108 protein-coding genes (2 of these 108 only partly in view) are annotated in these 114,250 nt (G+C 68.1%); 55 read left to right on the forward strand and 53 right to left on the reverse strand.

The annotated features are described in order from the left end of the window. From G3I17_RS11160 to G3I17_RS11170, 3 genes are all read left to right on the forward strand, one after another. Positions 1–404 carry the 3' end of a transcriptional regulator gene (locus G3I17_RS11160; protein ID WP_164595891.1) on the forward strand. 670 nt of this gene lie to the left of the window's left edge, so 404 of the gene's 1,074 nt are visible here — the last part of the coding sequence; its start codon lies off the left edge, out of view; it ends in the stop codon at positions 402–404. A gap of 388 nt (positions 405–792) precedes the next feature. Beyond that, entirely contained in the window at positions 793–2,133 is a 1,341-nt protein-coding gene (locus G3I17_RS11165) for a trypsin-like peptidase domain-containing protein (protein ID WP_203590008.1), read from the forward strand. A gap of 72 nt (positions 2,134–2,205) precedes the next feature. Next, on the forward strand, positions 2,206–2,547 hold the full coding sequence (locus G3I17_RS11170) for a sec-independent translocase (RefSeq protein ID WP_164595892.1): 342 nt from the start codon (positions 2,206–2,208) through the stop codon (positions 2,545–2,547). 127 nt (positions 2,548–2,674) lie between these two features. On the opposite strand, the gene G3I17_RS11175 is transcribed toward G3I17_RS11170, so the two are convergent. From G3I17_RS11175 to G3I17_RS11210, 8 genes are all read right to left on the reverse strand, one after another. Then, complete coding sequence (locus G3I17_RS11175; RefSeq protein ID WP_164595893.1) at positions 2,675–3,820, reverse strand: P-loop NTPase; 1,146 nt, start codon at positions 3,818–3,820, stop codon at positions 2,675–2,677. A gap of 136 nt (positions 3,821–3,956) precedes the next feature. Next, positions 3,957–4,520, reverse strand: coding sequence for a hypothetical protein (locus tag G3I17_RS11180; RefSeq protein ID WP_164595894.1), 564 nt, complete (start codon positions 4,518–4,520; stop codon positions 3,957–3,959). A 4-nt stretch (positions 4,521–4,524) separates the two neighbouring features. Next, the gene (gene htpX, locus G3I17_RS11185; protein WP_164595895.1) at positions 4,525–5,424 is read right to left on the reverse strand and encodes a zinc metalloprotease HtpX; all 900 of its coding nucleotides are present in this window, start codon (positions 5,422–5,424) and stop codon (positions 4,525–4,527) included. 50 nt (positions 5,425–5,474) lie between these two features. Next, the gene (locus G3I17_RS11190) at positions 5,475–6,011 is read right to left on the reverse strand and encodes a DUF1003 domain-containing protein (RefSeq protein ID WP_164595896.1); all 537 of its coding nucleotides are present in this window, start codon (positions 6,009–6,011) and stop codon (positions 5,475–5,477) included. After that, positions 6,001–7,266: a CBS domain-containing protein gene (locus tag G3I17_RS11195; protein ID WP_164595897.1), complete on the reverse strand. Its 1,266-nt coding sequence runs from the start codon at positions 7,264–7,266 to the stop codon at positions 6,001–6,003. Before G3I17_RS11195 ends, G3I17_RS11190 begins: the two co-directional genes overlap by 11 nt. Before the next feature lie 49 nt (positions 7,267–7,315). After that, a complete protein-coding gene (locus G3I17_RS11200; protein WP_164595898.1) occupies positions 7,316–7,843 on the reverse strand; it encodes a hypothetical protein in 528 nt (175 codons plus the stop codon). Between the two features lie 37 nt (positions 7,844–7,880). Then, positions 7,881–8,690, reverse strand: a complete 810-nt coding sequence (locus G3I17_RS11205; protein ID WP_164595899.1) for a hypothetical protein — start codon at positions 8,688–8,690, stop codon at positions 7,881–7,883. Beyond that, positions 8,680–9,636 carry a LuxR family transcriptional regulator gene (locus tag G3I17_RS11210; RefSeq protein ID WP_164595900.1) on the reverse strand — a complete coding sequence of 319 codons (957 nt, stop codon included), beginning with the start codon at positions 9,634–9,636 and terminating at the stop codon, positions 8,680–8,682. Before G3I17_RS11210 ends, G3I17_RS11205 begins: the two co-directional genes overlap by 11 nt. A 151-nt stretch (positions 9,637–9,787) precedes the next feature. Between G3I17_RS11210 and G3I17_RS11215 the strand changes: the two genes are divergently transcribed. After that, on the forward strand, positions 9,788–10,762 hold the full coding sequence (locus G3I17_RS11215) for a CoA ester lyase (RefSeq protein ID WP_164595901.1): 975 nt from the start codon (positions 9,788–9,790) through the stop codon (positions 10,760–10,762). 62 nt (positions 10,763–10,824) lie between these two features. Here the strand turns inward: G3I17_RS11215 and G3I17_RS11220 are convergent, their stop codons facing one another. Continuing rightward, positions 10,825–11,493, reverse strand: a complete 669-nt coding sequence (locus G3I17_RS11220; RefSeq protein ID WP_164595902.1) for a peptidylprolyl isomerase — start codon at positions 11,491–11,493, stop codon at positions 10,825–10,827. Positions 11,494–11,663: 170 nt separating this feature from the next. Between G3I17_RS11220 and G3I17_RS11225 the strand changes: the two genes are divergently transcribed. After that, entirely contained in the window at positions 11,664–13,229 is a 1,566-nt protein-coding gene (locus G3I17_RS11225) for a serine/threonine-protein kinase (protein ID WP_164595903.1), read from the forward strand. A 188-nt stretch (positions 13,230–13,417) separates the two neighbouring features. Continuing rightward, on the forward strand, positions 13,418–14,608 hold the full coding sequence (locus tag G3I17_RS11230) for an acyl-CoA dehydrogenase family protein (RefSeq protein WP_164595904.1): 1,191 nt from the start codon (positions 13,418–13,420) through the stop codon (positions 14,606–14,608). 1 nt (position 14,609) lies between these two features. On the opposite strand, the gene G3I17_RS42065 is transcribed toward G3I17_RS11230, so the two are convergent. Both G3I17_RS42065 and G3I17_RS11240 read right to left on the reverse strand, forming a co-directional pair. Beyond that, on the reverse strand, positions 14,610–15,638 hold the full coding sequence (locus G3I17_RS42065; RefSeq protein ID WP_164595905.1) for a helix-turn-helix domain-containing protein: 1,029 nt from the start codon (positions 15,636–15,638) through the stop codon (positions 14,610–14,612). 241 nt (positions 15,639–15,879) lie between these two features. Continuing rightward, positions 15,880–16,986 (reverse strand): magnesium and cobalt transport protein CorA, encoded by a 1,107-nt coding sequence (locus G3I17_RS11240; RefSeq protein ID WP_164595906.1) that lies wholly within the window; start codon positions 16,984–16,986, stop codon positions 15,880–15,882. 75 nt (positions 16,987–17,061) lie between these two features. Between G3I17_RS11240 and G3I17_RS11245 the strand changes: the two genes are divergently transcribed. Then, positions 17,062–17,580, forward strand: coding sequence for a general stress protein (locus tag G3I17_RS11245; RefSeq protein WP_164595907.1), 519 nt, complete (start codon positions 17,062–17,064; stop codon positions 17,578–17,580). On the opposite strand, the gene G3I17_RS11250 is transcribed toward G3I17_RS11245, so the two are convergent. Together G3I17_RS11250 and G3I17_RS11255 are read right to left on the reverse strand one after the other, a co-directional pair. After that, the gene (locus G3I17_RS11250) at positions 17,537–20,548 is read right to left on the reverse strand and encodes a BTAD domain-containing putative transcriptional regulator (protein WP_164595908.1); all 3,012 of its coding nucleotides are present in this window, start codon (positions 20,546–20,548) and stop codon (positions 17,537–17,539) included. The two genes, G3I17_RS11245 and G3I17_RS11250, sit on opposite strands and share 44 nt — an antisense overlap. After that, positions 20,505–21,548: a helix-turn-helix domain-containing protein gene (locus tag G3I17_RS11255; RefSeq protein ID WP_164595909.1), complete on the reverse strand. Its 1,044-nt coding sequence runs from the start codon at positions 21,546–21,548 to the stop codon at positions 20,505–20,507. The genes G3I17_RS11250 and G3I17_RS11255 overlap by 44 nt, the downstream gene beginning before the upstream one ends. Before the next feature lie 196 nt (positions 21,549–21,744). Between G3I17_RS11255 and G3I17_RS11260 the strand changes: the two genes are divergently transcribed. Next, complete coding sequence (locus G3I17_RS11260; protein ID WP_164595910.1) at positions 21,745–22,251, forward strand: MaoC family dehydratase; 507 nt, start codon at positions 21,745–21,747, stop codon at positions 22,249–22,251. Here the strand turns inward: G3I17_RS11260 and G3I17_RS11265 are convergent. The 4 genes from G3I17_RS11265 to G3I17_RS11280 are packed head-to-tail and all read right to left on the reverse strand — an operon-like array spanning position 22,163 to position 26,610. After that, positions 22,163–23,533: an alpha-L-fucosidase gene (locus G3I17_RS11265; protein WP_203590009.1), complete on the reverse strand. Its 1,371-nt coding sequence runs from the start codon at positions 23,531–23,533 to the stop codon at positions 22,163–22,165. The two genes, G3I17_RS11260 and G3I17_RS11265, sit on opposite strands and share 89 nt — an antisense overlap. Positions 23,534–23,565: 32 nt before the next feature. Beyond that, on the reverse strand, positions 23,566–24,414 hold the full coding sequence (locus G3I17_RS11270; protein ID WP_164595911.1) for a carbohydrate ABC transporter permease: 849 nt from the start codon (positions 24,412–24,414) through the stop codon (positions 23,566–23,568). Then, positions 24,404–25,339 (reverse strand): sugar ABC transporter permease, encoded by a 936-nt coding sequence (locus G3I17_RS11275; RefSeq protein WP_164595912.1) that lies wholly within the window; start codon positions 25,337–25,339, stop codon positions 24,404–24,406. The genes G3I17_RS11270 and G3I17_RS11275 overlap by 11 nt, the downstream gene beginning before the upstream one ends. Continuing rightward, the gene (locus tag G3I17_RS11280) at positions 25,339–26,610 is read right to left on the reverse strand and encodes a sugar ABC transporter substrate-binding protein (protein ID WP_164595913.1); all 1,272 of its coding nucleotides are present in this window, start codon (positions 26,608–26,610) and stop codon (positions 25,339–25,341) included. Before G3I17_RS11280 ends, G3I17_RS11275 begins: the two co-directional genes overlap by 1 nt. A gap of 231 nt (positions 26,611–26,841) precedes the next feature. Here G3I17_RS11280 and G3I17_RS11285 point away from each other — a divergent pair, with 231 nt between their 5' ends. Further along, the gene (locus G3I17_RS11285) at positions 26,842–27,570 is read left to right on the forward strand and encodes a FadR/GntR family transcriptional regulator (RefSeq protein WP_164595914.1); all 729 of its coding nucleotides are present in this window, start codon (positions 26,842–26,844) and stop codon (positions 27,568–27,570) included. Here G3I17_RS11285 and G3I17_RS11290 read toward each other — a convergent pair. From G3I17_RS11290 to G3I17_RS11315, 6 genes are all read right to left on the reverse strand, one after another. Further along, a complete protein-coding gene (locus tag G3I17_RS11290; RefSeq protein WP_164595915.1) occupies positions 27,509–29,365 on the reverse strand; it encodes a xylan 1,4-beta-xylosidase in 1,857 nt (618 codons plus the stop codon). The two genes, G3I17_RS11285 and G3I17_RS11290, sit on opposite strands and share 62 nt — an antisense overlap. 78 nt (positions 29,366–29,443) lie before the next feature. After that, entirely contained in the window at positions 29,444–31,027 is a 1,584-nt protein-coding gene (locus tag G3I17_RS11295; RefSeq protein ID WP_164595916.1) for a glucoamylase family protein, read from the reverse strand. A 15-nt stretch (positions 31,028–31,042) separates the two neighbouring features. After that, positions 31,043–31,855 (reverse strand): carbohydrate ABC transporter permease, encoded by an 813-nt coding sequence (locus G3I17_RS11300; protein WP_164595917.1) that lies wholly within the window; start codon positions 31,853–31,855, stop codon positions 31,043–31,045. Continuing rightward, on the reverse strand, positions 31,855–32,628 hold the full coding sequence (locus G3I17_RS11305) for a sugar ABC transporter permease (protein ID WP_239062396.1): 774 nt from the start codon (positions 32,626–32,628) through the stop codon (positions 31,855–31,857). Before G3I17_RS11305 ends, G3I17_RS11300 begins: the two co-directional genes overlap by 1 nt. 236 nt (positions 32,629–32,864) lie before the next feature. Next, the gene (locus tag G3I17_RS11310; RefSeq protein ID WP_164595918.1) at positions 32,865–34,157 is read right to left on the reverse strand and encodes a sugar ABC transporter substrate-binding protein; all 1,293 of its coding nucleotides are present in this window, start codon (positions 34,155–34,157) and stop codon (positions 32,865–32,867) included. 13 nt (positions 34,158–34,170) lie between these two features. Beyond that, positions 34,171–35,211 (reverse strand): LacI family DNA-binding transcriptional regulator, encoded by a 1,041-nt coding sequence (locus G3I17_RS11315; protein WP_164595919.1) that lies wholly within the window; start codon positions 35,209–35,211, stop codon positions 34,171–34,173. Between the two features lie 128 nt (positions 35,212–35,339). Here G3I17_RS11315 and G3I17_RS11320 point away from each other — a divergent pair, with 128 nt between their 5' ends. Continuing rightward, positions 35,340–35,927 (forward strand): histidine phosphatase family protein, encoded by a 588-nt coding sequence (locus tag G3I17_RS11320; RefSeq protein ID WP_164595920.1) that lies wholly within the window; start codon positions 35,340–35,342, stop codon positions 35,925–35,927. 7 nt (positions 35,928–35,934) lie between these two features. Here the strand turns inward: G3I17_RS11320 and G3I17_RS11325 are convergent, their stop codons facing one another. After that, entirely contained in the window at positions 35,935–36,741 is an 807-nt protein-coding gene (locus tag G3I17_RS11325; protein WP_164595921.1) for a GNAT family N-acetyltransferase, read from the reverse strand. 58 nt (positions 36,742–36,799) lie between these two features. After that, on the reverse strand, positions 36,800–37,204 hold the full coding sequence (locus G3I17_RS11330) for an NUDIX domain-containing protein (protein WP_164595922.1): 405 nt from the start codon (positions 37,202–37,204) through the stop codon (positions 36,800–36,802). 80 nt (positions 37,205–37,284) lie between these two features. Here G3I17_RS11330 and G3I17_RS11335 point away from each other — a divergent pair, with 80 nt between their 5' ends. The 8 genes from G3I17_RS11335 to G3I17_RS11370 all read left to right on the forward strand — a co-directional run bounded on the left by G3I17_RS11335 (position 37,285) and on the right by G3I17_RS11370 (position 44,674). Next, positions 37,285–38,169, forward strand: coding sequence for a PHP domain-containing protein (locus G3I17_RS11335; RefSeq protein ID WP_164595923.1), 885 nt, complete (start codon positions 37,285–37,287; stop codon positions 38,167–38,169). Further along, positions 38,166–38,783, forward strand: coding sequence for a MarC family protein (locus tag G3I17_RS11340; protein WP_164595924.1), 618 nt, complete (start codon positions 38,166–38,168; stop codon positions 38,781–38,783). Before G3I17_RS11335 ends, G3I17_RS11340 begins: the two co-directional genes overlap by 4 nt. Position 38,784: 1 nt before the next feature. Then, positions 38,785–39,711: a PD-(D/E)XK nuclease family protein gene (locus tag G3I17_RS11345; RefSeq protein ID WP_203590010.1), complete on the forward strand. Its 927-nt coding sequence runs from the start codon at positions 38,785–38,787 to the stop codon at positions 39,709–39,711. Between the two features lie 99 nt (positions 39,712–39,810). After that, positions 39,811–40,653, forward strand: coding sequence for an alpha/beta hydrolase (locus G3I17_RS11350; protein WP_164595925.1), 843 nt, complete (start codon positions 39,811–39,813; stop codon positions 40,651–40,653). After that, positions 40,650–41,489, forward strand: coding sequence for an alpha/beta hydrolase (locus G3I17_RS11355; RefSeq protein ID WP_164595926.1), 840 nt, complete (start codon positions 40,650–40,652; stop codon positions 41,487–41,489). The genes G3I17_RS11350 and G3I17_RS11355 overlap by 4 nt, the downstream gene beginning before the upstream one ends. A 136-nt stretch (positions 41,490–41,625) precedes the next feature. After that, positions 41,626–43,230: an HNH endonuclease signature motif containing protein gene (locus tag G3I17_RS11360; RefSeq protein WP_164595927.1), complete on the forward strand. Its 1,605-nt coding sequence runs from the start codon at positions 41,626–41,628 to the stop codon at positions 43,228–43,230. 179 nt (positions 43,231–43,409) lie between these two features. Further along, positions 43,410–44,366 carry a hypothetical protein gene (locus G3I17_RS11365; RefSeq protein WP_164595928.1) on the forward strand — a complete coding sequence of 319 codons (957 nt, stop codon included), beginning with the start codon at positions 43,410–43,412 and terminating at the stop codon, positions 44,364–44,366. Continuing rightward, positions 44,363–44,674 (forward strand): hypothetical protein, encoded by a 312-nt coding sequence (locus G3I17_RS11370; RefSeq protein WP_164595929.1) that lies wholly within the window; start codon positions 44,363–44,365, stop codon positions 44,672–44,674. Before G3I17_RS11365 ends, G3I17_RS11370 begins: the two co-directional genes overlap by 4 nt. Here the strand turns inward: G3I17_RS11370 and G3I17_RS11375 are convergent. From G3I17_RS11375 to G3I17_RS11385, 3 genes are read right to left on the reverse strand one after another with little or no spacing between them, the layout of a single operon-like run. Then, on the reverse strand, positions 44,664–45,626 hold the full coding sequence (locus tag G3I17_RS11375) for an ATP-binding cassette domain-containing protein (protein ID WP_164595930.1): 963 nt from the start codon (positions 45,624–45,626) through the stop codon (positions 44,664–44,666). The genes G3I17_RS11370 and G3I17_RS11375 overlap by 11 nt on opposite strands. 2 nt (positions 45,627–45,628) lie before the next feature. Next, positions 45,629–46,459, reverse strand: a complete 831-nt coding sequence (locus G3I17_RS11380) for an ABC transporter permease (RefSeq protein WP_343238265.1) — start codon at positions 46,457–46,459, stop codon at positions 45,629–45,631. Continuing rightward, complete coding sequence (locus G3I17_RS11385; protein ID WP_164595931.1) at positions 46,452–47,249, reverse strand: ABC-2 family transporter protein; 798 nt, start codon at positions 47,247–47,249, stop codon at positions 46,452–46,454. The genes G3I17_RS11380 and G3I17_RS11385 overlap by 8 nt, the downstream gene beginning before the upstream one ends. A gap of 279 nt (positions 47,250–47,528) precedes the next feature. Between G3I17_RS11385 and G3I17_RS11390 the strand changes: the two genes are divergently transcribed. Both G3I17_RS11390 and G3I17_RS11395 read left to right on the forward strand, forming a co-directional pair. Further along, the gene (locus G3I17_RS11390; protein ID WP_203590011.1) at positions 47,529–48,047 is read left to right on the forward strand and encodes an RNA polymerase sigma factor; all 519 of its coding nucleotides are present in this window, start codon (positions 47,529–47,531) and stop codon (positions 48,045–48,047) included. Then, positions 48,044–49,144, forward strand: coding sequence for a hypothetical protein (locus G3I17_RS11395; protein ID WP_164595933.1), 1,101 nt, complete (start codon positions 48,044–48,046; stop codon positions 49,142–49,144). The genes G3I17_RS11390 and G3I17_RS11395 overlap by 4 nt, the downstream gene beginning before the upstream one ends. 223 nt (positions 49,145–49,367) lie before the next feature. On the opposite strand, the gene G3I17_RS41605 is transcribed toward G3I17_RS11395, so the two are convergent. Both G3I17_RS41605 and G3I17_RS11405 read right to left on the reverse strand, forming a co-directional pair. Further along, complete coding sequence (locus tag G3I17_RS41605) at positions 49,368–50,387, reverse strand: winged helix-turn-helix domain-containing protein (protein ID WP_164595934.1); 1,020 nt, start codon at positions 50,385–50,387, stop codon at positions 49,368–49,370. A 176-nt stretch (positions 50,388–50,563) separates the two neighbouring features. Next, positions 50,564–51,421, reverse strand: a complete 858-nt coding sequence (locus G3I17_RS11405) for an alpha/beta hydrolase (protein ID WP_164595935.1) — start codon at positions 51,419–51,421, stop codon at positions 50,564–50,566. 54 nt (positions 51,422–51,475) lie between these two features. On the opposite strand from G3I17_RS11405, the gene G3I17_RS11410 reads away from it, so the two are divergent. Next, positions 51,476–52,225, forward strand: a complete 750-nt coding sequence (locus G3I17_RS11410; RefSeq protein WP_164595936.1) for a ParA family protein — start codon at positions 51,476–51,478, stop codon at positions 52,223–52,225. Between the two features lie 185 nt (positions 52,226–52,410). On the opposite strand, the gene G3I17_RS11415 is transcribed toward G3I17_RS11410, so the two are convergent. Both G3I17_RS11415 and G3I17_RS11420 read right to left on the reverse strand, forming a co-directional pair. Continuing rightward, the gene (locus tag G3I17_RS11415) at positions 52,411–53,373 is read right to left on the reverse strand and encodes a DUF4349 domain-containing protein (protein WP_203590013.1); all 963 of its coding nucleotides are present in this window, start codon (positions 53,371–53,373) and stop codon (positions 52,411–52,413) included. Positions 53,374–53,521: 148 nt separating this feature from the next. Next, the gene (locus G3I17_RS11420) at positions 53,522–55,858 is read right to left on the reverse strand and encodes a DEAD/DEAH box helicase (RefSeq protein WP_164595937.1); all 2,337 of its coding nucleotides are present in this window, start codon (positions 55,856–55,858) and stop codon (positions 53,522–53,524) included. A 326-nt stretch (positions 55,859–56,184) separates the two neighbouring features. On the opposite strand from G3I17_RS11420, the gene G3I17_RS11425 reads away from it, so the two are divergent. Beyond that, the gene (locus G3I17_RS11425) at positions 56,185–56,868 is read left to right on the forward strand and encodes a ferritin-like fold-containing protein (protein ID WP_203590014.1); all 684 of its coding nucleotides are present in this window, start codon (positions 56,185–56,187) and stop codon (positions 56,866–56,868) included. Between the two features lie 126 nt (positions 56,869–56,994). Here G3I17_RS11425 and G3I17_RS11430 read toward each other — a convergent pair whose 3' ends face one another. The 4 genes from G3I17_RS11430 to ligD all read right to left on the reverse strand — a co-directional run bounded on the left by G3I17_RS11430 (position 56,995) and on the right by ligD (position 59,607). Next, positions 56,995–57,270, reverse strand: a complete 276-nt coding sequence (locus G3I17_RS11430) for a GlsB/YeaQ/YmgE family stress response membrane protein (protein WP_343238266.1) — start codon at positions 57,268–57,270, stop codon at positions 56,995–56,997. A 167-nt stretch (positions 57,271–57,437) separates the two neighbouring features. Next, positions 57,438–57,665 (reverse strand): DUF3107 domain-containing protein, encoded by a 228-nt coding sequence (locus G3I17_RS11435; RefSeq protein ID WP_164595938.1) that lies wholly within the window; start codon positions 57,663–57,665, stop codon positions 57,438–57,440. Between the two features lie 235 nt (positions 57,666–57,900). Then, positions 57,901–58,530 (reverse strand): TetR/AcrR family transcriptional regulator, encoded by a 630-nt coding sequence (locus G3I17_RS11440; RefSeq protein WP_164595939.1) that lies wholly within the window; start codon positions 58,528–58,530, stop codon positions 57,901–57,903. Positions 58,531–58,680: 150 nt separating this feature from the next. After that, the gene (gene ligD / locus G3I17_RS11445; protein ID WP_164595940.1) at positions 58,681–59,607 is read right to left on the reverse strand and encodes a non-homologous end-joining DNA ligase; all 927 of its coding nucleotides are present in this window, start codon (positions 59,605–59,607) and stop codon (positions 58,681–58,683) included. A 19-nt stretch (positions 59,608–59,626) separates the two neighbouring features. Here ligD and G3I17_RS11450 point away from each other — a divergent pair, with 19 nt between their 5' ends. The 8 genes from G3I17_RS11450 to G3I17_RS11485 all read left to right on the forward strand — a co-directional run bounded on the left by G3I17_RS11450 (position 59,627) and on the right by G3I17_RS11485 (position 69,362). Then, positions 59,627–60,544: an alpha/beta hydrolase gene (locus G3I17_RS11450; protein ID WP_164595941.1), complete on the forward strand. Its 918-nt coding sequence runs from the start codon at positions 59,627–59,629 to the stop codon at positions 60,542–60,544. Positions 60,545–60,855: 311 nt separating this feature from the next. Further along, positions 60,856–63,495: a Calx-beta domain-containing protein gene (locus G3I17_RS42070; protein WP_203590016.1), complete on the forward strand. Its 2,640-nt coding sequence runs from the start codon at positions 60,856–60,858 to the stop codon at positions 63,493–63,495. 191 nt (positions 63,496–63,686) lie between these two features. Further along, positions 63,687–64,871, forward strand: a complete 1,185-nt coding sequence (moeZ, locus tag G3I17_RS11460; RefSeq protein WP_203590079.1) for an adenylyltransferase/sulfurtransferase MoeZ — start codon at positions 63,687–63,689, stop codon at positions 64,869–64,871. A 116-nt stretch (positions 64,872–64,987) separates the two neighbouring features. Beyond that, entirely contained in the window at positions 64,988–65,254 is a 267-nt protein-coding gene (locus tag G3I17_RS11465) for a DUF2277 domain-containing protein (RefSeq protein ID WP_164595944.1), read from the forward strand. 7 nt (positions 65,255–65,261) lie between these two features. Next, positions 65,262–65,615, forward strand: a complete 354-nt coding sequence (locus tag G3I17_RS11470) for a hypothetical protein (protein ID WP_164595945.1) — start codon at positions 65,262–65,264, stop codon at positions 65,613–65,615. Between the two features lie 86 nt (positions 65,616–65,701). Then, on the forward strand, positions 65,702–66,544 hold the full coding sequence (locus G3I17_RS11475) for a TIGR03560 family F420-dependent LLM class oxidoreductase (protein ID WP_164595946.1): 843 nt from the start codon (positions 65,702–65,704) through the stop codon (positions 66,542–66,544). Positions 66,545–66,700: 156 nt separating this feature from the next. Then, positions 66,701–68,995, forward strand: coding sequence for a discoidin domain-containing protein (locus G3I17_RS11480; RefSeq protein ID WP_164595947.1), 2,295 nt, complete (start codon positions 66,701–66,703; stop codon positions 68,993–68,995). Positions 68,996–69,059: 64 nt separating this feature from the next. Beyond that, positions 69,060–69,362 (forward strand): MGMT family protein, encoded by a 303-nt coding sequence (locus G3I17_RS11485; protein WP_164595948.1) that lies wholly within the window; start codon positions 69,060–69,062, stop codon positions 69,360–69,362. Between the two features lie 42 nt (positions 69,363–69,404). Here G3I17_RS11485 and G3I17_RS11490 read toward each other — a convergent pair whose 3' ends face one another. The 3 genes from G3I17_RS11490 to G3I17_RS11500 all read right to left on the reverse strand — a co-directional run bounded on the left by G3I17_RS11490 (position 69,405) and on the right by G3I17_RS11500 (position 71,433). Beyond that, positions 69,405–69,881, reverse strand: coding sequence for a hypothetical protein (locus G3I17_RS11490; RefSeq protein ID WP_164595949.1), 477 nt, complete (start codon positions 69,879–69,881; stop codon positions 69,405–69,407). 3 nt (positions 69,882–69,884) lie between these two features. Continuing rightward, a complete protein-coding gene (locus G3I17_RS11495; protein ID WP_203590017.1) occupies positions 69,885–70,292 on the reverse strand; it encodes a helix-turn-helix domain-containing protein in 408 nt (135 codons plus the stop codon). 229 nt (positions 70,293–70,521) lie between these two features. Beyond that, positions 70,522–71,433 (reverse strand): hypothetical protein, encoded by a 912-nt coding sequence (locus tag G3I17_RS11500; protein WP_164595951.1) that lies wholly within the window; start codon positions 71,431–71,433, stop codon positions 70,522–70,524. 120 nt (positions 71,434–71,553) lie between these two features. Here G3I17_RS11500 and G3I17_RS11505 point away from each other — a divergent pair, with 120 nt between their 5' ends. After that, a complete protein-coding gene (locus G3I17_RS11505; protein ID WP_164595952.1) occupies positions 71,554–74,778 on the forward strand; it encodes an ATP-dependent DNA helicase in 3,225 nt (1,074 codons plus the stop codon). Next, complete coding sequence (locus tag G3I17_RS11510; RefSeq protein ID WP_164595953.1) at positions 74,778–77,999, forward strand: ATP-dependent DNA helicase; 3,222 nt, start codon at positions 74,778–74,780, stop codon at positions 77,997–77,999. The genes G3I17_RS11505 and G3I17_RS11510 overlap by 1 nt, the downstream gene beginning before the upstream one ends. A 90-nt stretch (positions 78,000–78,089) precedes the next feature. On the opposite strand, the gene G3I17_RS11515 is transcribed toward G3I17_RS11510, so the two are convergent. The 4 genes from G3I17_RS11515 to G3I17_RS11530 form a co-directional block, all read right to left on the reverse strand. Next, positions 78,090–78,584 carry a YbhB/YbcL family Raf kinase inhibitor-like protein gene (locus tag G3I17_RS11515; protein ID WP_343238267.1) on the reverse strand — a complete coding sequence of 165 codons (495 nt, stop codon included), beginning with the start codon at positions 78,582–78,584 and terminating at the stop codon, positions 78,090–78,092. A 35-nt stretch (positions 78,585–78,619) separates the two neighbouring features. After that, entirely contained in the window at positions 78,620–79,165 is a 546-nt protein-coding gene (locus G3I17_RS42075) for a Uma2 family endonuclease (RefSeq protein WP_203590018.1), read from the reverse strand. 85 nt (positions 79,166–79,250) lie between these two features. Further along, positions 79,251–79,601: a Uma2 family endonuclease gene (locus G3I17_RS11525; RefSeq protein ID WP_343238274.1), complete on the reverse strand. Its 351-nt coding sequence runs from the start codon at positions 79,599–79,601 to the stop codon at positions 79,251–79,253. Between the two features lie 110 nt (positions 79,602–79,711). Then, on the reverse strand, positions 79,712–80,278 hold the full coding sequence (locus G3I17_RS11530; RefSeq protein ID WP_203590019.1) for a Uma2 family endonuclease: 567 nt from the start codon (positions 80,276–80,278) through the stop codon (positions 79,712–79,714). Between the two features lie 136 nt (positions 80,279–80,414). Here G3I17_RS11530 and G3I17_RS11535 point away from each other — a divergent pair, with 136 nt between their 5' ends. The 3 genes from G3I17_RS11535 to G3I17_RS11545 all read left to right on the forward strand — a co-directional run bounded on the left by G3I17_RS11535 (position 80,415) and on the right by G3I17_RS11545 (position 81,716). After that, positions 80,415–80,999: a DUF2975 domain-containing protein gene (locus G3I17_RS11535; protein WP_164595955.1), complete on the forward strand. Its 585-nt coding sequence runs from the start codon at positions 80,415–80,417 to the stop codon at positions 80,997–80,999. Beyond that, positions 80,999–81,277, forward strand: coding sequence for a helix-turn-helix transcriptional regulator (locus tag G3I17_RS11540; protein ID WP_164595956.1), 279 nt, complete (start codon positions 80,999–81,001; stop codon positions 81,275–81,277). The genes G3I17_RS11535 and G3I17_RS11540 overlap by 1 nt, the downstream gene beginning before the upstream one ends. A gap of 268 nt (positions 81,278–81,545) precedes the next feature. After that, entirely contained in the window at positions 81,546–81,716 is a 171-nt protein-coding gene (locus G3I17_RS11545; protein WP_164595957.1) for a hypothetical protein, read from the forward strand. On the opposite strand, the gene G3I17_RS11550 is transcribed toward G3I17_RS11545, so the two are convergent. Beyond that, positions 81,713–83,569 carry an IucA/IucC family siderophore biosynthesis protein gene (locus tag G3I17_RS11550; protein ID WP_239062398.1) on the reverse strand — a complete coding sequence of 619 codons (1,857 nt, stop codon included), beginning with the start codon at positions 83,567–83,569 and terminating at the stop codon, positions 81,713–81,715. The two genes, G3I17_RS11545 and G3I17_RS11550, sit on opposite strands and share 4 nt — an antisense overlap. 3 nt (positions 83,570–83,572) lie before the next feature. Then, positions 83,573–84,160, reverse strand: a complete 588-nt coding sequence (locus G3I17_RS11560; protein ID WP_164595958.1) for a GNAT family N-acetyltransferase — start codon at positions 84,158–84,160, stop codon at positions 83,573–83,575. A gap of 228 nt (positions 84,161–84,388) precedes the next feature. Between G3I17_RS11560 and G3I17_RS11565 the strand changes: the two genes are divergently transcribed. After that, on the forward strand, positions 84,389–85,069 hold the full coding sequence (locus tag G3I17_RS11565; RefSeq protein WP_164595959.1) for a GPP34 family phosphoprotein: 681 nt from the start codon (positions 84,389–84,391) through the stop codon (positions 85,067–85,069). A gap of 71 nt (positions 85,070–85,140) precedes the next feature. Here G3I17_RS11565 and G3I17_RS11570 read toward each other — a convergent pair whose 3' ends face one another. Beyond that, on the reverse strand, positions 85,141–85,698 hold the full coding sequence (locus G3I17_RS11570; protein ID WP_164595960.1) for a hypothetical protein: 558 nt from the start codon (positions 85,696–85,698) through the stop codon (positions 85,141–85,143). Between the two features lie 20 nt (positions 85,699–85,718). Beyond that, entirely contained in the window at positions 85,719–86,432 is a 714-nt protein-coding gene (gene deoD, locus G3I17_RS11575; protein WP_164595961.1) for a purine-nucleoside phosphorylase, read from the reverse strand. 43 nt (positions 86,433–86,475) lie between these two features. Here deoD and nudC point away from each other — a divergent pair, with 43 nt between their 5' ends. After that, a complete protein-coding gene (nudC, locus tag G3I17_RS11580; RefSeq protein ID WP_164595962.1) occupies positions 86,476–87,399 on the forward strand; it encodes an NAD(+) diphosphatase in 924 nt (307 codons plus the stop codon). Positions 87,400–87,443: 44 nt separating this feature from the next. Here the strand turns inward: nudC and G3I17_RS11585 are convergent, their stop codons facing one another. After that, entirely contained in the window at positions 87,444–87,683 is a 240-nt protein-coding gene (locus G3I17_RS11585) for a mycoredoxin (RefSeq protein ID WP_164595963.1), read from the reverse strand. A 112-nt stretch (positions 87,684–87,795) separates the two neighbouring features. On the opposite strand from G3I17_RS11585, the gene G3I17_RS11590 reads away from it, so the two are divergent. The 4 genes from G3I17_RS11590 to G3I17_RS11605 all read left to right on the forward strand — a co-directional run bounded on the left by G3I17_RS11590 (position 87,796) and on the right by G3I17_RS11605 (position 91,285). Beyond that, a complete protein-coding gene (locus G3I17_RS11590; protein WP_239062399.1) occupies positions 87,796–89,916 on the forward strand; it encodes an ATP-dependent DNA helicase UvrD2 in 2,121 nt (706 codons plus the stop codon). Between the two features lie 456 nt (positions 89,917–90,372). After that, positions 90,373–90,570 (forward strand): hypothetical protein, encoded by a 198-nt coding sequence (locus G3I17_RS11595; RefSeq protein ID WP_164595964.1) that lies wholly within the window; start codon positions 90,373–90,375, stop codon positions 90,568–90,570. Positions 90,571–90,740: 170 nt separating this feature from the next. After that, on the forward strand, positions 90,741–91,028 hold the full coding sequence (locus tag G3I17_RS11600) for a WhiB family transcriptional regulator (protein ID WP_164595965.1): 288 nt from the start codon (positions 90,741–90,743) through the stop codon (positions 91,026–91,028). 71 nt (positions 91,029–91,099) lie between these two features. After that, positions 91,100–91,285, forward strand: coding sequence for a hypothetical protein (locus G3I17_RS11605; RefSeq protein ID WP_164595966.1), 186 nt, complete (start codon positions 91,100–91,102; stop codon positions 91,283–91,285). 217 nt (positions 91,286–91,502) lie between these two features. On the opposite strand, the gene G3I17_RS11610 is transcribed toward G3I17_RS11605, so the two are convergent. After that, positions 91,503–93,860, reverse strand: coding sequence for a hypothetical protein (locus G3I17_RS11610; RefSeq protein ID WP_164595967.1), 2,358 nt, complete (start codon positions 93,858–93,860; stop codon positions 91,503–91,505). A gap of 24 nt (positions 93,861–93,884) precedes the next feature. Here G3I17_RS11610 and G3I17_RS11615 point away from each other — a divergent pair, with 24 nt between their 5' ends. Further along, complete coding sequence (locus G3I17_RS11615; protein ID WP_164595968.1) at positions 93,885–94,400, forward strand: hypothetical protein; 516 nt, start codon at positions 93,885–93,887, stop codon at positions 94,398–94,400. Here G3I17_RS11615 and G3I17_RS11620 read toward each other — a convergent pair. Next, positions 94,354–94,926, reverse strand: a complete 573-nt coding sequence (locus G3I17_RS11620; protein WP_164595969.1) for an NUDIX hydrolase — start codon at positions 94,924–94,926, stop codon at positions 94,354–94,356. The two genes, G3I17_RS11615 and G3I17_RS11620, sit on opposite strands and share 47 nt — an antisense overlap. 49 nt (positions 94,927–94,975) lie before the next feature. On the opposite strand from G3I17_RS11620, the gene G3I17_RS39775 reads away from it, so the two are divergent. Continuing rightward, the gene (locus tag G3I17_RS39775; protein ID WP_203590021.1) at positions 94,976–95,143 is read left to right on the forward strand and encodes a hypothetical protein; all 168 of its coding nucleotides are present in this window, start codon (positions 94,976–94,978) and stop codon (positions 95,141–95,143) included. A gap of 10 nt (positions 95,144–95,153) precedes the next feature. Here the strand turns inward: G3I17_RS39775 and G3I17_RS11625 are convergent, their stop codons facing one another. Both G3I17_RS11625 and G3I17_RS39780 read right to left on the reverse strand, forming a co-directional pair. Further along, positions 95,154–96,470: an AarF/ABC1/UbiB kinase family protein gene (locus tag G3I17_RS11625; RefSeq protein ID WP_164595970.1), complete on the reverse strand. Its 1,317-nt coding sequence runs from the start codon at positions 96,468–96,470 to the stop codon at positions 95,154–95,156. Between the two features lie 176 nt (positions 96,471–96,646). Continuing rightward, the gene (locus tag G3I17_RS39780) at positions 96,647–96,805 is read right to left on the reverse strand and encodes a DUF5679 domain-containing protein (RefSeq protein ID WP_012922897.1); all 159 of its coding nucleotides are present in this window, start codon (positions 96,803–96,805) and stop codon (positions 96,647–96,649) included. A gap of 508 nt (positions 96,806–97,313) precedes the next feature. Here G3I17_RS39780 and G3I17_RS11630 point away from each other — a divergent pair. Continuing rightward, positions 97,314–97,850 carry a M48 family metallopeptidase gene (locus G3I17_RS11630; protein WP_164595971.1) on the forward strand — a complete coding sequence of 179 codons (537 nt, stop codon included), beginning with the start codon at positions 97,314–97,316 and terminating at the stop codon, positions 97,848–97,850. A 373-nt stretch (positions 97,851–98,223) separates the two neighbouring features. Beyond that, positions 98,224–100,419 carry an MMPL family transporter gene (locus tag G3I17_RS11635; protein WP_203590023.1) on the forward strand — a complete coding sequence of 732 codons (2,196 nt, stop codon included), beginning with the start codon at positions 98,224–98,226 and terminating at the stop codon, positions 100,417–100,419. Between the two features lie 169 nt (positions 100,420–100,588). On the opposite strand, the gene G3I17_RS11640 is transcribed toward G3I17_RS11635, so the two are convergent. Further along, positions 100,589–102,844: an FdhF/YdeP family oxidoreductase gene (locus G3I17_RS11640; protein ID WP_164595972.1), complete on the reverse strand. Its 2,256-nt coding sequence runs from the start codon at positions 102,842–102,844 to the stop codon at positions 100,589–100,591. A 146-nt stretch (positions 102,845–102,990) separates the two neighbouring features. On the opposite strand from G3I17_RS11640, the gene G3I17_RS11645 reads away from it, so the two are divergent. The 10 genes from G3I17_RS11645 to G3I17_RS11690 all read left to right on the forward strand — a co-directional run. Then, positions 102,991–103,725: an SDR family NAD(P)-dependent oxidoreductase gene (locus tag G3I17_RS11645; RefSeq protein WP_164595973.1), complete on the forward strand. Its 735-nt coding sequence runs from the start codon at positions 102,991–102,993 to the stop codon at positions 103,723–103,725. Positions 103,726–103,739: 14 nt separating this feature from the next. Continuing rightward, a complete protein-coding gene (locus G3I17_RS11650; protein ID WP_164595974.1) occupies positions 103,740–105,044 on the forward strand; it encodes an MFS transporter in 1,305 nt (434 codons plus the stop codon). 91 nt (positions 105,045–105,135) lie between these two features. Beyond that, positions 105,136–106,941: a GAF domain-containing protein gene (locus G3I17_RS11655; protein WP_164595975.1), complete on the forward strand. Its 1,806-nt coding sequence runs from the start codon at positions 105,136–105,138 to the stop codon at positions 106,939–106,941. Between the two features lie 189 nt (positions 106,942–107,130). Beyond that, a complete protein-coding gene (locus tag G3I17_RS11660; RefSeq protein ID WP_164595976.1) occupies positions 107,131–107,895 on the forward strand; it encodes a P-loop NTPase in 765 nt (254 codons plus the stop codon). A 151-nt stretch (positions 107,896–108,046) separates the two neighbouring features. Further along, a complete protein-coding gene (locus tag G3I17_RS11665; protein ID WP_164595977.1) occupies positions 108,047–108,715 on the forward strand; it encodes a response regulator transcription factor in 669 nt (222 codons plus the stop codon). A gap of 454 nt (positions 108,716–109,169) precedes the next feature. After that, positions 109,170–109,826: a response regulator transcription factor gene (locus tag G3I17_RS11670; RefSeq protein ID WP_164595978.1), complete on the forward strand. Its 657-nt coding sequence runs from the start codon at positions 109,170–109,172 to the stop codon at positions 109,824–109,826. Positions 109,827–110,133: 307 nt separating this feature from the next. After that, positions 110,134–110,568, forward strand: coding sequence for a prepilin-type N-terminal cleavage/methylation domain-containing protein (locus G3I17_RS11675; protein WP_164595979.1), 435 nt, complete (start codon positions 110,134–110,136; stop codon positions 110,566–110,568). Between the two features lie 239 nt (positions 110,569–110,807). Then, positions 110,808–111,902 (forward strand): PilT/PilU family type 4a pilus ATPase, encoded by a 1,095-nt coding sequence (locus G3I17_RS11680; RefSeq protein ID WP_164595980.1) that lies wholly within the window; start codon positions 110,808–110,810, stop codon positions 111,900–111,902. Next, positions 111,899–113,224 (forward strand): GspE/PulE family protein, encoded by a 1,326-nt coding sequence (locus tag G3I17_RS11685; protein ID WP_164595981.1) that lies wholly within the window; start codon positions 111,899–111,901, stop codon positions 113,222–113,224. Before G3I17_RS11680 ends, G3I17_RS11685 begins: the two co-directional genes overlap by 4 nt. Continuing rightward, on the forward strand, positions 113,221–114,250 hold the 5' portion of the coding sequence (locus G3I17_RS11690) for a type II secretion system F family protein (protein ID WP_164595982.1). It continues 176 nt past the right edge of the window; the window shows 1,030 of its 1,206 coding nt (coding positions 1–1,030); it begins with the start codon at positions 113,221–113,223; the stop codon falls past the right edge of the window. Before G3I17_RS11685 ends, G3I17_RS11690 begins: the two co-directional genes overlap by 4 nt.

Raw genomic sequence — 114,250 nt, forward strand, 5'->3', positions numbered from 1 at the left:
CGCCGTCGCTGCCGGCCTCGCTGCAGCTGTACGACGTCCACCAGGACCAGGCGACCAAGTCCCTGCAGTTCTCGTACTCCGACGGGCTGTTCAACGTCTCACTCTTCGAGCAGCGCGGTGAGCTCGACCCGGCGGCGGTGGCGGGCTACACGGCCATCACCACGCCCGAAGGCGCCCGGGTCTACCAGCGGTACGGGATGCCGTCGTACGTCGTCTGGTCGTCCAACGGGATCGTCTACACGCTGGTCGGGGACCTGCCGTTCGAGACGCTCGGGAAGGTGGTGGCGGCCTTCCCGCACCTGCCGCCACCGAAGGTGACAGCGGTCCAGCGGATGGGCACCGGACTGGCCAAAATCGCCTCTTGGCTCACACCGATGGGTGCGCTTTCCCACAAGCTGGGATAATCAACTGTGGGAGTACTTCCAGGCACCCCGGTGCAGGCACCTCCCGACCCCAAGATGACGACGACGTGAGGCGGGCACCGTGAGCTGGGATGACGCCGAACCGACAGCCGGGACCCCGGCGGCTACGGACAACACCCAAGAGATCCCGAGCGTCGGCGGCGGTACTACGCCCGCCGGGACGGGTAACCCTCCGGCCGCGGCTGGCAGCGCGCCTGGTGGCTCGGGCGGGTCTGGGGCGCCACTGGCCGACCCCACATTGGCCGATGCGGCAGCGGGGCTGACGGCTCACCCGCCTGTGGCTGCTTGGTCTGCGGGGCCGCCGGTACCGGCGTCTGGGCCTGCGCCAGCGCCTGGCCCGTTTGGGACGGCTCCGGCGGGTGGTGGGTTTGTGACGGGTCCTGCGGTCTCTGGACTGACTCCGCCGAGCTATGGGGCTGGGTCGACGCCTCTGCCGGCTCCGGGCAGCAGCAGTTCGGCGTACCTGCAGAACGGGCGGTCTACGACTCAGCGGAGCTTCGGGAAGCCTGAGCCGCAGGACAACGGGTTCCGGCCCGGCTACTCCGGTCCCGGCCAGTCCTGGCCGGCGCAGCAGGGGACGTACGTACCTCCGCCGCCGCTTGACTGGCACCAGCAGCAGGCGCGTGCCTACACCCCGACTGCGCCGCAGAAGAACAAGACGCTCGGCCTGGCGGCTGTGGTCGCCCTGGTCATCGGTTTGATCGCGGGCGGAGGCGCGGCCGCGGCAGTCGTCGCTCTGGACAACAACGGCATCGACGACGACTCCGGCCCGCCGATCGGTCAGGGCGTCGACCCGAAGATCAAGACCGGCTCCGTCTCCGCCGTCGCCCAGGCGCTGCTGCCGAGCGTCGTACAGCTGAAGGTCGAGGGCGCCGACGACTCCAACGCGACCGGCTCCGGCTTCGTCATCGACGACTCCGGCCACATCCTGACCAACAACCATGTCGTCTCGGCCGCCGCGACCGGCGGTTCGATCCAGGTGGTGACGCAGACGGGCAAGATCTCCACCGCACGCCTGGTCGGCCGCTCACCGGCGTACGACCTGGCCGTGGTCCAGGTGCTCGGGCTGGACGCGCCGTCGGTGAAGTTCGGTGAGTCCGAGAAGGCGATCGTCGGGCAGGACGTGGTGGCGATCGGTTCGCCGCTCGGCCTGGCCGGCACGGTCACCTCCGGCATCGTCTCGGCCAAGAACCGCCCGGTCACCGCCGGCGGCGAGGGCGAGATCTCCTACATCAACGCGTTGCAGACCGACGCGGCGATCAACCCCGGCAACTCCGGCGGCCCGCTGGTCGACATGGAAGCGCACGTGATCGGCGTCAACTCCGCGATCGCGACCGTACGCGGCGCCGAGCCCGGGGCCAGCGGCAACATCGGGCTCGGATTCGCGATCCCGATCGACCAGGCCCGGCGTACTGCGCAGCAACTGATCGCCTCCGGCCAGGCGTCGTACCCGGTGATCGGCGCGAACGTGGACATGCAGTTCGAAGGCGGTGCGCGGGTCAGCGAGGTGCAGCCGAAGAGCGCGGCCGTGCGCGCCGGGCTGCGGACCGGTGACGTGATCACCAAGATCAACAACCAGCCGGTGGACACCGCCGAGGCGCTGATCGTGGCGATCCGGACGCACCGGCCGGGGGAGAACGTCCGGCTCGTGTTCGAGCGCGGCGGCAAACCGCGCGAGGTCACCCTCAAGCTCGACCAGCAGACCGGCTGACCCGGGCGGGCGCTCGACCAGCCGCGGGCTACGCTGTCCGCGGCGCAACGGAACCTCGGAAAAGGTGGGGGCATGTTCAACATCGGTCCGCTCGAGATAGCGGTGATCGCCATCGTCGCGATCCTCGTCTTCGGCCCCGACCGGCTTCCGGAGTTCGCCCGTACCGCCGCGAAGCTGCTGGGCCAGGTCCGGCAGATGGTGACCAAGGCCCAGAGCGACCTGCGCGAGGAGCTCGGCCCGGAGTTCGCCGACCTCGACGTCCGCGACCTCAACCCGCGCAGCTTCGTCCGCAAACACCTCCTCGACGGCGTCGACGACGACTTCGACGAGAAGCCCGTCTCGGACTCCTACATGAGCACCCCCCAACGCCTCCCCGCCGGCGCCCGAGCCCCCTTCGACCCCGAAGCCACCTGACCCGAGCCACCGGGCCGGGAGTCAAACCGGCCGAACGCCCGTTCGTTAGGCAGCTGGCGCTTTACAGGTCGCCAGCCGCCGAAGAACCCGTCAGCCGGGGCCGGAACCGATTGGAAAGTGTCAGTTGTCAGCGGCCGGCTGGGGAGAGGCCGAGTTGGCGGCCGAGGAGGCCTCGGGGTTTGCCTCCGAGGAGTTCGGCGATGCCGCTCAGTACCTGGGCTGCCGGGGTTTCCGGGTCCGCCAGCACGAGGGGCTGGCCGACGTCGCCGCCGCTGCGCAGGCGCTCGTCCAGCGGGATCTCGCCTAGCAGCGGGATCTCGTAGCCGAGGCGTTGCGACAAGGTGGCTGCGACGCGGGTGCCGCCGCCGGAGCCGAAGATCTCGATCCGGTGCTCGGGGCCGCAGTGCGGGCAGGGCAGGAAGGACATGTTCTCGATCACGCCGGCCACCCGCTGGTGGACCATCTGCGCCATCACGCCGGCCCGCTCGGCCACCTCGGCGGCGGCCTCCTGCGGCGTCGTCACGACGATGACCTCGGCGCTGGTCAGCCGCTGGCCGACCGAGATCGCGATGTCGCCGGTGCCCGGCGGCAGGTCGAGCAGCAGGACGTCGAGGTCGCCCCAGTAGACGTCGGCCAGCATCTGCACCAGCGCGCGGTCCAGGATCGGTCCGCGCCAGGCGACCACCTGGTCGCGCTTGGGCTTCAGCATGCCGATCGAGATCACCTTCACGCCGTGCGCGGGCACCGGCATGATCATGTCGTCCACCGCGGTCGGCCGCTCGTCGGCGACGCCGAACATGGCGGGGATCGAGTGGCCGTAGATGTCGGCGTCCAGGACGCCGACCGACAACCCCTTGGCCGCCATCGCGACGGCCAGGTTCACCGTCACCGACGACTTGCCGACGCCGCCCTTGCCGGAGGCGATCGCGAACACCTTGGTCAGCGAGTCGGCCCGCGCGAACGGAATCTCCTTCTCGGCCACGCCACCACGCAACTGGGTCTGCAGAGCGGCCCGCTGCTCGGTCGACATCACGCCCAGCTCGACCTCCACCCCGGTCACGCCGTCGAGCGCGCTGACGGCGGCCTTGGTGTCGCGGCGCAGCGTGTCCTTCATCGGGCAGCCCGAGACGGTCAGCAGGATCGTCACCACGACCACGCCGTCGGTTTTCACCACGACGGATTCGACCATGCCGAGTTCAGTGATCGGCTTCTTGATCTCCGGGTCGATGACGCCACCGAGTGCGGCGGTCACTTGGTCAGCAGTTGGGGCCATGTCCACAAGGCTACGTGCTGCACAACCTCCGCCTAACCCCCGTCCACTGTGATCTGGGCCCAGCAAGGCAAGCCTAACCAACAACCGGTACTCCGTACGAGCCGGCGCACCCGTAGTACGAACGAGCTGGCGGGACTTAAAGGCCGGGGGCTCCGTAGACGGGGAACCAGCGGGCGAGGTCTGGTTCGAAGTTGAGATCGGCGCCGATAGTCGACTTGATCTGGAGTTCGGTGGCGTTGTCGCGTCGGTCGGCGCCGACGGGAACGAACGGATACCAGGCGCCGCGTTTGTACAGGTACACGAGGCCCAGCGACTGGCCGCCATTGGTGAAGGAGACCAGCGTGCACAGGAGGGCGGCGCCGAAGCCGGCGTCGACGAGGGACGTGTTCACCCCGTGCAGGTCGGTCACGAGGCCTTCGAGGTCGTCCGGGGTGGTCTCGCGGACCAGCCAGGTGAAGCCATAGGAGTCCGTCGTACTGGTGAACTTGCCGTTGTCGAGCGCCAGCAGCTTGTCGACCTCGTCGCGCAGCGTCGAGAAGCCGCCACCTTCGGCCGCCTTGAAACAGACCGAACCGCTGCCGGTCGGACGGTAGCCGGCCGCGGTCTCCAGGGTGATCGCGGCCGACGGAAGCGAGAACAGCTGATCGAGGTTCGGGGGAACGGCTTTGCTCCTGCCGAGCAGGATGTCGAGGAGGCCCATAGAGCTAAGCTTGCTCGCCCAGCTCGCGGGTCAGCACACCGAGCCGGTCGAGTCGCGTCTCCAGGGACGGGTGGGTCGCGAACAGCGACGACAGGCTGACGCCCTTGCCCGAGATGGCAGGAGCGAAGAAGAACGCGTTGAACGCCTCCGCCTGGCGCAGGTCGCGCGACGGTATTCGGGCGATCTCCCCACTGATCTTGGTGAGCGCCGAAGCCAGCGCCGACGGACGACCGGTCAGCATCGCGCCGGCCCGGTCCGCGGCCAGCTCCCGATACCGAGACAGCGCCCGCGTCAGCAGGAACGAGATCGCGTACACGGCGGCCGATACCGCCACGATGGTAAGCACGATCACGGCTGTGTTCTGATCCCGCTGGCGGCCCATGCCGCTGTACAGGCCGAAGCGGGTGATCAGTCCAGCCAGTACGCCGAGGAACGACGCGATCGTCATCACGGCCACGTCGCGATGGGCCACGTGGGACAGCTCATGGGCGAGCACGCCTTCGAGCTCATCGGCGTCCAGGCGCCGGATGACCCCGGTCGTCACACAGACAACGGCCTTGTTGGGATTGCGCCCGGTGGCGAACGCATTCGGCAGGTCGACGTCCGCGATGGCGACCCTCGGCTTCGGCATGTCGGCCAGCGCGCACAATCGGTCGATCGCGCCATGGAGTTGCGGCGCTTCCTCGGGAGTGACGATCCGCCCGTGCATCGCGTACAGCGCGATCCGGTCGGAGAACCAGTACTGCGCGAACAGCATCCCGCCCGCGATCACGATGGCGATCACGGCGCTCTTGGTCAACGCGATCAGCACCGCGACAAAACCGACATACAGCAGGCCCAGCAGGAAGCTGGTCACCGCCATCCGGCTGGTCAGCCCACGATCGGGCTTGAAACGAGTCTTCATCCGACGTCCTTCCGCACCTGAAAGCGAGCCTAGCTCGGCGGCAAAGGCCTTCAGACGCGGTCGTCCTCGCGATCTTTGAGCTCCAGCTCGGCCAGCAGGGAGCGCAGTTCCGAGCGGAGGAAGTCGCGGGTGGCGACCTCGCCGACCGACATCCGCAGGGAGGCCATCTCGCGGGCCAGGAACTCCATGTCGGCCCGGGTCCGCGCGTCCACGTCGCGGTCGCGTTCGTACTGGACCCGGTCGCGCGCCTCCTGCCGGTTCTGCGCGAGCAGGATCAGCGGCGCGGCGTACGACGCCTGCAGACTCAGCGCCAGCGTCAGGAAGATGAACGGGTACTGGTCCCAGCGCAGGGCTTCCGGCGCGAAGATGTTCCAGGCGACCCAGAACAGGATCGTGACCGTCATGTAGACCAGGAACTGCCCGGTGCCGAGGAAGCGCGCGATCCGCTCGGACAGCCGGCCGAACGCGTCCGCGTCGTACGCGCGCCGCCGCACGATCGTCCGGCGCAGCTCGCGCGGGATGTCCAGCCGGTCGGCGGCCGGCCGGGTCATCCGGCGCTCGTCGCTACTGCGGTCGTCACGGGGCATGGCCGTCCACCTCCTGCTGATCGGGTTCGCGCCAGTCGCGGGGGAGTAGATGGTCCAGTACGTCGTCGACGGTGACCGCGCCGAGCAGCCGGCCCTCGTCGTCGAGCACGGGCGCCGCCACCAGGTTGTAGGTGGCGAGATACTTGCTCACGGCATGCAAACTGTCATCCGGCCGGAGCCCGTCGAGATCGGTGTCCAGCACCCCGGAGACGAGCGCGGACGGCGGTTCCCGGAGCAGTCGCTGGATGTGCCCGATGCCGATGAACCGCCCGGTCGGCGTCTCCAGCGGCGGGCGGCAGACGTAGATCATCGCGGCCAGCGCCGGGCTCAGCTCGGCGTTGCGGACGTGCGCTAGCGCATCGGCCACAGTGGCATCGGCGGGCAGGATCACCGGCTCCGACGTCATCAGTCCGCCCGCGGTCCGCTCCTCGTACGTCAGCAGCCGGCGGACGTCCTCAGCCTCGTCCGGCTCCATCAACGTCAGTAGCGCCTCGGCCGTCTCGGTCGGCAGCTCGGCGATCAGGTCGGCCGCGTCGTCGGGTGACATCTCCTCGAGCACGTCCGCGGCCCGCTCGGTGTCCAGACCGGCCAGGATCTCCACCTGGACGTCTTCGGGCAGCTCCTCCAGTACGTCGGCCAGCCGCTCGTCGTCCAGCGCGGCAGCGATCTCCTTGCGCCGTTTGGGCGACAGCTCATGCAGTACTCCGGCCAGGTCGGCCGCCTTCATCGAGTCGAATGCGGCCAGGATGTGCGTCGCGCCCTGGCCCTCTTCCACCTGCGCGAACCCGCTCACCTCGGCCCAGTCGAGCACGTGCGACTGCCCGCGGCGGCGCCGGAACCGCTTCCCGCCCTCGGTGACGGCCACCTTCGACAGCACCCAGTCGCGGGTCCGCCACTGCTCCATCGCCAGGTCGAACACCGTCGCCTGGGTCCCGGTCTCGTTGATCGTCACGGTCCGGTCCAGCAGCTCACCGAGCACCAGTACTTCGGTGCTGCGCTGCTCGAAGCGACGCATGTTGACCAGCCCGGTGGTGATCACGTGGCCGGCGTCGACCGAGGTCACCCGGGTCATCGGCAGGAAGATCCGCCGCCGGGTGAACACCTCGACCACCAGCCCGAGTACGCGCGGCGGCTGCGTCCCCTGCCGGAGCATGACGATGACGTCGCGCACCTTGCCGACCTGGTCCCCGTTCGGGTCGTACACGGGAAGACCAGCCAGCCGAGCCACGTAGACGCGCGAAGGAGGGCCGCTCATAACTCGAAGGCTAATGCCCCGACCGGGCTCACCCGCCCTAGGACATGAATCAGGTCAGCTTCGGCCTGCGCTTGGAACGCCGGTGGAGAGTGATCGGCCGCTTGCCTCTGGTGGTCGCAGGGCTCCCCGCGGGCGTCTCCAGCCGGGACGAGCCGTCGAAGCGACCGACGGCCTCGGTGATCTCGCCCGTGGGCTCCAGGACGAGCAGGTCGGCTTCAGTCCGCCAGCGGTCGAACTGGGTGTCCAGCCCCTCCGCATTGAGCCGCTCAGTACGTAGTACGAGGGCTGCTGCGGTCCACTCCTCACTAGCGGGCTCCAGGCGCCGTACTGCGGCCTTCCACCCGGCTAGGCGGTTGGTAGCAGGCTTGGCCGGTACTACGACGTCCGCCGTCCCTGCCTCAGCCAGCCCGGGCAGCGGCTGCTCGGCACTACCAGCCCTGTCAGCCAGTACTACGTACGCACCGTCGACTGTGGCGAACCAGGCCGGTGCGGGCCGCCCGCCGTTCCAGGACAACCAGACGAGCCCGGCCTTCTTCATCACCCCGGCGATCTCGGCCACAGCCTCGTCAGTCGTCACCCGCCTAGGTTGTCACAAGGGGATCGACAAGTCGCCGTTACAGGTCGCGGAGTGCAGCCTGTGCTCCGGCCTGGAACCGGGTCTGCGCGCCCAGGTCGTGCATCAGCGCGGCGATCTTGCGCTGAGCCGTCCGCGGGCTGACCCCGAGCTCCCGGGCGATCGCCTGGTCCGAGAGCCCCGACAGCAGCAGCGCGGTCAGCAGCCGACTCTCCGCCTCCTCATCGGCCGCAGCGGGCAGTGCCCGCTCCCACAGCCTCTCGAAGAGTTCCATGTAGGCGTCGAGCAACCCGCACGGCTGCAGGAGGGCCGCACGCCCGTCCTCAAGCAGAATCAATGCCAGCCGACTGTCGAGGAGATAGAGCTCCACCGGTAGCACCGGCGTCACTCTGGCCTCTCCCCGTACGTCTGCAGGCACCGCCGCCGGCTCATAGATCGTGCGGCAAGGAGCGGTCGTCTCAACCAGCGGCTGAGGCGACCGGATCAACCTGCGCACCTCGATACGAGCCGCCTGCTGGACCTGGACGATCCGCTGCCGCACAGCCTCGGCGTCGCCCACGTACTCGAGCAGTGTCGGCCTCGGCATCGTCACATGCTTGCGGTAGGCAACCTTGAGAGCAGAGATGTGCTCCCGCGCCTCCCGCAGCTCCCGCTCGCGGTTGAGCAGCAGCACCTCCAGCGCGAGGTCCGGAGCCACGGCGACATAGCCACCGTCCGCCGGCGTCGCCAGCCCCTTGTCCACCAGCGCAGTCAGCGCATCGCCGGCAGGTACAGGCCGGTGCGCGATCAAGGCTCGGTACGCCGCTTGCTCGGCCGGCGTCAGGCCGAGCACGGAGAGGTCATCCGTCATGGGTGTCCAGCCATCCGCGGAGTACGGCCTGGTATCCGGCCTGGAACCTGGTGTCGGCCCCCAGCCGCTGGCGCATTCGCTCGATCCGTGAGCGCACATTGCGCTCGGTCCAGCCCAGCTGGACGGCGGTCTCGCTGTCGGTGAGGCCGGACATCAGCAGGGCGAGCAGTTCGCGCTCCTGCTCGGTGGGCCGGTCCGCACTGCCCGACTGCCCGGCGTAGGTGGCCAGTGGGACCGCCCGGCTCCAGAGCAGCTCGAACAGAGCCTGCAGCGTGGCCACCAGGACCGGGTCGTGGATGAGCAGACCCGCCGAGTACTTGGTCGCGTTGACGTCGATCGGCACGAAGGCCATCGGCCCGTCGGTCAGCAGCAGCTTGAGCGGTACCTCGCCCACCCGGGCCCGCTCGCCGTCGTTGAGGCCGCTGACGCGCGACGCGAGCCGCCCCGGCCGGTCCACGGACCCCTTCCGGTCGTAGAGGATCCGGAAGCTGACACCTTTCCTGAGCTGCTCCAGCTCGTGCTGGTGCACCTGGGTCGGGTCGTCCATGAACGGTGGCGCGTCCGAGCCGCACAGCTCGTTCTTGGCGCTCCGGACCAGCCGCTCGATCCCGGCGGCGATCTCGGGTTCACCACGCAGTACTTCGATCAGCTCGGACGGCTCGCTGCGCGCAGTACTGGTGTGGAAGCTGGTGGCGAGCAGCACCGTCTCCTGCCGGGCCTTGGCCAGGTCCAGCTCGCGGTCGCGGACCAGGAGCTCCAGGGCGATGTCCGGCGGGAGTACTAGGTAGCGGGGCGGGTCCGACGGCATCAGTGAGATCAGGCCGAGCTCGACCAGGCGCTTCGCGGCGGCCGGGTCGCTGACCTCTGCCTCTGTCACCGGCAGCCGGGACACCAGGTCTTCGTAGAGGTCCTGCTCAGCGCGAGTCAGTCCGAGAGGCTCCAACACCCCACGATCATCACTCACGCTCAGGGTCGTCCGGGAGCCGGTGACTCCGGACACATCCCGTTCGGGCGTGAGGGATGTCACCGGAGTGCACCGGCCGGTTTCGCCGTACGCTGCGAGTGACCGACGGGTAACCGGACTGAAGGATGCTGCGATGGCTGACGAGACGACCACCGGCAAGGCGCTCCGGAGCAGGCGTTCCTGCCTGGCGACACCGGGCTCCAACCCGCGCTTCCTGGAGAAGGCCAAGGGCCTGGACGCCGACCAGGTGTTCCTCGACCTGGAGGACTCGGTCGCGCCGATCGCCAAGGTCGACGCGCGCAAGAACGTCGTCGCCGCGCTGAACGAGGGCGGCTGGGGACGCAAGATCAAGGTGGTCCGGGTGAACGACTGGACCACCGAGTGGACCTACGGCGACGTGATCGAGGTGGTCGCCGGGGCCGGTGCGAACCTGGACTGCATCATGCTGCCGAAGGTGCAGACCGCCGAGCAGGTGGTCGCGCTCGACCTGCTGCTGACCCAGCTGGAGAAGGTGCACGGGCTGGAGCGGGGCCGGATCGGGATCGAGGCGCAGATCGAGAACGCGCTCGGCCTGACCAACGTGAACGCGATCGCCGCCGCCTCGCCGCGGGTCGAGACGATCATCTTCGGGCCGGCCGACTTCATGGCCTCGATCAACATGAAGTCGCTGGTGGTCGGTGAGCAGCCGCCCGGATACGACGTCGGTGACGCCTACCACTACATCCTGATGCAGATCCTGATGGCGGCCCGCGCCTACGACAAGCTCGCGATCGACGGCCCGTACCTGCAGATCAAGGACCTCGACGGCTTCAGCCGGGTGGCGGGCCGCTCGGCCGCGCTCGGTTTCGACGGTAAGTGGGTCCTTCACCCGGACCAGATCGCCGCCGCCAACGAGGTCTACTCGCCGCGGCAGGACGACTACGACCACGCCGAGAACATCCTCGACGCCTACGACCACTTCACCTCGGCCGCCGGCGGCGCCCGCGGCGCGGTGATGCTCGGCGACGAGATGATCGACGAGGCCTCCCGCAAAATGGCCTTCGTCATCTCCGCCAAGGGCCGCGCCGCCGCGATGACCCGCACCAACATCTGGAAACCAGAAGACTGAAACCTTACGTCCGAAGAACTGGAGTGCACGTCCCTCCGCTTCTTCGGACGTAAGGGTTTTGGTCAGCCGAGTGTCAGGACCTTGAGGATGCGGATCGGGCGGGTCGGCGGGCCGTCCTGGTCGGGGTCGGCGATGCCGGCCTTGACCATCCGGTCGAAGGTGGACATGCCGTGGATGACGTGGCCGAGCACGGTGTAGTTCGGCGGGATGTTGGCGAACGAGTGGACGACGAAGAACTCGCTGCCGTTCGTCCCCGGACCTTGGTTGCCCATGGCAACGGTACCGCGCGGATAGGTCTCCTTGCCGGTCACCTCGTCGGGGAACTTGTACCCCGGTCCGCCCTCCTCCTGCCGGTAGATGTCACCGCACTGGAGGACGCCGAGCCGGGCCGAGTTGGTCAGCCGGAAGCACTGGGTCCAGTCGTAGAACCGGCTCTTCGTCAGGTGCACGAAGCTGGCCACCCCGCAGGGCGCGTTGGCGCGGTCCATCCGGACGACGAACGGCCCGTAGTTGGTCACGAAGTACACGTCGACGGTGCCCTTCGCGAGCGCCTTCGCCGACGGCACGGTGACCGGCCTGGCGGCCGGGTTCTCCGGCGTCGGGGTGAACTCGCACCGCACGGTCGGCGGCTTGTGCCCGGCCGGTACGGCGGGCGCGGCTCCCGCGGTGGTCGAGGTCAGGGTCGCCGCGGCAAGGCCGGCGACGACCAGCAAACTCAGTCTGCGCAACATGAACAGCAACTTAGACCTGACATGACAGCGCTGTCACGGGAAACCGGTGGGACGTCGGTCGTACGCCTGGGAAGCTCAAAGGTTTGCTGAAGGAATCTGTTCCGGACTCGCTCAGGTCGAGGCAGACGCCTAAGGTGGGCCGCGATCCGGCTGACAGTGAGGTGTTGGGTGTGAACGGCGAGGTACTCGCGGGGCGCTATCGGTTGCTGACCCCGCTGGGGCACGGCGGCGCAGGCGAGGTGTGGCGAGGCGAGGACTCGGTCCTGGCCCGGCCGGTGGCGGTGAAACTGCTGCGCCGGCTCGAAGGCGACCAGATGGACGCTGTCGCGCGGTTCCGCACCGAGGCCCAGGCTGCGGCCCGGCTGACCCATCCCAACGTGGTCGCGACGTACGACGTCGGTACCACTGCGACCGGCCAGGTGTTCCTGGTGATGGAGCTCGTCGACGGACCCGACCTGGCTCAGCTGCTGCGGTCCAAGGGGCTGCCGTCGGAGCGCTTCATCGCCGACATCGCGCTCCAGTGCGCCCAAGCACTGGATGCTGCCCACGCGGCGGGGATCGTGCACCGCGACGTGAAGCCGGGCAACCTGCTGCTGGCGCCGGACGGCACGCTCAAGATCACCGACTTCGGTATCGCCCAGGCATCCGGCGTCGACGGCGCGACCGGGCCGGTACTGCTCGGCACTGCGGGCTACGTCTCGCCCGAGCAGGTCAGAGGCGAGCGCGCGACCCCCGCAAGCGACTGGTACGCCCTCGGCTGCGTCCTCTACGAACTACTCGAAGGCACCACCCCCTTCGTCGGCACAGACGTCATGGACGTCATGCACCAGCACCTGGACGCCGTACCAGCCCCTGTACGCCGTACCGAGGTAGTACCCGGCCTAGCCGCCCTGGTCATGGACCTGCTCTCCAAGGACCCCGCAGCCCGGCCCGCCTCAGCCACCGCCGTCAACAGCTACCTGAAGCTGCCCGCAACCCCGCAGCCGGTGGTGGACAACAGCACCCGCATCCTGCCCCTCCCGCCGGGTGGACTGGCAGGTGCGGCCGCCGCTGCTGCTGCAGGCGCGGGCGTTGGGGCGGCCTCCGCCGTCGGGCCGGGTGAGACCTCGGCGGCGGCGAGCATTCTGCCGGCCAGGGCGTTTGACGAGTCGGAGCATGTTGCGGGGCCCAAGCGGCGGTTGCCGTTTGCCAAGACGATTGTTGCTGTCGCGGTGGTACTGGCCGGAGTGGTGATCGCGACGCTGCTGCGGGAGGGGGTTTCCTCCGAGCCGCCGGCTCAGGCGGGTGGGCTTCCGTCGGCCACGCCATCGGTGAAGCCGGTGGCGAAGCCAAAGCCGACCCCTACTCCGAGCAAGACGCCCAGCAAGAAGCCGACGCCGACGAAGACCCCCACCAAGAAGCCCGAGAACACGCAGATCGGCGGGCCGGCGTCGCTGCGGCTGCTGGCGCAGATGCTCCGCGACCACCAGCAGGAGCGCGGCATGCGGACGGCGCGGGAGGCGGCCAAGGATCTCGACCAGGCGGCCAAGGCACTGGAACAGGACGACGCCGAAGAGGCGTCGCAGCAGTTCCAGCAGGCCCGGCAGCGGCTGGTCCAGGCCCAGCGCGAGGGCCGCTGGCAGTCCACTCCACAGATCTCCGCGATGTTCGCCGCCATCGGCGCCGCACTCCCCGCGGACAACGGTGATGGCGACGGCGACGAGGGGGACCCAGGCGACGGCTGGAACCGCAACTAACGAACCGCGGCATTCCGGCGTACCGGCAGCCCGCTGGACCGGCGTACCGGAACCCCGTTGTGCCGGCGTGAGGCAGGCGACTGTTCTCGCGTGGTGGGAGTCACAGCGGGTGTCGAACCGTACCGCGATGCTGAAGGCCCGTGATACTGCCGAGTAAGTAGCGCGGGCCGACGGAAGGAGCGCCGCTGATGAGCAGGTTGCAGCAGACCGAGGGACTCACCGACATCCAGGAGGAGATCCTGAAGACGGTGCGGGCTTTCGTCGAGGCCGAGATCCTGCCGGTCGCGACCGAACTGGAGCACAAGGACGAGTACCCGACGCAGATCGTCGAGGGACTCAAGGAGCTCGGCCTGTTCGGGCTGATGATCCCCGAGGAGTACGGCGGTCTGGGCGAGTCGCTGCTCACCTACGCGCTCTGCGTCGAGGAGATCGCCCGCGGCTGGATGAGCGTCTCCGGCATCATCAACACGCACTTCATCGTCGCCTACATGCTGCTCCAGCACGGCACTGACGAGCAGAAGCAGAAGTACCTGCCGCGGATGGCGACCGGCGAGGTCCGCGGCGCGTTCTCGATGTCCGAGCCCGGCTGTGGCTCCGATGTCGCGGCGATCAAGACCAAGGCCGTCAAAGATGGTGACACTTACACGATCAACGGCCAGAAGATGTGGCTGACCAACGGCGGTACGTCGAACCTCGTCGCCGTGCTCACCAAGACCGACGAGGGCAGCGACTCGGTCTACAAGAACATGACCACCTTCCTGGTCGAGAAGGAGCCGGGCTTCGGCGAGGTCGACCAGGGCCTGACCGTGCCGGGCAAGATCGAGAAGATGGGCTACAAGGGCGTCGACACGACCGAGCTGATCTTCGACGGCTACCGGATCGCGGCCGATCAGATCCTCGGCGGCGTGCCGGGCAAGGGTTTCTACCAGATGATGGACGGCGTCGAGGTCGGCCGCGTCAACGTCGCGGCGCGCGGTTGCGGCGTCGCCCGGCGCGCGTTCGAGCTCGGTATCTCCTATGCCCAGCAGCGCGAGACGTTCGGCAAGAAGATCGCCGAGCACCAGGCCGTGCTGTTCCGGCTGGCCGATATGGCGGTCAAGGTCGAGGCCGCGCACGAGCTGATGGTGAAGGCGGCCCGGAAGAAGGACTCCGGCTCGCGGAACGACTTCGAGGCCGGCGTCGCGAAGTACCTGGCCAGCGAGTACTGCTCGCAAGTGGTCGAGGCCTCGTTCCGGATCCACGGCGGCTACGGGTTCTCGAAGGAGTACGAGATCGAGCGGCTCTACCGGGAGGCGCCGATGCTGCTGATCGGCGAGGGGACGGCCGACATCCAGCGGATGATCATCGGCCGTCGCCTGCTCGAGGACTACAAGCTCTAGCTCAGGACACGAGCGGTACTGCGGTACGGACGGCTGGGCGAAGGCTGCCCGAGCCGTGGCCGGACAGTAGCCAGATCCCCAGCTGGGTGACCTCGTGCCGCACCGATGCGCCCACCCGCCGGGTGGTGATCAGCCCTGCCTCGCGCAGCACGGTCGCCTGGTGGCTGGCCGCCGCCGGGGAGATCTTGCAGCGCCGGGCGAGCTCGGTCGTCGTACAGCCGCTCACTGTGGCTTCCAAGGCGGCTGCGCGGGTGGCGCCGAGCAGTGAGCCGAGGACGTCCGTCGAGGCGCTGTCGTCGAGGTGCGCCTGGCGCAGGATGCCCGGCGCGTGCTGGATCGGGTAGACCAGGATCGGCTTCAGCTCCGGGTCTGCCAGCTTGGTCGGCACCTGCCAGCAGAACGCGGACGGCTGCAGCTCGATGCCACGCCCGTCCAGGTAGAGGTCTCGGTCGTGCATGTCCAGCACCTGCAGCACCGGCGCCACCCAGCGGACCCGCGGGTGCAGCGTCGAGAGCAGCCGGTCGACGCCGTGCCGGGCGAGAGCCTCACCGCGGTGCGCGTGGTCGGCGGAGACGTGGGTGCCGATCGACTTCCAGTACGGCGCGATCGCGGCGTCGTGGTACGACCGGATGGCCCGGCCGAGCTTGTGCAGCGAGCTGCTGTCGCCCTGGGCGAGCTCGCGGGTCCACGGCGAGGCCGGCCGGTACTTGCTCAGCAACTCGAGCTCGCTGCGCAACTGCTTACGTGGCGTCGACAGCATCAGCTCCAGCCCGGTCTCGAAGTCCGGGGCGGACTCGGCCGGGGTGAGGAAGTCGGGGGAGTAGCCCTTGGGCGGGGTCAGCTCGAGCAGCAGCCGCATCTGGTCCGGCGACACCTTGGTCCGGATCGAGCGGCGCCAGTCCTCGAAGATCAGCCGGCCCTCGGAGTGCTGGAGCATGTGCAGACTGAGCAGGATCTCCCACGACGGTGCCGGCTTGGTCGAGACCGTCGTCCGTGCGAGGTCGCGAGGCGTGAAATGAATGCGGAGCACGAAGCCCTCCCTGATCCTGGGTGTCACGACATCCCCGATGCCGTCGGTCGCAGGCTGTGGCGGATCGCTGACCGAACGCGATGAGACGATTGAATCAGGCGGCTGGTGGCACACACAACCGTATGAGTCACACTCCGGCGGGGCAGTGGCGGCCATGGCAAGAGGTTGCCAACTGACTGCGAAAGCGGTAGGGGCGGTCAGAAGATGACGGCGAGCTGTGACCGGGGCGGACGCGTTGAGGTCAGAGCCACCGGTTCCGCTTGAACAGCAGGTAGAGCACCGTGCAGGCGGTCAGCATGAGCGCCAGCACCCCGTAGTACCCGTACTTCCAGGTGAGCTCGGGCATGTTGTCGAAGTTCATCCCGTAGACGCCGGCGATCATCGTCGGCACCGCGAGGATCGCGACCCAGGCCGAGATCCGGCGCATGTCGTCGTTCTCCGACACCTGCACCTGGGCCAGCCCGGCCTGCAGGATCGAGCTGAGCAGCTCGTCGAACGAGACCACCTGCTCCTTCACCCGCAACAGGTGGTCGTCGACGTCGCGGAAGTAGTTCCGGGTCTCGTCGCCGATCAGCGGGTGCCGCTGGGTCGAGAGCGAGCGCATCGGGCCGGTCAGCGGCGCCACCGCGCGCTTCAGCTCCAGTACCTCGCGCTTGAGCTGGTAGACCCGGTCGATGTTGCGCCAGCCGCGCGGGCTGAACATCTCGACCTCGATCAGGTCGATATCGGCCTGGACCGCGTCCGCGACGGCCAGATAGCTGTCCACGACGTGGTCGGCGATGGCGTGCAGGACGGCCCCCGGCCCGGCCGCGAGCCGCTCGGGCTCCTTCTCCAGCTCCTGCCGCAGCCCGGTCAGCTCGCCATGGTCCCCGTGCCGCACGGTGATCACGAAGCCGGGACCGCAGAACACCATCACCTCACCGGACTCCACCACCTCGCTGGTGGCGGTCAGATCGCCGTGCGGGACGTACCGGACGGTCTTCAGTACTGCGAACAGGGTCTCGCCGTACCGCTCCAGCTTGGGCCGCTGATGCGCTTCGGTGGCGTCCTCGAGGGCGAGCTTGTGCAGCCCGAACTCGGTACCGATCACCGCCAGCTGCTGCTCGTTGGGCTCGAACAGGCCGATCCAGACGAAGCCGTCGCCGCGTCTGGCCCGGGTGAGCGCCTCGACGTACGATCCGATCCTCTTGTCGCGGCGGCCGTCGCGGTAGTAGGCCCAGTCGACCAGAGCGCCGTCCAGCTTGCCGCTGCCGACCAGATCCAGGGGTGCGTCGGCACCCGGGGAACGCCTCGCGAAGACGCGTCCTACCCGGCGTGTCGCGCCCATGTCCCACTTCCGCCCGGTCATCGAGGCGAGGCTATCAATGTGCCGTCACCAGTCGTCGGCAATGATGGAGTTGGAAGCAAGCGGAGAGGAACGACGATGACCACGCAGGGCATGGGTTCGATAGACCCCCGGCCGACCGGCCTGACGATCGGGACCTACGACACCTACCGGGAGGCGCAGCGAGCGGTCGACTACCTTTCGGACGAGAAGTTCCCGGTCGAGCACACCACCATCGTCGGCAACAACCTTCGGCAGGTGGAGAAGATCACCGGCCGGCTGAGCTGGGGCCGGGCGATCACCGCCGGCCTGGCCAGCGGCGCCTGGTTCGGGCTGTTCGTCGGTGTCCTGCTCGGGTTGTTCACCAACGGCAACGGCGGCTGGCTGGCCGCGCTGATCACCGGCGTGGTGCTCGGTGCGATCTTCGGGATGGCGTTCGGCGCGATCGGCTACGGCCAGCTCGGCGGCCGGCGCGACTTCACCTCGCGCACCGCGGTGGTGGCGACGACGTACGACGTGCTGTGCGACTCCAAGTACGCCGAGGAGGCCCGCAACCACCTGGCCAAGCTGGCCCTCAAGGGCGAGGTGGCACCGCGCCTGCCGGAGCAGTCGAGCTAGGCAAGTAGCCAGTCGCCTCCTGGATCGCCATCGCTTCGGCAGCGTGGCCGGCGGTGGGTTCCAAGGCGGCCAGGAGGAGCAGCGCGCGGCAGACGAGGATGCGATGGCCGAGCAGGCGGGCGGATGACAACGCCTGCTTGGCCAGCTCCGCGGCTCGCTCCGGTTGCCCTCTGCCCTTGTCGGCCTCGGCCAGTCCGAGGATCGACTCGGCGACCGTCGCCGGGTGCTCGTTGCTCCGGGCGATGCCACCGGCGGCCTGGTGGTAGCGAGCGGCGTCGTTCCAGTGGCCCCGGCGGCTGCAGATCGTTCCCAGCGCGTTCAGGGCGGCCGCCTCATGCCACGGCTGTCCGTTCCCGTGGCTGCGCGTCAGTGCTCGTCTGGCCCAGCTCTCGGCTTCCTCCAGGTAGCCCAGATCCGCGTAGAGCAAGGCCGCCTCGTACTGCAGGGGCAGTGACTCGTCCTCGGAGTGCACGGCCTCGCTGAGGTCCGCCTCTGCTCGCTCCAGGTTCCCCAGCAGCCGGTAGGCGACGCCGCGGTTGAACAGGGCCAAGGTCCTGGTGCGGTTGTCGGGTGCGATCTCGGTCGCCTCGCCCGCAGCGGCCAGAGCAGCGTCCAGGTCGCCCAGATTGCATTGCGCATTGCTGAGGCTGTTCAGTGCGTTGACCAAAGCTCCAGGGCGGTCGAACTGCCGCAACCCGGTGACCCCACGGCTCAACAGCTCTGCGGCTTTCAGGGACTCGCCCAGGTCGTCATAGGACATCCCCAGGTTGCACAGCAGCGCCGAGTAGCCGAGGCCGAACCCTGCCCGCGCATAGAGCTCGGCAGCCTGGTTCGCCAGCTGGATGGCCGCAGTGTTGTCGCCACTGACGAACTGCAGTGCTCCAAGGCTGTGCAGCATCGCCCCTTGCCCACCCAGATCGTTGGTCGACCTGGCGGCGGCCATCCCGGCCAGTACGGTCGCCCGCCAGGCATCGACCCGATGGTTGAGCGTCAGGTACTGGCGGAGGATGTCGGCCAGTTGCCAGGCGACCGGCGCAGGCCCGCGCTCGGCAGCACGCTTGATCATCGCGACCAGGCCGTGCTCCTCCTGCTCGAGCCAGGTCTGCGCCTCGTCTGCGCTCGCGAACACCTGATGACCGAGCTGGGGAGTCAGCCGAACAGCCGGGAGATAGTCGAAGCGAGTGGCGGCATCCGTGGTCGACAGGTACCACTCACACAGCCGGAGCCAGGCCGACTCCGCTTGAGGCTCCACCTCGGCACGCTGCTCGGAGTACAGGCGGATGAGGTCGTGCATGCAGTACCGGTCGGCTTGGCGGACCAGCAGGTTTGCACTGACCAGGCTGTCCAGTAGTGCAATCGCCTGCTGTGGACCTGTGCCGAGTAGTGCGGCAACGGTCGGGGCAGTCACGTCCGGGCCGGGCACTAGCCCCAGCAGGGCGAACAGTCGTCGCGAGTCGGGCAGCAGTCCCTCGTACGAGCGGGCGAAGGCTCCCTCGACGGCTGTGTCAGGCTCCCCGGCTACTGCGAGTGCTACCAACCTGTTGCTGCCCCGAAGCTCTTCGGCGTACGCAGCGATCGAGTCATTCGAGCGCAGAGCCAGGTGGCCGGCAGCGATCCGCAATGCGAGCGGCAGACAGCCACACAACCTGGCCAGCTCTTCTGCTGCCGGCAGCTCTCGATCGACTCTCGCCGAGCCGACCACAGCTCGCAGTAGCTCTACGGCCTCAGCCAACTCCAGTACTGCGACCGCGGTCCCCAATGCGCTGTCGAGAACACTCAACCCAGCAAGCTCGTTCCGGCTCGTCACCAGTACTGCGCTGTTGCGCGACCCCGGCAATAGCGGCCGGACCTGCTGCGAATCCTTGGCGTCATCCAGCAGGATCAGCACCTGCTTGTCAGCGAGCAATGAGCGCAACCGCGCCGAGAGAGTGTCGGCATCACCCGTCAGCACCTCAGCGCCGGCCAACTCGAGCAGGGTGCGCAGTACCTCCAGCGGATCCCGCTCGGAGTCGCCGGCGCCATCCAGCCGCACGTACCACTGACCGTCGGGGTACCGGCTCTGCAACCGATACGCCACTCGCACAGCCAGAGCGGTCTTGCCGGCGCCCGGCGGCCCACTGATGGTGGCCACCGGTACTGCGGCCGGGCTGGTCAACCGGGCCACGATCGCATCGACCTCGTCCTGCCGCCCGACGAAGTCGCCGAGGTCGAGAGGCAGCTGCCGATGTACCCGCCACTCGGGCGGCGCCGCAGGAGCCGCATCCTGCTGCCCGGACAGTACGGTGAGGTGGACGCGGCGGATCTCCTCACCGGGGTCGACGCCGAGCTGTTCCCGCAGTAGTTCGGCCACCTCGTGGTACGCCGCCAACGCGTCGCCCTGCCGAGCCGAGTTGTGCAAGGCAAGCATCAGCTGGGCCCAGAACCGTTCCCAGAGCGGGTACTGCTTCGTCAGCGCAGTCAGTTCCGGTACCAGCTCGGCATGCTCGCGCAGCGCGAGCCGTGCGTCGATCAGCTGCTCGGTGACGCGGAGCCACTCCTCTTGCAGCACGGATCGCTCGTCGCGGACCACTGGGTAGTCGAGCGCTCCGGTCAGCGGCTCACCTCGCCAGAGCCGCAGTGCTGCGGTCAGGTCGTCGGTTGCCTCCGATGCGGCCAGCCGGCGGAACTGTCGGAGGTCCAACTGGTTGTCCTCGACGTCGAGGCGGTAGCCGCCGATGACAGTCTGCAGGCCCGCATCCGGTCCCAGGACGGCGCGCAGCCTCGACACAGCCGTGTGCAGCGCGCGCTGCGGCTGGGCCGGGGGCTCGCCGCCCCACAGCCAGAGCACCAACTCCGAGAACGTGACCGTCTGGTTGGCGCTGACCAGTAGAGCGGCCAGCAGCGTCCGTAGCCGGGGTGCCCCGATCGGCACCTCCGTCCCGTCGTCAAGGACCGCGATGGGACCCAGTAGACGGAAGGTGGGACTCATGCAATTCAGTGTCCCCCGACCAGGGGTCCGTGCCGTCCAACAGCGCTTGCCCGAGCGTCGTGGCCTGGTGGATCACCGACTTCCCCTGGCGCTGCGACACGATCAGCCCCGCGTCCCGTAGTACGGCGGTCTGGTGGCTCGCCGTCGCGAGGGTGATGTCGCACGAGCGAGCCAGCTGTGTGGTGGTCGAGCCTTCGACGGTCAGCGACAGCACTGCGGCGCGCGTCCGGCCGACCAGAGCCGCCAGTCGCTCCTGGGTGTCGGCGCCCGACTTGTCCCGGTGCAGCAGCCCACTGGCGTGCCGGATCGGGAACACGAGCACCGGCGGCAGGTCGGCGTCCAACAGCTTGGTGGGCGCTTTCCAGCAGAAGTACGACGGTTGCAGCCGCAGACCGCGGCCCTTGAGCCGCAGCTCCTCGTCGGGGAAGGCAGCGATCTCCAGCACCTGCCCGCGCCAGCGCGCCTCCGGGTGGAGGCCGACCAGCATCGACGCGACGCCGGCATTGGTGAGCTGCTGCATCCGCTGGCGGTTGTCCAACTGCACGGCAGACCGCAGCGACGGCCAGTACTCCGCCAGCGCGGCGCGATGGTAGACGCGTACGGAGTGGCCGAGCCGGTGGAGGGTCTCCGGCTGCGCCTCAGCGAGCTGGCGGACCCAGTTGGCCGCAGTACGCCGGGTGGACAGCTTGGAGAGGTCTGCGCGCAACCGCTGACGTGGTGTCGACAAGATGAGGTTGACCGCGTCGCCGAACTCGGCCGTTTTGGCGGTCGGCGTCAGGAAGTCGGGGGAGTAGCCCACCGGCGGAGCCAGCGCGGTCAACGCGCCCACCGTCTCCCGTGGCAGTCTCCGGCGCAACCGTTGCCGCCAGGCGCCGTACGCCAGCGGGCCGTCCTCGACCTGCAGCATGTGCAGGCTGAGCAGGACCTCCCAGAGCGGGTCCGGCTCGGCCGCCAGTGTCGTCCGAGCCAGGTCCTCGGCGGTGAAATGAATCCGCAGCATGCTGTCCTTCCCCAGTCCGGAGCTGTGCAGACCCCCAGGGAAACAGCTGCCCCTTACCGATCGCTCACCTGCGGGTGACGCATCTCTCGGGCGCCTGTGACCCTGCTGAGAGGTATGCCACGCGGCGCGGTACTGCCGCTCGGGCCCCGGATTCGGCAGCATGGGCCTCGGGACGGGGTCACCGGAAGGAGCAGGGATGCAGTTCGGTCGCAGTTACGAGGAATTCGAGGTCGGTGCGGTCTACAAGCACTGGCCCGGTAAGACGGTCACCGAGTCCGATGACCACCTGTTCTGCCTGCTCACGATGAACCACCACCCGCTGCACCTGGACGCCAACTACGCCGAGCAGACCACCCAGTTCGGCAAGAACGTTGTGGTCGGCAACTACATCTACTCGATCCTGCTCGGGATGTCGGTACCGGACGTGAGCGGCAAGGCGATCGCCAACCTGGAGGTCGAGTCGCTGCGGCACATCGCGCCGACCTTCCACGGCGACACCATCTACGGCGAGACCGTCGTCCTGGACAAGTGGGAGTCCAAGTCCAAGGACGACCGCGGCGTCGTCTACGTGGAGACCAAGGGCTACAAGCAGGACGGCACCGTCGTCTGCCTGTTCAAGCGCAAGGTGATGGTCCCGAAGAACTCCTATCTCGAAGCGCGAGGCGGCGACCAGCCGGGCCGCCCCACGCCTCTCGAAGGCTGACCAGGAAGAGTTCGATCACCGGCACCAGGACGTCGGGGCGCTGGGTCGGGAGCTCCAGGGTCAGGGTGCCGGGCGCGAGCCCACCCATCGTGGTGTTCTGTGCCGACTGCCCGGGGTCGGTGACAGTACGCCGTACCTCGGACGCGTCATGCAGGAACTGCGCATAGCGGACCTTGCCGGCCATTCCCGGCAGGTGGAGGTGCTGCATCGGCCAGGACAGGACGTGCAGGTAGAGCCGGTCACCACGTTGGGTGAAGCGGCAGTCCTGCGGTGGCTGGAGCTCGCTCGGACCCGCGCCGTGCACCGACCGGCTGTGCAGCCGGGTCCACCGGCCGATCTCGCTCAACGTGTCCAGTGCGCGCGGGTCGAACTCACCTCGCCCGGTCGGGCCGACGTTGAGCAGCAGGTTGCCGTCCTTGGAGACCGAGTCGATCAGCATCCGGACCAGCAGGTCCGGTGACTTCCAGTCCAGGTTGTCGCGGTCGTATCCCCAGCTCCCGTTCAGGGTCTGGCAGGCCTCCCAGACGACCGGCCTGCCGTCCCGCAGCATCGGGCCGCTCGGCTGGTACTGCTCCGGGGTGACGAAGTCGCCGGGGATGTCGAGCCGGTCGTTGATCAGGATGCCCGGCTGCAACTCCCGGACCATCGCCATCAACTCCTCCGACCGCCAGTCGTCGCGGCCCTTGCCACTCGGCGTGCCGTCGTCGAACGGGCGGCCGGGGTAGGAGAAGTCGAACCACATGATGTCGATCTGGCCGTACCGGGTCAGCAGCTCACGAACCTGGGCGTGCAAGTAGTCGGCGTACACCTGGATGTCGCGTCCGGCCGACTTGGCCCGGGCTTCCAGATCGTCTCGCTGCGGGTGGTAGACATCGACCGGGAATTCCGGATGGTGCCAGTCGATCAGCGAGTGGTAGAAGCCGATTCCGAGCCCCTCGGCCCGGCAGGCTTCGACGAACGGGCCGACCAGGTCCTTACCCCAGGGCGTCCCGGCGACGGTGTAGTCGCCCACCTCCGAGTCCCACAGACAGAAGCCTTCGTGATGCTTGGTGGTCAGTACCGCGTAGCGCATGCCCGCCTCGCGGGCGGCCCGGGCCCACGCGCGTGGGTCGTACAGGTCAGGCTCGAAGTGGTCGAAGTACGGCTGGTAGTCCTCGTCCGTGAGCCGCTCGCGGTTCTTCACCCACTCGTGCCGGGCGGGCAGCGAGTACAAGCCCCAATGGACGAAGAGGCCGAACCGCCAGTCCTTGAACCTGGCGACGGAGGGAGTCAGATCGGTCATCGCAACAATCCCTGTTCTCTTGGATGGGGAGCTCAGCGGCCGCCGAGGCCGGTGACGAGCAGCCCGCGGACGAGGTGCTTCTGCAGCAGGATGACGAGCAGCACGGTCGGCAGCATGGCCAGGATCGAGGCGGCCATCATCAGGTTCCACTGGGTGCCCTGCTGGCCGACGAACTGGGCCAGACCGAGTGGCACGGTGCCCTTCTGATCGACGCTGTTGGTGATGATCAACGGCCACAGGAAGCTGCCCCAGAAGCCGATGAAGGTGAAGACGGTCAGGACGGCGATGGCCGGCCTCGCCAGCGGCAACATGATCCGCAGGAACGCCCCGAACGGGCCGCAGCCGTCCACCCGCGCGGCCTCCTCCAGTTCCTCGGGAACGGTGAGGAAGAACTGCCGGAGCAGGAAGGTGCCGAACGCGGTGAAGGCCCACGGGAAGATCAGCGCCCAGTAGCTGTCGACCCAGCCGAGGGCCTGCATCAGCCAGTACATCGGCACGATCAGCACCTCCTGCGGCACCATCAAGGTGCCGAGGAAGACCACGAACAGTTGCTCACGGCCCCTGAATCGCAGCCGGGCGAAGGCGTAGGCGGACAGGCTGGAGGCGACCACGACCACCAGGGTCCCGATCACCGACACGAAGAGGCTGTTCAGGAAGTAGCGGCCGAACGGCGCGAACTGGAACGCGTCCACGTAGTTCTGCCAGCGCACCTCGGAGCCGATCAGGTCCGGCGTCGGGGTGAACACCTCGTCCGCCGGCTTGAGCGAGGTGGCGACGGCGTAGATGAGAGGCGCCAGGAAGGCCAGCGCGACGATCACCAGCAGAGTGTGCGACACGCCGCCGCGGAGCTTGCGCGCGGTGGAGTTGGTGTCACGCGTCATAGTGCACCCACCGCTTCTGGCCGATGAACTGGATCGCGGTGATGCCCATGATGATGACGAACAGCACCCAGCCGGCCGCGGCGGCCAGCCCCATGTTGAGGAACTGCCAGCCCTGGTTGTAGACGTACATGACCAGCGTCTGGGTGGACACGCCCGGCCCGCCTCCGGTGAGGATGAACGGTTGCGCGAACACCTGGAACGCGGTGATCAGGGTCAGCGTGGTGGCGAAGAAGATCGACGGCGTGATCATCGGCCAGGTGATGTACCGGAAGCGTTGCAGCGGGCCCGCGCCGTCGATCGCCGCCGAGTCCAGCTGCGACTGCGGGACCTGGTCCAGGGCGGCCGAGAAGACCAGGAAGTTGTAGCCGAAGCCCTGCCAGACCGAGATCGCCACGATCGTCGGCATCGCCCAGCTGGTCGAGCCCAGGAAGTTGGGCGCGTCGACGCCGAACACGCTTTGCGCTCCGGAGTCGAACAGCCCGCCTGGCTGGAGCAGCAGCCGCCAGACCATCACGTTCGCCACCATCGGCGTCATCACCGGGATGAAGAACAGCACCCGGAAGGCCTGCCGCCCCCAGACCCGCGGCCCCAGCCAGACGGCCAGCCCGAGCGAGACGATCACGTTGAGGGGGACGTACAGCACCACGAACAGCGTGGTGTTGAAGATGACCTTGCGGAAGATCGGGTCGTTCAGCAGGTGGCTGAAGTTGTCGACGCCCAGAAAGGTGCGCTGGCCGAAGACCGGCCAGTCGAACAGGCTGATCCCGAGCGCCATCGCGGTCGGGAACAGTGTGAACAGGGCGAGCCCGGCAAGGCTCGGCCCGAGGAAGAGCCAGGCGTACCGGCCGTCCCGCCGCAGGCCGCGCGGCCGTCGCTCCGCCCGGGCGGTACCGGGCGGAGCGTCGGTGCTGGTCGCCGTGGCCATCAGGACCCGGCGCCCGCCTGGTCCTGGACATTCTTCAGCACCTGATCGGCTGGCAGTTCACCGTTCAGCGCCTGTACCCCGAAGTCGTTGAGCAGGTCGGAGGCCTGGACCCAGTTCTTGGAGGTGACCAGTGGGATCGAGTGCTGCGACGCGTACTCGATCGTCTCGCGGGCACCCTGCAGATCCGCGGCGGTGTACCAGGCGTCATGGGCCGTGGGTCGCGACGGGTAGGCCCGGCCGGCCGCGGCCAGCTCGGTCAGCGGCTTCTGGCTGGTCATCGAGACGATCGCCTGGAACGCCGCGTCGGGGGTCTTGCAGGACCGGGAGATCCCGAAGCCCGAACCGGCCGTGTAGGTCTTCGAGCCGTCCGGTCCGGCCGGCACCGGCGCGATGCCGAGGCTGAACTTGCTCTTCTCCTTGAGATCGATCACGGACCACGGTCCGTCCAGCTTCATCGCCGCCTTGCCGGAGGTGAAATTGGTGGTCTCGAAGTCGGTGCCGCCGGCCGGGACGGCGGGGGCGATCTTGTCCTTCGTCACCAGGTCGACGTACTGCTGGTAGCCGTCGACGAACGACTGATCGGTGAGCGCGAGCTTGTTGTCCTTGAGCGGCTGGGCGCCGGTCGCCGTCAGCACCCAGGGCAGGAAGGCCAGGTCGCCGGGCGTGGTCACGAATCCGTACTTGCCGCCGGTGGTGAGTTTGGTCGCGGCCGCCTTGAACTCGGCCATCGTCCAGCCTGGCTTCGGCTCGGCGATCCCGGCGGCCTTGAACAGGTCGCGGTTGTAGAAGATCACCATCGGACCCGAGTCGTAGGGGATCGCGATCTGCTTCCCGCCGGACTTGAGGCCGTCCATGATCGGCTTGTCGAAATCCTCCGCCTTCAGGTTGTACTTCGCCATCAGATCGTCGAGCGGCAGCATCGCGTTCGCGTACGACGCCAGCCGCAGGCTCTGCATGCCGATGATGCACGGGGCCTTGCCGCTGGCCAGGGTGGTGCCGATCTTCGACCAGTAGTTCTCCCAGCTCGCACCCTCGAGCTTGACGGTGATACCGGGGTGGTCGGCCTTGGCCTGGTCCGCGACCTTCTGCCAGGCTGCCTGGTCCGCGGTCCCGCCGATCCAGAACTGCCAGGTCAGGTCCGCCTGGTCCGCCGATCCCGACCCACCGCCGGCGTCGTCGTTGCCACCTCCGCACGCGGAGAGGACCACCAGCGCCAGCGCAGTGACGACGGCCACCAGCCGACGTCGGGTCCGTACTCGTGTTCCGCTCATCTTGACCTCCACGGCAGAGTTGATTCATCCGATCTATAGGCCGCCATCCCGAGGTACGTCAAGATCTCGCGACCTTATGAAAGCTGTTGTTCAAACGGCGCTCAGGCGGCGGCTGGTGCCATGATCTGAGGCCATAGTGACCGTCCGGCTCGCGGATGCCCGGCCGAGGTCTCGACGGATGAGCTTGGGGTGTCTACGGTGATAAACATCCGATGTATCGAGGGGTGGGCGATGCGTGTCACCGATGAGGCGATCGACCGGATCAAGCAGATGATCGTCGCCGGCGAGCTGCGTCCGGGGGACCGGCTGCCGCGGGAGCCGGACCTGGCGGCCCACCTCGGGCTGTCCCGCAGTTCGCTGCGCGAAGCGGTCAAGGCGCTCGCGCTGATCCGGGTCCTCGACGTCCGGCAGGGGGACGGGACCTATGTGACCAGCCTGGACCCGACCTTGTTGCTGGAGACGATGGGGTTTGTCCTCGACCTGCACCAGGACGCGTCGGTGCTGGAGTTCTTCGAGGTACGGCGAATCCTCGAGCCGGCCGCGGCGGCGCGGGCCGCGGTGCGGATGAGCGACGAGGACATCGCCGTACTGCGTGACTTGCTGGACGAGCTCGGCCCGGAGCCGTCGGTGGACGCGCTGTTGGCCAACGATGTCGAGTTCCACCGGCTGATCGCGGTCGGCAGCGGCAACCGGGCGCTCGCCTCCATCGTCGACAGCCTCCGCCAGCCCACCTACCGGGCCCGCGTCTGGCGTGGTCTGACCCAGTCGGACGCTGTCGCGCAAACCCTCGTGGAGCACCGGTCGATCCTGGCGGCGATCGCCGCCCGCGAACCCGACGTCGCCCGATCCTGGGCGACCGTGCACATCGCCGGGGTCGAGCGATGGATCCAGGAAGCAGTCAGCCTCGACCCGGCCGGAACTCCACCAGAACCGCGGAAGGCATCGCCAAGCTCAGGGTGAACTCGTCGCCCTCCCGTTCGAGCACGTCCGCCCGCAACAGATTCCGCTCCGCCAACTGCACCAACTGCTCATCGGTGGGCCAGTCGCCGACGCCGAGCGCGGCCGCCTCCGCCACCAGATCGCCTGAACCGTCGCCTGAACCGTCGCCTGAACCGTCGGCTGAGCCCTCGCCTGGAGTCAGCCAGGTCGCGGTCGCCTGCCAGGTCGGGTCCACTCCCGGGAAGGACAGCGTGATCTCCCGGGTCAGCTCTGCCGCGCCCGCTGACTTCGACTGATCGAGAGTCAGGTTCCACACCAGTACGGCGATGCGGTCGCGATCTCGTGACGCCCACGCCTCCACCAGGCTCCCGCCGCCATCGCCTTCGAAAGTCACCGGCAACTCGGCCGGACCGAGGCGGTCGAGCAACGTCATCGCGTGGAAGCGCGGTTTCGCCAGCCCGCCGACCGTCTGCAGCCCGAAGCCGCCGTGCAGGAAGCGTGGCGGCCGGCCCAGCTCCTCGAAGTGGTCCGACGCGACCCAGTAGGCCAGCGCGTCCACCCGCCCGGCCGCCGACCGCATCCCGCGCAGCAGGAACACCCCGGAGAACACCGCGTCGTTGATCGGATTGAAGTGCCGCGGCGTCACCCCCCACTCGGTCCACAGGATCCGCGCCTCACCGAACCCATGCCGCTCCAGCGACGCCCGTACGTCGAGCGGCGGGCTCCCGTAGGTATGCGTCGTCACGAAGTCGACGGGCGCCCCGCTCGCCGCGGCATGCGCGAGCAGATCGTCGACCCACCCGGCCGCCGCCGACGACGGACCGCCGACGGCGAGCCGCTCGTCGACCGACTTCACCGCGGCAGCGGTCACGTCGTACAGGTGCATCCATTCGGCCTTCGTGCCGGACCAGAAGACCTCGAGGTTCGCCTCGTTCCACACCTCGAAGTCCCAGGCCAGTACTTCGTCCAGCCCGTATCGCTCGACGAGATGCGCGACCAGCGCGCGCACCAGGTCGTGCCACCGCTCGTACGACTTCGGCGGCGAGATGATCGCGCCGTACTCGAAGACGGTCTTCGACGGATCCGACGCGAGGTCGCGCGGCATGAACCCGAGCTCCACCACCGGCCGCAATCCGAGACCGAGCAGCTTGTCGTAGATCGCGTCGACGACAGTGAAGTCGTACGCCGCCTCGCCGCCCACCTCGGTGTAGATCCGGGTGTCGTCGTGGAAGATCGCATGCGCGCGAACCGTCCGCACCCCGAGCTCGTCATGCATCCGGCGCAACGCCTCTTCGAGCTCGGCGCCGATCTCGCGACCGCCGCTGAGCTCCTTGCAGAGCAACTGGCTGAGCCGTTCGCTTCCGATCATCGGCACCCAGGGCCGGTGCAGTTCGATGCCCTCAGCAACGGCGTCCACGGTAAGCCGGATGCCCGGAACGTTGGCAGAGGCAACCAATGGCGTCGCGCCGACCGAGCCACCCGGCCGACCGTGCACGGTCACCTCGGGAACGCTGGCCACCGCGTACCTGTACGTAGTACCGGGTGTGCCCGTGGTGTCGACATACGGTGGCGACGGCACCGACAAGAGGTCGCCACTGTGGTGGTCGACCGGCTCCAGCGACGAGTCGTCGAGGCCGCGCAGGATCACGTACCCGACCGCGCCTGGTACCGGTGACCAGTCCACCGTCACCTGCCCGACGCCGCCCACCGCTGTCACCCACTCCGGTGGATCCAGATCCGGCAGCTCGACCGCGCGGCTCTCGTCGCTCCGCAGGGCGATCCGCTCGTCCCAGTCACTCCTGGCATCACTCTGCATCGCGAAACTCCCAAGTCATCAGCTTGCGTCCGAAGAAGTGGTCACCACGTTCCTCGAGTTCTTCGGACGCAAGGGCGGTCAGTCGAGGCCGGCGGAGAACTGCTCCATCGCGATCAGCGACCGGATCCCGCGCTCGGCCCGCCGGTCGGCGAAACTGCGCCGGATCAGGTTGTTGCCGAAGACGTTGCCGATAGCACCCATCACCATGGCCTGGTCGAGGGCGAGGTAGCGCTTGGCGATCAGGCCCGACTTCACCGCCACCGAGTCGTAGAAGCCGCCGGTGCCGTAGGCATGCAGGTTCTTCTCGATCCGGCTCAGGTTCTCGATCGCCTGCCGGGGCGCGTAGGACATCGCCAGGAAGGCCGCGTGCGGGGTGACCACGCCGTCGCCGTACGCCGGATTGGGGTTGGCGCCTTCGCGACAGCCCTCGAAACCGCCGTCGTAGTTGGTGCCCTCCAGATCCGACGGGTAGCCGCCGGGATCCATCCCGATCGGCTCGACGCCGTAGACGGCGTACCCGCCCTTCGGGTTCGACGCGGGGGAGAAGCCCCAGTAGCCGTACTTCGCTTCCTCCAGGCCGTGCTCGATCTGCGCGCGGACCGTCAGCGGGTGGTTGATGCCCCAACTGCGCGGCGCCCAAGTCGACTCCGGCACGAACAGGTCGGGCATCAGCGACTCGAACATGTCGCCACCCCAGGACGGGACGAGCCGCATGCCGCGGTACGAGTAGGTGCCCTCGAAGACGTCGAGGCCGAGGTACGTACGGTGCACACCCTTGGGACGCTGCTCCACCCAGGACCAGTCGCAACCGTCAGGGAAGGTCCGGTACGTGGCGAAGTACTGCGTGTGCGGGACCTGGCCGAGGGCGAAGCCGACGTACCCGGCGATCCTGGCCTCGGTGTTGAGGGTGTCGTAGTGGAACTTGCGGTAGTAGACGTCCGGGCCGGTACCGGCGTGGTTGCCCTTGTCGGTCTCCTCGTCCGGCGGCGGGGTCTCGAAGAAGCCACCGCGCATCAGTCCGCCTGGGCGGGCCGCGGGGTTGTAGTAGTAGGCGAAGTTCATCTTGTTGAGCAGCGAGTCCGCGAGGGCCCGGGCGCGCGGCTCGGCGTTGCGGACCACCATCAGCGCGCAGGCGAGCCAGCCGTTGTCGACACTCGACACGAACGGCGTGATCGGCTTGGTGCCGTCGGGATCGACGTAGCGGACCTCGCCGGTCGATTCGTCGTACCAGTTGAAGAACATGCCGCTGGGTTCGTGGTGATCGACACGCGCCATCGTCGTCAGCGTCTGGGTGAGCCGGCGCAACGACTCGTGCGGCGAGATGATCCCGAGCTCGCGGGCGACCACGATGCTCCACAGATAGCCACCGATGTTGGTCGGCGACGTGTACTGGCTGCGCACCGGGTTGCTGACCGACTCCCCGATGTTGTCCGCGGGCAGTCCGGTCGTCTCGTCGGTCATCGCGACCAGGCTGCGCCAGGTGTCCCTGGCCCAGCGGCCGACCAGCGCCCGGTCATGGCGGTTGGGGCGCCAGTCGCCGCGAAGGAGTTTGCCGGGATCGGCGGTGGGTCGCCCACCGGCGTACGAGCTGGTGGTTGCGCCGGCCAGTGCGGCGGTGGTTGTTGCTGCGAGCAATGTGCGCCGGGTGAGATTGGCGGTCATCCGAGCCTCCAGAGTCTATTTGATACCGGTGATGGCGATGCCCTTGGTGACGTGGCGCTGGAAGGCCAGGAAGATCACCAGCACGGGGAGTACGACGACGACCGCGCCGGCCATCAGCAGGCCGAAGTTCTGCGCGTTCTGGCCGGTCGAGTACAGCGCCAGGGCGACGGGCAGGGTGTACTTCTCCTCGGTCTGGGCGACCACGAGCGGCCAGAGAAAGTTGTTCCAGGAGCCGAGGAAGGTGAGGATCCCGAGGGTGGCCAGCGCGGGCTTCGTCAACGGGAGCATGATCCGGCCGAAGATGCCGAGCTCGCTGCTGCCGTCCACCCGGGCCGCGTCCATCAGGTCGTCGGGCAGGCCCTGGAAGAACTGCCGCATCAGGAAGACCCCGAACGGCGAGACCAGGAAGGGCAGGATCAGGCCGGGATAGGTATTGGCCAGACCCGCGTTGGTGACCAGGATGAACAGCGGGACGAAGGTGACGACACCGGGGATCATCAAGGTGCCCAGCACCACCAGGAACAGCGCGTTCCGGCCGCGGAAGTTCAGCTTCGCCAGCGCGTAGCCGACCATCGAGCAGAACAGCAGGTTGCCGGCCGTCACGGCGATCGCGACGATCCCCGAGTTGAGGAAGTACCGGGGGAAGTTGGCCTTGCTGAACAGGTCGTCGTAGTTCTGCGTGGTCGGTGCCTCGGGCAACCAGGTCGGCGGGACCCGGAGCAGCTCGCCCTGGGTCTTGAAGGAGCCGAGCAGCATCCACAGGAACGGCGCGGCCACCGCGATCAGTCCGAGCACGGCGATCAGGTAGATCCACCAGGTCTTGCGCATCACTTCTCCCTCAGCAGTTTGAACTGGAGGAAGGTGACGACGGCGATCACGACGAACAACAGGTAGCTCATCGCCGTGGCGACGCCGTAGTTGCCGAACCCGAACTGCTGGTAGGTGTACATCGACACCGAGACGGTGCTGTTCAGCGGACCGCCCTGCGTCATCACGAACGGCTCCTCGAAGAACTGCAGGTAGCCGATCCCGGTGGTGACGCTGGTGAACAGGATCGTCGGCCTGAGCAACGGCAGGATCAGGTACCGGAACCGTTGCCACGAGCCCGCACCATCGAGCTGGCCGGCCTCCTCGACGGTCTGCGGGATGCCCTGCAGACCGGCCAGGAAGATGATCATCGGCGCGCCGAAGTTGCGCCAGACGGCCATCATGATCAGCGACGGCATCGCCCAGGTCTTCGAGGCGAGCCAGTTCGGCCCGTCGATGCCGACCCAGGACAAGGCTGTGTTCAGCAGCCCGGAGTCCGGGGCCAGGACGAACCGCCAGATCACTGCGATGGCGACGATCGAGGTGATCACCGGTAGGTAGTACGCGACCTTGAACAGGCTCTGGAACCGCTTGACCCCGCGATCCAGCAGGACCGCTGCGGCCAGCGCGAGGCCGAGTGTCAACGGGACGCCGACCAGGACGAAGTACGCGGTGTTGAGCGCGGCCTTGCGGAATGTCTCATCCGACAGCGCCTTGATGTAGTTGTCCAAGCCGACGCCGTTCACCGCCAACGGGGTCCGCAAATCGCGCTGCTTGAGATCGGTGAAGCTCATCCCGAGTGAGCCCAGCACGGGTCCGGCGGTGAAGGCGAGGAAGAGAACGACGAACGGCAGCGTGAGGATCCAGGCAGCGGCAGTCTGGCGCCCGGCGGCCCCTGACCGTCCCGCACGACCGGCTCGTCTGCCTCCCGCCCCTCCCGCCCCGCCCGACCGCCGTGGCGGCCGGGCGGCGAGGGCGTCCTTTGCCCCGGGCGCGGCTGAGCCTTGTAGTGATGTCGAGTTCACCCTGATCAGCTACCGGTGCCGATCGACGCGGCCTTGGTCTGGATCGCCTTCGCCGTGTCGGCGGGGGACTGGCCGGCCTTGGCCATCTTCTCCACCTCGGCGTCGAACGCGGTGGCGACCTGCTCCCAGTTCACGATCGCGGGCGGCGCCTTGGCGTCGTCGAGCTGCTTGCCGAAGACCGGCAGTAGCGGGTCACCCGCGATACTCGGGTCTTCCCAGGCGCTCTTCACGGCCGGCAGGTCGGTCGACAGCTTGAACCACTGCGCCTGCGTCTTCGCGTCGGACAGCCACTTGACCAGCTTCCAGGCGCTGTCCTTGTTCTTGCTGTTCTTGAAGACGACGAAGTTGCTGCCGCCGACGAACGACGTCGCGGTCTTGTTCTTCGGCAGCTGGAAGACGCCGATATTCGACTTGATCTTGTCGCCGCCGAGCTTGGCCACCGAGCCGGCCATCCATGGACCGGAGATGAACATCGGCACCTGACCGCTGACGAACTGCGCCTCGGTCTGGTTCGGCGGCAGGTCGGTCCCGGCGAGCTTGTCGGTGAAGAAGCTCTGGTAGTACTTGAGCCCCTCCTGCATCTCCGGCGTGTCGAAGGTGAACTCCTTCTGGTCGTCCCCGGTGATCGACGCCCCCGCGGACCAGGCGAACGGCATCACGGTCTGCCACGAGCCGGTACCACCCGGCTGCAGGTTGATCCCGTACTTCGCGCCCGCCTTCTCCTTCATCGCCTTGGCCATCGCCTTGAGCCCGTCCCAGTCGGTCGGGGGCGTGGTGATGCCGGCCTTGGCGGCGAGATCCTTGCGGTAGTAGACCAGTCGCGTCTCGACGTACCAGGGCACGCCATAGCTGGTGTCGCCGACCTTGGTGGTCTCGTTCGCACCCTCGAAGAAGCCGGAGGTGTCGATACTGGCCGGCGTCGGGTCGAGCGCGTCGAGGTCGGCGAACTCACCCATCCAGGTGGTGCCGACCATGGCGGCGTCCGGCACGGTCTGAGCGGTGATCGCGGTGGTGAACTTGCTGTGCGCGGCGTCCCACGGGATCGGCGTGACCTTCACCTTGACGCCCGGGTTGGCCTGCTCGAAGGCGGCCGTCAGCTTGGGCAGGGCCTCGCCCTCGGTGCCCATCGCCCAGACGGTCAGCTCGCCGGTGGCGGGTCCGTCCCCGATACTGGTGGTTGCCTTGGGCGCCGATTCGCCGGTGTCGGCCGAGCGGCCGCAGCCGGTCAGCGCGAGGGCCGTGGCCGTGAATGCCGCACCGCCGATCACCAGTCGGCGGCGGGTGGTTTGGGTGAACATCAGTTGTTTCTCCTCAACCGGTTGATCGTGCTGCCTGTGTTTCCCCCGGCCCCGTGCCGCAACTACCGCGCAGCACAAGCTCAGTCCCCAGTACGTCGTTCCGTGCCCGCGTCCGCTCGCCGCTGATCCGCTCGTGCAACCGCTGCGCCGCCAGCCGGCCCAACTCGGCCATCGGCTGCCGCACGGTCGTCAACCCCGGTCGCACGTACCGAGCCGCCATCACGTCGTCCCACCCGGTCACCACGACCTGATCGGGGACGGTGACACCGCCTTCCCCCAGCGTCTTGAGGATCGCCAGCGCCAACTCGTCATTGGCGCAGACCAGTCCGTCCACCTCGATGGTTGTCTCCAGCAACGTCAGGGCGAAGGCAGCTCCCGCTGCCTCGGTGAGCGGAACTCGCTCAGGCTTCGGTACTTCGAGCCCGTGAGCCCGCAGTGCCGCCGAGAATCCCGCGTACCGCTCGGACACGTCGTACGAGCTGGCTGGGTCACCGACGAACAGGAGGTTCTTGCGGCCGTGCTCCAGCAGGCGGTTGGTGAGTTGCTCGGCGCTGGTTGCGCTCTCGGTGCGGACCGAGTCGCAGCCGGTGACCGGCGGATGGGCGACCAGGACGACCGGCACGTTCGCCCGCCGCAGATCCTGTACGGCCGGCAGATCCAGTGCGTTGCCATGGACAACGATCCCGTCCACCCGCCCGGCCAGGTCGCGCAGGTTCCGGGCCGGATCCGGGTTTCCGTGGGTGACCGTGAGGATCACGCTCTGCCCGTGTTCGCCGGCCCAGCGTTCGTAGCCCATCAGCAGGTCCCCGTAGAACGGGCCGGCCAGGTCGGGCAGCACGAGCCCGTGCGCCTCGTGACGTTGCACCGCGAGACTTCGGGCGGCTCGCAGTGGCACGTAGTTCAGCTCGCGCGCCGCCTGGTCGACCCGGGCTCTCGCCTTCGCCGATACCGGCCCGGTCCCTTGCAGGACACGGGAAACCGTCGCGATCGACAGCTTCGCCAGCGCCGCGACGTCGTAGATCGTCGTGGGCCTGCCGGTCGGTCCGGACGCCATCCTCGGTGCTCCTCAGGTCGGGCTGCTGGTGAAAGTGGAAGCGCTTACAGTTTTCGACCCTGCCTTGGATCGATGCCGTTGGTCAAGGGGTCGTGCGGGGTGGATCACCTATCTGGGACGATATTGGGGTGAGCACACACGCGGAGTCAGCGGAGCGGAAGGACCGGCTGTGGCTGGTCCGTCACGGGGAGACCGAGTGGAGCAAGTCGGGCCGGCACACGTCGACGACAGACCTCCCGCTGACGGCGGAAGGGGAGCGGATCGCGGCATCGCTGAAGGACCGGCTTGCTGCGCAGGAGTTCGACCTCGTGCTGACCAGCCCGCGCCGGCGTGCCCGGCGGACGGCGGAGCTCGCGGGCTTCGCACAGGCCGAGGTCGACGACGACCTGGTCGAGTGGGACTACGGCGACTACGAGGGCATCACCACCGCGGAGATCCGCAAGACCGTCCCTGGCTGGACGGTCTGGGCTGACCCCGTACCCAACGGCGAAACCCCGAAGCAGGTCTCAGCCCGCCTCGACCGCGTCAACGGCCGGATCGCGGCCGTGGACGGCGATGTCCTGGTCTTCGGTCACTCCCACGCCCTACGCGCCCTGACGGCCCGCTGGCTCGAGCTGGACGTCACCGAGGGTCGCCACTTCGTCCTCAACACCGCCACCGTCTCCGTCCTCGGCTGGGACCGAGGCTCCCCGGCCGTCCACCAGTGGAACGCCTGACCCGACGCTAGCTGGGCGACCACTCGTAGAGGTCGATCGTGCAGAGTTCCCGGAATCCGAGGCCGGTATAAACGGATCGGCCCGCGGGTGACGACCCCAGTACTGCGGCCTCGAGGCCCGAGTCCCGCGCCTCCCGTAGTACGGCGGCCGTGATCGCGGCGCCGATTCCGCGCCGCCGGGCTGCTGGGACCGTCATCACGAAATACACGCCCGCGACCCCGGACGCCAGGAACACCGTCACGGTCGCAACCGGCTTGCCGTCGAGATACCCGAGGTAGTGCCGCCAAGGATCGGCGACACCCAATCGCCGATAGACCTCGGCCACCCATCGGGCTTCTTTCACGCCTTCGCCGAAGCCTTGACCTAAGGTCTCCGCCCAAGTGGCCAGCCCGTTCACGTCCGTCACCCGCTCGACCCGCAACCCGGCGGCCTCCGCCTCGCGCAACTCGGTGAGCCGCAGAGCCATACCGGGCTCGCTCCCACCGTGGGAGAAGCCGGCGGCCAGGAGACGATCACCAAGATCCAGCGGCCGCATCGAAGGCCCGACGTGCCAGCTCCCCGGTATGCCGAGATCCTTCAACTCCTGAAGGGAATCCGCGACCACGCGATCCGCGGCTTCGCCACCGTCGAGAACGCAGGAGACCACCGCGTTGTGGTAGTCGAGCGGCGACCCACCAAGACTCCACTGCACGCCGTCCGCTCGCTGCCGCCCACCACCCGCGGCCCCCATCGCCAGCAAGAGCTCAGCCGCGTTGTCCTCGATCGCCCGGATCAGCTCGGCGGTGTCGCTCTCGGTAGGCTCGGCATCGTCCATACCTGCGAGTCTCCGCCACTCGGCCCCGGGGCTCGACCCATTTATCCGGCAGCGCGTTTTATCCCGGCAGCGCGTTCCACTGGGCGAGTGTCGAGGCCAGCAGCGTCGCGGTGGGCAGGTTCTCGAACTCCTCGCGGCTCACGAATCGGGCGTCCAGGGCGTCGTCCCCGGCCGTCAGCGTGCCACCGACCGACTCCGCCTGGTAGTCACGGATCACGTACAGCTTGCCGTTCGGGGCGTCTCGCTCGACCTCGCCGACCAGCTCCCCGACCTCGACCCGCAGGCCCGTTTCCTCGGCGACCTCGCGCGCCACGGCGGTCGGATCGTCCTCGCCCGGCTCGACCCGGCCGCCCGGCAACGACCACAGCCCGCGACCCGGTTCGTTGGCTCGCTGGATCACGAGCAGCCGGTGCTCCTCGTCGTACACGAGAGCCCCGACACAGTCGACGCGGTCGGCATCCATGTGGAGAACCATAAGAGTTCGTGGCAAGCACCGATAGCATCAGCGCTGACAGTTGTCCAGAGAAGGGATCCCGATCACTCGTGCGCATCGACCTGCACACCCATTCGAACCGCTCGGACGGCACCGACCCGGTCGACGTCCTGATCGCGCACGCGAAGCGGGACGGCCTGGATGTGATCGCGCTCACCGATCACGACACCGCCGACGGCTGGGGCGAGGGGCGACGGGCAGCCGAGGACCTCGGGATCGGCTTCGTGCCGGGGATCGAGATCTCCTGCAAGCTGAGCGGTATCAGCGTGCACCTGCTCGGGTACCTGCCGGACCCGTCGTACCAGCCACTGGCCGATGAGCTGGCCACGGTCCGTGAGGGCCGTACCGACCGGCTGCCGTCGATCGTGGCCCGGCTCAACGAGATGGGCGTCGCGCTGACCGTCGACGAGGTGCTCGCGCAAGCGACCGGGACGCCGTCCGTCGGCCGCCCGCACGTCGCCGACGCGCTGGTCGCCAACGGGACGGTCGCGAACCGCAGCGAGGCTTTCGACCGGTTCCTGGCCGACGGGCGGCCGGGGCACGTCTCGCACTACGCGATCGAGCCGGGTCGCGCGATCGACCTGGTCTGCGCGGCGGGCGGCGTACCGGTGATCGCCCATCCGTGGGGCCGGTCCAGCTACAAGGTGATGACCGCGGAGATGATCGCTCAGCTGGTCTCCGACCATGGCCTGGCCGGGATCGAGGTGGACCACCAGGATCATTCGCCGGAGTCCCGTACTGCGTTGCGCGCGATCGCCCAGGATCTCGGCATCATCTACACCGGGTCGAGCGATCACCACGGGGTCGGCAAGATCGACCACGAGCTCGGCGTGAACACGACCGACCCGGAGCAGTTCCAGCGGCTCCTCGACGTCGCCAAGTCGAACGCGGCCGCCGCCACCGACGCGACGGTGCCCGAGGCGTACCTGCCGTGAACAGCGTCATCAACCTCTCGCTGCTCAGCTCGGTCTTCGTCACGCTGTTCGTGATCATGGACCCGCCGGGCACGGTGCCGGTGTTCATCTCGCTGACGGCTGGGCAGTCGCGCGCGGTCCGGAAGAAGGCCGCCTGGCAGGCGGTGCTGGTCGCGTTCGGCGTGATCGTCGTCTTCGCGGCTTTCGGCCAGCAGATCCTGAGTCATCTCGGGATCACGCTGCCGGCGCTGCAGTGCGCGGGCGGGCTGCTGCTCCTGCTGATCGCGTTGCAGCTGCTGACCGACACCGCCGAGGACCCGGTCCAGACGAAGAACGTGAACATCGCCTTCGTCCCGCTCGGTACGCCGCTGCTGGCCGGCCCGGGCGCGATCGTCGCCACGATGGTGTTCGTCCAGCGCGCCGACGGTTCGCTGCCGGACGTGGTCGCGATCTCGGTCGGGATCGTGCTGATCCACCTGGTGATGTGGCTGACGCTGCGCTTCTCCGGGCTGATCATGCGGGTGCTGGGGGAGAACGGCGTGCTGCTCGTCACCCGGATCGCGGGTCTGCTGCTGAGCGCCATCGCCGTCCAGCTCGTCGCGGACGCGGTGACGGACTTCATCAAGGCCAGTTGAGGTGAACGACACGCTGCCGGGGATGCCGACGAAGCTGTTCGTGGCGACGCCGACGAAACTGCTCAACTTCGCCGACTGCAAGCGCAAGTACCGCTACACCTACCTCGAGTCGCCGCGCCCGCCGAAGGGCCCGCCGTGGGCGCACAACACGGTCGGCGGGATCGTGCACGAGGTCCTCGCCGAGTTCTTCGGCCGGTGGCCGGCCTCCCGTCGTACGCCGGACGAGGTGGTCGCCAAGATCCGCTCGAGCTGGCGGCAGGAGGGCTTCCGCGACGAGCAGCAGGCGCTCACCTGGCGCGAACGGGCCACCGAAATGGTCCTCGGCTACCTCCGCGACAGCGACCCGTACTACGAACCGCTCGGCGTGGAGCGCACCGTCGCCTTCACCACCGAGCGCGCCAGCCTGCGCGGCCGGGTGGACCGGATCGACGAACGCCCCGCCCGCGACGGCAGCGGCGGGACCGAGCTCGTCATCGTCGACTACAAGACCGGCCGGCATCCGCTGACCAGCACGGACGCGCGGTCGTCGCTCGCAATGGCGCTCTACGTGTTGGGGGCTCGCCGAGTCCTGCGTCGCCCGTCGACGCGGGTCGAGCTGCACCACCTCCCGACCAACACGGTCGCGGCGGCCGACCACGACGACGCCTCGCTGGCCCGCCACCAACGCCGCGCCGAGTCGATCGCCGACGACGCCGCGGCGGCCGAGGCGCGCTGGCGTACCGGGCTCACCCTCGCCGAGGCCGACGAGGTCTTCCCGCCAGAGCCGTCCGCGCTGTGCGGCTGGTGCGACTTCTCCCGGATCTGCCCCCAAGGCCGCCGGGTAGCCCCATCACGAGACCCCTGGGCAGCCCTCGAAGCCGCAGAGTCGGACGACCCCGCCCCGCCCATCACAGAGCCCATCACAGAGCCCGTCGCCGAGGCAGGCTGACACCGCTGTCACGGCTGGTGCCCCCATGCCAGCCAGATGTGCGCGTCATACCAGCGGACACCAGCAGTCTGTAGTCACCAAGAGCCTGAGGGGTGACTGATGACTGTGAAGACTGTCGGCCAGGTGGGTGTGCCCGGCGCAACGCTGTACTACGAATCGACCGGCTCCGGTCCGGTCCTGTTGCTGATCGCCGGGGGCGGCACCGACGCGTCGGTGTTCGACGGCATCGTGCCGCAGCTCGCCGCGCGGTACACGGTCGTCACCTACGACCCACGCGGCAACTCCCGCAGCCCATACGACGCCGAGCCGGTCGACGAGCGCGTCGACCTGGCCGCTGAGGACGCGCTGGCCGTGCTCGACACGGTCGCCGGTGGCGAGTCGGCCTACGTGTTCGGCAGCAGCTCCGGCGCGATCACCGCGATGGAACTGCTCGTCCGCCATCCAGACCGGATCCGCCTGCTGATCGCGCACGAACCACCCGCGATCGAACTGTTGCCGGACGCAACCGAAGCGCGGGCGTTCTTCCGATCGGTGTACGACACCTACCAGCGCGACGGCCGGCTCGCGGCAGACCAGTTGTTCTTCGGTGGGATCGGACTGGACGACGAGGACAGGCTGCCACCAGCCGCCGACCTGCCGCCGGAGTTCCGGAAGGTGGCCGAGCGGATGGAGGCCAACAGCGAGATCTTCTACGCGCACAAACTCCTGCCGTTCACCAGCTACGTGCCCGACGTCGCAGCCCTGGTCGCACTTGAGGACAAGCTCGTACCGGCGGTCGGCAGCGAGTCATCGAAAGTACTGCCCGCCGAACCGATCCTCGCGCTGGCCGATCGAGTCGGCTGGGACGTCATCGCGTTCCCTGGCGGGCACGGCGGCTATGCGAGTGACCCGTTCGAGTTCGCCACCTTGCTGCAGCGCGTACTGACGGGAGACCTGCGATGACCGCCAAAACCCTGAACCTGCTGGCCGTCCCCGGCGCCACCCTGCACTACGAGGTCACCGGCTCCGGCCCGATGCTCCTCCTGATCGCCGACGGCGACAGCGACTCAGGCGCTTTCGACAGCATCACCGGCGAACTGGCCACCGAGTACACAGTCGTAGCCTACGACCCCCGAGGCAACTCCCGAAGCCAGTACGTCGGCAACCCGGAAGGTGATGCGGTGGCGGTATCCACTGCCGATGCGTTGGCATTGATCGACCTACTCTCCCCGAACGCCCCGGCCTTCGTCTTCGGCACCGGCACCGGCGCGATCACCGGCCTCGACCTGATCACCCACCACCCCGACCGAGTCCGCATGCTCGTCGCCCACGAACCCCCATGCATCGAACTGTTGCCAGACGCAACCGACGCCTGCTCCTTCTTCGAAGACGTCCACGACACGTACCTCCGCGAAGGCGTCCCGATGGCCCAGCTCCTGTACGCCGGCGGCACCGGCCTGGACGAGGACGACCTCCCCGCCCCGGAAGACCTCCGCCCCGAGTACCGCGAACTCCTCAACCGCACAGCCGCGAACGCCGAAACCTACTTCGCCCACAAACTGATCCCCTTCACCACCTACAAGCCAGACCTGAACGCCCTGGTCGAGCAGTCCGACAAGATCGTCCCCGCCGCCGGCCGCCAAGCAGCCGCCCACCTCCCGGCCCGCCCCGTCTCCATCCTCCCCACCCACCTCGGCTGGCCCGTCGTCTCTTTCCCCGGCCCCCACACCGGCTACGCCAGCCACCCCACCCCCTTCGCCACCCTCCTCACCCAAGTCCTCGAAGCCGAACTCACCTGAGCCTGAAGAGCCCTGGATCCGTAAGGCGCTCAGTTAACCTACAGCGTTTCGGTCCTCGCGAAGAGGTGAGGATTTCACCTTGTGGATAAGGGCTTTCGAGCCCAAAACTGTCCGCGGCAATGGCTACGCTTTGGGTATGGACAGTTGCGCGGTGGCGTTGATGAGCGGCAGCGAGCTGCTGTCCGCCTACGACGCCGTGCACGAGCAGGTCGCCGAGCTCGAATCCCTCGGCACCCAGATCCTCGCCCGTCTCGACGGCACCGGGCATGCGAAGACGCTCGGCGCCCACGACACCGCTCGCCTGATCACCGACCGGTACCGCCTCGACCCCACCGAAGCCACCCGTCGCGTGAAGTTCGCGACCGCGCTCGCGAAGTACCCCGCAGTCGCCGCCGCCCTGCCGACTCCGGAGAGCACCACCCCGGAGGGAGGCGTGGTGTTGCATCTGGGGCAGGCGACCGCGATCGTGTCCGCCCTCGAACAGATCCCGAAGCGAGCCCACGTCCCCGTCGAGGACCTGGCCGCCGCGGAAGAGCGGATGGTGGAAGCCGCCCGGCACCTCGCCCCCGGCGACCTGCGCAGCCTCGGCGTCCAGATCCGCAACCTGCTCGACACCGACGGCCCCGAACCCCGCGAGGACGCCGCCCGCGCCGCCGAGGAAGTCTGGATCAAGAAGATCGACGGTGGCGTGAAGTTCGGTGGCCGCCTCGCGGCCGAGAACGCCGAACTGCTGCAACTGACCCTCGAGTACGGCGCGAAGCCACACAAGACCCAGACCGGCGAACCAGACCCCCGATCGCACGGCAAACGCCAGGCCGACGCCCTCGTCGACGCACTGCGAATCGCGGCCGGCAGCGGAGAGCTGCCCACCCGGGGTGGAATCAAGCCGCACCTCACGATCACTATCGACCTCGACGACCTCATCGAAGCCGGCACGCACGCAACCGGCGACCTGATGTTCGGCGACGGCCTGTCCGCATCCGCGATCCGCCGCCTCGCCTGCGACGCCGGGATCATCCCCGTCATCCTCGGCTCCGACAGCCAAGTGCTCGATGTCGGCCGCGAGTACCGGTTCGTCACAGGCGGCCTGCGCAACGCCCTGATCCAGCGGGATCGAGGCTGCGTGGTGTGCAACGCCCCACCCATCTACTGCGACGCCCACCACCTGGTGAGCTGGGCCGACGGAGGCGTCACCAGCCTCACCAACCTCGTACTGCTGTGCCGGGTCCACCACACCGCACTGCACGACGGCCACTGGACCATCGAGATCGTCGACAATCAGGTCCACGTCACCCGCCCCACCTGGGCCGACCGCCCCCCGCGCGGCAGGACCCGAGAGCGAAGACTCACCCCGCCCAGCACCACCGCCACCGCACCCACCGCGGCGTCGGACACCGCGACCTGCCCACCCACCCCCAACGCCCCCAACGCCCCCACCGCCACCGCCGCGGCCACCGCCGCGGCCGCCGCCACCGCCGCCGCAAACTCGACCGTCTCTCCCGCACCCCTTACCACCGTCGCCACCCGCCACTGGCCCTACACCGACGACATCCCCTGGATCACCCCCGAAGAAGCCGCCGCCCTCGACCCCTGGGGCGACAACACCAACAACACCAACAACCCCGCCCACCCATCACCAGCCACCACGCCCACCCCGAACTCGGCCCGATCCACCGCCGACACCGACCTGCCCACCACTCCCGCCGTATCCCGCTTCGACCCCTGGGCCGACAGCGCCTGACAACCGACCTCCTCTCCGAAGTACTGGAAGCCGAGCTCACCTGAGCCGTGGGCAGCGGCGATCCACTTCCTCGCCTCACCCGCCGCCCGGCACATCACAGCGCAGGTCGCCCCAACCGACAGGTCGTGGTCGCTCCTGGCCTTCGAAATCGTGGCGATCCGAGCGTGAAGGCCGGGTAGTTGGCCGGCAGTACCTGTCGGTGGGGACAGGCCGAACGGTTATCCACAGATTCTGATCTCCACCCCATGGAGGGATGGCTGTTCCCTACGGTTGAAGGACCGAACCGACAGGGGGACCAGATGCCGCCGTCCGGCCCGCCCGGCCTCACCGACGTACCCGAACCGCGCGACCTCCTTCACGTCGTCACCCGTCACGGCGAGGTCAACTGGGGCGCCGATCTCCCGACATCCGCAGAGATCGCGCGACTGTACGGAGTCCGGGCTACCGTGCGCAGCCTTCAGTTGCTGAGACATGCTGTCGCCACCGAGCCGCGCATCACGGCGGAGTTCCTGGCTGCGTTGCCGTCCACGGGCTCGCAGTATCAGCTGGCCTCGAGGATCAAGTCGCCCCAGTCCCTGGCCCGTAAGCTCGCCGATCGGCCGCGCAAAGGCCGCTCGGATAAGCCACCCGAGGACATCCTGCGCTACACAATGCTCACGCAGGTTCCCGAGACGCTCGTCGCTGCCGCCAGACATACCGCCGATGAGCTGACCAAGGCCGGCTGGCAGATCCAGTCGGCGATGCAGTCCTACACTGAAGGCTCGCGGTACAAGGGAATTCACGCCCTGATCCGGACGCCCTCCGACGAGCGGGTGGAGGTGCAGTTCCACTCCGTCGCCTCGGCGCGGGTGAAGGAACTGACCACGCCGTACTACGAGATCGAGCGAAGCGCCGCGGCATCTGCGGAGGAGCGAACTGGTGCGCGGAGGGAGTGCATTCGGTTGTCCGCAACGCTGACGGACCCGCCTGAGCTGACCGGGCTGTCCGAGCTGGGCGGCCGGCAGGTCAGAGTCAACAATTACAGTGACTCCCGGACGGGGAACGCTGCGAAAGCTCCGGCCTTGGCGGAAGGTCAGCGTCATCGCCTTGGAGACCGGTCGGCGGCGCTGACCACAACGGATGGGATCAATCGATGAAGCTCTTTCTGCTCAAGGAAGACGACGAACCCGTCTGGGTGGCGGCACTGGCGCACGAGACGATGTATGGGTACGTCCCCAACACCGGCAAGTTCCACGACAACAATGCTCTGCGCAACGACTACTACATGGAACGCGATTTCACCTACGAACAGATCGGTAGCGCCGAGGCGCGCCGGCTGATCGAGCAGGTGCTGGCTCCGTTCGACGAAGAGGAGTACGCGGAAGTGCTCGCCGAATGGCGCGCGGACCCCAAGCCGCTGGATCCCACCGAGGTGCTTTCGATGGCTGCTGGGTTCAATCCGTAGCAGGGGTTGAGGTGGCGTAGAGGCGGGCGATGATGGATTCGATGGTGGGGTCTGAGATGGAGAGGTCTACCAGGGGGTAGGAGGCTGCTATCTGGGCTACCAGGGGAGCCGCGCTGGTGGTGGGTGGGAAGGTCAGGTGCTGGCGGGGGCCTTCGGTCTTGGTGACTGTGGTGCCGGGGATCTCGATGGGCGGTAGCGAGATGGCCAGGTCGACGATGAGGGTTCGGGGAGCCGACTGGCTGGCTCGGAGGCCGTCGAGGGTGCCGTCGTAGACCTGGCGGCCGTGGTCGATGACCATCACCCGGGAGCAGAGGGCTTCGATGTCGTCGAGGTCGTGGGTGGTGAGGATGATGGTGGTACCGCGCTCCTTGTTGACCTGGCCGAGGAATTCGCGCAGCCGGGCCTTGCTGATGATGTCGAGGCCGATCGTCGGTTCGTCGAGGTAGACGATCTCGGGGTCGTGCAGGAGTGCCGCCGCGATGTCGCCGCGCATCCGCTGGCCCAGCGACAGTTGCCGCACCGGTACGTCGAGCAGGTTGCCCAGATCGAGCAGCTCCACGAAGGTCGCCAGGTTCTCCAGGTGCCGCGCCCGCGGTACGCCGTACATCTTCTGCAGTACCGCGAAGGAGTCCTTCAATGGCAGATCCCACCAAAGCGTGGTGCGCTGCCCGAACACCACCCCGATCCGCTTGGCCAGCTTGAGCCGGTGGCGCGACGGGTCCACCCCCGCCACCCGGATCGAGCCGCCGGTCGGCACCAGGATCCCGGTCAGCATCTTGATGGTGGTCGACTTGCCGGCGCCGTTCGGCCCGATGTAGCCCATCACCTCGCCGGGCTCGACGCTGAACGACAACCCGTCGACCGCGCGCACCTCCCGCCGGGTACGCCGCAGCCCGGCCCGGCTCGATACGGTGAAGGCGCGGGACACGTTCTCCAGTTCGATCACGGACACAGTTAGCTCCCTGTACTTCGGTAGCGACGGAGCCCGCCTCGCCAGGCCAGCGACGCCAGCGCGATCATCGCGACGGCGACCACCGGCGCGAGCAGGCCGATCCAGGACGGCAGCCCCAGTGGGGCGGGTTTGCCCAGCACATAGAGCACCGGGTAGTAGTTCACGAACGCGAGCGGTACGACGAAGGTGACGGCGCGGACGATGTTCTTGCCGAAGATCGCCAGCGGGTACTGCGTCAGCTGCTGCCCGCCGTAGGTGAACGAGTTGGCCAGCTCGGCGGAGTCGATCGAGATGAACTGGAACGCGGCGCCGAGCACGAAGATCGCCGCGAAGATGATCGACCCGGTCACCATCGAGCTCACCAGGATGATGCCCTTGGCAACGGTCCAGTCGATCGAAAGATGGCTGAGGGCAAGTACCAGGACGAACCCGGCCTGCAGTGGCCGGCCGATCCGGCGGAGGGCGAAGTTGTCCGCGATGGCCTGGATGAAGGCCGGCACCGGCCGGATCAGCCAGACGTCCAGCTCGCCGGTCCGGATCCGCCCGCCGATCCGTTCGATCGAGCCGGTGAACAGATCGGCCAGCCCGAGCGCCATCGACGCCGAACCGTAGAGCAACGCCATCTCGCCGAGGCTGAAGCCGCCGAACGACTCGATATGGCTGAACATCAGCACGACGCTGAGGAAGTCGGCCCCGGTGACCAGCATCGTGCTCACCAGCGTCAGTACGAACGACGCCGGATAGGCGAGCGTCGACCGGATCCACATCGTCACGAGCAACCGGTACTGCGCGGGCCAGGCCGCTGCGCGCCGGAGTACGGAGGTCTCATCCACCGGCGATCACCACCTTCCGGGTCGCCAGACTGGTCGCCAGCATCCCGGCCACGCCGAGCACCACGATCCACAGCAACTGAAACGCCAGCGCGCTGCCGACCCCACCCGGGTTCCGCCCGAGCCAGACATCGATCGGCACCTGGAGGGTCGCGGCCCACGGCGTCGCCCGCGCCACTTCGCCGATCCAGCCGGGAAAGACGACCAACGGCAGGGTCGCGCCGGAGAAGAACAGCGACAGCACGAGCGCGAGCCCCTCGAGCCCGCGCGAATCGGTGATCCAGAAACCTGACAGTGCGACCAGATAGCGAACCCCGAAGCTCACCAGGATGCCGAAGCTGACCGCGACGACGACCGCGAGCCACTGCCAGACCGACGTCGGCCAACTCAGATCGAACACCAGCGCGCCGACGAGCAACGGCAGCCCGCCGCGCGCGATCAGCTGAAAGGCGGCCCGGCCGGCGTCGACCGACATCCACCAGATCATCAGCCGGGTCGGCCGGTAGAGGTCGACCGCGATCTCACCCGTCCGGACGCGCTCGCCGAGCTCGATCGTCGTGGTCGCGCCCATGATCCCGGTCGGGATCAGCAGCCCTTGCTGGAGCCAGACGAAGGTGAGCGCGTCGGACACGTCGTACCCGCCGAGGCCGGGCCGGGTGTGCCACAGCGTCAGGTAGACGCCGCAGAAGATGAAGCCGAACACCGTGTTGGTGAAGGCACCGGACAAGGTGGCGATCCGGTACGTCGAGAACCGGCGGAACGACCGCACTGCGATCGCCCAGTAGACGCCCACGCAACCTCCAACGAATGCTCAGAAATGGAGTCCGAAGTGGGCCAGCGGCACGCAGAACCGCCCCCGTTCCGGAAGGACCGGGGGGTTCGGACACCACTGTGGCGGCATGCCGAAAGACATGGCCGTTGTCAAGGGAAGGAGACGGACAGTACGCCGGGCCGCGCGGTAGCGTCAAACTGATTATCCCCGCAGGGCATGACTTGCCGCGGCCGCTCTCGTTGACTTGCGGGAGAGGGCCAACCGGACAGTCGCTTGCGGGGTAGACAAGGTATGCCGACGATGACGGATGAGCCAGTGCCGGCTTCTCAGCGGCCAGACGGCCCGCCCGCGGACGGGGCCGGCTTCGTCGACTGGGTGCGGCCGCATCTGCCGGCGATGGCCAGACTGGCCGCCCGGCTCGCGGTCGGCGCCGACCGCGACGACGTCGTCCAGGAGGCGCTCACCCGGGCGTGGATGAAGCGCGACCAGTACGACGGGACGCGCGGCACCGCCTCGGCGTGGTTGCTCGCGATCACCGCCGACCAGGCCCGCAAGGCGATCCGGCGGTTGCGCCCGGTCGCGGAGCTGGCCGAACACGACGAGGCAGTGACCCGGCCGGACGTCGAGGCGCGGGTGGATGTCGACCAGGCGCTCGGCGAACTCTCCGGCCGGCAGCGGCTCGCGGTCGACTGCTACTACTTCGCCGACCTGTCGATCGCCGACACCGCCGCGGTGATGGAGTGCTCCGAGGGCACCGTCAAATCAACTCTTTCCGACGCGCGGGCCCGCCTGCGCTCCTTGCTGGAGGTCAGCGAATGAACCCGACCGACGAGGTCGACGACCTGCTGGCGAAGGCCGGCGCCCAGTGGCGCGCGACCCAGCCGTCGGCCCCCGAGCCGGACCTCGACCGCATCACCGGTACCGAGGCCGCGACCTTGGCCGCGCGGAGCAAACGCCGCTGGCTGGTCCCTACGCTGGCGGCGGCGAGTGTCGCCGCGATCGCCGTCGCCGCCCTGACCGTCCTCCCGGACCACAACGAGCCGGCCGTCGCCCCGGCGCCTAGCAGCACACCACAGATCGCGGAAGGCGCTGTCCAAGGCAAGGCCGGCGCCGACGACCTCCTGGTCCGCAACGGCGACAAGGTCGAGGTCGAGGGCAAGATCATGGTCGCTCCCGGCCAGGGCCCGATCTTCTGCGCACCGCAGATGGAGGCAATGCCCGCGCCGCTCATCGAACCGGCCACCGAGCCACCCGCGCCGCACTGCCGCCCGGAGAACTCGATCAAGCTGATCGGGGTGGATCTGGACCGGCTCACCGACCCGAAGACCACCCAGGGCGTCCGTACCGGCCTGGCCCAGTTAATCGGGATCTGGAAGGACCGGACGATCACGGTCGAGGAGCAGAAGCCGGGAAAGGTCCAGCCGGTACGACAGCCGGGGGACGCCGCCAACGAGCTGCCCTGTCCCGAGCCGGCCGGCGGCTGGCCGTCGCTGGCCAGCAACCTCGACTCGAAGCGGGTGCAGAACTTCCTCACCGCCAACGCCGATCAGGTGTACGGACCGATCATGAGCTACCCCCACGGCTCCAGCCGCGGGGCGCCAGTGGTGGTCAGGCTCGGAGTCGCGCACGCCGACGTCGCGGCGTTCCGCAAGCTGTTCGAGACGATCTACGACGGCAACCTGTGCATGTACCCGACGAAGCTCAGTGTCACCGACAGTCAGCGGATCAGCGACGCCATCGGCAACCTGATGGCGACGCGTAAGGAGCTCGGAATCCAGACCGGCGGCGGGCAGGGCGCCGACGGCGACCACGTCCAGCTCGCCGCGGTGGTGCTCGACGAGACGCTCAAGACCGCTCTCGAGCCGCTCGGGCTGGAGTACCTCGACCTCGAGGTGGACGTGAAACCCGTCCGCTGACAGCGTTTGCCAACAGGTTTGCCGAGAGGTTTGCCGAGAGCAACCACCCGGCGGTGACCTCACCGCTGGGTTATCTTTTCCACCGGGTTGAGACAGCCCTGGCGCCCAGACCATCGCCAGGCCTGTTGCACCAGGCCGGCGATTTGAAGACGCGCCGGGCAGCAGCTCCCATTCTGCCCGGCGCGTCACCTAATTCCCTGCTCTCCGGAGTCAGCCTGATGGGTCAGCTCAGCAGGTCGACCAGCGCGTCACCACGGGGCGTCCGATAGATCCGGACCTCCCGGCCGACCCGCTTGCGCAGTATCAGGCCCGCTGAAGCCAGCTGACTGCAGTGGTACGTCGCCGTGCTCGGCCCGGCGTCGAGGTGGTCGGCCAGGCCGCCCATGCTGTTCGGGCGGTCCAGAGCGCGCAGGATCGAGGCCCGGATCGGTCCGAGCAGCAGCGTCAGGCTGTCGTTCGCGGACTGCACGGACCCGGCGCCCAGGCGGCCGAGCCCGGGGACGGGGTAGCCGAGCCAGGCCCGATCGGGCTCGTCAAGGTTGAAGATCGAGGCCCCGGACCCGGACGCGAGTGGCACCAGCACGATCGGCCGGTCGTCCAGCTCGACCCGGTACGGGAGCCGGTCGGGCAGGTACAGCGTCTCGTCCTGGTACCGGGTCCGGTTGCTCAAACCCGCGAACAGCACGTCCAGCCCGCCCGTCACCGCGGCGGCACCGATCCGCTCGGTCTCGCGGGCCCGGAGCGCGCTGGACAGTTGCCAGATCGGCGAGTAGGCCTGCCAGGCCGCGGACAGCAGTTGGACGTACAGGCTCAACCACTTGCGTGGCTGGCGTAGCGCACCTTGCCAGGGCGGCGGCGGTTCGTCGGGGGCCAGCAGCGAGACGCCTTCGCTCAGGTCGTCCGGGGACAGGTCGGCGACTCGGGCAAGCTGCTCCGATACCGGCGAACCGTCGATCCCGAGTGGCGTCAGGCAGGCCGGCAGCAGTGCCCGGGTGCGGTCGAACATCGGCATCACGGCGTGCGCCGCGTCGACCGGCAGCCCCCGCCGGATGCTTTTGGTCCAGGCGGGTGAGATGCCCTGGCGTGGACCGCCGAGCGCGTCGACCACCAGGGAAAGCAGACTGGCCATCGGCGCCTGCGCCACCGAGACCCGGACCTGGTCCAAGCGGCCGAGGGCGAGCTCGGTGTGCTGCGGACTCCGCGTCGGCGGCGAAACCATCTCGGCGGTCACAGCGCGCCCCACGAACAGCTCTGCTCGGGCATCGAAACGGTCCCTCCGCTCGGCAAACCCACGGACTAGACCACATTAGATCCGCCGAAGGCCACACCGAGGCAGTTCGGTCCTGATGGAAACGCTTGCAACAAACGCCCCCACCCGAACCACAGGCGGGGTCGGGCCAAGCCTCAGCTGCCCGCTGATCAGTGTCGGTGGAAGAAGTCCACCAGCGTCCGGGCGGTCGCGGCCGGCTGCTCGATGGCGGGGGAGTGGCCGGCGTTGGGCACGATCTGCGGATGTACGCCGAGCCGCTTGGCCATGTCGTCCTGGACCTCGAGCGGCCAGCCGTCGTCGGAATCGCCGTAGAGGACCTGGGCGCGGACGCCCGTCTTGGCCAGCTTCTCGGTTCGGTCGTCGGAGTCCATCAGCCGCCGGGTGACCCCGGCCAGCCCGGCGGGGGTGTTACCGGTGAACCGCTTGCGCAGGAAGGCGGCGACGTCGTCGGGCGGCGTCACGTAGCGCGGCCCCTTGGCGTCGTGCTCGAGCTTGAGGTCGTACACCTGCTCGATCGGCAGGTTCTCCAGCCCGAACGCGAGCATCTGCAGACCCTGAAGCGTCTCCTCGTTACTGAAGGCGCCCGGCCCCGAGCAGAGCAGCGTGATCGTCGAGAACACGCTCGGGTCGGTCAGCACCGCCTCCCGGGCGACCAGCCCGCCGAACGAGTGCCCGACCAGCTGGCTGTAGCCGCCGAGCGCCTTGCTCATCGCCACCAGATCGGCGCCGAGCTCCGCCAGCGTGTACGCCGACGGGTCGTCCGGCCCGGGCGTTTCGAACTGGCCGCGCTGATCCACCGCGACCGTGATCCACCCGTAGCGCGCCAAGTGGTCTACCAGCGGGGTGAAATCCTCCTTGCTGCCGGTCCACCCGGGGACGAGCAGCACGGTGCCCAGCGGCGTACCGACGTCCGGCCGGGCCCGCAAAGTGGCGAAGCTGCCACGATCGGTCTCGAGAGTCGCGGGGTGAACCCCGTCGGGCAGTGTCAGCGTGCGCGGCGTACTCACGACTCCAAGGTATCGGGTTCAGCGGGGCGTTCCGCGGTGCGGCACAATGGCCGGGTGCCCCGGACCCTCGCAGTCGCCAACCAGAAGGGTGGCGTGGCCAAGACGACCACGGTCGCCTCGCTGGGCGCCGCATTGGCCGAGCTCGGTCAACGGGTTCTGCTCGTCGATCTCGATCCGCAAGCCTGCTTGACGTTCTCGATCGGCATCGACCCCGAGGACCTGGACAAGTCGATCCACCACGTCCTGCTCGGCGGGGTGAAGGCGCGGGACGTGATCGTGCCGTCCGACGAGGGCCCCGACCTGTTGCCGGCCACGATCGAGCTGGCCGCGGCGGAGTTGAGCCTGGCAGCCGAGAGCAATCCGCAGCACCTGGTCCGGACCGCGCTGCGCCCGGTCGAAGCGGCGTACGACTGGATCCTGATCGACTGCCCGCCCACCCTCGGACTGCTGACGGTGAACGGGCTCTCGGCGGCGACCGACGTGCTGATCCCCTTGCAGTGCGAGACTCTCGCGCACCGCGGCGTCGGCCAGTTGCTGGACACCATCCACGACGTCCAGCGCCTGACCAACCCGAGCCTCGAAGTACTGGGCGTCCTGCCGACCCTGTACGACGGCCGTACCACCCACGCGCGAGCCGTGCTGGAGACGATCGCCGAGACCTACGCGCTGACCGTGCTCACCCCGGCGATCCCGAAATCCATCCGCTTCGCCGAGGCCCCCGCGATCGGCCAGTCCATCCTCAGCACCGCCCCCCGCTCGCCAGGCGCCAAGGCCTACCGAGCGGTCGCCGGCTCCCTGCTCTGACCCGGACCGCCATCACACACCAACCCCGGCGGTCGGCCGCCTTCGCGTGCCGGCTGAGCGTGAGCACGGCCGACGGCGCGACCTTGGCGTGCGATGGCGGACCGGGAGGTCAGCGAGCGTCTGAGTGGGTGATGGCGGTCCGGGAGGTCAGTGACCGTCTGAGTGGGTGATGGCGGTCCGGGAGGTCAGTGGCTGTCCGGGTGTTTGGGGAGTGGCGGGGTTGGTCCGGGCGGGCCGGCGGTGGCGACTGCAGGCACCGGTGCCCGGCGGAAGCGGGCGCGGAGGCGCCAGATCGGGTAGCCGATCAGGGCGATGGCGACCAGGAACGGGAGCATCGCGCCGAGCGCCGTCGCCAGCGCTGCGAAGGTCTTGGTGAAGGCATCCCAGCCACCGCGCAGGCCGGACAGGAAGCCGTGATCCTCGGCCTTCTCCGTCTCCGGCGCCTTGCCCTTCTCCGCCAGCGTCAGGCTCAGGGTCGCGAGCTCTGTCTGCAGGGCGAGGTTCTTCTGCTTGGCCAGCAGCGCCTCGAGGTCGGCCTCGCGCCGGGTCAGCTCGCTCTCCACCGAGACGATCTCGCCGATCGAGGTCGCCTTCGCGAGCAGCGCGCGCATCCGCTCCAGGCTGGCCCGCTGGGAGGCGATCCGGCTGCCGACATCGACCACCTGCTCGGTCACGTCGGTGGACTCCTGATGGATCGAGGTCCGCTTGCCGAGCCCGGAGAGCTTCTCGATCGCGCTGTCGTACGCCGCGGTCGGCACCTTGAGGACCAGGTTCGCGCTCGTGATCCGGCCCTCGTCGTCGCTATTGGTGTCCTCGGACGAGACCTGGCCGCGCAGGCCGTTGACGATGCCGATCGCCTTCTGCCGCTGGTTGCTGACCTGGTCGTTGCCGACCTCGACCACCAGCCCGCCGGTCTTGATGATCGCCCGGGTGACGGTGGGCTGGTCCGCTCCCGGCGCCGCCTTGCCGTCCGTACCGGTCTTACTCTCGGCGCCCCCCTGGACGCTGCCCGGAGCATCGGCCCGCCCGGGCTCCGCAGCTCCCGAACTGCTGCTGGAATCGCCGCCGCTCGCCCCGCAGCCGGACAGCAGAACGGCCGCGGTCAGGAAAACTCCTGCAACCGCGGCCGACGCACGCATCCTCGTCATCGCCACACCCTTCCTCCCACGATGGTTACCGTCGTGGGTAGGACGAGTCGGCGGGGGCGGAGCGTTGCGGGCCGGCGGTCACCGTTCAGGCACAAGGAGGCGTCGAACTGGTCTCGCCTCCGACGGTGACGCGCCGGTTACTGCTGGTTCACTCAGGCGCTGTGAAGGTCGGCACGACAACGCCTGCCGCGCTCTTCTTCACCGGAGCCTTCTTCACTGCCTTCTTCGCGACCGTCGTCTTCGCCGGCGCGCTGTTGGCAGCCGCCGTCTTGGCAACGGCCGTCTTCGCGGCCGCCGTCTTCGTGGCCGTCTTCTTCGCCGTGCTCTTCTTCGGAGCCGCCTCGCCCTTGACGTCAGCAGCAGGCTTCTCCGCCACGGTCTTCTTGGCAGCCTTCTTGGCGACGGCCTTCTTCTTCACCGCGGGCTTCTCGGCAACCGGAGCCTCGGCAACCGGAGCGACAGCAGCCGGTACTTCGGCCGCCGACTCGCCGGCCTGGTCGGCGGCGGGGTTGGCCGCAGCCTTCTTCGTGGTCCGCTTCCGAGCCGTCTTCTTGGCCGGCGCCTCCGCAGCGGGAGCCTTGACCGAAGCAGCCGGAGCCTTGACCGCAACCGGTGCTTCAACCGCAGCAGCGGTCTCGACTGCAGCCTGCGGTGCACTCGCCTCAGCCGACTTCTCCGTGGCGCGACGACGACTGCGCGTCCGCTTCGCCGGCGCCTCGACCGAAGCCGAAGCATCAACTGAAGCCCGCTCAACTGAAGCCCGCTCAACCGGAGCCGCGACCGCTGCCTGCGGTGCGACCTCTGCCGCCTGCGGAGCAGATGTCTCGGCGGCGACTGCGTTCGTCTCGCCTGCAGCGCCGTTCGCGTCGGCGCCGCGACGGCGACGATTGCGCGAACGGGGCTTGCGCTCCGCCGTCGGCGCCTCGGCCGCTTGCGTGGACGACTCGGCGGTCGGCGGTACCGCAGTCTTCGCGGTCACATCCGCATCGGACTTGCGCTCAGTCGACCTCTGCTCGGACGACTTGTGCTCAGACGACTTGTGCTCAGACGACTTGTGCTCAGACGACTTGTGCTCAGACGACTTGTGCTCAGACGACTTGTGTCCGGTCGCCTGGTGCTCGGTCGTCTCGGCGCCCTCGACCGGCTGGCCGGAGCGCAGGCGCCGGCGGTTGCGGTTCGGGCGCTTGCGCGCCGGGCGGTCGGTACCGGTAGCACCGGCGCCGGCGCCGCTGTCGGCGTGGACCTTCGGCTCGCTGTCGTGACTGCGGACGCGATCGCCGCGATCCCGCTCGCCCCGGCGGCCGGAGGTCTTGTCCCGGGCCGGACGCTCCATCCGCTCCTGGCGCTCGGCTGGTTCGCGCGGCGGCTTGATCCGCCCCTTCGCCTCGCTGGGGATGCCCAGGTCGTGGTAGAGCTCGGGCGACGTCGAGTAGATCTCCTGCGGCTCGTCGTACGGCAGGTCGAGCGCCTTGTTGATCGTCTTCCAGCGAACGAGGTCCGCCCAGTCGACGAAGGTGACGGCGATACCGCTCGCACCGGCGCGACCGGTCCGGCCGATCCGGTGGACGTAGGCCTTCTCGTCCTCGGGGCAGGTGTTGTTGATGACGTGCGTGACGCCCTCGACATCGATACCCCGGGCCGCGACGTCGGTACAGATCAAGACGTCGACCTTGTCGCCACGGAAGCGGGTCAGCGCGCGCTCGCGGGCCTGCTGGTTCAGGTCACCGTGGATCGCGGCGGCGGAGAAGCCGCGGTCGATCAGGTCGTCGGTGAGCCGGGACGCCTCGCGCTTGGTCCGGCAGAAGATCATCACCCGGCCGCGGTCGTCGGCCTGCAGGATCCGGGCCACCACCTCGGGCTTGTCCAGATCGTGCGCCCGGTAGACGAACTGGGCCGTCGTCGGCACCATCTGGGAGTCGTCGTGCGACTCCGCGCGGATGTTCAGCGGGTGTCGCATGTGGGTGCGCGCCAGGCCGATCACGGCCGACGGCATCGTTGCCGAGAACAACATCGTCTGACGCAGCTCGGGGGTCTTGCGCAGGATCCGCTCGACGTCGGGCAGGAAGCCGAGGTCCAGCATCTCGTCGGCCTCGTCCAGGACGAGCACCTTGATGTGGCTCAGGTCGAGCACGCCACGGTTGGCCAGGTCGAGCAGCCGGCCCGGCGTGCCGACGACGACGTCGACACCCGCCTTCAGCTGGTCGAGCTGCGGGTCGTAGGCGACACCGCCGTAGATGGTGAGGATCCGGACCGTGCGCACGGTGGACGCGGTCACGAGGTCCTTGGCGACCTGGATGGTCAGCTCGCGGGTCGGGGTGACGACCAGCGCTTGCGGCTTGCCGGGGGCGGCCAGCTCCTCGTAGTCGGCCTCGCCGGGGGAGATGGTGCGCTGCAGCAGCGGGATACCGAACCCGAGGGTCTTACCGGTACCGGTACGAGCCTGGCCGATCAGGTCGGTCCCCAGCAGCGCGACGGGGAGCGTCATCTCCTGGATCGGGAAAGGCTCTTTGATGTTGACGCGGTCGAGCGCGTCGCAGATCTCGGGCAGGACGCCGAGCTCTCGGAAGGTGGTCAGGCTGATCGCCTCTCACATGCTTGTACGGACAGTTGCATCAGGTGGCCGGGTGGGCGTGGAATGCCCTACTTTTCACGGCGCGGGACACTGTGCAAGCGGCTCGCACCAGCTGCCCATAGTGTTGATCATCTGGGCGCGTCACCGGCGAAACACGATCCAGTGTAGCCGGAATACGCGGCGCGGCCGCTTCGCCGCATTTCCGCCGCCACCTGCCCCGGCCCGATAGTGTGCGCTGCATGACCGAGATGACGGCCTTTGATGATCCCGCCTACCGGGCCGCGGCTGTGGATCTGCTCGGAGTTCTGGCGTACGGCGAACTGACCGCTTTCGAGCGGATCGCCGAGGACGCCAAACTCGCCCCGACCCTGAATGACAAGGCCCAGCTGGCCCAGCTGGCGACCACCGAGTTCGGCCACTTCGTCCAGTTGCGGGACCGGCTCGTGACCCTCGGGGTGGACCCGATGGACGCGATGCAGCCGTTCGTCACCCCACTGGACGCCTTCCACGACCACACCGCACCGTCGGACTGGCTGGAGGGTCTGGTCAAGGCTTACGTCGGTGACGGATTGGCGAACGACTTCTACCGTGAGGTCGCGGCGTACGTCGACGCCGAGACGCGTGCGCTGGTACTGGAGGTCTTCGCCGACTCCGGTCAGGCCGAGTTCGTGGTGGACCGGGTCCGGGCCGCAATCGACGAGGACCCGAAGCTGGGCGGCCGGCTCGCGCTGTGGGGACGCCGCCTGGTGGGCGAGGCCCTCAGCCAGGCCCAGCGGATCGCCGCCGACCGCGACCCGCTCGCCGCGTTGCTGGCCGGCAGCGTCGACCGCCCCGGCCTCGACCTGGCAGCCATCGGCCGCATGTTCACCCGCCTGACCGAAGCCCACACCGCCCGCATGAACGCCCTCGGCCTCCAAGCCTGAAACCCTTACGTCCGAAGAAGTGTCGAGGACGTCCCTCGACTTCTTCGGACGTAAGGAAACGTCAGGGAAATGCAGAGCGGCCGCCTGCCCCGCGGTGGGGTGGCGGCCGCTGTGCTGGTGGTGCGATCAGACTTTGGCTCTGCTTTGTCGTGACGAGATGATCGCGACGACGATCGCGGCGCAGACGATCTGGATCAGGTACTGGATCCAGTCTGGTCCGCTGGTGTCCTTGACGCCGATCAGTTTGGCGATCAGACCGCCGATGAAGGCGCCGATGCCGCCGCCGAGGATGGTCCAGCCGAGGCTGATGTTCTGCTTGCCCGGAAGCACGAGCCGCGCGAGCGGCCCGAAGATGACTCCGGCGATGAGGCTGACGATGATCATCCAGACCCAGTAACCCACGATGCTCCTCCTTGAGGGATGTCTGACCTGCAGACCGACTGGTGCCCAGTGCTAAACAAGACCACCGGCCGTGCAGGTCTACTCCTCATCGTCCTCACCTGGTCGCAGCGCGCAACCAGGACACGCGAGCGTGTCCGCACCGTTGCCGAAATCCGGCCCCGATCAGCTCAGATCGCGCCGAAACCGACCTTGCGGATCGAGACCTCGCCGATCTCCACGTACGCCAGCCGGTCGGCCGGGATGAGCACCTTGCGGCCCTTCTCGTCCGTCAGTTGCAGGAGATTGGACTTGCCACTCAGCGCGTCCGCGACGGCCTTCTCGACCTCTTCGGGGCTCTGCTCACTCTCGAGCACCAACTCGCGATTGGCGTGCTGTACGCCGATCTTGACCTCCACGAAACCCTCCCGGGCACGTTCCGACCGGCGGCTCTCGCCGGTACCCGATTCGAGCCTATCCGTTGCGGCTCCCGCGTTCTCACCCGTCCGCCGACAGCAGAACCCCGCCGGACAAGATCAGCCGGTACTACGGGCAGCAGCTACCCGTCGGTGCGAGGACTAGCCCTCCGTGCGAGGGCTAGCCCTCCGTGCGAGGGCTAGCCCTCGGTGCGAGGACTAGCCCTCTGTGCGAGGACTAGCCCTCTGTGCGAGGGAAGCCGCGGATGCCGCGCCAGGCGAGGCTGGCGACCAGGTCGGCAGCCTGCTCCTGCATGAGCGTGGGGTTGTCGGAGGCGAGCCAGTAACGCGCGCTCACCTGAGCCATCCCGACCAGGCTGACGGCCAGCACCATCGACTGTTCCTTGTTCAGCCCGGCGTCCGTGCTGATCACCTCGGAACACGCCTCGGCGCACGCGTGGGTGACCCGGTCGACGCGCTCGCGGACCGCGGTCTCGTTGGTCAGGTCGGACTCGAAGACCAACCGGAAGGCGCCCTGGGCGTTGGCGACGTAGTTGTAGAAGGCGTGGATCGTCGCGCCGACGCGCTCCTTGTTGTCCTCGGTCGAGCGCAGCGCGTCCCGGACCGAGGCGACGATCGCCTCGCAGGAGGTGTCCAGCAGGGCCAGGTACAGCTCCAGCTTGCCGGGGAAGTGCTGGTAGAGCACGGGCTTCGAGACGCCGGCGCGGTCGGCGATATCGTCCATCGCGGCGGCGTGGTAGCCGTTCGCGACGAAGACTTCCTGGGCCGCCTCGAGCAGTTGCGCGCGGCGGGCCAGCCGCGGCAGGCGGCTGCCGCGCTTGGGCGCAGTCTCCGGTGTCGTCGACACGTCGGGCTCCTTCGGTGGTGCGGCACCCGGGCACAACCCGCGGGTAGTTGAACCGAATCCTACCCAGCGGTGTGTCCCGTCAGTAGCTTCGCACCGGACAATGTCATTACTGGGCCGGTACTGGCAGTTTGTCGCCAGTTGTTCCCGGTACTACGACGGCAGCGGCTTCGGGTCGTCGTACAGGCCCTCCAGGACGTCGCCGTACTCCTCGATCCGGCCCAGTACGTCGGCCGGCAGGAAGGTCAGCCCGGCCACATCCGTGGCGCCGGCCACCTCGTCCCAGTCGATCGGGGTGGAGACCCGCGGCTCCTCGGCACCTCGCAGCGAGTACGGCGCCAGCGTGGTCTTCGCGCTGGCGTTCTGGCTCCAGTCGATGAACACCTTGCCCGGGCGGAGCGCCTTGGTCATGTTCGCCGTGACGTTCTCCGGCAGCGCCTCGGCGAGTTGCTCGGCGAGTTGCTTGGCGAAGGCGCTGGTCGCGCGCGACGAGGCGGGTTCGATCGGGACGTACAGGTGCATGCCCTTGTTGCCGGACGTCTTGGGCCAGCCCTCGAGGCCGAAGTGGTTCAGCAGTTCGCGCAGGGCCAGCGCGACGTCGCAGCACTCGACGATCGTCGTACCGGGTCCCGGATCGAGGTCGAAGACGATCAGATCGGCCATCGGGCTCCTGCCCTCGTCCGACAAGGCGATCCGCCACTGCGGGACGTGCAGCTCGAGCGCGGCCAGGTTGGCGAGCCAGACGACCGTCTGGATGTCGTCGGTGACCACGAAGTCCGCCTCGTCCCGCCCGGTGGAACTCCCGGGGGTGGGCAGTGTCACCGTGCGGACCCAGTCCGGCGTACCGCGGGGTGCGTTCTTCTCGAAGAAGTACGCCGCTGCGGTGCCGTCCGGCCAGCGCTTGCGGGTCAGTGGCCGGTCGGACAGGTGTGGCAGCAGCAGCGGCGCCACCTGGTGGTAGTAGTCGATCACCTCGGCCTTGGTGAACCCGGTCTGCGGATACAGCACCTTGTCCAGATTGGTGAGCTTCATCGTCTGCCCATCAACCTCGGTGGTCACTTGTTTCGATCCGGCCGCCATGAGACCTACCATGCATTACGTGGAGAGTTACGCGGGAGTAACCGGCGACTCGGTACCACCGGGCGCGCAGGAATGGCCGGGCCGGACGGTGTCGGTCGCGGGTGTGGACCTGCTGGTCCGGGATGCGCCTGGGGCGGCTAAGGACCTGCCGCCGGCGTTGTTCGCGCACGGGCTCGGCGGGTCTTCGCTGAACTGGACGGCGCTCGGGCTGCTGCTCAACGACAAGGTCCGGGGAATAGCGCCCGACCTTCCAGGCTTCGGCCGTACGCCGCCGCTGGCGGGCCTCGGCGGGATCCGGGAGCAGGCGGAGGTGCTCAGCCAGCTGATGGACGCCGAGCTCGACCAGCCGGTGCATCTGTTCGGCAACTCCATGGGCGGGGCCGCCGCGGTGGCACTCGCGGCGCGCAGGCCGGCCGATATCGCGTCGCTCACCCTGATCTCCCCGGCGCTGCCGCATCCACGGGTGTCGACGAGCGCGCTGATGTTCACCGCCCTGGCGACGCCGCGGGTCGGCAAGGCGGTGGTGGAGCGCGGCCGGCGGTTGCCGTTCGAGCGCCGCCTCAAGGGAGCGTTGTCGATGGTGTTCGGCGATCCGAAGTCGCTGCCGCCGGAGGTCGTCGTGGCCTACGAAGCGGAGTTGCGACGGCGCGACGGCGATCCGTGGGTGACCCAGGCCACGCTGGACGGTGCCCGCAGCATCCTGCTGTCCCAGTTCGAGCTGCCCCGCCGGTCGTTGTGGGCCGACGCGGCGAAGGTGACCTGCCCGGTGCTGCTGATCTACGGCGGCAAGGACCGGCTGGTCGACCCGCGAATCCGGACGAAGGCGCAGCGGACCTTCCCGAACGCGAGGCTGCTCTACCTGCCGGACTCGGGTCACGTCGCGCAGATGGAACACCCGCAACTGGTCGAACGCGCGTTCCGGCAATTGATCGAATAGCTGACCAGACAGCAGTCCTGTTAGCAGTACGGCGCCGCCACCGGTACCGACTTGGGTAGCCAATCGGCGCGTCGAGGTCATCCCACGGGATGATCCTGCAAACATTTCGTCGCCCTCGACAACCTTTGTGCTGGCCAAGCAGTCAGCAGGTTGATCTGTCTGCTGACGAAAGGACCGCTGTGCGGGTATTCGGAAGAGCGGGGCTCGCGCTGTGCCTATCAGGTGCGGCGCTGCTCGGTGGGGCGCTATTCGCGCCGATGGCGCAGGCTGCAACGCCTGATCAATCTATTGCCAAGGGCAAGAATTGGATAGTGGAACCGGTTGCCGGTGGCTACCAGGTGACGCTGCGGCTCGCTGCGCCGGCGCCGCTGCGTGACGCGCTGCCGCTGATCGCGGTGAACGGCGTACCGGTCGGCGTGGCGAAACAGTCCGCGGACCAGCGGAGCGTGTCGCTGGTCAGCCCTGATCCGTCGTTGCTCAAAGCAAAGGATGTCCAGCTGGTCTGGTCGGGGGACCTGGGCCGGAACAACGGTAAGAAGAGCAAGAGCCTGGCCGGTGGCGTGACCACTGACAAGGACTGGCTGAAGGCGCCGCTGGGCCCGTCGCTCGCGGTCGATCCCGGTGCCACCGGCAAGTATGCGGTCGAGACGGCGGAGTACAACCTGGGTGACCAGGCCGTGTTCCTGCCCGGGCTCGGCCAGAAGTCAGAGGTCGTCGGCAAGGTCTACTCGCCGAAGGGCGCAGTCGGCGCCAGGCCGCTGGTGGTCTTCCTGCACGGCCGTCACTCGGTCTGTTACGGCAATGCAACAGAGGAGCCGACCAACCCGTGGCCGTGTGCCAAGGGCGAGAAGCCGATCCCGAGCTACCGCGGGTACGACGGTGCCGCGAAGGCGCTGGCGAGCAACGGCTACCAGGTCGTCTCGATCAGCGCGAACGCGATCAACGCCTACGACGGCGGCGTCTACGACGCGGGTGCTCAGGCCCGGGCCGAGCTCGTCCTCGACCACCTCGCGCTGTGGAAGAAGTGGTCGACGGTCGGCGGTGGCCCGTTCGGCAAGAAGTTCGTCGGCAAGGTCGATCTGAACAACGTCGGGCTGATGGGTCACTCCCGTGGTGGTGAGGGCGTTGCCCGAGCTGCGGTGCTGAACGCCGACCGCGGTGGTCAGTACGGGATCCGCGCGGTCCTGCCGTTGGCGCCGACCGACTTCGCCCGGGCCACCGTGCCCGGCGTCGCGATGAGCGTGATCCTGCCGTACTGCGACGGCGACGTGTCCGACCTGCAAGGACAGAAGTTCTACGACGACACCCGGTACTCCGTGACCGGTGACGCGGCCGCCCGCTCGACCGTCACGGTGATGGGGGCCAACCACAACTTCTTCAACACCGAATGGACCCCGGGCCAGTCGGTCGCGCCGTCGAACGACGACTGGTACAGCGACAACGACAAGGCCGCGCCGTGCGGTGCGAAGTACGCGGGCCGGCTCTCCGCGAAGGAGCAGCAGGCGGTCGGTACGGCGTACGTGGCCGGCTTCTTCCGGTTGCAGCTCGGGCACGAGACGAAGCTGCTGCCGCTGCTCGACGGATCGAACGCGCACCCGGCTTCGGCGGGGCGAGCGGTAGTACGGGTCGTCTCGCAGGCTCCGGGAGCGACTCGGCGGGACGTGAACAAGCTCGACCAGGCTCTGCCGAAGGGCGCGGTCACCGGCAGCGCCAAGGCGTCGGTGTGTGCCGGCGTCGACGAGGCCTCGAAGCGCGCTGCTGCCGCCACCTGCTTGAAGACGGACAACAGCTCGGACTCGCCGCACTGGGTCACCTCGTACCTCGCCGCGCAGACGCCGACCACGGCCGTCACCAAGCTGACGTGGACCGGCAAGAACGGCGTCGTCCGGTTCAACCTCAGCGCCTACCAGCGCGACGTCCGCCGGTACTCCGCGCTGACGTTCCGGGCGACTCCTGACCCGTCGGGCGCGCCGAAGACGGATCTGACCGTGCGCGTGGTCGACGGTCGTGGGCGCAAGGCCCTAGTACCGGTGTCGGCGGTCAGTGACGCGCTGCTGCGGATGCCGGGTGCGCACGACAGCGGGCTGCCGAAGAACCTGCTGCGGACGGTCCGGATCCCCACCAGCTCGCTGAAGGGCATCGATCTGCGCGACGTCCGGGCGATCGAGCTGGCGACCGACAAGGTCGCGACCGGTTCGGTGTTCGTCAGCGACCTGGCGTTCTCGACCCCGGGGCTGGGCCTGTCGGCGCCGTCGCGGCTGCCGCAGGTGTCGGCGTCCAGCGTCGGCAAGGTCCAGGAGGGCAACTCGGGCACCAAGAACGTCGACTTCTGGGTGACGCTGTCGCGGCCGAGCATCCGTCCGATCAGCGTGTACGCCGAGTCGAACGGTGATCTCGGCGCCTCCGTCGGGCCGGTGGCCAAGTACCTGGTCTTCAAGCCGGGCCAGACCAAGCAGAAGGTGACCGTGCCGGTCACGGGGAACACCCGGGACAGCTACGACACCATCTTCAGCCTGGTGCTCTCGGTGCCGCACGACGCGCTGCTCGGGCAGTCGTTCGGCAACGCCGAGGTGATCGACGACGACCCGACACCGACCCTGACCATCGGGTCGCCGACGGCGGCGGAGAAGGCGGGCAAGCTGAAGTTCCCGCTGAAGCTGTCCGCCCCGAGCGACAAGTTCGTCTTCGTGGGCGGCGAGCTGAAGGACGGCACCGCCGTCATCCGCAAGGACTACACGACGGTAGAGGACGACGGCACCCAGAACCCGCCGGACCGCAACCTCTACGGCCAGATCGACCCGGGCCAGACCACCGGTGAGATGGAGGTCAAGTTGGTCGACGACAAGGTCAAGGAGCCGACCGAGACCTTCTCGGTCAACCTGACCACCGCCGAAGGCGTCGACTACAAGGTGCCGGCCACCATCAAGGCGACCATCACCGACAACGACTGACCACCTGATCCGGCGGCGCCCACCACCTCCCAAAGGGTGGGCGCCGCCTTCAGTTTTGAGACGGCTGGTCCGGGATGCGGACCCGGCGGGTCCGCCTTGGAGTGGTGCGGGAACATGGGGGAGGGACAACGGGTTGAACCCTGGAATCCCACGAAGTTTTTCCCGCTGACGAGGAGTGCCACGTGCCACAGCTGCCACCGCTGGTCGAACCGGCCGACGAGCTGACCATCGACGAGGTCCGCCGGTATTCGCGGCACCTGATCATCCCCGAGGTCGGGATGGCCGGGCAGAAGCGGCTGAAGAACGCCAAGGTGCTGGTGATCGGTGCCGGCGGCCTGGGCAGCCCGGCGCTGCTCTACCTGGCCGCGGCCGGGGTCGGCACGCTCGGCATCGTCGAGTTCGACACCGTCGACGAGTCGAACCTGCAGCGCCAGATCATCCACGGCCAGTCCGACGTCGGCAAGTCCAAGGCGCAGTCGGCCAAGGAGTCGATCCTCGAGACGAACCCGAACACCAACGTCGTGCTGCACGAGGTCCGCCTCGACAACGACAACGTGTTCGAGATCTTCGAGCAGTACGACCTGATCGTCGACGGCACCGACAACTTCGCCACCCGGTACCTGGTGAACGATGCCGCGGTGCTGCTCGGCAAGCCCTACGTCTGGGGCTCGATCTTCCGCTTCGACGGCCAGATCAGCGTGTTCTGGGCCGAGCACGGCCCGTGCTACCGCTGCCTGTACCCCGAGCCGCCGCCACCCGGCATGGTCCCGTCCTGCGCCGAGGGCGGCGTGCTGGGCGTGCTGTGCGCGTCCGTCGGCGCCGCTCAGGTGACCGAGGCGATCAAGCTGCTCACCGGTATCGGCGACGTGTCGCTCGGCCGGCTGAACATCTACGAGGCGCTCGACCTGAACTGGCGCGCGCTGAAGGTCCGCAAGGACCCGAACTGCGCGATCTGCGGCGAGAACCCGACCGTCACCGCGCTGATCGACTACGAGAACTTCTGTGGCGCGATCACCGAGGAGGCGGCCGACGCGGCCGTCGGCTCGACCATCTCGGTGAAGACGCTGAGCGAGTGGATCAAGCTCAAGGAGAACGGCGAGAAGGACTTCCAGCTGATCGACGTCCGCGAGCCGAACGAGTACGAGATCAACCGGATCCCCGGCTCGGTGCTGATCCCGAAGGCCGACTTCCAGACCGGCGTAGCCCTCGAGAAGCTCCCGCAGGACAAGCAGTTGGTCTTCCACTGCAAGTCCGGCGTCCGCTCCGCCGAGGTCCTCGCCATCGCGAAGGCCGCCGGCTTCGCCAACGCCGTCCACGTCGGCGGCGGCGTAGTCGCCTGGGTCGACCAGATCGACCCGTCGCAGCCCACTTACTGATTTGTTGAGCAGCCCCGCCCGCCGTACTTCGGTACAGCGGGCGGGGCTGTTGTCGTATCAGAAGGGCATGCGGCAGAATTCGATCGACTGTCCCCGGCGGCACGTACTGTTTTCGTATGTGCAGAAACATCACCGTTCTTCGTGGACTTGAGCCGGCGGCGACCTCGGAAGAGATCTACGCGGCGGCGCTGCAGTACGTGCGCAAGGTGAGCGGCGTCGGCTCGCTCAGCGCGACCACCCGTGGCCCGATCGAGCGCGCCGCCGCCGAGGTCGCCAAGATCACCGAGGCCTTGCTGGAGGAGATGCCGGAACGCCGCGTCCCGCCACAAACCGTGCCGCCGCTGCGCAGACCCGAAGTACGGGCCCGTCTCGGCCTGGACTGATCTCTCGGTGGGGGGTCTGACCGCCCGGAACCGGCAAACGCTGGTCTTCGGTCTGATGCTGGCCGGGGTCGTGCTCGCGCTGCTCTGCGTCAACGCGGAGGCAGAGCTGGTACGCCGCCGCGACGCGACCTGCGACGCGTCGCTCGCACTACCGGCGAGCGTCTTCGTCCTGGGCGGGATCGGCCTGCTGGTCGGACTGGCCGCGATGATCCTGCTCGGCCGCTGGTTCGGCCGCGACCGGCGGGCGGTCGTGACGGTGCTGTTCGTGACGGCGGTGGCCGGCCTGATCTTCGAGATGTTCGCCCTGCTCACGGTCTTCGAAGGGCCGGCGGCGCTGGTCTGCGGGCAGAGCGGGAACTGATCGCCGCCTGGTGTGATCTGGTTACCGGGCAGCTGGGCTGGGGTAGGTTGCGCGATGGGAAAGCCTTTACCTGAGGAGGTTGTCGGATGCGGTTCGCGATCAAGACCAGGCCCGAGCACACGAGCTGGCAGCAGTTGCGGGATGTGTGGATCGCGGCCGACGAGTTCGAGGTCTTCGAGTCGGCGTGGCACTGGGACCACTTCTACCCGCTGACCGGCGACATGGCCGGCCCGAACCTCGAGGCCTGGACGACGCTCGCCGCCCTCGCGCAGGCGACCAAGCGGATCCGGGTCGGCTGCCAGGTCACCGGCATGATCTACCGCCACCCGGCCGTCCTCGCGAACATGGCGGCGACCACCGACATCATCTCCGGCGGCCGCCTCGAGCTCGGTATCGGCGCCGGCTGGAATCAAATGGAGTGCGACGCCTACGGCATCGCGCTGCCCCCGCTGAAGGAACGCTTCGACCGTTTCGACGAGGGCACCCAGGCACTGATCGCACTGCTCACCGAGAAGGTCGCCAACTTCGACGGCCAGTACGTCAAACTCACCGACGCGTACTGCGAGCCGAAGCCCGTGCAGACCCCGCACCCACCGATCACCATCGGCGGCAAAGGCCCGAAGCGCACGCTGCGAGCCGTAGCCCGCTGGGCCCAGCACTGGAACGTCATCGTGGCCAGCCCCGAGGAATGGAAGCCCCTCAAGGAGATCCTGGTCGGCCACTGCGAAGACCTGGGTCGCGACGTCAGCGAAATCACCTGCTCGGTCAACGTCCGCATCGACCCTGACCTGCCACTGGGCCAAGCCATCGACACCGCGATCACCACCGCGGCGGCGTACGGCGAAGCAGGCGTCGACCTGACCGTCCTCAACCTGCCCCTGGACGCCCCGCCCACAATCCTCACCCCCCTCGCCAAAGCCCTCGCCTGATCCCAGAGCAACAGACGGCCGTTCGGTAGTACCCGGACGTCTTGACAGAGAGGTCCGATGTATCTGAGACTCGGGCCGGGTCACTGGCGGTAACCCGTGGTTATGTCTGGGTATTCATAGGATGTTTCGTGAACTGCCGGATGCTTCGGAGGGCCTATGTCTCGGATCGTGATTCTTGGGATGGCACTGGTGATGGCCGGAAGTGGTTTGAGCCCCGCTGCCGCGGCGTCGGCTGCGGCGCCGGTAATCGTCGATGTCGCTGCCTTCGGCGCCGACCCCACCGGCCGGACCGACTCCGCGCCTGCGGTCACCGCGGCGCTGCGGCACGCCCGGACCCTCGGCCGGCCGACGAAGATCGTCTTCTCGAAGGGCACCTACCAACTGTTCCCCGAGCAGGCCGAGACGCGTGAGCTGTACGTGTCCAACACCGTCGGCGCCGACCAGCGCTACCGGGACAAGAAGATCGGGCTGCTCGTCGAGGACATGCACGACGTCACCGTCGACGGCCGCGGCGCGAAGCTCGTCTACCACGGCCTCCAGACGGCGTTCGCGGCGATCCGCTCGACCAACGTGACGTTCACCGACTTCTCCTTCGACTACGCCGCACCGAAGGTCATCGACGCCACGGTCGCCGCCGCGGGCGTGACAGACGGGCACGCGTACCGCGTCCTGTCGATCCCCGCCGGCAGCCCGTACCGGGTGGACGGTACCCACATCACCTGGCTCGGCGAGAGCAGCCCGGTCACCGGGCAGCCGTACTGGTCGGGCGTCGACGGGCTCGAGTACACGCAGATCCACGACCCGGTGGCGCAGCGGACGTGGCGCGCCGGCAACCCGATGTTCACCGATGTCGCCGCGGTCACCGATCTTGGCCAGCGCCGGATCCAGATCGACTACACGACCGCGACGCCGCCGTCGGACGCCGGGCTCGTCTACCAGCTGCGGCAGATCCAGCGGGAGGAACCGGGCGCGTTCATCTGGGAGTCGAAGAACGTCACGATGCGCTCGCTGAACGCCTACTACCTGCAGACCTTCGGCATCGTGGGCCAGTTCAGCGAGGACATCACCATCGACAAGGTGAACTTCGCGCCGGACCCGAAGTCCGGCCGGACGACAGCCTCGTTCGCGGACTTCGTGCAGATGTCCGGCATCAAGGGCGAGGTCAAGATCACCCGGAGCGTCTTCGACGGCCCGCACGACGACCCGATCAACATCCACGGCACCTATCTCGAGGTCGTCGATCAGCCAGGGCCGGACACGGTCACCCTCGCCTACAAACACCGGGAGACGGCAGGCTTCCCGCAGTTCTACCCCGGCAACGAGGTGGAGTTCGTCAACAAGCGCACCATGGCCCCGCTCGCCGGCGGCCGGGCAGTCGTCACCGCGGTGGACGGGCCGAGCGGGATGGACCACGCCAAGCCGCTGACCACCATGACCGTCACCTTCGACCGGCCACTCCCCGCTGGGCTGGAGATCGGCGGTACGGTCGCGGAGAACATCACCTACACGCCGTCCGTCGTCATCGCCGACAACGTCTTCCGCAACGTGCCGACCCGCGGCGTACTGGTCACCACCCGCAAGCCGGTACTGATCACCGGCAACCGGTTCGACGCGATGACGATGTCCAGCATCTACATCTCCGCCGATGCCTACTCGTGGTACGAGTCCGGGGCCGTCGCCGACGTCACCATCCGCGGGAACCGGTTCACCAGGCCCAGCGGTCCGGTCATCTTCGTAGAGCCGACCAACCGGGTGGTCGACCCGGCGAACCCGGTGCACCACAACATCACCGTCGATCAGAACAGATTCGACGTCGGCGACCTCACCGTCGTCAACGCCAAGAGCGTCGGAGGCTTCCGGTTCACCGGCAATACCGTCCGTCGCCTGGACGGCCCGGACCACCCGCCGTACACCTCGCCGCTGTTCATGTTCACCGGCAGCTCGGACATCCGGGTCGCAGGCAACCATTACGACAAGGGCTTGAACACCGCCGTACCCCCGCCCGATGTTGCCTTGGGTAAGCAGGCGACTCAGTCAGGTGTGGCCTATGACGGCATCCCCAGCCGCGCGGTCGACGGCAATACCGACGGCAACTGGGGCGGGGAATCCGTCACCCACACAGCAGAACCAGCCAACCAGGCATGGTGGCAGGTGGATCTCGGCAAGAGCTACGCAATCGACCAGATCGCGATCTGGAACCGCGCAGACTGCTGCGCCGACCGCTTGTCGAACTATTGGGTGCTCGTCTCCGGCACCCCGATCACCGGAGACTCGCTCGAGGCGGCACGAACGGCACCAGGGGTAACAGCCATCCACCAACCAGGTCAGGCCGGACGCCCCACCACCCTCGATCTCACTACCCTGACCGGCCGCTACGTCCGCGTACAACTGGAGTCCGCCACCAACCCGCTGTCCCTGGCAGAAGTCGAAGTGCGATCCCGCGAGGGATGACACCGGTCCGACCGAGGCGCGCCGGCTAGTACGGAATCTGTTGGCGGGTGGTTAACGTAGGGCTGTGGATCGGGAGGAGTACGTGGAGGCCGTGTTGGTGGCGGTCGAGTCGATTCCGGCGGGCAGCGTGGCGACGTACGGAGATATCGCCGCGTTCGTCGGCCAGGGCGGGCCGCGGCAGGTCGGCGCGATCATGCGCGAGTACGGCGGAGGTGTCCCCTGGTGGCGAGTCATCCGCGCCAGCGGCATCCCCGCCGACGAGGTAGTCGACCAGCAACTCCAACTCCTCCGCGGCGACGGCGTCCGAGTCACCAACGGCAAGATCAACCTCCGCCAGGTCCGCTGGGACCCCGAAGAGGAGAGCTAAGCAGCGCCTGGTCGCCGTGCAGGGGTCAGGGAGTGTCCGGCCTCAAGGCATTCCGTCCGCGAGGATCCTGCCCAGCTCGTCGCCGAATCCAGGGACGTACCGGCCCTTTGCCATCTGCTCGGCCAGTTCGACGGTTGTCTTCTTCGGCTGCCGAAGCCGGCGCGACATCCCCTCAACGGCATTCACGACCTGCACGGGAGCCGCGGTCAGCAGATCCAGCAGAAACCTGTCGGGCTGCACGACGGCAAGGCCCGGCGGCGGCAGGCCGTCGGGGAACGTTTGGCCGATCTGATCGAGCATGTGCGCTGAAGCGGCGGTTGCGGCGTCGTCGGTCAAGCCGGAGCGATCCTTCAGGAGCCGTACCGAGTTGCGCAGGACCTCGTCGAAGATCTCGTCCTGCCAGACGGGACGGAACGCCAACTCGTGGGCGCAGGAGAGCAATACGTCGCGGAGGCTAGGCGGAACCAGTACACAAGCGTCGAGAACGCCGATCGGGTGATCTGGGCAGACCGTGGGCATCGGTCAGAAGTCCTCGTCCAGGTAGCCGCCTTCGGGCACTATCGAAGCCAGCAACTGCTCGCGTTCGCGGTACTGAGCCTGTGCGAGGGCTTGGACCTCGGAGAGCAGGAACCGGTGTCGGTTCCCGACCAGCTTGTGGGCGAGCCGGCCTTCGCGGGCGAGTTTGACGACGTACGGGCGTGACACGTTGAGCAGGTCGGCGGCTTCTTGGCTGGTCAGCTCGGTGTCCCGGGTCTCGTCGACGAGCAAGCTGAGTGGGCCGGCGCTGAGGGCGGCGATGATCTGGCGCATCGCGGCCAGCGTCGGGCCGGTCACCTTCACGCTGGTCTTGCCGTGGACGATGGTGACCTCGGTACCCCGGTTGATGATCAGAGCGACCGCGCGGAGCTGATCGTGGCTAGGTGTCGCCACCGGCATCACCAACTGCTCCTGGCCGGAGGATCATATCCGAAACAAGAGAAACAATCGAAACATCAGAAACACCGGCGACGGCGTCCGAGCCGCCAACGGCAAGGTCAACCTCCGCCAGGTCCGCTGGGACCCGGAAGTCGACTGACCCAGCTCGACTCGATGACGTGCAACGAGGCGGCGTCCTCGCTGGTCGCCGCCTCGTCGCGTGCTTGTCGTCAGTCGACGGTGATCACTCGCCGTTCAGTGGTGTGCCTTCCCGCGAGCTGCGGAGGAAGTACACCGGGTCGTTGAAGGTGCCTGGGATCTTGCCGAGGGCCTGGATCGCCGTGGTGGTGCCGGTCGCGTGGCCGACGGCGTACAGGTAAGCCGAACCGGTCTCGCGGTCGATGGCGGTCAGCAGCGTGCTGCTGGTTCCGCACTTCTCCGCCACGATCGCCTCGAAGCCCTGCCAGGTCGTCCCGCGGACCACCTTCACCACCGGGGTCATCGGCGAGGTGACCGGGATCCGGATCGTCGAGAGGGCACCGGCCTTGGTGGTCACCAGCAGCGTGTCGTACGACGCGGTCTGGCTGATCACCGTGACCGTCTTCACCGTCTTGAGCCCGGCGTAGGTGCCCAGCGGGTGGAAACCCTGGTTGTCCTTCTTGAACCGCGCCAGCACGCCGTCGGCGCGGACCGCGTAGAAGTACTCGCGCGTCGGGTTGGCGCCCTTCGGGAACGCCGATCGCACCACTGCGGTGTAGTCGTTCCAGTCGAAGGCCACGATGCCGCGACCCCACCAAGGACCCCCGGCCGGCCGGGCGATCAACGTGCTGTCGAGCTCCGTTCCGTAGATCGCATAGCCGCGATCCACCGTCCCGCTGCCGGGCTCGTCGGCGAACTCCCAGGTCGTGCTCGCCTTCGTCTCACCCGGTTTCGCGACGGCCGGGCCGACCCGTGGGGCGCTCGCCGCCGGCGGTGCGCCGGCCGAGACCACGGTGTCGGTGTAGATCCCCTGAGCGGTGATCGACCCCACGTCCATCGCGCACAACGCCATGATTCCCGGGGTGGTACCGGCCTGCGCCGTCGCCGACCCGAGCCCCAACCCTGCCAGCAGTGCCGAAACCCCCAGCACCAACCCTGCTCGCCGAACAGTCTTCACTGAATGCTCCCTCCGAATGGTCATCGAATTACTCGATGCGGCGACCGCGCGAAAAGTTATGCCGTGGCTCCGACCAGTGCTCGTGTGAAGACTGTCGGTGGCGTCTGATGGGATGGGGTGATGGTCAGCAGAACTGGTTCCAGGTATCGCTTGGTGCGAGGTGACGGGCATCAGGCTCGCGTCACCGAGGCACCGGTGCTGGATGCTGATCAGCAGGCCGTGGTGGATCATCCGGGCGGGCCGTTGCTGGTGCTCGCCGGGCCGGGGACGGGGAAGACGACGACGCTGGTCGAAGCTGTCGTTGATCGAGTGGGGAATCGCGGGCTGAGTCCTGACCAGGTGCTCGTGCTGACCTTCGGGCGCAAGGCGGCGACCGAGCTGCGCGACCGGATCACCGCACGGCTCGGCCGGACGACGCGAGTGATGCCGTCGATGACCTTCCACTCGTTCTGCTACGCGTTGTTGCGCCGCTTCACCCCGGCCGACGCCTTCGACGTGCCACTGCGGTTGCCCTCCGGCCCCGAGCAGACGCTTCGCCTGAGCGAGTCGCTCGGAGGGAGTCGCGAGGTCGGCGTGACCAAGTGGCCGTCGAGCCTGCATCCGGCGCTCAAGACGCGCGGGTTCACCGAGGAAGTACAGGCCGTCATCGGCAAGGCGCGTCAGCTCGGGCTCGACCCGGAGGATCTGTCCGCGATCGGGCACTCGGCGAGCAGGCCTGAGTGGGTCGCGGTCGGCGACTTCTTCGAGGAGTACCTGCAGATCCTCGACCACGAGCAGGTGCTGGACTACTCCGAGCTGATCCATCGCGCGGTCATCCTGGCGCAGCAGCCGCACGTCCAGGCCAGGCTCCGGGAGGAGTTCAAGGTCGTCTTCGTCGACGAGTACCAGGACACCGATCCGGGCCAGACGAAGCTGCTGCAGGCGATCGCCGGCGACGGCCGTGACCTGGTCGTGGTCGGCGACCCGGACCAGTCCATCTACACCTTCCGCGGCGCCGATGTCCGTGGCCTGCTCCGTTTCACCGACGAGTTCCGTACGGCGGACGGCGCAGAGGCCGCCCAGATCGCGCTCGCGACGACCCGCAGGTTCGGTACGACGCTGCAGCGCGTCTCGCGCAACGTGGTCAACCGCCTCGGCGTCCCGGGCACGCTCGACCGCGACACCTTCGAGCGGTTCCGCAATCCCGACGCGAGCTCGTGCGTCTACGGCCCCGGCAAGGTCGAGGCCAACCTGTACTCGACGAGCGGCGCCGAGCTGGAGCACATCGCCGACCTGCTCCGGCGCGCGCACGTGCAAGACGGTGTCGGCTGGCACGAGATGGCGGTCCTGGTCCGATCCGGCAGCTGGTCGATCCCACCGCTGCGTCGCGCTCTGGCCGCCGCTGGCATCCCGGTCGATGTCGCCGGTGACGAGTTGCCTTTGTCGCGCGAGCCCGCAGTACGGCCGATGTTGCTGGCGTTGCGAGCCGTCGCCGATCCGGTCACGCTGACCGTGGACGTGGTGCGGGCATTGGCGTTGTCACCGTTGGGCGCGATGGATGCCGGGCAGTTGCGACGACTTGCCCGCGTACTACGCAAGCGCGACCGCGAGGCAGCCGGCGGCCAGCGGCTGCCCCGCCCGTCGGACGAGCTGCTCCGCGAAGCGCTGCTGAACCCGTTGCTGCTCGACGAGCAGGCGTCGCCGGCCGAGGCGCGATTCGTCGCGCTCGGCGAGAGGTTGCTCAAGGCAAGGAATATCGTGATGGCGGGCGCGGCGCCCGACGAGGTGATGTGGTCGCTGTGGTCGGAGTCGCCGTGGCTGCGCCGGCTCCGCGGCCAGGCGAACAGCGGCGGCGAGGTCGCCCGTACTGCGAACCGCGATCTCGACTCGCTCTGCGCGCTGTTCGATGCGGCCAGCCGGGCCGAGGAGCAGATCGGGTTCAAGGGCGTGTCGACGTTCCTGGCCGAGCTGGAGGCGCTGGACATCGCGGGTGACAACCGGTTCGACGCGACTTACCGCGAAGCCGGCGTGCAGTTGATGACCGCGCACCGGTCCAAAGGCTTGCAGTGGCGGCTCGTCGTCGTGGCGAGCGTGCAGGAAGGGCAATGGCCCGATCTCCGTCGGCGCGGCTCCCTGCTCGAGCCGGACAGGCTGGGACCGGACGGCCTGGTGGAGCCGTTGTCAGCCGGTGCATTGCTGGCCGAGGAGAGACGGCTCTTCTACGTGGCGATCACCAGAGCCCGGGAGCGGCTGATCGTGACGGCCGTGCAGGCGCCCGAAGCCGACGGCGATCAGCCCTCACGATTGCTTGCCGAGCTGGACATTCCTTTGAAGTTGGTGGCCGGACGGCCGCGCCGCCCGTTGTCGCTGCCCGGTCTGGTGGCCGACCTTCGCTGCGTACTGGCCGACCCGGCGTCGTCGCCCGCGTTGAAGCGCGTCGCGGCGGACCGGCTGGCGCACCTCGCCGACGCCGTCGACGACCGGGAGTATGCGCTGGTCCCGACGGCCGAGCCGCAGCGCTGGTGGGGCGTGCGGGAGCGGACCAAGTCGGAGCGCCCGATCACGGACCCGGAGCTGCCGGTGCCGTTGTCCGGGAGCGCGCTGACGACGATCGTCGACTGCCCGCTGCGCTGGTTCCTGCAGCGTCGCGCGGGCGGCGAGACCCCCAGTACTTCGGCCATCGGCTTCGGCATGGTGCTCCACACGCTCGCCGACGCGGTCGCGACCGGGACGCTGCCGCCGGACATCGACGAGCTGAACGGCTGGCTCGACAAGGTGTGGACGCAGCTCGAGTTCGAGTCGTCCTGGATCTCCGACCGGGAGCGGGTGGAGGCGGAGCAGGCGCTGCGGCGGTTCGTCGCGTGGCATCAGGGCCGCCCGGACCGGACGCTGGTCGGCACCGAGGTGGAGTTCGACGTACTGCTGCCGGACGAGGACAAGCCCGCGGTCCGGGTGAAGGGCCGGATGGACCGGCTCGAGCAGGACGGCGACGGCGAGCTCCGGGTGATCGACCTGAAGACCGGCCGGAACCTGCCGACCAAGCCGTCGCTGGAGCGGCACGTCCAGCTGGCGATCTACCAGCGTGCGATCGAGTCCCGCCAGATGAAGAAGCTCGGCGACGAGCCCCGCAGCGGTGGCGCCGAGCTGGTCCAGCTACGCCACGACGACATCGGCCTGCCCAAGGTCCAGGGCCAGGCCCCGCTCGAGCCCGACGAAGACGGCCGCACCTGGCTCGACCAAGCAGTGGACGATGCCGAAACCATGGTCCGCACCGAGGAGTTCATCGCCAAACGCAACCCCAGCTGCGACCGCTGCGAGGTCCGCTCGCTGTGCCCGATCCAACCCGAAGGCCGAGAGATCGTCTGATGAGAGCCAAGCTGGAGACGACGGCCGATCTGTGCGACCTGCTCGGCATCCCGTTCAGTGATCAGCAACTGCAGGCGATCACCGCGCCGCTCGCACCGGGGGTGATCGTTGCGGGGGCGGGGTCGGGGAAGACGACGGCGATGGCGGCCCGGGTGGTGTGGCTGATCTGCACCGGCCAGGTCCAGCCGGAGGAGGTGCTCGGGCTGACCTTCACCAAGAAGGCGGCCAACGAGCTCGACATCAAGATCCGCGACGACCTCACCAAGGCCGGCGTGCTCGGCTCCACCCTGCCGCGCGACCAGCACCCGATCCTCGCCGCGCACCTGCGCAGCAACGTCCCGAACTGGGAGCCCGAAGAGCCAGGCGAGCCCGTCGTCTCGACGTACCACGCCTTCGCCGGCACGCTCATCGCCGAGCACGGCCTCCGCCTCGGCCTCGAGCCCGACGTCCGGGTACTTGCCGACGCGACCAGGTTCCAGCTGGCCGGCCGCGTCGTCCGCCGGTCCAACGGGCCGATCCGCTTCGCGTCCCATCACGTGCCGACGCTCGTCAACAGCCTGCTGGCCCTCGACGGCGAGCTGGCTGATCACCTGCTCAGCGCCAACGAAGTACGGGCTCATGACGAGGCTGTGCGGGCCGAGGTCGCCGCCGCCCGCAAGCAGACGGTCGAGGTGAAGAAGCTCGCCGAGACCGCGTTGAAGCGCGGCGAGATCCTCCAGCTCGTCGAGGAGTACCAGGCGTTCAAGGTTGAGCGCGGCGTCGTCGACTTCGCGGACCAGATGGCGCTCGGCGCGCGGCTGGCCGAGGAGTGTCCAGAGGTCCCGGTGATCGAGCGAGCGCGGTACAAGGTCGTCCTCCTCGACGAGTACCAGGACACCTCGGTCTCCCAACGCCGGATGCTGACCGCCCTGTTCGGCGAGCACGGCCACCCCGTCACCGCGGTCGGCGACCCCTGCCAGGCGATCTACGGCTGGCGCGGCGCCTCGGTCGCCAACCTGGACGAGTTCCCCGAGCACTTCAAGAACGCAGACGGTACTGCGGCCCGCCGCTACGTCCTGAGTGTCAACCGTCGCTGCGGCAGCAGGATCCTCGCGGCAGCCAACCAGCACGCGGCCGAGCTCTACGAGCAACACCCCGGCGTCATCCCGCTGGAGGCGCCGCCGGAAGCACCCGAGGGCGCGATCACCGTCGGCCTGTTCGAGACGCGCTCGAAGGAGATCGAGTGGGTCGCGGACGCGATCGTCGCCGCCCACAAGATGCCCAGCCGCCGGTGGAAGGACATCGGCATCCTGATGCGGACGAACGTCGACCTCAGCGCTGTGCACGAGGCGCTGATCGCGCGCAAGGTCCCGGTCGAGGTGGTCGGCCTCGGCGGACTGCTCGCGCTGCCCGAGGTCGTCGACGTCGTCGCCACCCTGCAGGCGGTCAACGACCTGACCGCGAACGCCGCGATGCTGCGCATCCTGACCGGCCCGCGGTACAGGATCGGCCACCGCGATCTCGCCTTGCTGGCCAACCGTTCCCGTTCCCTCGCTGACGGCGGCGACCGCCCAGCCGCGGACGATCTCGTCGCGGCGCTCGACGCGGCGGTGGCCGGTATGGACTCGACGGAGGTCATCTCGCTGGCCGAAGCCGTCGACGACCCCGGCCCGGCCGGCTGGGGATACTCGGCGGAGGCGCTCGAGCGCTTCAGGGAGCTGTCGACCGAGCTGCGTGACCTGCGCGCGCACGCGGGCGAGCCGCTGCTCGACCTGGTACGCCGGGTGATCAGCACGATCGGTCTCGACGTCGAGCTCACCGCGACCCCCGACCACGTCGACTCCGGCCGACGTGATCACCTGGCCGCGTTCCTCGATGCCGTGGGCAACTTCGTCTCCACCGAGTCGAGTGGTTCGCTCGACGGCCTGCTGGCGTACCTGGCGGCCGAAGAGGAGTACGCGGCGGGTCTCGACCTCGCAGTACCGAGCGAGGCGGACTCGGTGAAGCTGCTGACGACGCACCGGTCGAAGGGGCTCGAGTGGCCGATCGTGTTCGTCCCGACGCTGGTGAACAAGGTGTTCCCGTCGGACCGCGGGCGCGACAAGTGGACCACCAACGCGAAGGTGCTGCCGTGGCCGTTGCGCGGTGACGCCGACACGCTGCCCGATTTCCACGACCTGTCGAACGCCGGGCTGAAGGCCTTCGCCGACGAGTGCAAGAACGTCAACGCGCTGGAGGAGAGAAGGCTCGGGTACGTCGCTTTCACACGCGCCAAGGAGATCCTGGTCGCGACTGGGCACTGGTGGGGGCCCACGCAGAAACGGCCACGCGGCCCCTCGTCGTACCTGGAGACGCTGAAGAAACATGCGGGGGAGCGGGTCGTCGACTGGGCGCCGCAGCCCGAGCTCAACGAGGAGAACCCGGAGCTGGCCGAGCAGACGCTCGCGCCCTGGCCGGCTCCGTACGATCCGGCCGGGTACCAGCGCCGCCTCGAATCGGTCGCGCTGGTCGAGCAGTCGCGCGCGGAAGGTCCGTCGCAGGAGGCCGAGGACTCGCTGCTGCTGGACGAGCAGGCGACGGTCGCGCGCTGGGACTCCGAGCTGGAGCGATTGTTGTCAGAGGCAAGGGAAAGCCGGAGCCGGAAGGCGTACGACGTCGAGCTGCCCGCTTCGCTGTCGGCGACCCAGGTGATGCGGCTGGCGACGGATCCGGACGGGCTGGCGGCTGACCTGGCTCGCCCGATGCCCCGCAAACCCAACCGGGCGGCGCGCTTCGGCACCCGCTTCCACGCGTGGGTGGAGAGCTACTTCGGCCAGCAGTTCCTGCTCGACCCCGATGATCTGCCAGGCGCTGCCGACGAGGGCATCGTCGACGACACCGACCTGACCGAGTTGATGGATGCGTTCCGCATCGGCCCCTACGGCGAGCAGATGCCGTACGAGATCGAGGCCCCGTTCGCCCTGGCGATCGGCGGCCGGATGGTCCGCGGCCGGATCGACGCCGTCTACCAGGTGATCCGCCCCGACGGCTCCCGCGGCTACGACGTCGTCGACTGGAAGACCAGCCGCAGCGAGACCGCCGATCCACTCCAGCTGGCCATCTACCGAGTCGCCTGGGCCGAACTCCTCGGCATCCCCGTCGACCAGGTCGGCGCCGCCTTCTACTACGTCCGCACCGGCGACATCATCCGCCCCGACAACCTCCCCGACCGGCCCGCCCTGATCACCTTGCTCAACGGGTGAGCGAGCGCCGCCGGACCTGTCCCGCCGTGTCAGCAGTTTCGTTGCGCAACTCCCGACACGGCGCACCAGCGAGGCCCGGCGGCCGGATCGTCACCCGACGGCGATGGGGATCAACGTCGCGCGGGCGATCGTGTGGCTGCCGATCGTGAAGCCGAGCAGCGCGCCGCTCGCAGTCGGACCGACGCCGGACTTGGCGACGTCCAGCGCGGTGATGGCGATGTAGTAGTTGTGGACGCCGGAGCCGCTCGGCGGTGCGCCGCCGATGTAGCGGAACGCGCCGGCGTCGCCGGGGAGCTGTAGCGCGCCGGCAGGCAGGGACTTGCCGTTCGGGATGCCCGCGTTCTCAGGCAGCGACGTCGTGGTCGCTGGCAGGTCTGCCACGACCCAGTGCCAGAACCCGCTCCCGGTCGGCGCCTGCGGGTCGTACATCGAGATGACGAAACTCTTCGTCCGCTTCGGGAAACCGGACCAGGAAAGCTGCGGGGAGACATCCTTCCCACCAGGTACTCCGAAGATGCCGGACAGTTGGGCCGTCGGCAACGGCCGGCCCTTCCGCACGGTCTTGCCCCCGTCATGCCACCCCACATCGCAAACCGCCTCGACTGAGCTAACCGACAAGCTCAGCGGGAACGATCCCGAACAGCAAACGGCAGCCCGGCCTCGAACGCCTCATCAGCCTTCACCACAGCCCGCTCGACATACCGTCCGTCCTCCAACTCCAGCACAGTCAGCATCTCGACCTCCGGATCAAAGATCCAGTACGACTCGATGCCGGACTGTTCGTACGCCAACCGCTTCCAGACAAGGTCCTTGGAGCGCGTTGCCGGAGACAGGACCTCCACGGCGAGCAGCAGTTGCGCGATGACTTTCTGGCCCACGTCTTCTTTCCGGCAGACGAGGACATCTGGCTGCAAGGACTTGTGCACATCCGGTTGAAAGTCCATCGGAGCGATGAAGACGTTCAGATCCGGCAGACAGCCAGCGAGCAAACGAGCGGCGAGCTGGAGTGCTGCATCCTGGTGGATCGGCAGTGGCGAGGGAGTCACCAGCAGAGTCCCGTCTACCAACTCGTAGCGCATGCCGTCGTCGGGCATGCCATCCAAATCCGCGAGGGTGAATCCGCCTGGCTCAAGTGGTTGCACGGCTGGTGCCTCCTTATCGGTCACTCGGCCAGGATTCCGGATTCAGGCAGGGCGTGGGCAGGCCAATCCGCCACCTGCCCGCAATCTGCCCCAAAGCGTGCCCCGGCATTTAGTGGACGAGCTCGCGCGGGACGATCCGGACGGAGAACGGCAGTTCGGCTTCGAAGGCCTCGGCACCCTTCGCCATGGCCCGCTCGACATACTGCCCGCCGACCAGTTCGAGCACCGTCAAGACCTCCTGCTCGGGATCGATCAGCCAGTAGGAGCAGCCCCCGGACTCCTCGTAGATCGCGCGCTTGAGTAGCAGGTCGACCATCCGGGTGAATGGCGAGAGGATCTCGACGGCAAGCAGTAGCGAGAGTCGCAGGGCGTCTGGCCCGGGCTGTCTCGGCTCGCCGCGATCTGGTGCGGCAAGGTCGGTAGCGGGGTCAGCAGATACATCCCGTCGATCAGCTCGTATCGCAGGGTCGGCGCGGTCATCAAGGTCACCTGATCAGCATGGTGGTGATTCGGCGACGCACGTGGCGGTTTGGATGATCTGCCCCGAGACTGCCCCGCCGTCTGCCCCGGTCAGCCTGTGAGTGCTGCGGGGGAGAGGGTGACGGGGAAAGGCGTGGTGGTGTGGAAGGTTTCTTCGCCTTGGAGGACTGCTTCGCAGGTGTAGTGGTCGTTGGTGAGGTGGAGGATGGTGAGTTCCTGGCGGTCGGGGTCGAGGAGCCAGTACGCCGGTACGCCGTGCTGCGCGTAGAGCTCGCGTTTCGTCACCACGTCGGTGACTCGGGTGGTTGGTGAGAGCACCTCGACGGCGAGTTCTGCCTCCTGGACGTACTGCGGGCCCGCGCCGGCGCGTGCGGTGACGAGGATGTCGGGGCGGAGCGAGAGCCGGCGCGTCGGCCGGAAGTCGAGTGAGCCGACGGAGACGAGCAGGTCGGCAGTACAGGCCTGTTTGAGCAGCACCATCAGCGCGACGACCGCCGCCTGGTGGGACGGCGGCTGGACCCCCGTCACCGCCAGCCTTCCGTCGATCACCTCAAACCGCCGGGCGTCCGGTGCCCGCACTCCAGCACCCGCTGAGCAATTGGCCGGTACGGCGTTCGCCAGTCCAGCGGCCTCGAGATTCGCCAGTCGTTCGATCACCCGACCAGCATCGCCGAAACGCCCCGACCGCCGCTGAAGTTATCCACAGTTGACGCCAGGCCCCGCCAGGCATATCGTTTTTCAATATCCATATTGTTTAACGATATGCGCAGGAAGGTTTCTCATGGATCAACGGATGGGTACCTGGCTACGGCGGCTCCGGATCACCTCGACCGTCGTCTTCGTCGCCGTACTGTGCGCCACGGTCGCGTTACTGGTGATCGCCTTCATCCCGCGCTCGCCGGTCGTGCTGGACCTGCCGAGTTCGCTGCTGTCCGGCCTGCAAGGCGTCGACGGGGTGAAGTCGGGTGCCGTGGTCGACCCGGAGGGCACGATCCCCTTCAGCCTCACTGACCCGTCCCTTGCGCAGCGGCTGCTCTCCCTCGCCACGGTCCTGCCGGGCGCGCTCGTGGTTGCCGAGGTCGCCCGCCGGCTGGCGGCGCTCCTGCGAGCCGCGGAGGCAAGCGACCCCTTCACTGCCGGTACGGTCCGTGAGTTGACGTTCATCGCGAAGCTCACCGCCTTCGGTGGCGTCGGCGCCTGGGCGCTCGCCAGCGCCGCGATGTCGGTGCTCTCGTCGACGGTGCTCGACTCCGGTACTGCGGTCAAGGCGGACGGCTCGCCGTTCTGGTCACTCGCGGTCGGCTTCATCTTCGCGGCCGTTGCCCAACTCCTCGCTCGCGGCGTCGCCATGCGGGCCGAGCTGGACACCGTCATCTGATGCCCAAGGCAACCAAGCGGCAAGGGCAACCCGAACGGGGCAAGCAACCTGAGCCCGCCGAATCGCTCGAGCATCGGATCACCATCCATCTGGACGAGCTGCTCATCGCCCGCAACATGACCCTGGTCGACCTCGCGGCGCGCGTCGGTGTAACGGTCGCCAATCTCTCCATCCTGAAGAACGGCCACGCCCGGGCCGTCCGCTTCAGCACCCTCACCGCCATCTGCGACGCCCTCGACTGCACCCCCGCCGACCTGATCGGCCTCGAGCGCCAGTAGAAGCGCCAGGCCCTCGGGAACAAGGCGACCATCCTGCGCGAGATCGCCAAGGCATGGATCGCCGATGCCGAGACCCAGCGGCTGTCGGAATTCGCGCTGGCGGCGCCCGACCCGGTTGATCGGCTCCGGCAGACCGCGCACTGGCATCGCCGCCAGTTCGAGGCCGGGTACGACGTGATCGTCATCTACCAGGAGGCGGCGCGGGCAGAACCCGGGATGGCCAAGGAGCTGCGCGGATGTGGGACGCCCGCGAGCACGACCTCGCGAAGTGCCTCGCCGCCTTGAGGGCGAGCTGGCGGTCACCGCGACCCGCGCGCTGGACATCCTGCTCGCCTGCATGGTTGCCGAGGTCTACCGGACCCTCGTCCTGGAACGCGGCTGGTCGCTCGACGAGTACGAACGCTGGCTGGGCGATGCCCTGATCGCCCAGCTTCTCTAACCAGCCAAGGGGTTTTGCAGTGTTCCGACGAACTGCAGTGAGCCGGACACGTCGGTGAGGTCGACCATGCTCTGGTTGTTGCGCAGTTGTAGCCGGTTCAAGCAGGACAGGGCGAACTCGGATCCGAACAGGTCGTACTTCGCGAACGCCGCCGCCAGCTCGGGGGTCGCCTCCTGATAGTCACGCACCGACTCCGCGACGACCGCCCAGAACTCCTCCGGCGACAACAACCCCTCGCCGTCGAGCAACGGCGCCAGGAACCGGAAGATGCAGTCGAACACATCGGTGAAGATGCTCAGCAGCTTCTCGTCGTCCGGAACGTCGGTGACGCGAACCCGCTCGATCTCCGCGGGCAACGAGGTCGCCGTGCTCAGAACGGCGATTTCCTCGGCGATGTCCTTCATGATCGCCCGCACGGGCACGCCGTCCCGCAGTACGAGGATGAGGTTTTCGCCATGGGGCATGAAGACCAGCTCGTAGGCGTAGAAGCAATGCAGCAGTGGCACCAGGTAGGCATCGACATACGAGCGCACCCACTCGGTCGCGGTCAATCCCGATGCCCGGATCAGTGCACCCGCCAAGGCCGAACCGTGCCGGTCGACGTGTAGCAGCGACGCCATCGTCGCCAGCCGCTCGCCGGGAGCCAGCGTCGGTACCGGGCTCTCGCGCCACAAGGCGGAAAGCATCTTCCGGTACGGCGAAGTCGCACTGGTCGCCGCTTCGTAGTACCGGTTGTGGTAGCCGACGGCGGCGATCTCGCGCAGTACGGAGAAGCCGTGGCGCTTGAGCACCGCGTCGTTCTCGACCAGGTCGTGCACCCAGTCGTTGATCGCGGGCGTCTTCGCCATGTACGCCGGGGACAGGCCGCGCATGAAACCCATGTTGAGCACGGACAGCGCCGTCTTCACATAATTCCGGTCCTGGTTCACGCGATTGAAAAAGGTGCGAATCGACTGCTGGGCCTGGTAGTCGTCATCGCTGGTACCGAGGTGGATGATGTGCCGTTGCGCGATATCCGCGGCGAAGGTGATCGACGTCTTGTTGTCCCACTGCCACGGGTGCACGGGCATCAGGTGGTAGTCGGCCGGCTCGGCGCCGACGGACCGGATCCGCTCGCTGAACCGTTGCAGGACAGGGGCTCCGAGCTCGGTGCGCAGCATGTCGTCGTAGCTGATCGTGCGGCTGTGCGAGACCGTCGAACGATCGCGGCGGACCGCGATCCAGACCAGTCGCACGGGTGCGCCGGCCTCGGGGGCGAAGGCGCGATAGTCCTCGACGCCGAACCCGAGCCGCCCGTTGTTCGCCACGAAACAAGGGTGTCCCTCGGTCATCGCCGACTCGATCGTCTGGAAGTCGGCGCCGGCCAGGTCGGCCGCGGTCAGGTCGTCCTTGGCCAGCTTGTACGCCGAACTGGCGAGCGTGCTGCTGATCTCCTCGAGGTAGACGGGCAGCATCTCGGCCCCGATCCCCAACTGCTCGTGAAACTCGGTGATGAAGTCCAGCGCGTCAACGGGTGCGTCAACAGGTGCAGCAACGGGTGTGTCAACAAGTGCATCAACGGCCGCACCGTCGCCGACCATGCCGGCCACGCCGGCCACGCTGGTCCCGGTGGTGTCGCCGGCGCTGTCGCCGACGCGGGTCCGGGTGATGCTGGCGGCATCGACCTCCCAATGATTCAAGGGATACTGCTTAGCCTTGAAGTAATACTTACTCGTAACGTTCGCGACGATGTAGCCGCTTCCCGAGGCGACCGGTTCGAAGAGTCGCTCGTGGCTGAACTCGGCGAGCGCCTTGCGGACCAGCGCGCGGTTCGCAACGGCCCAGGTGTCGGGCTGGAGATGGGTGGTCGTCATAGGTCAGCCTGCCTCGTTCATCCGGGTCGCCTCGGCGTACTGGTCGCGGGTGCAGAAGCTCAGCCAGGCCTGCTTGTCCGGCAGTGTCACGATGCTGTGCTTGCGAAAGCCCATGCGTTGATTCAAGTCTTGGATCTTGGTGTTGCGGACATCCGGTTCGACCACGACGCGATCGATCGCCGGATCGCTGAACAGATAGTCGAGGACGGTCTCGAAGACTGCGCCAGTGAAGCCGTGCACTCGTTGCACCGGCGGAGCGACCAGCACGTGCATCCCGACATCGCCCGGCGCCGGGCGGTACACGTCACCGACCGGGTCGCAGGCGGGTTCGTACCGCTCCATCAGGAACGCCGGCCGTCCATCTTGTTCGCCGATCAAAGCCTGGTGATAGCCGGTCCGCTGGATTCGCTCGTACTCCGCGCGCACCTCGTCGACGGTGGCGGTCAGCAATCCCCAGTACTGCGCGTAGGGCTGCGTGACCCAGCTGTGCAGCGTGGGCACATCCACGGTCAGGTTGAACGGGCGGAGGGTGAGGGTGCCGACTCCGGCGGTGAAGCGGCGGTAGATCGGCTCGGGCAGTGCGCGGGGCATGGCGGCACTCCAATCGCTGCGCGGGATCCGGCAGAGGCGGGGATGGTTAGCTAAGGCTTACCTTACTTGATGCTCGCGAGGCCATGAAAAGTGACCGGTATCCCCAAGCCGCGTGGCGCCACGTGCTCCTCAACGGCCTCCACTACTGAGTCACAGCCTTCCGGAGGACGCCGAAGGTAGTCCGCGCGGCGGATGCCCAGGTAGGTGGAGCCGTCCTAGGTTTGATGCATGTTGATCGCAGAGGATCTCGCGTTGCTCCTGTACGACGACGAGAGCGGGAAGCCGATCGCCGGGTCGCCCGGACTCGACTACGCGCTCGGTGGAGCCGTACTGATCGAGCTGACCCTGCTGGGCAAGGTGGACATCGCCGAGGCCGGTGACCAGGTCAAGGCCGGGCGGCTGAAGGTACTGGACACCACGCCGACCGGGGACCCGGTACTGGACGAGCGGCTCGCCTTCCTGGCGGGCAAGCCCGGTGCCAAGCCGAAGGACCTGATGGCGAAGCTGTCGAAGAAGCTGCGCGACCAGCTGCTCGTGCGGCTGGCGGAGCGGGGTGTGCTCGAGGCGGACAAGGGCAAGGTGCTCGGGCTGTTCCCAGTCACCCGCTGGCCTGCCAAGGACGCACGGCACGAGGCTGAGGTCCGAACCGGCCTGGAGAACGTGCTGAAGCTAGGCACCCAGCCTGACGAGCGCACTGCCGCCCTGATCGCTCTGCTGACCGCCCTGAACGTCGTCCCGAAGGTCATCACCGACGCGGTCGACAAGAAGGCCCTGAAGCAACGCGCCAAGGAGATCTCAGAGTCCGACTGGGCCGCCGCAGCAGTCCGCAAGGCAGTCCAGGAAATGCAGGCCGCCGTCACCGCAGCCATAGTCGTAGCCAGCTCAGCGGGCGCCGCAGGCAGCTCCTAGCGGCGTACGCCACCGCGGTTGCCTATACGCCGCCGCGCCGCCCGTACGCGGCCGCGCGGCGGCGGTTTGGTTTACTCCGCCTGGCAGTTGGTTTTGCAGGTCTGGTCGATCATGGTCAGGTGGACGCCTGGCTCTTCCGTGTCGACTGTTTCGACCGACCAGTCGGCCTGCCAGTCGCCGGACTTCAGCACGTCCTCGGTGCCGCCGAGCTTGCCGAACCAGTCGACGATCGGCGTCCGCGGGTTGATGTGCGCGATCTCCAGCACTTTCGGCAACTGCTGCGCGACGGCAGCTTGGGCCGGCGCGAGCTGACCAGTCGCGTGCAGCGACACGACCGGCGGCCGCGGATGGGTTCCGGTGAGTACCCAGACCGCCACCGTGCCCGACGTACAGATCGCGTACGTCCCGTCGGCGCCGCACTTGTAGCCGGCGCCCTTCAACCCGGTGAGCACCTGAGGCGCGGTGACATCCGGCAGCACCGGGTCAGACGACTTGTCGCTCGACTCCGCGGAAGGCTGTCCACTGGTCGAGCCCGCGGGCGTCTCACCCGACTTCGGAGGATCCGCCTTCTTGTCGTCCGAGGAGGAACCCGAGCAGGCCGCAGTACCGATGAGCAGGGCAGTGCTCACCAGTGCGACGGCGATCCGCTTCAGACCGGTACCTCGATCGCCGCGTCGAGGGCGATCGTGATCATCTCGGAGAACGTCGTCTGCCGCTCCTCGGCCGTCGTCTCCTCCTTGGTGATCAGGTGGTCCGACACGGTCATGATGCCGAGCGCCCGGCGACCGAACTTGGCGGCCAGCGTGTAGAGCGCCGCGGCCTCCATCTCGATCCCCAGTACGCCGTACTCGGCCGTGCGCGACACCAGGTCGGGCCGGTCGTTGTAGAACAGGTCGCCCGAGAACACCTGGCCGACGTGCACGTTCAGCCCGGCCGCCTCAGCAGCGTCCACAGCGGCGCGTAGCAGCTTGTAGTCGGCGGTCGGCGCGTAGTCGATGCCGTGGAAGCGCAGCCGGTTCATCTGCGAGTCGGTGCTCGCCGACATCGCCACGATCACGTCGCGGACCCGGACCGCCTCGGTCAGCGCCCCACACGTGCCGACCCGGATCAGCGTCTGTACGTCGTACTCGGCGAACAGTTCGTTGGCGTAGATCGAGGCCGACGCCTGACCCATGCCGGACCCCTGCACGGAGATCCGCTCACCCTTGTAGGTGCCGGTGAACCCGAACATGTTCCGGATCTCGGTGTAGCAGGTGACGTCGGACAGGTAGGTCTCAGCGATCCACTTGGCCCTCAGCGGATCTCCGGGGAACAGCACGCGCGGTGCGATCTGCCCCTTCTCGGCAGCGATGTGAATACTCATGCCGGGATGCTCTCATGGTGGCGAGGCGAGATACGTTGAAGCCGTGGCTTATTCGATCGTTCCTGGTTCCCTGTCGCTGTCCCGTTCCGTCCTCGACCGAGCCGCTGACCGCCGGCGGGACGCTGAGTGGCTGGAGAAGGCCTGGGCCGCTGAGGACACGCAGGTAGCGCTAGTAGTCGGCGACAAGCTGGCAGTAGAAGCAGACCGTACTGCGCTCCGCCTGGTACCGCCCGCTGCGGCACCAGAGGGCATCCGGATCTTCCTGGGGATCGATCTAGTCGCCGGAGCCGGGATGACCGCTGACGGGCGCGCAGTGTTCGCAGTACTGGTCACTGGCGAGCCGGATGAGTCGTACGCCGGGCTGCGCGAGGTCGGTGGCGTGCTGGACGACCGGGAGGCCGGGATCGCGGTCAACGTGATCGGGCTGGCCAACTGGCACGCAATACATACCCACTGCGCCAACTGTGGCGCCCACACCGAGGTGGTCGACGCCGGGCACGTGCGGCACTGCCCGAACTGCGGGCTCAACCACTTCCCGCGCAGCGACCCGGCGATCATCGTGCTCGTCACCGACGACCAGGACCGCGCCCTGCTCGGCCGCAACGAGGCCTGGCCGGAGGGGCGCTACTCGACCCTCGCCGGCTTCGTGGAGCCGGGGGAGTCGCTGGAGGCCGCAGTACGCCGGGAGGTCTTCGAGGAGACAGGCGTAGTGGTCGGCGAAGAAGTCCAGTACGCCGCCAGCCAGCCCTGGCCGCTCCCGTCGAGCCTGATGCTCGGCTTCTACGCCAAGGCCACCGGCTACGCGATCAACGTCGACCAGGACGAGATCGCCGAAGCCAAGTGGTTCAGCCGCGAAGACCTGCAAGCCCTCGTCGAAGCAGGCAGCATGGCGCTCCCCGGCAACATCTCCATCTCCCGCCGCCTCATCGAAGGCTGGTACGGCAAGGAACTAACCGGCAGCTGGTGACCCCGGCCCACGCAATTTCGGCGGTCAACCGCCGAAATGCGGTGTCAGGCGGCGAGCTTCTCGGCGATCTGGGCGATCGACGGGTTGGTCATCGCGGTGCCGTCGGCGAAGACGAGGGTCGGTACGGTCTGGTTGCCGCGGTTGACCTTCTCGACGATCTTGGCCGCGTCGGGCACCTGCTCGATGTCGACCTCGGTGAACTCGATCCCGGCCCGCTTCAGCTGGCCCTTCAAGCGGTGGCAGTAACCGCACCAAGGTGTCGAGTACATCGTGAATGCCGCCATCGTGGCTCGCTCCGTCTCTGCGTGGGGGCAGGCGCCGGAAAACTGTCCGGCGTCCCGTCTAGGGTGGTTCTACCTTGTTACTGAACCCCGTCGGTCGGAGTGCTGTTCCCGCATGTCTCAGCCCGTGAGCAACATCACGCAGGCCGTCTCCGGCCGGTCCGCCGACGAGCTGCTAGAGGCGCTCGACCCCGAGCAGCGAGCGGTCGCGACGGCCCTGCACGGACCGGTCGTCGTGATGGCCGGCGCGGGCACCGGCAAGACCCGCGCGATCACCCACCGGATCGCGTACGGCGTCCGGATCGGCGCCTACGACCCGGCGCGGGTGCTCGCCGTCACGTTCACCCAGCGCGCCGCCGGCGAGATGCGCGGCCGGCTCGCCCAACTCGGCACCAGCGGCGTCCAGGCCAGGACGTTCCACTCGGCCGCGCTGCGCCAGGCGAAGTATTTCTGGCCGAAGGTGTTCGGCGGTGAGCTGCCGCCGATCGTCGACCGCAAGTTCCCGTTGCTGACCGAGGCGGCCTCGCGCTGCCGCGTCCGGGTCGACACCCCGGCCCTGCGCGATCTGGCCGGCGAGATCGAGTGGGCGAAGGTCAGCAACGTCCGCCCCGACGACTACGCGAAGCTCGCGCCCCAGTCCGCGAGAGCACTCGCCGCCTTCGCCCCGGCCACGATCGCGCGCGTCTTCGCGGCGTACGAGGACGTGAAGCTCGAGCGCGGCCGGATCGACCTGGAGGACGTGCTGCTCTGCGCGGTCGCCCTGCTCGCCGAGGACGAGCGGGTGGCAGCCGAGATCCGCCGGCAGTACCGGACGTTCGTCGTCGACGAGTACCAGGACGTCAGCCCGCTGCAGCAGAGCCTGCTCGACCTGTGGCTCGGCGGCCGCGAGGACGTCTGCGTGGTCGGCGACCCGGCCCAGACCATCTACTCCTGGGCCGGCGCCGACCCGGCGAACCTGGTCCAGTTCCACCAGCGCCACCCCACCGCCCAGGTGATCAAGCTCGTCCGCGACTACCGCTCGACCCCGCAGATCGTCGACGTCGCCAACAAGGTCCTCGACGCGGCCGGCCCGTCCGGACTGCCCGGCCGCGTCACCCTCCGCTCCCAGCGCGACCCCGGCCCCGCACCGACCTACCGGGAGTACTCCGACGAGGTCAACGAGGCCGACGCGGTCGCCCGATCCGTCTCCCGCCTCCAGGAATCCGGTACTGCGTTGCGCGACATCGCGGTGCTGTTCCGTACCAACGCGCAGTCGGCGAATTTCGAGCAGGCCCTCGCCGAGCGCAAGATCCCGGCGATGCTCAAGGGCGCCGAGCGGTTCTTCGAGCGGGCCGAGATCCGGCAGGCCGCAGTACTGCTGCGTGGTCAGGCCAAGGCCGGCGACACCGGGGGAGAGCTCCTCGACACCGTCCGCGCCGTTCTCGGTGGTGCCGGCTGGAAGGAAGAGCCGCCGACCGGGACCGGATCGGTGCGGGACCGTTGGGAGTCGCTGAGCGCGCTGGTCACGATGGCCTCCGACTTCGGGGCCGCCCACCCGGAGGCTGGGATCGTGGACCTGATGGCCGAGCTCGACCGGCGCGCCTCGATCCAGCACGCGCCGCTGGCCGAGGGCGTCACGCTGGCGACGCTGCACGCGGCGAAGGGGCTGGAGTGGGGCTGCGTGTTCATCGTCGGCGCCCATGAGGGCACACTGCCGATCGCCTATGCCCAGACGCCGGCCCAGGTGGAGGAGGAGCGGCGGCTGTTCTACGTCGGGGTGACCCGGGCCAAGGACCAGCTCGCGGTGAGCTGGTCGACCTCCCGCTCACCCGGTGGCCGGGCCAGCCGCGGACCGACCCGCTTCCTGGACCCGATCGGCGTCCGTACGCCGCGGTCCGGCGAGCGCGAGCCGTCGCCGCGCGCCCGTACGCCGCGGACCGAGCGCTCGGACGTGCCGATCCCGAAGTGCCGGGTCTGCGGTCGCGGCCTGACCGAGCCGGCCGCCCGCAAGCTCGGCCGCTGCGAGGACTGCCCGTCGACGATGGACCAGGGCCTGTACGACGCGCTGTTCGAGTGGCGCGCCGACAAGGCCGCCGAGGAGTCGATGCCGGCCTTCGTCATCTTCACCGACGCGACCCTGACCGCGATCGCGGAGGCCCACCCCACCGACGAACGCGAGCTGCTCCGGATCACCGGCATCGGCCGCACCAAGCTGATGAAGTACGGCGAGTCCGTGCTCAACATCTGCACCCGCTGACCCGCCGGCCTTCAACCGCCTCAACCCTCCAGCCTTCAACTGCCTCGACCCTCCAGCCTTCAACTACCCGCGGGTTCGTGCCCTTTGGGGCAGCGAAGCGGGCCGGCTGCCGGAAAAGCCGTTGCAGGCTTGGCCATCGCGGGTGACACTCGACAGGCAGGGTTTTCTGCTGCTGGCAGACGACGGGTCGGAGCGTGGCATCTAGTGGCCACAGGCAACGATTCCGGAGGGTGTCAGGAGCGCGCCGGAGCGTGCCGGGCCGGTGGATCGGCAGCAAGTTCCCGCCCACCGGGCGGCAACTTCCGGCCAACTTCAGAAACCTGCGATAAATAGTTTGCGGCCTCCGGCGAGGTCAGCGTACTGTTCTTTCTGCGGTCAGAAGCTGGCCGAAAACTTCAAACCATAGCGATGAGCTTGCCGCTCACTTCGCCACAAACGAGAGGAGGTGCCTTGGAAATGGTCAACATCACGATGAAGCCGAACGGCGTCAGCGTCGCGCTGCCGTGCGCCCACGTCCAGGGTGCCGCCCTGTCGCGTCTGCACGTCGAGACGGTCGTGGTTCTCGCCGATGTCTTCACCCAGATCAAGGGCGGAGCTGTGGGCGGTACGAAGTACGGCGGTCAGGGTTCTCGAGCATGGAGTCCACCGGTCTGACGACAAGTCAGCCGGCACCTCCAAGGCCGCGGAACCCTAACCAAGGGATCCGCGGCCTTTCTGTTTTTTCTGCGCCGTGTTTGTCCCGGAAGAGTTTGGCGGTCACCAACCGGTAGGCCGTCGAAGACAGCAAGAGAACACAGCAAGACAGTCACTAGGAGGTGACCGGAATGAGCGTTAGCTTCCTCGATGCCTTCAACGAGGTTGCAACGTCGCAGGACCTGCCCTGTCGGTCCTACGCGCCAGAACTCTTCTTCGCCGAATCGCCGGCGGACGTCGAGTACGCAAAGTCTCTGTGCAACGCCTGCCCACTCGTGGCCGAGTGCCTGGCTGGAGCGCTCGAGCGCTCCGAGCCGTGGGGAGTGTGGGGAGGCCAGCTGTTCGTCCAGGGTGTGGTGGTCGCACGCAAGCGGCCCCGCGGACGTCCACGCAAGTGCGACACCGTTACCGCAGCCTGACCTGACGACTACATCCATCCGAATCGAGACTCAGAACCATGAAAACCCAGACTTCACCCAGGAGAGTTGAAATGCATTTACTTCAAGAAGATCTCGCTCGTGCTCATTGTCAGTCCCTACTGAGGGACGCAGAGGACAACCGGCGCTTCCGCCTGGCGACCCAGTTCGCCAAGGCCCAGAAGCAGGCCGACCGGGCCACCCGGCGCGCGGAGAGGGCCAGTGCAAAGGCACGCCTCACCTTCGCCCGGCTGGTCTGATCCACCCCGGCTCTCAGCCACCGGCCGGACCCCAGCGGTCCGGCCGGCCTGAGCCGAAAATCTGGCTGACGCGGTAGGAGCCGATCTCCATCACACCGCGCCGGCCGAAGAGCCCGACCAGCAGAACGGACCAGGGGGCCGTCGCTGCCGGCCGAAGCTGAACACCCCGAGAGGCGGCATCTAGCGGATGCCGCCTCTCGGCATTTGAAGCTCGGACCTACTCCATCCCTCTGGCGTGAGGTCTGCCGGCGCGCGGCACGTTTTGCCTTGCTCGGTTGCTCGCCTGGAGTGCGGTGGCCATGAAGCCGGCGGCCACGTTCCCGCTCTCCGGCGGCGCCTCCACGAGCCCGAGTTCGGCGACCAGAGCCGCAGACCGGGCGTCGAACAAGTCGGCCGGCAGCATCCGTGACGCTGCTCCGGTGACGTCGACCTCCACCTGCGCGTCGCCCTTACGGCAGCTGACCCGATACCCCAGGTACTGCTGGTCATCGCTGAGCTGCAGCTCGCCATGGACCTCATCCGCCCAGGCCCGCAGCTCATCCATCGCTCGCGGCGTCCGCGCGACCCGCCCGAGGCAACCGACGTACACGTCACCCTCGAGCGGCTTCCCGGTCGCGTCCGGCAGGGCTCGTCCCTTGTCGTCGAGCATCCGTACTACGGTCCGCCCGTCCTCGGTCCGGGCTGTGCCGACCATCCCGAGCCGCTTGTCGGGGATGGTCCGGAGCCGTCCGGACGCCTCCGGGTTGACGTCTCGGTCGTGCAGCCGCCGGAGTTCGGAGTACTGCGCGTCGTTGTGCAGCACCCATGGCGCTTCGGTGCCCACCATGGTGACCGTGGCCTGCGGGTTCCCGGCCAGGATGATCTCGGCGTTCGCGATCGCGCCACCGCCGATCCCGGCGATCAGCCAGTGCTGTCCGGCGGCCGGATCGTACTCACCGTCGCCGATCTCGTCCCCGATCAGCACCCGCCCGGGAAGCTCACGTCGCGCCCGGTCCCAAGCGTCCGTCGCCTCCAGCGTCGTCATCGCCGCGTCGAGCGGCGCCCCGACGATCCCACCGGCGCGGAGTGCGGCACGCGCCTGCGTGACCTCCGGTACTCCGTTCAGCATGGTCAGGGCCGCTCCGGCTGTCCCCGGCTCGTCGCGCAACTCCCGCAGAAGGCCCCTGGCTGCTCCAGCCTCCGGGGTCCGCGCATCGGCGAGGTACTCGTCGACAGCAGCCAGCGACTCCGGGATCGTCGGAAACCACCGCGAAGCGCCCGGCACGATCTCGGGCGGCACACCCGTCGCCACCAGCGGCGTACCGTCGACCGCAACCCGGATCGGCTCCGAACCGTCCAGCGGCCGGATGTCCGCGATCAGCCGTCCCGCATCGTCGATCCCGAGCCGGGCGGTCCCGTCGATGACCGGTCCACGCACCGCGGCCCGGTCCTCCCAGAGCTGGATCGCCGACAGCGGGACGCGCTCCCGCGGCCCGGTGACGTCGTACGGATCGCCCATCCCGCTCTCGGCGAGGTGCCGCACCTGGTCCGCCGACTGCACGATCCCGGGGATCGGGTCGACGTGCCACCGTCCCCGCCCGTCAACGACCAGCAGGTCCGGATCCCGCCCGGCCAAGGCCGCGCCGCCGCCGATCATCAACCGCACCTTCGGCAGGTCGCCCGGCGGCAGCCCGGTCGCGAACTCCCGCAAGGAGCCGACCGTCTGCGCACTCCGCCGATCCCGCTCAGCCGCCGCCTCCGCAGCAGCCGTCGCCAGGTCCCGCCCATCAAGCGAGCCACTAGCAGCCGGTACTACGGCAGGCTCGCGTACTGCGGCGGGCTCGCGTACTAGGGCGGGCTCGCGCAGCCTCGCCCGGTGCTCGACTAGCGCCTGGGCGTCCCGCGCAGGCAACTCCTCCAGCGGCGTAGTGAGTTCCCGCAGCGCACGCTGGCCCGCAGTACTCAACCGGGGCTGGACCGCCAGCAACCGGTTCTTGCGCAACCTCTGTTGCCGGTCGTCGTCACTCGTCGGCTGGAGCCCCATTTCATCCAGCTGAACCAGCAAGGCGTCGCGGGCCGCTTGCTGGGCTCTCTGATCCAAAGCCGGGTCCGCCGCCTGCGCGGCCAGCCAGTCCAGCTGTCCGAGCCGGCTGTAGTCGCGCTCCGACAGCAGCATCCGAGCCGGATCGACCTCCAGACTGACCACCGCGCTGTCGAGCAGATCACCCCGGACAGCCGGCGCACCTGTGTCGGCTCGCCACCGCACTGCCACCAACTCGGCCACCCCTCCGGCGAGGGCCGGCCCTTCCTGCTCGGGCGTCAGCTGGTCGGACAGCTGGATCACGTGGTTGTCCGACGTCGTGTTGGCGAACACGCGCACCAACCGCCCACCCGGAAGCGGGACGGCATCCAGCCGGACCGTCAGCTCGCGGTCGTACTCGTCCAGCGCCCCGAAGGTGTGCTGCCTGACCTCGTCGGGCCCGGTCGGGCGGAGCGCCTCGGCTGCCTTCAGCGACGCCAGCACGGCCGGCCAGCGACCCACCGCCCGAGCGCGAATGAGCTCCGCCTGCCCGGTCCGGATCGTGAGGTCGTCCACCGACGAAATAGTAGGCTCACCAGGGTGTTGATCGCGCGTTCAATCCAAGAGGCCGGCCTTTATGTCGAGCTCCACCCGTGTGACTGTGGCGCGAGGAGCGAGCTCACCTTCAGCATGATCGAGCGTGACGGCGAACTGCTGGCGGTCTACGAGGGGACCTGCGCCGGCTGTGGACAGGCCCGGCGCTTCGAGTTCTCGATTCCCCGCGAGCCGGTCCCGGGCCGGGCCTACGGGGGTGAGCAGCCGTCGTCGATCCTCGATGCGGGCGAGTTCCTCTGGTACAGCGACCGTGGCGCCGACCGAGCTGCTCTGGCTGGTGACCAGCGGCCCAGTACGCGGGAGCTGTCCGCCCTGGATGGCGCGCTCGCGGCGCTGGACGAGGTGGTCAAGTTCATCCCGGCCGGCGCTGATGCGATACCGAGGGAAGCGATCCACTCCGAGTTCGGTCGGGCCGTGTACGACGCCAACCCCGATCGCTTCACCCGCGAGAGCCTCAGCTATCGCCGGGAGCTCCTCCTGGACGCTCGCGCCGAGGGATGAACGCGTCCTGCAACAACGCCTGTTGCAGACCCACCAGCGTGATCCCGCTGACGATCTCCTGCCGCGCGATCATCCCCGGTACATCGGCCAGCGGCACCCACTCGATCCGGTCCGACTCGTTCCGCTCGACCGGCTCGCCGACGTACTCCGCAGTGGTCGCCCGGTACACGTGATGGGTGGAGTCCATGATCCCGGCGCCCGGCTGGGAGCGGATCAAGAAGCTGAGCGGACCTGGCCGCCACCCGGTCTCCTCCTCGACTTCCCGAGCCGCCGCGTCCCCCGGCGCCTCGCCCGGCTCCACGATCCCCATCGGCAACTCCCACGCCCAGGTATCGGTCAGGAACCGATGCCGCCACAGCAGCAGTACCCGCTCCTCGGCGTCCGTCACGACGGCCGCGGCGACATCGCTCAGCCGGACAGCGTCGTACAGGACCCGCTTCCCGTCAGGCTGCTCGACCTCCAGCCGGCGCACACTCAGCCAGGGACTGCTCCAGACCACTTCTTCACCATGTACCAGCCACTGCATGGCTCGGAGCCTAATGCCCGAGCCGCGCGGCCTGGCGCACACTGAGACCATGCCGAACGCCACTTGCTCCCTGTGCGGCCACCAGGCCGACACCGAAGAGGCACCCCTGACCTGGGCGACCTCGGTCGAGAACGGCCGCAAACTCCTGTACTGCGATCGCTGCGCCCGCGACAACGTCCGCAGCATCGAAGGGAAACTCGACAGCGCCTGGTGGTGATCCGGTCGCGCTAGGCGGGATCGCTGAAGCCGGGCAGGAACTCCTCGAGCACCGACCGGAACGGCGCCTCCGTGTCCAGCTGGGACAGCACGGCGATACCGCCGATCCAGACCCGATGGATCAGCAGGTACGACGGGGGCAGGTTGATCTTGAGCGCCATCGTGGCGTTCGGCGAGCGGAAATCACCCGTTCGGTTGGCCTGCGCCCGCATCCACGTCCGGCTGAACTGGAACGTCTCCGTCCGCGCGGGCTCGGCGAAGGGGGCCAGGTAGTCCATCAGCTGATCGGGGTCGATCTCCATCCGCGGCTTGATGAAGCCCTCCGCGCGCAACCCCTCCAGTACGGCGTTGCCGTCGCCCTTCAGCGAGATGCTCAGCAGCCGCCCGATCGCCGGCGGCAACCCATCGGGGAGCCGGGCGCAGAGCCCGAAGTCGACCACGCCGAGCCGCCCGTCCGGCATCACCCGGAAGTTGCCGGGATGCGGGTCGGAGTGCAGCAGTCCGGCCAGTCGCGGCCCGCTGAACATGAACCGGACGTACTTCAGCCCGATCTCGTCCCGCTCCTGCTTCGTACCACCGGTGATCACGCCCGACAGCGGCTTGCCCTCGATCCACTCGGACACGATGACCGTGGGGGAGTGCTTGATGACGCGCGGCACGACGAACTCGGGGTGGTCCTTGAAGGCATCGGCGTACTGCTGCTGGGCCTGCGCCTCGCGGTCGTAGTCGAGCTCCTCGCCGATGCGCTCCTGCAGCTCCGCGACCAGCGGCTTCATGTCCACCCCGGGCACGAGCGCACCGAAGGTCCGGGCGAACCGCCCGAGCTGCTTGAGGTCGGCCCGCAATGCCTCGGCGGCGCCCGGGTACTGGAGTTTGACCGCGACCTCGCGGCCGTCCTTCAGGATGCCGCGATGCACCTGGCCGATCGACGCGGCCGCCGCCGGCAGGTCGTCGAACTCCTCGAACCGGTCCCGCCAGCGCTTGCCCAGCTCACGGCTCAGGATCGTGTGCACGGTCGAGGCCGGCATCGGTGGCGCGGAGTCCTGCAACTTGGTCAGCGTCGCCCGGTACGGCGCCGCGAACTCCTCCGGCATCGCCGACTCCATCAGGCTCAGCATCTGCCCGAACTTCATCGCGCCGCCCTTGAGCTCACCCAGGACGGAGAACAACTGATCCGCGGTACGGCGCTGGAACTCGGCCATCACCGTCTCGGCCGGAGCGCCACCGATCCGCTTGCCCAGTCCGACGGTCGCGCGCCCTGCGGCACCCAGCGGCAGGCTGGCCAGCTTGGCAGTGCGGCTGAGTGCTTTGCGGGGGAGGTCGGACACGGTGCCCATTCTGTCCGGTCACCCAAGCGGCAACCCCGCCGGGGCACCGCGAGTCAGATCACAAATGTTCCGCGTTACCGGCAAGCCCACACGATGTGGGCTCGCCGCGGTTACTTAACGACGGAGGGGCGGTGGTGGACCCGAAGGTCGCACCGCCGCCCCCACGACTTGGTGCGTCAGGCCTTGCCGAGGATCCGGTTCAGGTTCGTACCGCACTCGGGGCACTTGGCCTTGGCCATGCGCGTGCCCTTGTCGTTGACCTTGACCTCGCCGTCGGCGGTGCGCTTGGCCTTGCACTTGACGCAGTAGAACTCGCCGCTCCAGGTCTCTGCCATGAGGGCCCTCTCCTTGCTTGAATACCAGCCGGGGCATATGCCCGGCCGTCGTGGATGCTTTCGGCAGACCGTCCTGCCGTAGGCCGTTCGGCCCAATCGGGATTCACCCTACGGCAGGCTGGGAGTGGCTCAAGCCCATCTCCCGCTCCGCGCGCCGCCTGGAAATCGCTTTCCATGGTCTGGGCCGGACGCGGAACAGGCTCCCGGGTAGTCGCCTTCGGAACCACTCGGCTTCCCCTCCGAGTGGCCCCGGAGGCGGTCCGGGAGCCTGTTGGACCTGACGCTAGGAGTTGCCGGCCGCGCTGACAAGTCCCGGTTGTCCACCCCTGTGGATAAACCTGTGTGCAAGCTGTGGGGCGCGCCGGTCGATGCTGTGGACGAGCGGGGGAACACGATGTGAACAACCGACATCGGTGGTCCCGCCAACAGGGGTCTGACCTGCGGAAACGTCAATTCACAGGATGTGGACAGAAGAAAGTTGGGGGATTCAGGCGGTACGGTCTGATCCATGGCCGACTCTCCACCGCGCCCGATCCCGCCGTATGTGGACATCCGCCGCAGCAAGCGGCGCAAGCGGACCGTCAGCGCCTACCGGGACGGCGAGCGGGTGATCGTCTTGATGCCCGATCGGCTCTCCGCCGCCGAGGAGGCGCGCTGGGTCGAAACCATGCTCCAGCGGCTCGAGAAGCAGCGCAGCCGATCCCGCGTGTCGGACGAAAAATTGTTGGCCAGAGCACACGATCTCGCGTGTCGCCACCTGCCAGAAGTGCCCGAACCTGCGTCTGTGAGGTGGGTTTCGAACCAGAATCGACGCTGGGGATCCTGTACTCCGGCCGACCGTTCGATCCGGTTGTCGACCCGTTTGCAGTCGATGCCGGCCTGGGTCGTGGACTATGTCCTGGTCCACGAGCTCGCTCACCTGGTGGAGCCGTCCCACAACGCGGCGTTCTGGGAGCTGGTCCACCGCTACCCCAGGGCCGAGCGCGCCGAGGGCTATCTGGAGGGCATCTCCGCCGCCTCCACCCTCGACCTCGAGGACTTCTGAGCGGACTTCGGGCGGGTGCCCCAGGGGTAGCCCTAGGGGCTGGACCGCCACCACACACCAACTCTCACTGAGCACGGCTCAGCACGCTCGGTGAGCCTGCCGCCGCGCCCTGAGCCGGAGCATGGTGTGTGGTGCAGATCCGGGTTCCCCGGTCACCACCCAGGCCGCACCGCCCGTAGGTAGTACGGGAAAGCCCCCACCCTGTGATTTGCCCCAGGGTGGGGTGGGGCTGGCACCAGGGTGAGCTCGGTGGCTTCCTGCATGGTGGCCGATGCCTGCCTTAACGAATGCTGAGACGCGTAGCCAGCAGTCGGCGTCGGGCCGGAGCTGGGAGGGTGCGTCCGGAGGCGGGCGCAGAGGGGTAGGAACCACCATGTCCACTTCCAGGGGACAACTCACGGTGCGGGCCGCACGCTGGAGCGCCACCCATCCGTGGCGGGCGATCGCCATGTGGGTGGCCGTAGTCATCGCGTGTTTCGCGCTCGGCAGCATGACGGGGACCAAGGAGTCGAGCAACGAGGGTGACATCGGCGAGGTGACCCGCGCCGACGACATCGTCAAGTCCGGCAACTTCCCCGATCACGACATCGAGAGCGTGCTGATCACGCCGCACTCGGGGGCACTCGACCAGACCGAGGCCAACAAGGTCGCCGGCGTGGTGATTGAGCGGATGCGCGCCCTCGGTGGGGTCGCGGAGGTCGCCCAGCCGATCCTGTCGCCGAAGAAGGACGCGCTGATCGTCCGGGTCACGCTGAAGGACGGTGACGACGACAACCGGGTGCAGCCGCTGCTCGACACGACCGCGAAGGTCCAGCAGGACTATCCGGGTCTGCGGGTCGAGGAGGTCGGCGGCGAGTCGATCGACAAGGCGCTGAACGAGACGCTCGGCAAGGACTTCCAGCGCGCCGAGATCTTCAGCCTGCCGGTGACGCTGATCATTCTGCTGATCGCGTTCGGTGCGCTGATCGCGGCCGCGGTACCGCTGCTGCTCGCCTTGTCGTCGGTCGTCGCCGCGATCGGCCTGGCCGCCGCGGCGTCGCAACTGGTGCCCGCCGTCGACGCGGTCAACAGTGTGATCCTGCTGATCGGCATGGCGGTCGGCGTCGACTACTCACTGTTCTACCTGCGCCGCGAACGCGAGGAACGCGCCAAGGGCCGCGGTCACGTCGACGCGGTCGAGATCGCAGCGGCGACCTCTGGTCACGCAGTCGTCGTCTCCGGTATCGCGGTGATCATCTCGATGGCCGGCCTGTTCCTGGCTCGCGACGCGGTGTTCTCTTCCTTCGCAGTCGGCTCGATCCTCGTGGTGGCCGTAGCGGTGGTCGGCTCGCTGACCGTGCTTCCCGCGATCCTCGCCAAGCTCGGCCGCTGGGTCGACCGCCCGCGCATCCCGCTGGTGTGGCGCCTCACTGCGAACAAGGAGAACCCGCGCTTCTGGCCCACGCTGCTCAAGCCGGCCCTGAAGCACCCGATCGCCACCCTGCTCGTCTCCGTCACCGCTCTGCTCGCCGTGGCGTCACCTGCACTGGGCATGAACCTGAAGTTCCCCGGTACCGAGGATCTGCCGCGCGACACCGCGGTGATGAAGGCGTACGACCGGCTGACCGCGGCCTTCCCGAGCACCGGGACCAGCCACGAGGTCGCAGTACGGGCCCCGGCCAACCAGCAGCCCGCGGTACAGGCCGCCTTCGCAAACCTGATCAAGCGGACGCAGTCGGACAAGCTGTTCGCGCAGGACGGTCTTGAGGAGCCGAAGGTCTCGGCCGACGGCACCGTCACGGTGTTCGAGGTCGCCACGCCGTACGAGGGTGGAAGCCAGCAGGCGCGTGACTCGCTGAGCAAGCTGCGCAAGGAGCTGATGCCGGAAACGTTCGGCCAGGTGCCGGGCGTGGAGTACGCAGTCGGCGGGTTCGTGGCGGCCGACGTGGACTACGCGGCCCACACCAGGGCCAAGCTCCCACTGGTGATCGGCTTCGTCCTGCTCCTGACGATGATCGTGATGATGGTGACCTTCCGCTCCGTGGTGGTCGCGGTCACCGCCATCGGCCTCAACCTGCTCAGCGCCGGCGCGGCGTACGGAGTCGTCACCGCGGTCTTCCAGAACACCTGGGCCGAAGGCATCCTCGACTTCCGCTCCAACGGGGCAGTCGTCTCCTGGCTGCCACTGTTCCTCTTCGTAGTCCTCTTCGGCCTGTCGATGGACTACCACGTCTTCGTAGTCAGCCGGATCCGCGAAGCAGTACTCCGCGGAGTCCCCACCAAACAAGCAGTTGCCGAAGGCATCACCGGCTCCGCAGGCGTGGTGACCAGCGCGGCAGCCGTCATGATCGGCGTCTTCGCAGTCTTCGCCACCCTGAGCACCCTCGACATGAAGCAACTGGGAGTAGGCCTCGCGGTCGCGATCCTCATCGACGCCACCATCATCCGAGCCGTAGTCCTCCCCAGCATCATGACCCTCCTGGGCGACGCCAACTGGTGGGCCCCCAAGTGGCTCCGAGGCCCCCAACCCAAGCACGCAACCTCAACCCCAGCCCCAGAAGAAGACCGCGAACTAACCCCCGTCGGCTGACCCCACCCACCCCAAGAGCCCCGCCCGGAACCCCCGGCGGGGCTCTTGCCCGTAGCAAAGCCGTGTTCGTTTCAGGGGCTAACCCCTGAAACGGTGTCGCCAGCGCGGCGATCGGGGCTGCGTGAAGGGGGCCGGCTCGAGTTGGCGCGGTGAGGGGTGCCGGGTTTGGCTAGCTGGCCGGTTCCAGGCGGACGGTCAGGCCTTTGGCTACTGGGGTGTTGCTGCCTTTGGCCAGGTCGTCGGCTGACATCAGGACGTTGGTTTCGGGGTAGTACGCCGCCACGCAGCCGCGAGCGGTCGGGTACGAGACCAGGCGGAAGCCTGCCGCCCGGCGCTCGACGCCCCTGAACTCGCTGACGATGTCGACGCGCTGCCCGTCCTTCAGGCCGAGCTCCGCGAGGTCGTCGGGGTTCACGAAGACGACCTCGCGGGTGCCGTGCACGCCGCGGTACCGGTCCTCCAGCCCGTAGATCGTCGTGTTGAACTGGTCGTGACTGCGCATCGTCTGCAGCAGCAACCGCCCGGGCTCGGTCGGCAACCAGGACAGGTCGTTGGCGCTGAACTGCGCCCGCGCATCAGACGTCTTGAACTCGCGCCTGTCCCGCGCCGCATGCGCGAGCAGGAACCCACCCTTCGCCTGCAACCGCTGCTCGAAATCCTCGTACCCGTCGCAGACCCGCCCGATCCGCTGCCGGATCAAGCTGTAGTCGTCCGCGAAATCCTTCCACGGGATCTGCCCGATCTCCGGTACGACCAACTCCGCGATCCCGCAAACGATCCCGACCTCCGACTTCAACTCAGGGCCCGGAGGCATCAGGTTCCCGCGCGACAGATGCACAGCGCCCTGCGAGTCCTCCACCGTCACCGCCTGCGCCCCAGCAGCCGTGTGATCGTGATCCGTCCGTCCGAGCGTCGGCAGGATCAGCGCCTCCCGCCCGACCACGGTGTGCGACCGGTTCAGCTTCGTCGACACGTGCACGGTCAGATCGCACCGCCGAAGCCCTTCGGCCACGACCTCGGTGTCCGGCGTCGCGGAAGCGAAGTTCCCACCCATCGCGAAGAACACCCGTACGGCGCCCGCACGCAACCGATGCACCGTCTCGGCTGCGTCGACCCCGTGCTCACGCGGCGATGTGAACGAGAACTCGTGATCCAGCCGATCCAGGAACGCCTCCGGCATCCTCTCCCAGATGCCCATACTCCGGTCACCCTGTACGTTCGAATGCCCGCGCACCGGGCAAGGACCCGCGCCGGGCTTGCCGATGTTTCCCTGCAGCAGCAGGACGTTCACGATCTCGGTGATGGTGGCAACGGCTTCGCGGTGCTGGGTGAGCCCCATCGCCCAGCAGATCACCGTCGCCTTGGACTTGATGAATCGCTGGGTGAACTCCTCGATCTCGGCCCGGGTCAGCCCGGTCGCCTGCTCGACGGCCGGCCAGTCCAGCTCGGAGTTGTGCTTGGCGTACAACTCGTACCCGCTGGTGTGCTGATCGACGAAGTCCTTGTCGACGACGGTGCCCGGCGCGGCCGCCTCGGCCGCCAGCAACAAGTGGCCGACGGCGAGGAACAGCGCCTGGTCGCCACCGATCCGGATCTGCAGGTGCTGGTCGGCCAGTGCGGTGCCCTTGCCGACCCAGCCCGACGGTCGCTGCGGGTTCTTGAAGTTCATCAGCCCGGGCTCGGGCAGCGGGTTCACCGAGACGATGTCGCCGCCGTTCTTCTTCGCGATCTCCAGGTGGGTGAGCATCCGCGGCGCGTTGGTGCCCGGGTTCTGCCCGACCACGACGATCAGCTCGGCCTCCTCGAGCATGTCCAGCGTCACCGCGCCCTTGCCGCTGCCGATCACCCGCGTCAGCGCAGTACCGGAGGATTCGTGGCACATGTTGGAGCAGTCGGGCAGGTTGTTCGTGCCGTAGGCGCGGACGAAGGTCTGGTAGAGGAAGGCGGCCTCGTTGCTGGTCCGGCCGGAGGTGTAGAACACCGCGTCATCGGGGTCGACGAGCGCCTTCAGATGCCGGGCCACCACGTGGAACGCCTCGTCCCAGCCGACGGGCTCGTAGTGGGTGGCGCCCGCCCGCAGCAGCATCGGCTCGGTGATCCGGCCGAGCTTGCCGAGCTCGAACTCGGAGATCCTGCCAAGGTCGTCGATCGAGTGCTCCGCGAAGAAGGCTCGCGGCACCCGCTTGCGGGTCGCCTCCCAGGCGACCGCCTTGGCGCCGTTCTCGCAGAACTCCGCGGAGTGCTTGCGCAAGCTGTCGGGGTCGGGCCAGGCGCAGGACGGGCAGTCGAACCCGAGATCCTGGTTCATCTTCCGGAACACCTTGCCGGTCCGCGCCGGTCCCATCTCGCGGAAACCGAACTTGAACGACGAGAGCACGGCGGGAACGCCGGCGGCCTTCTTCTTCGGCTGTTCGATGTCGACCATGGTTCAACTGTAAATCGTCCTATCACCAGTAGCAGGATTGATAGGCGCCACCGCGCCCAGATGGTCCACAGGACCATGTACTGCGGCCGCGGTGTGTGACCGCAGCCCATAGTGCGCGGTGCCGCTGATTTCTAGAGTCCTCGGCCATGGAGACCCGTCGAGCCCTTGTCACCGGTGCCGCGTCCGGCATCGGGGCAGCCTGTGCCCGCCGCCTGGCCGCGGACGGCGTACAGGTAGTCGCGGTCGACTACGACGCCGAGGGTCTTCGCGAGCTGACCACGAAAGGAATCCAGACGCTGACCGCCGACCTGGCCGACCTGGACGGACTGACGCAGCTTCCGACCGACATCGACATCCTGGTGAACAACGCAGGCGTCCAGCAGGTCGCTCCGGTCGAGCAGTTCCCGCCCGAGCGGTTCGGCTACATCCTGCGGCTCATGCTGGAGTCCCCGTTCCGGCTGATCCGGCAGACTCTGCCGCACATGTACGGCCGCGGCTGGGGACGGGTCGTCAACATCTCGTCCGTGCACGGTCTCCGCGCCAGCCCGTTCAAGGTGGCGTACGTCGCGGCCAAGCACGGGCTCGAAGGCCTCAGCAAGGTGGTCGCGCTCGAAGGCGCCTCGCACGGCGTCACGAGCAACTGCGTCAACCCGGCGTACGTCCGTACTCCGCTGGTCACCGCCCAGCTCGCGGATCAAGCCTTGATTCACGGTCTGACCGAGGCCGAAGTACTCGACCAGGTCCTGCTCGAACCGGTCGCGGTGAAGCGGCTGATCGAGCCGGCCGAGGTGGCCGAGCTGGTCGCACTGTTGTGTGGACCGGCATCGGCCTCGCTCACGGGGAGCTCACTCGTCCTCGACGGCGGCTGGACCGCCCACTAACAAGGAGCCCGCCCATGGCAACATCAACCGGACCCACGAGGACGAGGACCCCGATCGCGCGGGTCGTCGGCGCGAGCCTGGTCGGCACCACGGTCGAGTGGTACGACTTCTTCCTGTACGGCGTCGCCGCGTCCGTCATCTTCGGGGATCTCTTCTTCCCCAAGGGCGAGGAGCTCACCGGCACGCTGCTCAGCTTCGCCACCTTCGCCGTCGGCTTCTTCGCCCGGCCGATCGGCGGGGTCGTGTTCGGGCACTTCGGCGACCGGCTGGGCCGCAAGAACCTGCTGGTGCTGTCGCTGCTGATGATGGGGCTGGCGACCTTCGCGATCGGCCTGCTCCCGACGTACGCGCAGGTCGGGGCGCTGGCACCGGTCCTGCTGACCGTGCTGCGGCTCATCCAGGGCTTCGCCCTCGGCGGCGAGTGGGGTGGCGCAGTACTGATTGTCTCGGAGCACGGTAGTCCCGAACGGCGTGGGTTCTGGTCGTCCTGGCCGCAGGCCGGGGCTCCGGCGGGACAATTGATCGCGAACGGCGTACTCGCGGGGCTCGCGACGTTCCAGAGCGATGCGGCGTTCGAGAAGTGGGGTTGGCGGATTCCGTTCCTGCTGTCCGCGGTACTGGTACTGGTCGGGCTCTGGGTGCGGCTGCGGATCGAGGAGTCGCCGCTGTTCCGCGAGGCGCGGGCCAAGCAGGAGCCGGGCGACAAGTTGCCGTTCGTCGAGGTGATCACGAAGTACCCGCGGGAGGTGCTGACCGCGATGGGGGCCCGGATGGCCGAGAACGTCAGCTACTACATCTTCACCATCGTGATCGCGACTTACGCCAAGGAACACCTCAAGCTGGACAAGTCGTTCGCGCTGAACGCGGTGCTGATCGCCGCGGCGGTCCACTTCTGCTCGATCCCGCTGTGGGGCGCGCTGTCGGACCGGGTCGGGCGCAAGCCGGTCTACCTGCTCGGTGCGATCGGCGTCGGCGTCTGGGGCTTCGTCTTCATCGCCTTGCTGGACACGAAAAACTTCGGCCTCGCGGTCCTCGCCGTCACGATCGGGCTGGTCCTGCACGGCGCGATGTACGGGCCACAGGCAGCTTTCTTCACAGAGCTGTTCGGGACCAGGGTCCGGTACTCCGGGGTCTCCGTCGGCTACCAGTTGGCCTCCATCATCGCCGGCGGCCTGGCGCCGTTCATCGCGATCGCCCTGCTCAAGGCCTATGACTCCGGCTTCGCGATCTCGGCGTACGTCGCGGTCTGCTCGGTGATCTCGATCGTCGCAGTGGTCAGCTACGGCGAGACCCGCCACCGCAACCTCTCCACGCTCTGATTCCCGCCGCTGACGTCCGAAGAAGTGACGGACACGTTCCTCCGCTTCTTCGGACGTCAGCGGAGGAGGAGAGAGGAGGGAGGATGGGGGTGTGGAGGAGTTGCTGCGGCTGCTGGCGGATGACGCGCCGGGAAGCGAGCTCGTGCGGGCGGCCGGTTCGGACCAGGCCGCCCGCGACCTCGCGCTCCGGATCCGCGCCGGGATGGACGCGAGCAAGAAGCGTGAGGCGGAACTGTCGGCGCTGGTCGACGTCGCCCGCGAGCTCGCCTCCGCGCGCGAACCCGGCCGCGTCCTCGATACCATCGTCCACCGCGCCCGCACGCTGATCGGCACCGACGTCGCCTACCTCACCCTGTACGACGCGGCGCACGGCGACACTTTCATGCGCGCCACCGACGGGTCGGTCTCGGCCGCCTTCCAGCAACTCCGGCTGCCACTCGGCTCGGGTCTGGGCGGGCTGGTCGCGGAGACCCACAAGCCCTACTGGACGGCGGACTATCCCGGTGACCGCCGCTTCAAGCACACCTTGCGCATCGACAGTGCCGTCGGCGAGGAGGGCCTGGTGGCGATCTGCGGTACGCCGCTGATCGTGGACGGCGCCTTCGTCGGCGTACTCTTCGCCTCCAACCGGACCCGCCGCCCGTTCAGTCGCGAAGAGGTCTCCCTCCTCGGCTCACTCGCAACCCTGGCGGCGGTCACCCTCGTCCAGGTCCGCGCCGCCGCCGAGACCGCCGCCGCACTCGACCAGTTGTCGGCCGCCCACGCGGGCGTTGAACACGCCGCGGCCGCGCACGACCGGTTCGCCGAAATCGTCCTGTCCGGCGGCGACGTGGACGCCATCGCCGCCGCACTGGCCGAGCTACTGGACGTCTGGGTCATCCTGGTCGATGCCACCGGCAACGAGTTGGTCAGGGCCGGCGAAGTTGACCGCGATCCCCTTGCAGGCAGGGCTGGCCGCCCGGTGCCCTGGGCCGCGTCGCCGGAGTCTGGGTGGTTGACGCGAGTGGGCGACTGCTGGGTGGTCGCCGCTACTGCCAAGGGTGAGCGGCTGGGTGCGCTGGTGATCGGAGGCGCCGACGAACTGTCTGGTGCCGATCAGCGGATCGTCGAGCGTGCCGCAGTGGTCACAGCACTTGTCCTGCTCTTCCGTCGTCAGGCAGCCGAGCAGTCCCGACGTGCTCAGGCCGATATCCTCGCCGACACTCTCAGCGGCACCACCGACCCGCGAGCACTGGCCGACCGCTTCCGCCTACTGGGCAAGCAGAAGGAGATCCCGAAGCAGGTGGTCGTCGCCGTCTGCAGAGGCGACCACTCTGGAGTACTGGCCCGGCTGACGGCTCCACTGGAGGAAAAGCTCGCCCTGGTGGGCCCGTACGCCGGGGATCTCGTCCTGCTGATCGCCGACTCCGACCCTGTGAGGGTGGCGGTGGAGTTGACCGAGGTAGCCCGGCGTACAGGTGTGACCGTCGCAGTAACCGGCCCGGCAGTTTGGGGGAGCGAGGTCATCACTGTGCACCGCGAGGCGACCCGGCTCGTCGCGACGATGCTGCGCCTCGGCCGGACCCGGCAGGCCGCAACACCTGACGACCTAGGCTTGGCCGGCCTGGTCGGCGCCGCACAGGTCGACGTCGCCACCCACGTGACTCACGTACTGGGTGAAGTCATCGAGTACGACGGGCAGCGCGGTACCGACCTCATAGGTACCCTCCGCGCGTACTTCGCGGCCGGCCAGAGTCCCACCCGCGCCGCAGAGGTGCTCCACGTCCACCCCAACACGGTCCAGCAACGCCTGGACAGAATCACTGTCCTCCTGGGACAAGGCTGGCTGGAACCTGGTCACGCCCTGAACGTACAGGTAGCCCTCCACCTGCTGGCAGCTCTTCCCGACCCTGGGTAGCTCCTCGCCGACTTGTCTGTAGGTCATTCGGATGACAAAGGCAGGCCGAACGGCCAGCCGCTTGCCGTCCTCCTGTCGCCCGTTCACCCGCTGTGACGGTTGGGCCGTCGCGCTCACTCTGTAGGCGGGAGCGGCGCCGAAAATGGTGACACAGAGTGTCGATCTCGTCGAGGTGACGGGGGATGTGAGATGGCGGACGGCCGGATCATCACGGTCTTCGCAGCCAAAGGTGGCTGCGGCAAGACAACGGTGGCGACGAACCTCGCCACGATCCTGTACGACCGCGGCGCTCACCGCGTCTGTCTGCTCGACCTCGATCTCGAGTTCGGCGATGCCGCCGGCATGCTCGGTCTCCGGTCCGAGCGCAGCATGGTCGACGCGCTCCCGGTGGTCGATCAGCTGACCCCGGAGACGGTCGCCTCGCTGATGACGAGCTACCTGCCCGGATTCGACTGCCTGCTGGCGCCGACCCGACCGGGCGACGCCCGGCTGATCTCGGCCTCGCTCGTGAGCCGGCTGCTGGCCGTCCTTCCGCTCGTCTACGACTTCGTGGTGGTGGACACGCCCAGCCGCTTCGGCCCGCACGTCCTCGCGGCACTCGATGTCGCGGATCACCAGATCCTGGTCACGACGCCGGAGCGGCCCGCGCTGAAGAACCTGCGGGTGACGCTCGACATGCTCGACCTGCTGCCGTACGACCGGACCGCGCGATCGATCGTGGTCAACCGGTTCGACGCCAGGTCAGCCCTGCCCGCCGCGCTCCTGGACGAGCTGCTCAGGAGCCCGATCGCCGGCCATCTCCCGACCTGGGAGGGCGTCCCCGCCTCGATCAACCGAGGCGAACCACTGGCCGTGGCTCAACCCGACCACGCGGTCAGCCTGGCATTCCGGCAGCTGGCCGCCGCCCTCCTCGCGAGCGACGGGAGATGCAGGCGCGATCCGCCGCCCGGCTAGCACGTCTCGCAGTACCAGCCATCACTTCATCGAAATCCTTTGAAAAGAAAGCGAGTCATGCTTCAGCTGGTTCGCCCGGGCACTAGGGTCTAAAGGCCCTACCTGATTCTTGTGGGTGATGCCTAGTGTGACGCTCACGGGGGGTGGGGTCATGACTAATCGGATTCGGATCGTCGTGGTCGACGGGCACACGTTGACAAGGTTCGGGCTGCTGGGGCTGGTGAGTGGGCAGGCTGACATCGAGATCGTGGGGGACACCGGGCTCGGGGCTGAGGCCGTCGAGCTGGTCGAATCGGTGAAACCTGATGTGGTCGTGCTCGACACCGTATTGCCGGACGCCGACGGGCTGCGGATCGCTCGCGAGCTTCGCGACCGGTACGCCGGTCTCGGCATCGTGTTGCTGACGTCCAACGGTGCGGACGACACCCTGTTCAGGGCGCTGGAGATCGGTGTCTCCGCGTTCGTCAGCAAGACCGCGCCGATCGCAGAGGTGCTGGCGGGCATCCGGCACGCGGCGGTCGCGTCGGGGTCCTTCCTCGCGAGCGGTCTCGGCCAGGCCTATGCCCGCAGGAAGTCGGCCGTACCAGCGCCGGTGCTGAGTCCGCGCGAGGCCGAAGTCCTGGTCCTGCTCGGCCAAGGACTGTCGGTTCCCGCCATCGCAGGCAGGATGTTCGTCAGCCACTCGACGGCGAAGACCTATGTCGCCAGGGTTTACGAGAAGCTGGGCGTCTCCAACCGGGCACAGGCTCTGATGGCCGGCCTCCGGCTGGGCGTGATCCGCAAGGAACTGGCGTCCACTGCGTTGAAGTCAGCCCAGTAGCCGGTGCCAGGCAGTTGCCAGCGGCCGCCATCGCAGCCACACCGACGACTGCGCCAGGCGCGAATCCGCTGAATCCGCTGAATCCGCTGAATCCGCTGAATCCGCTGAATAACTACGCGGACCTGGACAGGTAGGGCAGTACGCCGGTAGCAGGTCGAGTCGGTCAAGACGCCAGGCCAGGGCGGCGAACAGTAGACCCGTCCCGAGTTTCCCGTGGATCGCGTCGTTCAAGAACGAGCCCACGGCGACCCCTGGCAGCAACGCGAGCGCGACGACCATCGTCGGTCCACCTCCTTGGGCGCAAGGTCACACGATCGGCGGGCCGGACGGTGTAAAGCACCGGGGCCAAACCCGTAACAATTGCTGAGTGTTCAACGATCAAGATTACAGAAGGTAGTTTTGATCGTTATTTACCGCCCATTTGTCACGGACAGTAGTATCAGCGGGGGAACGCATGACAGATTCGATTGGTGTCGCCGTCATCGACGGTCACACGCTAACCCGGTACGGCCTGGCGAACCTGGTGGGCTCGGCCGCCGACATCCGCATCGTGGGGGAGTGTGGTTCGGCCGCGGAGGCTGCCGGCCTCGTCGCGGCAACCGAACCCGACGTGGTCGTGCTCGACGTCGCGCTGCCGGACGGCGACGGGATGCGGGTCGCCCGTGAACTCCGGGACCGCTATCCCCACCTCGGCATCGTCCTGCTCACGTCCGACACAGAGGACGATGTCCTCTTCCGTGCCCTGGAAACAGGCGTGTCCGCATTCGTCTGCAAGACAGCGCCCAACGCGGAAGTGCTCGCCGCGATCCGGCACGCCGCAGTAGCCGCAGAGTCCTTCACGGCCACGGGCCTTGCGCTGGCACTGGGCCGCCGCGCAACGCTGCATGCCGGGCTCGTGCTCAGCCCGCGCGAGCGAGAGGTGCTGTTTCTGCTGGCGGATGGACTGTCCGTGCCGGCCATCGCCAGGTCGATGTACGTCAGCCCCTCAACGGCCAAGACCTATGTAGCGCGGCTCTATGAGAAGCTCGGCGCCTGCAACCGCGCCCAGGCCATCATGGCCGGTCTGCGGCTCGGTCTGATCGAGCAGCACCTCTCAGCGCCCGCCGCCTAGGAGGCGATGAGTGCGGGCGACTATGACCGGGTTGACCGCGGCGGCTGCGGGACTATCGCTGTCGGCCACTTGGCTGACACGGTGTCGGCCGAGTGGCCGGGACAGTCAGGCGTTCACCCGCTGTGACACACGCCTTGCAGAGACGAGTGTTTGAGGCGGCAGCAAGCGGCATCTGGGGGGATGAGCGTCGGCTTCGCGCGCCGGGTCCAGGGGTCGGACGCCGGTACGCCGGTCGATCCGTCGCGCGTTGCCGCGCCTGGAAGACCCTGTCTCCGTCGCCTGCCGGAGCATCTGCAAAGGAAGCACCATGGAACACCGCCTTCGGGCCACCATCCTGGCCGCCCGAACCGTCCACCGCGCCTCGAACCGTCGACCCAGCCGCCGAGTCCACCGAAACCAGGAGACGACCCGGCGGAAGAAGAACGAGTCCGGCTTCACCCTGATCGAACTGCTGATCGTGATCGTCATCCTCGGCGTGCTGTCCGGCATCGTCGTGTTCGCCGTCAGCGGCATCCAGGACCGTGGCAACGCTGCCGCATGCAAGACCGACAAGAAGACCGTGCAGGTCGCCGTCGAGGCGTACTACGCCAAGAACGGCGCCTATCCGGCCGCCGGTGACGCCGGCTGGCTCCAACTCACCGTCGGCATCGACCAGTTGCTCCGCGACAGACCAGCCGGTACCGGCTACACCATCACGCTCGGCATCGGAGGCCTGGTCACGGCAACCGGCGCCTGTACCTGATCGATATCCGCCCCTCCCCGCGCTCCTCACAGCGCGGCGGCGGGTGGACCGGCTCGGAGGAGGGCCGGTCCACCCGTCGAGGGGAGCACCGCAGTACCGCCCGAGCAGTACTGCCCGGGTAGTACCGCCCGAGAAGGCTGGCGACCGGACCGTCGTACCGCGTCGCCTCGGCATACCGGCTGTCCTCGCAGCCGGTATGCCAACTCGGCGGGCGGTCCGATCGATCCGGAAGGGATGGCATGAAAGTTCCCGCACCCGGCAGCCGGGTGGACCTGTTGCTCGAAGAACTCTGGAACGCCGGCGGCACCGACCTGCTCCTGACAGTGGGGATGGCGCCGCAGTTGCGCGTCCACGGTGTTCTGCGCCCGGTCGCCGACCGCACCCGGTTGACCCGCATCGATACCGACACCCTGCTCGCCGAGATGCTCAACCCGCATCGGTCGAACGTCCACCAGACCACCTACGAGCACGACTTCTCGTTCTCCTGGCGGGAGAACGCGCGGATCCGCGCGAACGCGTTCACCCAGCGCGGCGACACGGCGATCGCGCTGCGGATCATCCCCCGCAGCATCCCGACGGTGTCCGAACTCGGCCTGCCGGCGATCGTCGGCAAGTTCGCCCAGCTCCAGCAGGGCCTCGTCCTGGTCACCGGCCCGACCGGTTCGGGCAAGTCGACCACACTCGCCTCGATCATTCACCAGATCAACACCGACCGGGCCTGTCACATCATCACCATCGAGGACCCGATCGAGTACGTGCACGAACATCGCCGGTCGGCGGTCAATCAGCGCGAGGTGGGTAGTGATACGGCATCGTTCCCAGACGCCCTCCGCGCGGCGCTGCGAGAAGACCCGGATGTCTTGCTGGTGGGGGAGATGCGCGACCTGGAATCGATCCGGTTCGCGCTGACGATCGCCGAGACCGGCCACCTCGTCTTCGCCACCCTGCACACCAACGACACCGCGCAGTCGCTGGCGCGGATCATCGACGTCTTCCCGGCCGAGCAGCAGTCCCAGGTCCGGGTCCAGCTGAGCGCGGCGCTCAGCGGCGTCGTCTACCAGCGGCTGATCCCGCGGACGAGCGGCGGCCTGGTCGCCGCCTTCGAGGTGATGGTCGCCAACGCCGGCATCCGCAACCTGATCAAGGAAGGCAAGACGCACCAGCTGCGCAACGCGCTCGTCACCGGGCGCCGCGAAGGCATGGTCACCCTCGAGCAGTCGCTGTCGGCGCTGCTCCAGGCCGGCGAGATCTCGTACGCCGATGCCGTCTCGCGCTGCGCGCATCCCAAGGAACTCGAAGTCCGGCCGAGGACAGGAGCGGGTAGCAGACCATGAAGCATCGCGGACGGGGAACCGCGCCATTGGCGCAGCAGGCCGCAACCATCGATCTCCCGCAGCAGAATGCGCTGGCCGGTATCGCCGAACGCGTGCAGGCTTTCCAGGACAGGCACTTCACGCCGGACGACGTCGCCGTCGAGAACGAGGACGCGCCGGTCGTCCAGGTGGTCCAGCTGATCATCACCCAGGGCCTGCGCGATCGCGCCTCCGACATCCACATCGAGCCGCACGACGACCGGGTCCGGGTCAGGTACCGGGTCGACGGCGCGCTGCGCGACCAGATCGAGCTGCCGGGCGCGATCGGGCCGGCCGTGGTCAGCCGGATCAAGGTGCTCGCCGACCTGAACATCATCGAGCGCCGGCGCTCCCAGGACGGCCAGATCCGGATGAAGATCGAAGGTCGCGAGGTCGACATCCGGGTCTCGACCACAGCCGTCGTCGGTGGCGAGAAGGCCGTCCTGCGTCTGCTCGACAAGAGCCGCCCGCTGTTCCGGCTGGAGCAGCTCGGAATGCCGCCCGAGCTGGCCGAGCGCTATGCCGCGCTGCTGCGTACGCCGTACGGGATGGTCATCTGTGCCGGGCCGACCGGGAGCGGCAAGACGACGACGCTGTACGGGTCGCTGACCGAGATCGACAGTCCCGAGCGCAACATCATGACGATCGAGGACCCGGTCGAGTACTCCTACGCCTCGATCAACCAGATCCAGATCAACGAGGCGGCCGGGATCACCTTCGCCAGCGGGCTGAAGGCGATCCTGCGACAGGACCCCGACGTCATCCTGGTCGGCGAGATGCGCGACGCGGAGACGGCCCGGATCGCGGTGCAGTCCGCGCTGACCGGGCACTTCGTGCTGTCGTCGGTGCACGCCACCGACACGGCGACCGCGCTGCACCGGCTGCTCGACATGGGGATCGAGACGTTCCTGGTCGCGTCGTCGGTGAGCGCGGTCATCTCGCAACGGCTGATCCGGCGGATCTGCGCCAACTGCCGCGAGTACTACGAACCACCTGTGCCCGAGGTCGCGTTCCTCCGCAGTACCGGGGCCGGTGTGCCGGTTGGCGGGCTCGTGCGCGGCGCGGGGTGCGACCAGTGCTCGCGGACCGGGTATCTCGAACGGACCGGCGTGTACGAGCTGATGCCGGTCTCCGAGACGATCCGCGAGCTGGTGGTCGAACGGGCGCCGCTCGCCGAGATCCGCAAGACCGCTTGCTACGAAGGGATGCGGACGCTCCAGGAGGAAGGCGCGCGGCTGGTCCAGGCCGGCGTCACCACGGTCGCGGAGGTCGTCCGCTCGATCTACACGGTGGGGATGCAATGACGCGGTACGCGTACGTCGCGCTGGAACCCGGCGGTAAGACCAAGCGCGGCACCACCCGCGCGGACACCCGGGAGGACGCCGAGCTGGCGTTGTACGAACGCGAGCTGCGCAACATCCGGCTGACCGAGAAGCCCGGGCTGCTGAAGCTGGAGCTCACCGCCAAGCGGGTCAAACGCGAGGAGGTGATGCACCTGACCCGGCAGCTCGGCGCGTTCGTGCAGGCCGGGATGCCGTTGACCGAGTCGGTCCACAGCCTCGGCCGGGAGTCGGACAACCTGACGGTGCGCCGGATGATGTACGAGGTCGAGGACGGCCTGCGGGACGGCGAGAAGCTGTCGGACTGTTTCGACCGGCATCCGCGGATCTTCCCGGAGTACTACCGCGGCATCCTGCGTTCGGCCGAGCTGAGCGGCCGTCTCGACACGGTGCTGGCCCAGCTCGCGCGCTACCTCGAACGCGATCTCGAGGCACGACGGAGGATAAAACAAGCCTTGATCTATCCCTCGGTCGTCGCGGGGATGTCGCTGGTGACGATGATCGTGCTGGCCGGTTTCGTGCTGCCGCGGTTCAAGGAGTTCTTCAACAGCCTGGGCGCTGAGTTGCCGCTGCCGACCCGGATCCTGCTCGGCGTCACGGACTTCCTCACCCAGTGGTGGTGGGCGCTGATGATCGGCGCCGGACTACTTATTCTGACCCTTGTCTATGTGCTTAGTACACCGCCTGGACGCTACCTGCGCGATCGGTTGTACCTCGCGCTGCCCGTGATCGGCTCGACCGTGCGCTACGCCCTGGTGGAGCGCTTCTGCCGCATCCTCTCGTCGATGGTCGCCGCGGGAGTCCAGCTGCCACAGGCTTTGCGGATCGCCACCGGATCGCTGCCCAACCGCGTCTTCCGGCGCGCGCTGGCCGGCGTGATGGCGTCGATGCTCGCCGGGGAAGGGCTGGCTCGGCCGCTTGCCTCGACCGGACTGTTCCCCGGTACGGCCGCGCAGATGCTGCGAGTGGGGGAGGAGACGGGGACGCTCG

It is taken from the genome of Streptomyces sp. SID13031, from assembly GCF_010548305.1.
Taxonomy (GTDB): domain Bacteria; phylum Actinomycetota; class Actinomycetes; order Propionibacteriales; family Kribbellaceae; genus Kribbella.

Excerpts from the sequence above, each read along its gene's own strand:
- G3I17_RS11170 (WP_164595892.1), top strand. The coding sequence starts at position 2,206 with ATGTTCAACATCGGTCCGCTCGAGATAGCGGTGATCGCCATCGTCGCG.
- G3I17_RS11175 (WP_164595893.1), bottom strand. The coding sequence starts at position 3,820 with ATGGCCCCAACTGCTGACCAAGTGACCGCCGCACTCGGTGGCGTCATC.
- G3I17_RS11180 (WP_164595894.1), bottom strand. The coding sequence starts at position 4,520 with ATGGGCCTCCTCGACATCCTGCTCGGCAGGAGCAAAGCCGTTCCCCCG.
- htpX (WP_164595895.1), bottom strand. The coding sequence starts at position 5,424 with ATGAAGACTCGTTTCAAGCCCGATCGTGGGCTGACCAGCCGGATGGCG.
- G3I17_RS11190 (WP_164595896.1), bottom strand. The coding sequence starts at position 6,011 with ATGCCCCGTGACGACCGCAGTAGCGACGAGCGCCGGATGACCCGGCCG.
- G3I17_RS11195 (WP_164595897.1), bottom strand. The coding sequence starts at position 7,266 with ATGAGCGGCCCTCCTTCGCGCGTCTACGTGGCTCGGCTGGCTGGTCTT.
- G3I17_RS11205 (WP_164595899.1), bottom strand. The coding sequence starts at position 8,690 with ATGACGGATGACCTCTCCGTGCTCGGCCTGACGCCGGCCGAGCAAGCG.
- G3I17_RS11215 (WP_164595901.1), top strand. The coding sequence starts at position 9,788 with ATGGCTGACGAGACGACCACCGGCAAGGCGCTCCGGAGCAGGCGTTCC.
- G3I17_RS11220 (WP_164595902.1), bottom strand. The coding sequence starts at position 11,493 with ATGTTGCGCAGACTGAGTTTGCTGGTCGTCGCCGGCCTTGCCGCGGCG.
- G3I17_RS11230 (WP_164595904.1), top strand. The coding sequence starts at position 13,418 with ATGAGCAGGTTGCAGCAGACCGAGGGACTCACCGACATCCAGGAGGAG.
- G3I17_RS11240 (WP_164595906.1), bottom strand. The coding sequence starts at position 16,986 with ATGACCGGGCGGAAGTGGGACATGGGCGCGACACGCCGGGTAGGACGC.
- G3I17_RS11245 (WP_164595907.1), top strand. The coding sequence starts at position 17,062 with ATGACCACGCAGGGCATGGGTTCGATAGACCCCCGGCCGACCGGCCTG.
- G3I17_RS11250 (WP_164595908.1), bottom strand. The coding sequence starts at position 20,548 with ATGAGTCCCACCTTCCGTCTACTGGGTCCCATCGCGGTCCTTGACGAC.
- G3I17_RS11255 (WP_164595909.1), bottom strand. The coding sequence starts at position 21,548 with ATGCTGCGGATTCATTTCACCGCCGAGGACCTGGCTCGGACGACACTG.
- G3I17_RS11260 (WP_164595910.1), top strand. The coding sequence starts at position 21,745 with ATGCAGTTCGGTCGCAGTTACGAGGAATTCGAGGTCGGTGCGGTCTAC.
- G3I17_RS11265 (WP_203590009.1), bottom strand. The coding sequence starts at position 23,533 with ATGACCGATCTGACTCCCTCCGTCGCCAGGTTCAAGGACTGGCGGTTC.
- G3I17_RS11270 (WP_164595911.1), bottom strand. The coding sequence starts at position 24,414 with ATGACGCGTGACACCAACTCCACCGCGCGCAAGCTCCGCGGCGGCGTG.
- G3I17_RS11275 (WP_164595912.1), bottom strand. The coding sequence starts at position 25,339 with ATGGCCACGGCGACCAGCACCGACGCTCCGCCCGGTACCGCCCGGGCG.
- G3I17_RS11280 (WP_164595913.1), bottom strand. The coding sequence starts at position 26,610 with ATGAGCGGAACACGAGTACGGACCCGACGTCGGCTGGTGGCCGTCGTC.
- G3I17_RS11285 (WP_164595914.1), top strand. The coding sequence starts at position 26,842 with ATGCGTGTCACCGATGAGGCGATCGACCGGATCAAGCAGATGATCGTC.
- G3I17_RS11290 (WP_164595915.1), bottom strand. The coding sequence starts at position 29,365 with ATGCAGAGTGATGCCAGGAGTGACTGGGACGAGCGGATCGCCCTGCGG.
- G3I17_RS11295 (WP_164595916.1), bottom strand. The coding sequence starts at position 31,027 with ATGACCGCCAATCTCACCCGGCGCACATTGCTCGCAGCAACAACCACC.
- G3I17_RS11300 (WP_164595917.1), bottom strand. The coding sequence starts at position 31,855 with ATGCGCAAGACCTGGTGGATCTACCTGATCGCCGTGCTCGGACTGATC.
- G3I17_RS11305 (WP_239062396.1), bottom strand. The coding sequence starts at position 32,628 with ATGAGCTTCACCGATCTCAAGCAGCGCGATTTGCGGACCCCGTTGGCG.
- G3I17_RS11310 (WP_164595918.1), bottom strand. The coding sequence starts at position 34,157 with ATGTTCACCCAAACCACCCGCCGCCGACTGGTGATCGGCGGTGCGGCA.
- G3I17_RS11315 (WP_164595919.1), bottom strand. The coding sequence starts at position 35,211 with ATGGCGTCCGGACCGACCGGCAGGCCCACGACGATCTACGACGTCGCG.
- G3I17_RS11325 (WP_164595921.1), bottom strand. The coding sequence starts at position 36,741 with ATGGACGATGCCGAGCCTACCGAGAGCGACACCGCCGAGCTGATCCGG.
- G3I17_RS11330 (WP_164595922.1), bottom strand. The coding sequence starts at position 37,204 with ATGGATGCCGACCGCGTCGACTGTGTCGGGGCTCTCGTGTACGACGAG.
- G3I17_RS11350 (WP_164595925.1), top strand. The coding sequence starts at position 39,811 with ATGACTGTGAAGACTGTCGGCCAGGTGGGTGTGCCCGGCGCAACGCTG.
- G3I17_RS11355 (WP_164595926.1), top strand. The coding sequence starts at position 40,650 with ATGACCGCCAAAACCCTGAACCTGCTGGCCGTCCCCGGCGCCACCCTG.
- G3I17_RS11360 (WP_164595927.1), top strand. The coding sequence starts at position 41,626 with ATGGACAGTTGCGCGGTGGCGTTGATGAGCGGCAGCGAGCTGCTGTCC.
- G3I17_RS11370 (WP_164595929.1), top strand. The coding sequence starts at position 44,363 with ATGAAGCTCTTTCTGCTCAAGGAAGACGACGAACCCGTCTGGGTGGCG.
- G3I17_RS11390 (WP_203590011.1), top strand. The coding sequence starts at position 47,529 with ATGACGGATGAGCCAGTGCCGGCTTCTCAGCGGCCAGACGGCCCGCCC.
- G3I17_RS11395 (WP_164595933.1), top strand. The coding sequence starts at position 48,044 with ATGAACCCGACCGACGAGGTCGACGACCTGCTGGCGAAGGCCGGCGCC.
- G3I17_RS11415 (WP_203590013.1), bottom strand. The coding sequence starts at position 53,373 with ATGACGAGGATGCGTGCGTCGGCCGCGGTTGCAGGAGTTTTCCTGACC.
- G3I17_RS11420 (WP_164595937.1), bottom strand. The coding sequence starts at position 55,858 with ATGACGCTCCCCGTCGCGCTGCTGGGGACCGACCTGATCGGCCAGGCT.
- G3I17_RS11425 (WP_203590014.1), top strand. The coding sequence starts at position 56,185 with ATGACCGAGATGACGGCCTTTGATGATCCCGCCTACCGGGCCGCGGCT.
- ligD (WP_164595940.1), bottom strand. The coding sequence starts at position 59,607 with ATGGCGGCCGGATCGAAACAAGTGACCACCGAGGTTGATGGGCAGACG.
- G3I17_RS11465 (WP_164595944.1), top strand. The coding sequence starts at position 64,988 with ATGTGCAGAAACATCACCGTTCTTCGTGGACTTGAGCCGGCGGCGACC.
- G3I17_RS11475 (WP_164595946.1), top strand. The coding sequence starts at position 65,702 with ATGCGGTTCGCGATCAAGACCAGGCCCGAGCACACGAGCTGGCAGCAG.
- G3I17_RS11480 (WP_164595947.1), top strand. The coding sequence starts at position 66,701 with ATGTCTCGGATCGTGATTCTTGGGATGGCACTGGTGATGGCCGGAAGT.
- G3I17_RS11490 (WP_164595949.1), bottom strand. The coding sequence starts at position 69,881 with ATGCCCACGGTCTGCCCAGATCACCCGATCGGCGTTCTCGACGCTTGT.
- G3I17_RS11505 (WP_164595952.1), top strand. The coding sequence starts at position 71,554 with ATGGTCAGCAGAACTGGTTCCAGGTATCGCTTGGTGCGAGGTGACGGG.
- G3I17_RS11510 (WP_164595953.1), top strand. The coding sequence starts at position 74,778 with ATGAGAGCCAAGCTGGAGACGACGGCCGATCTGTGCGACCTGCTCGGC.
- G3I17_RS11535 (WP_164595955.1), top strand. The coding sequence starts at position 80,415 with ATGGGTACCTGGCTACGGCGGCTCCGGATCACCTCGACCGTCGTCTTC.
- G3I17_RS11540 (WP_164595956.1), top strand. The coding sequence starts at position 80,999 with ATGCCCAAGGCAACCAAGCGGCAAGGGCAACCCGAACGGGGCAAGCAA.
- G3I17_RS11550 (WP_239062398.1), bottom strand. The coding sequence starts at position 83,569 with ATGACGACCACCCATCTCCAGCCCGACACCTGGGCCGTTGCGAACCGC.
- G3I17_RS11560 (WP_164595958.1), bottom strand. The coding sequence starts at position 84,160 with ATGCCCCGCGCACTGCCCGAGCCGATCTACCGCCGCTTCACCGCCGGA.
- G3I17_RS11565 (WP_164595959.1), top strand. The coding sequence starts at position 84,389 with ATGTTGATCGCAGAGGATCTCGCGTTGCTCCTGTACGACGACGAGAGC.
- deoD (WP_164595961.1), bottom strand. The coding sequence starts at position 86,432 with ATGAGTATTCACATCGCTGCCGAGAAGGGGCAGATCGCACCGCGCGTG.
- G3I17_RS11585 (WP_164595963.1), bottom strand. The coding sequence starts at position 87,683 with ATGGCGGCATTCACGATGTACTCGACACCTTGGTGCGGTTACTGCCAC.
- G3I17_RS11590 (WP_239062399.1), top strand. The coding sequence starts at position 87,796 with ATGTCTCAGCCCGTGAGCAACATCACGCAGGCCGTCTCCGGCCGGTCC.
- G3I17_RS11595 (WP_164595964.1), top strand. The coding sequence starts at position 90,373 with ATGGTCAACATCACGATGAAGCCGAACGGCGTCAGCGTCGCGCTGCCG.
- G3I17_RS11600 (WP_164595965.1), top strand. The coding sequence starts at position 90,741 with ATGAGCGTTAGCTTCCTCGATGCCTTCAACGAGGTTGCAACGTCGCAG.
- G3I17_RS11605 (WP_164595966.1), top strand. The coding sequence starts at position 91,100 with ATGCATTTACTTCAAGAAGATCTCGCTCGTGCTCATTGTCAGTCCCTA.
- G3I17_RS11620 (WP_164595969.1), bottom strand. The coding sequence starts at position 94,926 with ATGCAGTGGCTGGTACATGGTGAAGAAGTGGTCTGGAGCAGTCCCTGG.
- G3I17_RS39775 (WP_203590021.1), top strand. The coding sequence starts at position 94,976 with ATGCCGAACGCCACTTGCTCCCTGTGCGGCCACCAGGCCGACACCGAA.
- G3I17_RS39780 (WP_012922897.1), bottom strand. The coding sequence starts at position 96,805 with ATGGCAGAGACCTGGAGCGGCGAGTTCTACTGCGTCAAGTGCAAGGCC.
- G3I17_RS11630 (WP_164595971.1), top strand. The coding sequence starts at position 97,314 with ATGGCCGACTCTCCACCGCGCCCGATCCCGCCGTATGTGGACATCCGC.
- G3I17_RS11635 (WP_203590023.1), top strand. The coding sequence starts at position 98,224 with ATGTCCACTTCCAGGGGACAACTCACGGTGCGGGCCGCACGCTGGAGC.
- G3I17_RS11640 (WP_164595972.1), bottom strand. The coding sequence starts at position 102,844 with ATGGTCGACATCGAACAGCCGAAGAAGAAGGCCGCCGGCGTTCCCGCC.
- G3I17_RS11645 (WP_164595973.1), top strand. The coding sequence starts at position 102,991 with ATGGAGACCCGTCGAGCCCTTGTCACCGGTGCCGCGTCCGGCATCGGG.
- G3I17_RS11650 (WP_164595974.1), top strand. The coding sequence starts at position 103,740 with ATGGCAACATCAACCGGACCCACGAGGACGAGGACCCCGATCGCGCGG.
- G3I17_RS11660 (WP_164595976.1), top strand. The coding sequence starts at position 107,131 with ATGGCGGACGGCCGGATCATCACGGTCTTCGCAGCCAAAGGTGGCTGC.
- G3I17_RS11665 (WP_164595977.1), top strand. The coding sequence starts at position 108,047 with ATGACTAATCGGATTCGGATCGTCGTGGTCGACGGGCACACGTTGACA.
- G3I17_RS11670 (WP_164595978.1), top strand. The coding sequence starts at position 109,170 with ATGACAGATTCGATTGGTGTCGCCGTCATCGACGGTCACACGCTAACC.
- G3I17_RS11675 (WP_164595979.1), top strand. The coding sequence starts at position 110,134 with ATGGAACACCGCCTTCGGGCCACCATCCTGGCCGCCCGAACCGTCCAC.
- G3I17_RS11680 (WP_164595980.1), top strand. The coding sequence starts at position 110,808 with ATGAAAGTTCCCGCACCCGGCAGCCGGGTGGACCTGTTGCTCGAAGAA.
- G3I17_RS11685 (WP_164595981.1), top strand. The coding sequence starts at position 111,899 with ATGAAGCATCGCGGACGGGGAACCGCGCCATTGGCGCAGCAGGCCGCA.